The sequence below is a fragment of the Streptomyces sp. NBC_00076 genome, assembly GCF_045041235.1.
Lineage (GTDB): Bacteria > Actinomycetota > Actinomycetes > Streptomycetales > Streptomycetaceae > Streptomyces.
Map to the genome: position 1 here is coordinate 10744864 of NZ_CP108242.1, position 113307 is coordinate 10858170.

A 113307-nucleotide genomic window follows, 5' to 3' on the forward strand; every position below is an offset into this window, starting at 1 on the left:
CGACGACGACGAGTACGTCCAGCGCGCCCTGGGCGAAGGCGCCTCCGGATTCCTGATCAAAGACTCGGGCCCCGCCCTCCTCGTCGAGGCCATCAGGGCGGCCGCCTCCGGCGAGGCGCTGGTCAGCCCGGCCATCACCGTCCGGCTGCTGCGGCGCCTCAACAGTGCCGTGCCCGCCCCCCGGGAACCGCACACCGCACTGTCCGCACGGGAGAACGACCTGGTGCGCCTGGTGGCCAGAGGGCTGACCAACGCCGAGATCGCCACCGAACTGACCATCTCGGTCGGCACGGTGAAGACTCATCTCTCCAACGTGCAGATCAAGCTCTCAGCCCGCAACCGGGTGGAGATCGCCGCTTGGGCCTGGGAATCCGGGGTCGTCGACGGGCGGGGGTGAGAAAGTGGGCCCGCTTCGGGGGACCGGGAGCTATGAGCCTGCTCGACCAGGCTCGTAGCTCCCGGCCGTAGAACGGGCTCGTGGAACAGCCGAGCTTGGCGGATGGCGCGTCGATGACGGCGGTCGGCTGCTCGAACGCCTCGCTCCGGATCACCGCCGCCATGTTGCAGAACGAGAACCCGGCGAGCGTGCTGTCCTCCCGAAGACGACGACCTTGGTGTTGGCCGGGGGTGCCGTCCTGCTTCGTCCCCACCGTCCAGGCGACCGCGTCCTGCCCTGCGGAGAGCTTCTCCTCTCGTAGGCGCTCCGCTTCCCGCTCGCGTGCTTGCTTACACAGGGCCAGTTTTGTCTCCCCGCGCCGAACGGCGGCCAGTACCCGTTCCCCCTCGACATCGTTCTCGAGGCCCTCCTCCCGTGAACTCGGCCGAGGCCGAGGCGACGGCTTCTGCCGGTAGTGACGCTCCGGCCGCGTCGCTGCCGACCCCGCTTTGCGGGAAGAACTGGCCGGACTGGGCAATGCCGAACTGCTCCGGACCTGTGCGCGGTTCGCCGACATGAACAGTCACGAGGAGGCCGGCGAGGAGTCGGTGCTGCAGGCCACTCGGATCACGCTGGGTCTGCTGGCTCACCGGATCGGCCAGCTCTCCGAGCAGATTTGCAATGTGGACGCTCGTCTGACCCGGCTCGTGGAATGCCATGCGCGTGGATCGCAGCCCGCGGTATCGCATGTTATCGAGAGTGGTCATGCCCAAGAGGCCGCGCTTCAGGGAACGTTCTGCGTCAGTAAGCCGGCGCCGCCCCGGTGGCAGGGCGGCCGGTGTTCGGGACACTCGCGTATGCCCTTGACTCCGGAACAGCGGGCCCTGATTGCCGAGGCGATGCGCAACGTCAGGAACGCGACGGAAGTCCACGCGTCCCCAATGTCGAACGAGGCACGGGTGATGTACGCCAACGCCGCACTCGCGCAGACGCTCGCCGTGGCCGCGGAAACCATGAGCGCACTCACCGATGCCATCCGCGAAAAGGAATAGTGCCGAAGCCGCCCCCGCTCCTCCGCCGTTGTGGCGAGGGGGCGGGGGCGTCACCATGTCACAGCCCGGTGACGGCTGTTCACCATTCCGTCACATGTGATCTAAGGTGTTCCGTCTGTACCTGCACCACCCGGGGGGAATCTGTGCGTACCCGCATCATCTCTGCTGTCCTGCTGTGCACCGCAGCGGTCAGCGTCACGGCTTGTCAGCCGACAGAAAGGCCCGAGCCGTCGGGCGTCGCCAGCCCGTCGTCATCTGCGGCGTCGGCCGGCAGCGCGCCAGCCAACACCGACGAGCCTGCCGAGGAGAAGAAGGTCCTCAACTTCGTCGGCATGGGCCTTCAGTCCGCGCAGGACAAGGCGCAGGAGCAGGGCTTCTTCTCGCTGAAGTCGCATGACGCGCTCGGCCGGGACCGCATGCAGGCGTTCGACCGGAACTGGAAGGTGTGCAGCCAGAACGTGGCCGCGGGCAAGTCGGTGTCGACAGACGCGACGCTCGACTTCGGCGCGGTCAAGCTGGAGGAGACGTGCCCGGCAACGGATGAGAAGCCGCCGGCAGTGGCGGGCGGCAAGATGCCGGCCTTCGAGGGGAAGTCGGTGAAGTCGGCGCGTGCGGCGCTCGACTCCGGTACGTCGATCACGGTGAAGGACGCCTCGGCCGAGGACCGGTTCGTGTTGATGGAGAGCAACTGGCAGGTGTGCAGCCAGACTCCGGCCGCAGGGTCTGCCGTCAACGGGCAGCCGGTCGAGTTCACCGCGGTCAAGTTCGGGGAGTCCTGCCCGTAACGGCGGGACAGATCGCAAGCTCAACCGCATGGGGATTCATGCGCGTTCGCGCTACCGCGGCTACGGCTGCGCTGCTTCTGGCCGCACTCACCGCATGCGGCGGAGGCGGGGGCGACAAGGCCGACTCGGCTCCGGAGCGTGCTCAAACCGTCGTCGAAAAGTCCGGGACGGTCGACGAGTCGCAGACCATGGCCCTGGGCGATTCAGCGACGACCACCGGCGATGGCGGCACAGGCGTCTTGGAGATCACTCCGGACACGATCGTGTTCGCGAAGGAAGGCGGCGGGGAGACCGCTGCGAACGGGGTGTTCACCGTTGTCACGATGAAGGACAAAGCCACGACCGCTGTCGCCGCCGACGAGCCGGCCCCGATCAGCGGCGGCGGATGGAAGTGGATGGCGCCCGACGGGGAGGTGGTCGCCTTCGTCAGCGGCAATTCATCCAACGTGGTCATGGACAGGTACAACAACGCCGAGCCCGTGCAGCCTGGCGCCTACCAGTGGCGTGCCCGCGTCTTCGACCTGACGCCAGCGCAGGCGAAGGGTGGAACGCTGATCTACATCGACGGCGAGGAGGAAGCGTTCCGCTGGAAGATGCCCGCGACGGATGCCGGGCCGAGTGTGGCCGAGGTGAAGAAGCAGCTGGAGTTCTGACCCGACGAAGGGCCCCGCCCGCCTGCTGATGCAGGGGGCGGGGCGTTGTCATGACGGGGCGTGGTGCTCCATGGCCTCCCGCCAGAACTTCTTGGTCCAGTACGTACGGCATGTCGCCTCGCGTCCGGTGTCGGGCATTGCCCGTCTCCACTCCGGGTGCGGACGGCGCACCTCGGAGATGACCTCGGCGCCTTCCCGGTCGGCTTCGCTGCGCAGCCGTTCGTCCGTCGCGGTCGTGATGGCCTCGATGATGGCCGCCCGGATGTCCGAGCGGGGGTGCTGCGGCACCTCCAGCAGGACGCTCCGGCGGCTGTCGGTCGGGAGGCGGAGCGGGCCACGGACCTCGTGCGGCGTGGGGGCCGGCCTGCGTCGCGCGCTGAGCGATTGTCCCGTCGCATTCCAGTTGGCAGATTCCCGGTGTTTCCCGTTCTCGGTGGCCAGTTCGCGTTGGATCACGCTTCGATCGCGGGGTTTGAGCCCTGCTTCGACCATTTCGTTGATCCGCACGGCAATGGGTGTAGACAGCGACGTTCCCCGCTGCTGTCCCGTGTGTACCGCGAACACGACGAGGCCCACTGTGATCTTTTTCGTCGGCAAGGGCGCTACCGGTCACGGCCGGTGTTCGTGCTGACCGGTCGTCACCCGGCAGCCGAGTTCTCTTTCCGCCATCTCCACCGCCAGAGTTCGTCGGCCCGATGGTCGTGCTCGAAGCCGTCACCGAGAGGTCCCACCCGCTCGATCGCCTCGGCGGTGCGCGGGTCGTTGCGGAGGGCGAGGCCGTAGGCGGCCTCCAGACGCACGAGTTGGTCGTCCTCGTCGAGCAGCGCTGCCAGGGCGTCGGCGACGGCGGGCGTACGGTCCCGGGAGCCGGCCAGTGCCGCCGCGGCCGCACCCCGTGGTTCGGCATCCGGGTCCTCGGTCAGTAGGAGCAAGGCCTGGGTGATCTCCGGGAGGAGGTCGTCGTCCCGCATGTTCGCCGTGCACGCCCTGAGTCGCACCTCGGCGTCCGGGTCGCGGATGAGGGTGAGCAGGGCGGCCCTGGCCGCCGGGGTGCGGGGGCCGTAGTCCGTGGAGAGGGCGTAGGGCACTTCGCGGCGTACGCGAGGGTCGGGATGGCTGGCGTAGCGGAGGCCGATGGCTTCCTGGTCCGGATGGTCGCGGTCGGTGAAGGCGTCGAGCACCTTCGCGAGCATCTCGCCGTCCGTTTCCTCGGCCGCCCAGGCGGCCAGGAGTTCGCTCTCTTTCTTCTCGTAGTAGGGGCTGGTATCGAGGAACCCCCGCATCCGCAGGTAATCCATCACGAACCGGCGATGGGCCGGGTCAGGGTCGTGGCGATGGGCCACCACGGCCGACCAGGTCTCGAAGCTGCGGCGCTGGGTGAGGATCCAGCAGACGGTGGACCAGTCCACATGCTTTTCATCCGGTTGCTCAACAGCGCGGGCGATCAGTTCGTCGACGGGGGTCAGAACGCGGAATGCCCACTCCAGCGAGGTCAGGATGGCGCCGTGCCCAGCCCGCACGACGAGGCCGCCGAGTGAGACCTGATCGACCCAGTCGTATTCGTCGTCCTGATCCCGGACCGTCGTGGCCGGACCCGGCGCGCCCGTCCTGCGCCACAGTTCCTCGGCCGCGCCCGTCTCGTACCAGTTCCGGGCCAGGGCGAGCAGCCGTTCACGGGCGGCCTCCGGAAGCCGCAGCCGGGGCTCCTTGCCCAGCACCGCCGAGAAAACCGCCGGGGAGCCACCGTCGACGGCGCGCCACAACGGCGTGGTCCCGTCCGGCAGCACCCGGTCAGGATCCGCACCGCCCTCCACCAACGCCTCGGCGACTGGCGCGTCGTATGCCGCCACCGCCACGCTCAGCACCGGCAGTCCGTTCGTGTCCACCGCCTCAGGATCCGCGCCCCTGTTCAGCAGATCCCGCACCGCCTCGGCGTCCCCCGCCCGAACCGCCGACCGGAGCCGACCGTTGAGTTCGCCCTCGCCCATGTTCCCGTCCCCCATTCCGAATGACATCGCCATCCCGCCGAGCAGAGCCCGCAGCTCGCCCGGGAAGCACGGCCGAGCTACGCCGCCATCTGTCGTTAACCTCCACCTCGCTCGCCCCCCACCGGCACCTCTGCCAGCCGCGAGAGCCCTGCTTCCGCGAAGGCCAACTCCCCTGAGAACCCCACCGGACAACATTCTCAAACTATCTGGCAGCCCCGCAGATCAAAGACCTGCCACCTGCCAACTCGAATGCAATGGGACAGTGCGTGGGTGCTGCTGCTCAGCGCCTCGTCCCGTACCTGGTCAGGACCACGCCGCCGGGAAACGTCCGCGTCTCCACCAGGTTCAGGTTCACCCCGAAGGGGCCGTGGTCGGCGGCCAGGTGGGCGGCGGTGCGCAGGACGTTGCCGGGGGCCGCGGCGGTCTGGGCGCGGGTCGCGGGCGGCAGGTGTGTGAGGGCGTACTGGAGGGCGTCGGGGTCGACGTCGTTGAGGACCAGGCGGTCGGGGGGTGCAGGAGAGCCGGGTCGACTCGGCGCAGGTCGGTGGCGCCTCCGGACGCTATCAGCAGGATGCGGCGGCCGGTGGCGCGCGCGGGGGCCGTGCTCGGGACGTCCGCCGGGTCGCTCCCGAGTGCGGACTCGATGAGTGCGGCCTGGTGGGCAATCTTGTTGCGGTGCTGGTCGGTGATGGGAGCGGCAGAAGGTAGTGGTCGAAGTGGTGGCCCCAGGTGCCGGGCACGCCTCCGGGCTGACCGCGCAGGATGTACTCGATGATCTCGGAGTCGCCGGACCGGCCGCGAGCCTGCTCACGGCTCAGCTGGACCATGCCGCCGGCGTCGGCGAACATCTCGGCCAGAGGTGCCATGGCCGCCGTGACGGTGTCCTGACGGGTTGTGGCGAGCGCGGCGGGGAGTCGGCGGAGGGCGAAGTCGTCGAAGTAGCGGTGTGCGGTCGCGCGGTCTGCGCCGGCGATCGCCGGGAGTTCGGCCATGGCTTGCCGGACGAAGTCGGTTAGCGTGGTAGGGCCGACTGGATGCTGCGCGAACACGACCAACGCGCGGTCGCGGCCTTGGCGACGTAGAAAGTCAGCGCAGTGGAGGACATCAAGCCCTCAAGATCAACGACTGGCGGCCTTTTGGGCTTACCTCGGCTCTACCCCAGGAGGCCGCCGCTCGGAGGGGGAGGGCGTCAGCCTTCGCGGCTGGAGAGCATGGCCAGGGCCTGGGAGCGCTGTGCGACGAGGTGGTCGTAGGTGCCGTCGCGCTCGGCCCAGCGGTGCACGAGGACGCCCTTCACGAGGATCTCGTGGGGGGTGGGTTCCTGCGAGAGCAGGTGCATGACCTCGGTGGCGAAGTCGTCGAGCGGCAGCGCGTGCGGGTTCACCTTTTCCTGTCCTGCCGTGGCGACGGCCGGGGGGACGAGCTCGACGACACCGACACCGGTGCCGTCGAGCTGCGCGCGCAGTGCCTCGGAGTAGGCGTGCACCGCGGCCTTCGATGCGGCGTAGGTGGGCATGGGCGGGAACGGCAGGAAGGCGATGCCGGAGGTGACGGTGATGAAGGTGCCGGCACCCCGCCGGACCAGGTGCGGGGTGAAGGCGTCGATGACCCGGATGGTGCCCATCAGGTTGGTGTCGATCGTCGTCTCGGCCGCCTCGAAGTGCGCGGGGTCGCGCAGATCCTCCAGGAGCATGACGCCCGGCATCGTTACCACGGTGTCCAGCTCGGGGTACCGGGCGAGTACGGCGTCTCGGGCAGATGCGACGGAGGTACCGTCGGTGACATCGATGCTGATTGTGCCGAAGCCCTCTTGGGCGAGTTCCACGAGTGCCTCCGGGCTGCGGCCGCCAACGGCCACGGTGCTGCCCGCTGCGGCGAACCGGCGGGCCAGCTCTCGCCCTATACCCGAGGTCCCGCCGACGATGAGAACGGTGCGGTTGGAGAGATCCACGAGATCTTCCCTTCAGCCCAGGCGCCGACGGCGTTCAGGCCCGCGGCGCATTCAGTGGTGTTCTCTGTCCTTCGTGAACAGTGCAATCGCAGTCTTGCGGCATCCGCTGGATGTGACAGTGCCCCCGTCTTCCCTGGTCCCACCAGGGCCCCCTCTGAGTCACGCACACCGCGTTACGGTGTCGGCATGAAGGATGAGGAATCCGGTCACCGGCTCGGCAGCTACCTTCGCGCCCGGCGTGAGTTGGTCTCCCCGGCGCAGGCGGGGATCCCGCCTGGCGGCAACCGCCGCGTGCCCGGTCTGCGCCGTGAGGAAGTCGCCCTGCTCGCCGGAATCAGCCCCGACTACTACCTGCGACTGGAACGCGGCCGCGACAAGAATCCCTCACCTCAGGTCCTCGAATCACTCGCGCGCGTCCTGTGTCTCGACGACATCGAGCGGACGTATCTCCTCGGACTCACGGCAGCACGCCCCAGGGCACCGCGCCGCAAGCGGCCCGCGCACGTACCGGCACGGGTGCACCAGCTCCTCGCCCACCTTCAGATCCCCGCGTTCGTCGAAGGGCGCGTTTTCGACGTCCTGGCCTCCAACCCCATGGCCGTCGCGCTCTCCCCGCGCCTGCGGCCTGGCCAGAACCGGCTTCGTTCCTTCTTTCTCGATCCCGAGGAGCAAGCCTTTCACCAGGACTGGGACAAAGCCGCCGCCAGCTTCGTCGCCGCTCTTCGCACAACCATCGGGGACGACACCGACAACCCCCGGTTTGTCGAACTCGTCGGAGAACTCGCACTGTCCAGTCAGCGGTTCCGCATCTTGTGGGCCCGACACGACGTCCGCAATCTCGATGGAGGCACCGCCACCGTCCACCACCCCGTCGTCGGTGAACTGCGGCTCCACCGCGACAAACTCCCCATCGACGACGTCATCCTCGTCGTCTACTACCCCGACAAGGACAGCGACAGCGACGAGAAGCTGCAACTCCTCGCCGCACTCTCACAGACCGAACTCACCGGCACAGCACACACCAGGGCAGCGGACGCCCCCCACCCGAAGACACCCTGACGAACACCGGCCGCCCGGCAGTACGGCCAGAACGGCCGCGCCGGGGTAGTCGTACGTTGTCGCCACGGCCCCAACGGTAGTTCGACCGGGCGGTCGCGCTGCTCGTACGACGCGGCGGCACTGTGCGCCCGGCAGCGTCTGCTGATGACGGCTCAGGGCTGGTCGGGCTGGGTGTCCTTCCAGTGAAAGCCGTGGGTGGCCATGCACTCCTTCGTCCACTCCATCAGCAGGTGTGAGCCCTCCTTGACGCGGCTCTCGTCATGACCGCCACGGTCGGCGAACCACTGCACGAGAAGGCCGGCCGCCGGGCGGTCCACGTCTCCGGTGTCGCACACCGGGCACAGCTCGAGGTGGATCGGCCGCCCATGTTTGTCGTTCTGCGGCGCCACCCCGCTCATGACGAGGTCGCCCCGGCAGCGTGAGCACCGCGGCAGCCGGTCGGAAAGCCTGAGCAGATCCCTGGCCAGTCCCCTTGCTCTGGACGTGGCCCTCCACCCAAGACCCGCTGACCTGTGCCGTCAACTGTGACGGCGCAGGCATGTTGGCAAGAGTCGGAATCGGCTACCGCTGGTCAGAGAGCTATGACGCCACGTAGTTGGCAAGAACGACGCAGGTGAGTCGGCAACCTGCGATTGTAGATTGTGATCGGTCCCGGCTGCTCCCGATGAGGCACCGCACCCACTTCAACTGGCCTGCCAGGCTGCCCGACTGTCCGCCGCAGCCGGGACGGCGCGTCCAACGGCAGACCCGCGCGAACGCGCCCCCTGCAGAGCGAACAGCTCATGCGATTAGGTGGTTTGACGCAGGAAAAGACGCGTACTGCGACAGTCTCCTGTTTCCTGGCGGCGAGGCGTGGAGGTGGTCACAACGGGGAGCGGGTACAGCGACGTTCTGCTGCTGCGTGTCGGCTGTCCTCGCGCTCGGTGAACACCGACCAGTGTCAGGAGCGCACAATGCCACCTTCTGGGATTGACCCTGCTGCTTTTCCGTGTCTGGAGGCGGACTTGGACAGGGTCCGTGACGCTCTGGGGCCGGTGCGTATCCAGGGCAGGCCCGAACTCGACACGCTCACACAGGAAGGGCCCGGTACGTCCCGCGGCCTGGTCCGTCCCACCCTTGCTCTGCTCTCGTACTACGTTCTCACGGATCCTTCGAGGCCGGCCGATGACCGGGCAGTGCTCGCCGCCGCAGCCGTCGAGATGCTGCACCTGGGCGCGCTCTACCACGATGACGTCGTGGACCACGCTCAGGAGCGCCGGGGCCGCCCCAGCGCCAACGCGGTATGGGGTGACCACCTGGCCATCCTCGCCGGGGACTGCGTGATGCTCACCGGCCTGAACATGCTGGCGCAGCTTGGTCAGCGCGAAGTCGTCGAGGGGACGATGGCGAACGAACGGATGTGCGCCGGCATGGTGATGGAGGCGGCCGACCTGTATGCGGCCTCGCGCAGCGAACGGGCCTACCTCGACGCGATCGCCGGCAAGACGGCGCAGCTGTTCGCCCTGGCCTGCCGGCTGGGGGCGATGCAGGCGAACGGGGTCCGTGGTCGGCAGGATGCCTGGGAGGAGGCGCTGGCCGGGTTCGGTTGGCAGTTCGGGCACGCCTATCAGTTACGCGATGACATTCTCGATCTGACGTCGACCGTTGAGGAGTTGGGCAAGCGTGTCAACACCGATCTGTCCGAGGGTGTCTACACCCTGCCTGTGATCCGTGCGGCTTCACGCGACCACGACCTCGGCCGCCTTTTGGGCAAGGAGATGACACAGGAGGAAGCCGCACGTGCCCGGGACCTCGTTGTCGCATCCGGGGCCGTGCAGGAGGCGCAGGCGGTGGCCGACGCATACATGACCGAGGCCGCTGATCAGCTTTCCCACCTTACCGATCACTCTTATGCGCTCGATGGTCTGACGGCCTACGCTCGGGCCGTACTCGACCGGCCCACTGCTTCCCGTCCCGCGGTTGTCCCTCACCAGGTCCGGCAGGCCCCTCAGCCCCAGAACAGCGCGCACGCTGAGCAGGTAACGAGGCGGCTGAAGGGCTGGCTCGTGGAGACCGGCATCGCCGCCACCCCAGCCGAGGCTGACCATCACCGGCTGTCGGGCGCTCTGTCGATGATTGAGCGGATCATTCCTCGGGTGGCGGATGAGGCTGGCAACGCCGACGGCAATGACGATGACCTCTTCGAAAGGAAGCAGACCAGCGCAGCGTTGGGCATGCTGTTCGGTGTGTGGGACGACCTGTTCGAGGATCCGCAGCTGACGGACCCGCGCGCTGTTACCGCGCTGAGGGAAGGACTGGTGGCGACATTGCGCCAGTCCCCGGGCGAACCGTGGACGCACGGCGCGATCCCGACGTCCTGGGCGCAGTTGTGGCCGCGCCTGTGTAAGGGCAGGACGGTGCGATGGCAGGAGGCATTGCTCGACAACATCGAGGCATGGCTCCACGCCTGCGAGCGTGAGGCACGCCATCGCATCAGCGGCTACGTCCCCTCACCAGCGGACTGGCTGCCGCTGCGGAGGTCGACCGGTGGCTTCGAGGTCGGCCTGGCGTGCTCGGAGATCGTGCAGGACCGGGAGATGCCGCCGGCGGTGCGCAGCCACCGCCTGGTCCGACGTCTTGAGGATCTCGGCTTCTTCGTCGTCTTCGCTGAGAACGACCTGGCGGGCGTGGACCAGGACGAGGCTGACCAGGTCCCCTACAACCTGGTCAGGGCGATCCGTCACGAGATGGGGTGCAGCCGCGCGGAAGCCATCGAGCGGGTGGAGCGTCAAGTGGCGGAGAAACGTGCCCAATTCAACGCGGTATACAAGTACGTGCCTGTGCTCTTCCGCACGTTGCCCGGCCTCTCCGGCCAGGGTGACCGGTATGCGGCGATCTACGATATGTTGAAACTGTTCTTCGATCTGCGGCAGGGCGAGTCCGAAAGGTACCAGCCGAAGACCACGGCCGTGGGACCGGACCTGGAGCGTCTGCGTCGTGAGATCAGCCGGCCTGCCGCCCCGGCCCCGTCCACGCGGTAGTCCCGGGGGCTATAGAAACACGGTGTCCCTGTGCGGGCTGTTTGCACAGGGACACCGCCCTCATCGATTCGCCGCCTTACCGAACGGCACCGGGCCGGCACCCGCCTGCCAGCCAATCCGCGCAGCGGCTGTCAGCGCGGACCGGGTCCGCCGGTGGAAGGCCAGCAGGCTAATGAGGGTGCCGGCGGTGAACCAGACAAGCTGGACGGCGAAGTCCACGGCGGGCACGGCGGTGGAGAAGCCTGCGGCTGTCGCAGCCTGCATGGCACCGTATGAGGGCAGCCAGCGCACCATGCCGCTGTCCGCTCCGCTGGCGAGGGGATTCTGCAAGCCCAGGTCCACGACACTGATCATCACAATGGCGAACATGCCCTCCACCTCGCGGCGCAGGAGCGTGCCGAGGGCGACGCCCAGCGCGCCGTAGGTCATCGCCGTGCCAAACAGTGCCGCGGCGAGCAGCACGGGCTGCCGGGGCGACCAGAAGCAGCAGATGACCGCGGTGGCGTACGAACAGACGGCCACCGACGCAATGACCAGGCAGGCGACCTTCGCCAGCCCGAGCGGAACCCGGGGAAACCCGGCCATGGACAGACGGCGGTCGAATGCCCCATTGCTGAAGGTCGCCGCGAACATCATGAATCCGATGATCAGCGTGACCCCGTTCAGCGCACCGGTGATCTGGGTGATCTTGTCACTGTCGGCGGTCAACACGTGACGGGTGCTGTGCAGCCGGAACTGCACCGGCTCCTTGGCGACAGCCCAGCCCGTCATGATGACCCACACAGGGAGAAACACCGCCACGAGCAGCATGGCGAACCGGTTCCTGGCGTGCTCCACCAGACCATAACGCGTGGCGAACCTGAACAGCCGCACCCCCCGCCTCACCGCACCTCCTCCTGCCGTCCGTGCAGCACACCGTCCCGCAACCGCCACACCTGATCGAGCCGATCGGTGTCGTAGGCCAGATGCGAGACGACGAGAACCGATCGGGCAGCCGCACGCAGGTCCCCGACCAGATCCCAAAAACGCAGGTACGTCTCCCAGTCGAACCCCTGGTACGGCTCATCCAGCAGCAGCACCTGCGGGTCGTGCATCACCGCGAGCGTCAGATTCAGCTTCTGCCGCGTGCCGCCACTGAGCGTTCCCACCAGGGCCCCGGCGTACTGGGCGAAACCCAGGATCGCCATGACCTCCTCAGCCCGCCGCAGATCCGGAACGTCATAAGCCGCAGCGAAGAGCTCCAGATGCTGACGCACCGTGAACACGTCGTTGAGCACCACCTGCTGAGGGCAGTACCCGAACCGCCCACCGTGCCGGACCACGCCCCGGTCCGGCCGGAGCTCCCCCGAAAAGATCTTCAACAGCGTCGACTTGCCCGCCCCGTTCTCGCCGACAATGCCCACCACCGACCCCGCGGGCAGCGCGACATCGATACCGCGCAATACCCGCCGAACGCCGTAGGAATGATGGACTCCCTCTGCCTCCATCAACGCCCCCTCTCCCTCACCCCCGAGGCAGGCCATATGGATGCCCCACAACTGCCAACGAACCAAGGACCGCAAGGAAACGGCCACAGCACAGGCGAGCCAGGACAAGCCGTCACGGGCAGATGCGTGTGACGACGGGATGGGCGGCACGGAGCGGATTGCCGCCGGAGATCGGGGCGCCCTCACCGGTACTGCGCGTCGGGCGGAGGATTCACCGCACCGGATCACCAGCTCCCATGTCGGCGACGCTTGAAATGTGAGCCGATTCCGGCGGGTGAAAAATGACCCCCACTGCGTCAGTTGATGTTGGTCATTCCCCGGTGAAGCCGGCGGATCTCCGCCCAGTCCTCCACTCTGATCACCACTCCTCCCGGCCTGACTCAACGAGCCAGACCCCTGGAGGGTGCCACGCGGCCGCAACCGGCGCAGGGCGTCGGCGAAGGCGCAGGTGAGGCCGGTGGCGTCGGCCAGGTCCGCCAGCAGGCGGGACCCGGCATGGCTGACCACCCCGCGCCCGTCGGCCGAGACGACAAGCTTGGGACGCGACCCGGTAGTGTCCACGCAGAAAGTGCCTTCCTGCTGTGGTGACAGAAGCCCTAGACAAGCCTCATCATCCCAGCTCAGAAGGCACTTTCGTGTTTCCGCTCAAGATCCGGACACCGCCGCAAGTGAAACGCGCAGGCTAGAGCAGGAGAATGCCCAGCTGCGGCATGCGGTCGACTCCCACGCGCTGGTCGACCAGGCCATCGGAATCCTCGTCGCAGCCCACCGGCTGCCGCCGGCCGCCGGGTTCGAGGTGCTGCGCGAGGTCTCCCAGCACACCAACATCAAACTGCACACGGTCGTGGAAGCCCTGATCGCCTGGGCGCTGGGGCAGCCGCTGGCGGAGCCGGTGGGCCAGGAGCTGGACGCGGCGGTGCAGCGGCGCTCGCATCGGGAGAACACCTGGGACCGGCCCGAGTAGAGCGCTCAGGTGTTCAGGGCCTGCTCGATGGTGGGGTGGCAAGGGATGAGGGCGTCGACGCCGACCAGCGTCAAAACACGCAGGACGGACTCCTGGGCACCGGCGATGCGCAGCCACCCCTGCGCCTCACTCACCTGCTGGTAGGCGGTGATCAAGACGTTGATGCTGGAGTCCATGAAGGTCACGCCGCTGAGGTCCACCACGATCCGCTGTGGCGGCACCATGCCCTTCTGGGGCAGCAGGGCTTCGCTGAGGATGTCCTTGACGGTGTGGTCGATCTCGCCCTGCACGGTCACGACACGGATGCCGTGGACCTCTTTGCGCTCGGCGAAGAGCCGGTCTGGCCGGTCTGCCTTCTGGTTGTCGGTCACCGTCTCCTCGACTGCGCTTAGTCTTGCCCGGTCAGGGCATGCGCGGATGATTCTGCCCCACGGTGACGGCGGGATGCACCCGGGCGGAAGTTCCGAAACGGCACCCTGTGGCATGCACGACGCGATCGCGGGTACCAGCGCGCGTGAAACGGGGGAGTGAGGGCGAACAGGTGGAATCCCATGCCGGCGGTGACGGCTGTACGGCACCCGATGAGCACCTGATGCGCGCCGGCTACGCCCTGACCGGAGACGACGGCTGCATCGCCGACGCCCGCCACCACGCCGTCGCCTTCCTCGACCAGGCCCGCGCCGACCATCACCTGCCCGTCTCCACACGCGCCAGGGACCTCACCCAGCTCGTGGTCAGCGAACTGGTCACCAACGCCCTCAAGTACGCCCCTGGCCCTGTCCTGATGGAACTGCGCATCAACGCCCACAGCGTCGACGTCGTCGTGTGGGACAGCAATCCCACCGTGCCCGCTGCCCGGGCGGCCGACCCGAGCAGGATCGGCCAGCACGGCCTGGAGATCGTCAAGGCCCTCACCAAGGACCTCTTCACCGACCAGGAACCGGTCGGCAAGCGCATCACGGCCCGCATCGCCCTGTCCGACACACCCAGCACCGGCACCGCCCACCGCTGAGCTGAAGTCCTGCGGTACAGCGCTCGTTGCAGGACCAGCCATGACGACGTATGACCAGGCGCCGCGACCCCGCGCCGACGGCAGTACCGGTCCTGTCCGGCATGCCAAATGGTTCCGGCCGTCACATGCGCGCGGACCGGTACCGCCGGGCACTCAGCACATTGGGCAGATGCTCGTGCTCGGGCAGGTCGAGGTCCGTGACCCGGCCCCCGAGCATCACCGCGGCCAGCGCCCGGGCTTTTTTGGGAGCTGCGCGCCGAGGCATGCAGGCACGCCACTTGGGGTGAGGTGGCTTTGTTCACGAGTGTCGGTTCTGGCACAGCTTCCGTGCAGCGGCCACTGTGAGTGATGGCTGAGCGTCTTCGGACGGCACCCAAAGTCGCCCGAAAATGAGCCATGGTCAGGGCGGTTGGGCTGAAAGTTCGGGGTCGTGGAAGAGGTCGTGCTCCGGCTGAAGGAGTTGTTGTTCCCGTCGATCGCGGACGTCGTGGTGCTGTCGGTGGACGTGAATATCGAGATAGTGCGGATTGACGCGCAAGGCACCACGGCCGGGGCCGTCTGTCCCGGGTGCGGGGTCTGGTCGACCCGGGTTCACAGCTCCTACCTGCGCTTTCCTGCCGATGTACCGAGCGCGGGACGACGCGTCGTACGCCAGTTACGGGTTCGGCGGTTCCGGTGCCAGAAGGCCATGTGCCCACGTCGGACCTTCGTGGAGCAGATACCAGGCCTGACCCGCAGGTATAGCCAACGCACCGAACGACTGCGGTCGGCCCTGGCCGCAGTCGGCCTCGCCCTGGCCGGCCGGGCCGGCGCTCGGCTGACTGCTCTCCTCGGTGTGTCCGTCAGCCGTAGCACGGTCCTGCGCCTGGTCGACGCTCTGCCCGAACCGGAGGTGCCCGCACCGCGAGTGGTCGGCGTCGACGAGTACGCCACCCGCAAAGGCCGCCACTACGGCACCGTCCTGGTGGACGTCGAAACCCGCCGCCCGATCGACCTGCTCCCGGACCGGGAGGCATCCAGCCTGGCAGCCTGGCTCGCCCAGCGACCCGGCATCGAGGTCATCTGCCGGGACCGAGCGCCGTTCTTCGCAGAAGGCGCCGCAGCCGGAGCGCCGCAGCCGGAGCGCCGCAGGCGGTCCAGGTCGCGGACAGGTGGCATCTCTGGCACAACCTGAGCGAGGCCGCCGAGCAGAGCGTCGCCCAGCACCGCCGCTGCCTGCGGGTCCTGACGCCAGCAGCGCCCCAACCCGAGCTCGAGGCCGCCCCGGCGGCGGAACCGTCCGCGTCACCTTGGCCACGAGGGCACCGGTTCGCCGACCGGACCCGGGACCGGCACGCTGCCGTCCACGCCCTGCTGAAGGCAGGACACAGTCGGCGCTCGGTCCAGCGTCAGCTCGGGATGAGCTGGCGAACCGTCAGGCAGTTCGCTGACGTCGCGACGCCAGAGGAACTGTTCACCGGCCAGTGGCAGAACCGGCCCTCGATCCTCGATGACTACAAGCCCTACCTGGACGATCGCTGGAACGAGGGCTGCACGAACGCGTGGAAGCTGTGGGAGGAGATCGTCCCGCTCGGCTACAAGGGCAGCTACCAGCGCGTTCGCGCTTACCTGCACGCCAAGCGCACCTCACCACGGCCGGTGACCGCCCGGCCGCCCTCGCCCCGAGCCGTCGCCGGATGGATCCTTCGGCACCCAGAATCCCTCACCGAATCCGAGCAGCTCCAACTCAAGGCTGTCCGGGCTCACTGCCCCGAACTCGACGCTCTGACCCGGCACGTCCGTTCATTCGCGACCATGGTCACTGGCCGCCAGGGCGAGCGCTTGCCGGACTGGCTCGATGCCGTGCGTCAGGACGACCTGCCGAGCCTCCACACACTCGCCGCCGGCATCGACCGCGACCGCGACGCCGTCATCGCCGGACTCAACCTGCCCTGGAACTCGGGCGTCGTCGAAGGCCATGTCAATCGGATCAAGATGCTCAAACGGCAGATGTTCGGCCGTGCGGGCTTCCCTCTCCTGCGGAAACGGGTTCTCCTCGCCTGATCTTCCGGCAAGCTCACTCACTACCCTCCGACAGGGTTCGCCGGTAACGAACTTCGGTTACGGACACTCCGTCGTAGAGGTCGCGCGGATAGGTGCGGTTGGGGACCCCGGCAACAGAACGGGCACAGGTCCCGGTGATCATGGAGTTGCGACGCTCTGTGACCACTGAGGAGACCTGTGCCCGCGTTGCCATCATGGCTCACCGAACCGCTCTGGGACCAATTCGTAGCTCTGCTGCCCGAGCGGCCGGAGTTCCATCCGGACCATCCACTCGGCTGTCACCGCCGGCGCATCAGTGACCGGAGCATCTTCGACAAGATGCTGCAGCTGCTGCGCTTCGGCTGCTCCTACGAGGCGATCGCCGACACGACCTGCTCGGCCACCACGATCCGCAGCCGCCGCGATGAGTGGATACAACTCGGCGTGTTCGCCCAGATCAAGCAGATCGCGCTGGACTCCTACGACCGGATCGTCGGCCTCGTCCTCGATCAGATCGCCGTGGACGGATCCATCACCAAGGCGCCCGGAGGCGGCGAGGTGGCCGGTCGCTCACCGGTCGACCGCGGCAAACAGGGCCTGAAACGCTCGGGCATGACGGACGGGTACGGCATTCCACTGGGTCGTGTCCTGGCCGGTGCCAACCGCCACGACTCCCCGTTGCTCGCCCCGACCCTGGATCGTCTGAACGACCTGGGGCCGTTACCCGACAACATCACCGTGCACCTGGACGCCGGCTACGACTCGGACAGGACCCGCGCACTGCTCAACGAACGCGGCCTGCACGGACGCATCGCGCACAAGGGGGAGAAGGCGCCCATCCAGGCCAGTCGGCGTTGGCATGTCGAACGCACCCACGCCTGGCAGAACGCCTTCTACCGGCTCGCCCGCTGCTACGAGCGGCGCACCACCGTCATCGACGCCTTCTTCGACCTCGCCGACACGATCATCACCGTGCGCAGTCTGATCCGGCAGGCATGGACCACACACCGCTGGGACACCCGTCCTCGACGCCGCCCATGACTGATCACCAGGGCACGGGCGTTCCGTCCCACGAGAAGAAGCCACCGGTGGGGCCGTCGTCCGGCAGCAGGGCCAGGCGGAGGGCACCCTGCGCGGCCTCGGCCGGGTCGCCGCCGGCAGCGGCGGCCCGGGGGTTGAGATCAGTGGCCCGCAAGCCGGGGGCGAGCGCGTTGACCTTGAAGCCGTCCTCGGCCAGCGTCTGGGCGTAGAGGACGGTGAGGGCGTTGAGGGCGGCCTTGGACGACCGGTAGGCGCCGCCGCCGCTTCCCGGGGTGAACTGGGGGTTGGGGGTGGTGCTCCAGGTCAGCGACGCGGTGCCACTGGAGATGTTGACTATGCGCGGGCGCGGGGACCGGCGCAGGGCGGGCAGGAAAGCATTGGTCACCGCCACTACCCCGAACACATTGGTCTCGTATGTGCGCCGGTACTCCTCGACGCCGGTGTGGGTCGGCGGGGCGAGTGACGGCGAGATGCCGGCGTTGTTGACCAGCACGTCCAAGCGGTCCATCTGAGCCGCGGCCTGTGCGACGCCGTCGGGATCTGTCACGTCGAGGACCAGCAGACGGGCCCCGGCTCCGATCTCCTCGACGGCCCGCTGCCCGCGCCCGGGGTCACGGGAGCCCACGTACACGGTGAGGCCCTCGGCGGCGAGCAGCCGGGCGATATGCTTGCCGATGCCCTTGTTGGCACCAGTGACCAGAGCTGTGCGTTCGTTCATGGCAGCCACACTTCCCTGGTCGCGGGTGCCCTGCCAGGGACAGCCTGTACCAGGCAGTGGGAGGAGGCGACATGGCGCGGCAGGAGCTGGCCCACTACCTGCGGGACCGCCGGGCGGCCCTGCGTCCGCACGAGATCGGCCTGGCCGCGACGGGCACCGACCGCCGCACACCGGGTCTGCGCCGCGAAGAGGTGGCGGAGCTCGCCCACATGTCGGTCGACTACTACACGCGGCTGGAGCAGGCCCGGGGGCCGCGGCCATCGGCCCGGATCCTGGACGCGCTGGCCCGCGCGCTGCGGCTCACGCCGGCCGAGCGCAGCCATCTGTTCCGCCTGGCGGGTTCGAGCGCGCCGCCTGGCATCAGCGCCGTGCGGCGGGTGCGCCCGCACGTGGCCCGGATGCTGGAGCGGCTGCCGGAGACCGGTGCCGTCGTCACTGACGCGGCGTACGACGTCGTCGCCTGGAACCCCCTGGCCCGGGCACTGCTCGGCACCGACCTTGGAGGCGGGACGACGAACCTGGCCCGACGCCGCTTCCTGGGCCAGGGGCGGACGTGCGAGAGCTCCAGCGCCGAGGAATTCGGGCACATCGTGGTGGCGCGACTGCGCCGGGCCGCGGACCGCTACCCGCATGACCCGCACCTGGCCGCGCTGCTGGCCGAACTGCACGCCGGCAGTGAGGAGTTCCGGCAGATCTGGGAGACACGTCCGGTCCACGCTCCCGGGCATCGCACCAAGACCCTGAACCATCCGGAGGCCGGTGCGCTGCGGTTGAACTGCGACGTCCTGCTCGTGCCCGAGGATGACCAGGAGGTTGTCCTGATGACGGCCGACCCAGGATCACCTGCCGTGCGGGCCCTGCGCAGGCTGGCCACGCAGGCGACCTGAAACGAAGGATACGCACAGGTCTCGCCAACGGTCACAGAGCGTCGCAACTCAATATTCACTCGGGCCTGCGCCCACCTTGATGCCGAGGCTTTCCACGCCGCCTATCTGCGCGCGCTCGTAGTCGTCAGCCTGTACAGCCCCGTCAGCGATATAGCCCGCTCGCTCATAGAAGCGACGTGCCCGAGTGTTGTCGGTCAGGACCCACAACAACATCAGGCTGAAACCATCCGCACGAGCGTGAGCGTGCACAGCTTCGAGGAGCATCCGACCGATTCCAGCCCCAATGAGTGAGGGCTGAACGTACACGGCGTAGAGCTCACCCATAGCCAAACTCGCTTGATTACCGCGAAAGCGTCCGAAGCATGCCCAACCTACGACTCGTCCATGAGCGTCGACCGCTACCAGGTTGGTCGTGCCCTCCTTCGACCTTTCGAAGTGCCGACGACGCTGCTGAACATCGGCCTCAACCGTCATTCCATCGAGGTAGGACGCGGGCACGATCCCTGCGTACGCGGTCTGCCAGCCGATCACTCGTATCGCTGATACAGCCGGGACATCGACTTCCGTCATAGCTCGTACAGTCAACATCTCGGCACCGTACGAGACCCGTGACCACGACCGCCTGGCAATTACGGCCGAGCAGCCGCAGCAACTACACAGAGTGGCCGCTGCACGGAAGTTGAGCCAGAACCCGAGTGTCGGTTCTGGCTCAACTTCTGTGACGCGGCCACGCTGAGTAGCAGTCGAGCCTCTTCGAGTCGTACGCGAAGTCGCCCGAAACTGGTCCGTGGACAGGGCAGTCGGGCCGACAGTTCGGGACCGTGGAAGAGGTCGCACTCCGGCTGAAGGAGTTGTTGTTCCCGTCGATCGCGGACGTCGCGGTGCTGTCGGTGGACGTGAGTATCAAGAAAGTGCGCGTTGATGCGCAATGCATCGCGGATGGCGCCGTGTGCCCGGTCTGCGGAGTCTGGTCGAACCGTGTTCATGGTTCCTACCTGCGGTTTCCCGCTGATGTTCCGAGCGGTGGCCGAAGCGTTGTCCTCCAGCTGAGGGTCCGTCGGTTCGCCTGCGGGAATTTGGGCTGCACACGCCGTACCTTCGTCGAGCAGATACCCGGCCTGACACGCCGACACGGCCAGCGGACCGAACGGCTGCGCTCCACCCTGGCCTCGGTCGGTCTGGCCCTCGCGGGCCGGGCCGGGGCCCGCATCGCCCGCGTTCTCGGGGTGTCCGTCAGCCGTAGCACGGTGCTTCGGCTGGTTGACGCTCTTCCCGAGCCCGAGGTGGCCGCCCCGCGTGTGGTCGGCGTCGACGAGTACGCCACCCGCAAGGGCCGCCACTATGGCACCGTCCTGGTCGACATCGAAACGCGCCGCCCCATCGACCTGCTGCCGGACCGGGAGGCATCCAGCCTGGCGGCCTGGCTGGCCGAACGGCCAGGCGTTGAGGTCATCTGCCGAGATCGAGCGCCCTTCTTCGCCGAAGGCGCCTCCGTCGGCGCCCCGCAGGCTGTCCAGGTCGCGGACCGGTGGCACCTCTGGCACAACCTGAGCGAAGCCGCCGAACGGGCCGTCGCCCAGCACCGTCGCTGCCTGCGAGCTCTGGTCCCCGCCGCCCCCGAACCCGAGCCGGAACCCGCCCCAGAAGAGGAGCCGCCCGGCTCACCCTGGCCGACCGGCCACCGGTTCGCCGACCGCACCAGGGCCCGGCACGCCGCTGTCCACGCACTGCTGGAGGCCGGGCACAGTCGCCGCTCGATCCAGCGTCAGCTCGGCATGACCTGGCGGACCGTCAAGCAACTCGCCGAGGCCGCGGTCCCGGAGGAACTGTTCACCGGCCAGTGGCAGAACCGGCCTTCGGTCCTCGATGACTACAAGCCCTACCTGGACGACCGGTGGAACGAGGGTTGCACCAACGCCTGGAAGCTGTGGGAGGAGATCGTGCCGCTCGGCTACAAAGGCAGCTACCAGCGCGTCCGTGCCTACCTGCACAAGAAGCGCACCTCACCGCGACCGGTGACCGCCCGGCCACCGTCGCCCCGAACGGTTTCCAGATGGATCCTCAGCCGCCCGGAGACCCTCACCGAGCCCGAACAACTCCAGCTCAAGACCGTCCGCACCCAGTGTCCTGAGCTCGACGCCCTCACCCGACACGTCCGCTCCTTCGCGGGAATGCTCACCCAGCGCCAGGGCGAACACCTGCCAGCCTGGCTCGACGCTGTCCGGCAGGACGACCTGCCCAGCCTCCACACCCTCGCCGCCGGCATCGACCGCGACCTCAACGCCGTCACCGCTGGACTCACCCTGCCTTGGAGCTCGGGCGCGGTCGAGGGGCATGTCAACCGGATCAAGATGCTCAAGCGTCAGATGTTCGGGCGTGCTGGCTTCGCCCTTCTGCGGAAGCGCGTACTGCTCGCACAGTGATCGCAATGTCAGCGGCTGATGCGAAGATCCCGGCGCAACTACACGAGGAGATCAACATGGGCACCTGGGACACTGGCCCCTTCGACAACGACACGGCCGCGGACTTCGCCAACGCTCTCGACGACGCCAAACCCGAGAAACGCGAACCACTGATCCGTGGCGTCCTCACGCGCACCGTCGACGCCACCGGCTGGCTCACCGAAGGAGAAGAAGCAGTGGCGGCAGCCGCACTGATTGCGGCGCAATGCCCTGGCGGCGGCCCAATCAACACACCTTACGGCCCTGGAGAACCCATGCCCGCCTTCCCTGACGATCTCCGGACGCTCGCGGACAACGCCCTCGCTCGCATCATCAGCGACGAGGCTGGACCGGCCTCGAACTGGGTCGATCCGGAAGACTGGAAGCAGTGGCGAGCCGACCTCAACCGCCTTCGCACACTCCTTGCTCCGCCATCACTGTCCATCCCGATGTTCGATGTCGAGCAATGACAGAGCGTCACCCGCCACAAAACCTGAGCCAGAACCCGAGTGTCGACGGCGATTGTTCAGCACTTCGGGAGGCACCGAAACCGCGCCGTGTTCGATGGTCAAGGCAGGAGACAGCGCCGGGTCCGTATCGCTCGGTGGCTGCAGCCCCGTCAACGAGGGCGTCGGCCGATTCGGGTCTGTCCCAGGGGCGGGCGTGGGCCGCCTCAGTCCTTCCGGTAGGTGGCGACGGCGTCATCACCGAAGGACGCGGCGAGCGCCCGTGTGATCAGGTCGGGCAGCTTGGTGTGTCCGTCGTCTTCGGTCCAACGCGTCAGCGCCGTGTGCATCGCGGCCATGCAGGCGCTGGTCGCCGCCTTGGCGCGGAACGCGGCGTCGAGATCGGTCGCGTCATCCCCGAGGGCGTCGACGATGGCCTGTTGCAGCGCGTACTGGCTGTCCAGGTGCCGGGCCCGCAGCGCAGGCGTCGAGACCATGAGCCGGAGGCAGTCCAGCAGGAACCGCTCGTTCGTCCCCGGTTCGTCCCCGTTGTCGCCGGTCAAGGCCGTGGCCGCGTCGATGAGCGCGCCGCCGACGCGGCGCACCAGGGGTTGCGTCGCGGGCGACGCGGCGACCTGCTCGGCGATGAGTTGGGCGGGCTGGTCAATGAGGACGAGGTCCTCCTTGGTGGGAAAGTGCCGGTACACGGTCATTGCCGAGACGCCGGCGGCCGCGGCGACGTCGGCCACCGTCACCGCGTCGTAGCCGTGGTCGGTGAACAGCCGCACCGCGTGCGTTTGGACCAGGCGCCGCGTCTCGGATCGCCGTCGTTCCCGCAGGGTTGGTTGCCGCTCACTCATGTGTTAGACACTATCATCATGTTAGTGACTAACACTTAGATGGAGTGAAGACATGGGCGATCTGACGGACAGAACGGCTTTGGTGACGGGTGCGTCGCGCGGCATCGGGCAGACAATCGCCGTTCGGCTTGCGGCCGAAGGGGCCACGGTCATCGTGCACTTCGGCACGGATGAGAGCGGGGCGGCTGCGACGGTCGACGCGATGGAACGCGCCGGTGGGACCGGCTTCTCCGTCCGAGCCGAACTGGGCGTGGACGGCGACGTCGAGACACTTTTCGCCGGCGTGGAGGCCGGCTTGGCCGGTCGGCCGCTCGACATCCTGGTCAACAACGCGGCGGCCGCACCGGCTGGCCCGCTCGGCGTGACGACCCGGGCAGAGTTCGACCAGTTGTTCGCGGTGAACGTGCGAGCGCCATACTTCATCATCGAGCGGGCGCTGCCTCTGTTGAGCGAGGGCGCCCGGATCGTCTCGGTCTCGTCGGTGGCGACCCGGATGGCCAACTCGGCCCAGACATCCTTCGCCATGACGAAGGGCGCGATCGAGACGATGACCAAAACCATCGCCGTCCAACTCGGACCCCGAAGGATCACGGTGAACGCGGTCGCTCCTGGGGCCACCAGGACGGCGACCAACGGAGCTGTCTTCGACACGCCGGGCCTCACCGAACAGATATCCGGTATGACGGCACTCAACCGGCTGGGCGGGCCCGACGACGTAGCCGATGTGGTCGCCTTCCTCGCCTCCCACGCCGCCCGCTGGGTCACTGGTCAGATCATCGACGCGAGCGGTGGCCTGTTCCTCGGCCCACGCGTCTGACCAACGAGGGCTAAGCGACGGCGGCACGTCGTGTAGCTCCACATGGTGTTCCGGCTGTGCGGCATCCGGCCACGGAGCCGGCGCAGGAAACCGTTTGGCGGGCCACCTCGGCCGGGGCCCGTGCGGGCTCCGGCGCAACGAGACGCGGATGCTCGACGCCGCCGACTTCGGCCGCAACCCGCACGGCGCCGAGTACGGCGAGTTCGGCCGCTGCCAGGTCCGGTTCGGCAAGGCCAAGAAGGGCTCCCCGCCCAAGCGCCGCGGCGTGCTGACCGTGTTCGGCTGGACCCCCGACGTCCTGGACGAGTGGTTCACCGAGGTCCGCCCGCTGCTGGGCACCGACGGCAACCCGGCAGCCTGGCCCTCCGAGCGCGGGGTGCGGATCGGCTGCCAGCGCATCAACTCCCGCTTCATCACCTACCGCAAGGCCCTGGGCCTGGACGACGGGCTGGACTACCACTCCTTCCGAAGGTCCTACGTCACCCACCTCATCGAAGACGGCTGGGACCCGCTTCGTCCAGGAACAGGTCGGTCACGAGCACGCCAGCACCACGTCCATCTACACCTGCGTCTCCTCGGACTTCCGCACCCGCACCCTGCGCCGGCACCTGGACGCCACCGTTGCCGCCGCCCTCCAGGCCCAGAACGGGAAGCAGGTATGAAGCGCAAGGTCGGTTACACCTGGCGGCTGCGTGAGGCGATGGCCCAGCATCGCATCTTCACCGCGACCGAGTTGGTCCCGCTGCTGCGCGAACGCGGCATCGACCTGTCCGCCTCCCAGGTCCACCGTCTGGTCTCCGGAACCCCGGAGCGGCTGTCGCTGCAGGTCCTGTCCGCGCTCTGCGACATCCTCTCCTGCACCCCTGCCGACCTGGTGACCACCACAGCCGAGAACGCAGGCGTCCGCAAGACCGCCACTGGCGACCTGGCCACCCCGCCCGCGAACGTCGCGAAGCTCCGGCCCCGCCCGGCTCGCATCCTGCCCGACGCATGAGCCGCCCATACGCCACCGACGAGCAGTACGAACGCTGGTACATGGCCGAGTGCTGCCGCTGCGGCCAGTGCAGACACAAGGCCGGCACCTGGCCGGACGGATACGTCTGCCGGACCTGCTCGGACCGCGCGGTGCGAACGCGAGGAAGCTGCCCAGGATGCGCCGAGGACCGCGCCCTCCCCGGGCGCCACCCCGTCGACGGCTCCGCGATCTGTACGACCTGCGCTGGCTTCTCCCAGACCTTCGACTGCTTGCGCTGCGGCTTCGAGGGCAAACTGCTGGGCGGACGGCTCTGCGAGCGGTGCACGCTCGCCGACCGGCTGACCACCCTCCTGGACGACGGCACCGGCCGCATCCGGCCCGCGCTGACGCCCCTGTTCAACCTGCTGGTGGCGATGGACAAGCCCAGGAGCGGCCTCGCCTGGCTGGAGATGCGCCGAAACCAACCGGCAAACGCCTCCCAGATGCTGCGGCGGCTCGGCCGCGGACAGGTGCCCCTGACCCACGGCGCCTTCCACGAACTCCAGCCCTGGCGGGCAGCGGCTCATCTGGAAGAACTCCTGATGGCCAGCGGAGTCCTGCCCGCCGTCGACAAGTACATCTGCTCCTTCCAGCGATGGCTGCCCGGTCACCTGGCCGGCATTGCCGATCCCGAGCACGTCAAGACGATCAAGCTCTTCGCGACGTGGCACGTCCTTCCCCGACTACGGGAACGGGCCGATCGAAGCCGGATCACACCGAGCGTCCGCCGCTTCGCAGCCGAACAGATCACGTACGCGACGGCCTTCCTGCAGTGGCTCAGCACCCGGAACAGCACCCTCGCGTCCTGCGACCAGCTCGACATCGACGCCTGGTTCGCCGAGAACACCGAACACGGCCGCACCTGCCTGAGGGCCTTCCTCAACTGGGCCATGCAGAGCCGCCGATGCCCACGCGCCCTCTCCATCCCCGTGCAGAGAGTCTCCCGGCGACCCGCCCTGAGCGAGGACGAACGCCTGGACACACTCGGCCGACTACTGACCGACGCAGACACACCGATGCGCCTCCGCGTCGCCGGCGTCATCGTCCTCCTCTATGCGCAACCCTTCACCCGAATCGTCCAGTTGACGGTCGACGACGTGCTCCACGACGGAGAGACCACGCTTCTACGGCTCGGGGAGCCCGCCTCACCCGTCCCCGCACCAGTCGCAACCCTGCTGCTGGCATACATCGCGGACCGCGACAACATGAACACCGCCACCAACCAGGCATCCCGCTGGCTCTTCCCCGGCCGCCGGGGCCGGCTAGCCAGCGCGCCCCGACCACCTCTCCGCACTCCTGGGCGAGATCGGCGTCCCAGTCTCAGCTGCCCGCGGCGCCGCCATCCGACAACAACTCCTCGAACTGCCCGCCCCCGTCGTCGCGGACGCCCTCGGCTACCACGACAAGACCACCAGCCGCCTCCTCCGAGAGACCGGCGGGACCTGGAGCCGGTACGCCGCTGGCGATCACACCCGGTCTCCGGCGGGCTGGACTCCTCGGAGAACCCACGACAGTTGAATACGCGAGCCAACCAGTAAGCGATGAATCCCGATCATCTCGGCAGCTGAAACAGCGTGCGCAGTGCCAGGTCGGCCACTTGGTGCAACTGGTCGCGGGTATGGCCGCTCGCCGCCTGCACGGCGATGCCGTCAGTGACGGTGTGCACCAGCTGGGCGAGGACGCCCGGATCACAGCCTGGCGGCAGGTCGCCTGCCTGCTCGAATCGCCGACGGAGTGCGGCCTCGCCGGCCATCCGTCGCGCGATCACCTCTTGGCGGATCGGTTCGGAGTCCGGACTGCAGGCGTGGACGCTGTTCACGGTCAGACACCCGTGGGGCCTGTGCGGGCCGGTGGTCAACTCGACGGCCCCGAGGACCAGGCGCTCGACGACCTCCCGCGCGGTGGGCGCCTCCAAGGCCTCGGCGGCGTAGGCTCCAGGGCTGGTGAAGTAGCGGTCGAGTACCTTGCGGAACAGCTGCTCCTTGTTGCCGAAAGTCGCGTACAGGCTGGGCCTGTTGATGTCCATGGCCGTGGTCAGGTCCGACAGGGACGCCCCCTCGTAGCCCTGCCGCCAGAAGACCTCAAGCGCCCGATCGAGGGCAGCCCCCGGGTCGAAGGCGCGCGGGCGACCGCCTGGCATGCCGTACCTCCTCAAGTTTTTTACCTATCGGTACGTTACCTCTTGAACTCCTGCTCCCGCTTCTCTAGTTTTGTATCGATCGGTATGCAACCAGGGAGGGTGCATGATCAGAGTTGGGATCGTCGGAGCCAGCGGCTGGGCCGGCGCGTCGCATCTGCCAGCACTCGCCGCACTTGCCGGGTTCGAGGTGACCGCGGTCGCGACGACCAGCCAGGCCAGCGCCGACAAGGCGGCGGCTCACGGCGTACCGCTCGCCTTCGACGACGCCGGGACGCTCGCCGCTCACCCCGACGTGGACCTGGTCGTGGTGTCGGTCAAGGCGTCCGAGCACGCGAAGGTGATCAGGGCCGCACTGGAAGCGGGCAAGCACGTGCTCTCCGAGTGGCCGTTGGGCGTGGACGCCGCCGAAGCGGACGACCTCGCCCGGGCGGCCGCCGCCGGCGTCGTCCACGCCGTGAACCTGCAGGGATATCAATCCCCGGACGCCCGGTACGTGGCCGACCTGATCGCCGGAGGCGCGATCGGCCGGCTCGAATCGGCCGTACTGGTCGCCGCAGGCGACCCGCTGGGCGGCCCCCGTATCCCGCCGGAGTTGGCCTGGTCCACCGACCCGGCTGCGGGCACCTCGCTCCTGACCATCATGGCCGGCCACTTCCTGGCCACGCTGGACCGGATGGCGGGCATCCCCCGTGCCGCGCTCTTCCGCAGGTAGCAGCGCACCCCTCCGACCTGACGGGCTTCCTGACTGAGGGAGCGGATACGGAGACTTGGTGCTAGGTCCGTCGTCTTGTGGAAGTTTCACAAGGTGTAGGTGACCGTAGCGGGAGGTCCTTGGTGCTGCCTCTGGAGGGGATGCTGTAGCGGATGATCCCAGCAGCTTCTTCGTCTGCCGGTGGTACAGGCGTCACGCGTCGCTGACCCGCGAGGACGGGGCGATCAGGGGGAGTTAGCGCATAGGCGGTGCAGTCGGCTCTGCCGCGGAGCCTGCGCTTCGCTGTCGGCGGATCGGGTGTTGCTGGTGTCGGTCACGCTTCCCCTCCCTGACCAGGCTGCCGTCTCACGCGCTGTATCCGGTCGCCCTCGGGCCGGCCGGACCGGCGTTCATGCACGGCCCCTTGGGGCGAATGAGCGCACGCGCGCCACGCCCGGCCAAGGCGATAGGGCTTGGGCGTACTTGCCCGGCACCAGCGACTGTTGTGGGTTCTGCCGGTTCCGCGCTGGCCCATGAAGAGGTGGGGGCCCTGTCGCGTACCCGGGGGAGTCGTTGCGGATGTCGCCCCGGACGGTATGTCACAGACGGGCGAGCTGTCCGGTCCATGTGATGTGAAGGCCGCACCGTGACGGCGCAGTGGTTGATGTCCTTGCGGCTTCCCGGGGCAGCCCCTGTGTGAGGGAAGGTTTTTCCATGAAGGTCGCTTTGATCGATGACGGTGGGCCCATGGGCGTCGAGACTGCTGCCGGAGTCAGAGCCCACGGGCATGAGGCCGTCGTGGTCTCGGCCGCAGCCGGCGTCGACGTTCTCACCGGCGAAGGCTTGTCCCGGGTCCTCGAGGGCTGCTCCGTAGTGATCGACCTCTCGGGCCCGCCGTCAATTGCTGACGGGACCCTCACGGAAGCATTCGGCCTCGTGATCGATGACGAGACCGTCACACAGAGGTTGTGCCTCTCCACCGCCAATCTTCTTGCGGCGGAGGCCGATGCTGGCCTTGGGCACCATGTCGCCCTGTCTGTCGTGGGCGTGGAACGGTTGAAGGATCGCGGTTACTTCCGGGCCCTGCACGCCCAGGAAACCATGATCAGGCAGTCTCGAACACCCTATTCGATCATCCGGAGCACCCAGCTCTTCGAGTCCGCCGACGACATTGCCGACTCTGCCGCAGAACACGGAATCACCTGGCTGGCGCCCGCCCAGATCAGGCCGGTGTCCTGCGCCGAGGCTGCAGTGCTCGTGGCTCACACCGCTGTGTTCAACCCCCTGCTCGGCGTCCGTGAGATCGCCGGCCCCGACCGGCTCCCGCTCGATACGTTCGTACGTGCCGCCCTTACGGCTGCCGGGGAGCACCGCCGCGTCCTCACCGACGACCGCAGTCTCTACTTCGGCGCCGGTCTGCGGCGCGGCGACCTTCTTCCCCGCGCTGATGCGTACATCGCGCGTACGCACTACCACGACTGGCTTGACGGACGGGGATGACCGCGAGCACCGTGTCGGCGGTGCGGTCGAGGTTGCTGCGGCTATCGGGCAGCTGCGGGCTGATGCAGTAGCAGCGAATCGGGTCGGTTTCCCAACCAGGACCGGTCTGCCACACAAAGTGTGACACTGTTGGTCTGGCCTTTCTGGCGAAGCCGTCATCGCACGCCAAGCTGTAAAGTAGAGAGTGTCATCGACGTCCCGGGACAACCCGCTTGGAGCCGGACCGGCACCCGCAGTTCGGAAAGCTCAGCAGGAGGCGACCGGGCTGTAACAGACACGTAGATTGTCCAGTGCCATCCGGTGTCAGTGGTGCATGAGCAGCATGATGGCCGTGCCCATGGCCGTCGATCCGTGCCAGAAGCGGTCGCAAGGGCCGCCGATGCCGATGGAGACGCGTACGTCGCCCGCCGCTTCGCGCAGTCTGGGCATGTCCCGGGTCAGCGACCGGAGAGCGTAGGCCAGCAGACACAGCGTCAGTACGCCGGTGACCATGTCGCCGGTGTGCGCGTCCGTGACACTGCCGTGCCGCACCGGCATCCATGCCATGGCGACCATGCCGACCGCGTGGGGCGACCTGTGTACGAGGCCGGCCAGTCTGGGGCCACGGAGACTGAGGACCGCGGTCAGCGGGAACCACAGTGCCGCGGCGACGAAGAAGAAGGTCGTCCGTCCCGGTGGCGGCCCATCGTCGATCTGGTGCCACGGCATCACCGCCATGGCCGAAGCCATGACGGTGTGCAGGAGACTGTCGCCCAGGCCGCGCCATCCGGAGCCTCGTGTTAGCACGGCCCGCCGCGAGGTGTAGACGGCCGCAGCCGCGAACAGCGCCGTCAGCATGCCGTGCACGACATCAGTGGCGCTCATGCCCCACCACGCCCTCCCACGAAGCGGACGGGTCCCTTCACAACCGCCTTGTACGGGGCGGTCAGTCGGTGGGCCGCGGGGCGCGGAGGTGGGCCCGCTGGGCCAGTTCCTCCTCCTCGACCAGTTGCACCATGGGCTTGCCCGGCGCGCACAGCATGGTCACGACGAACCGGGTGCGCGCGTCGGACAGCGCGTTGCCGTCCTGGTAGTGGATCGCGTCGCCACCCGGTTCCCAGAACGTCCCGCCCGCCTCGATCACGCGCTCGGGCTCACCCTCGAGCTCGAAGCGGACGGCGCCCTCGAGGACGTAGCCGAACGCCGGTCCCGGGTGGCGGTGGGGCGGGGTTCCCGGGTCTCCAGCTTCCCACTCGACGAAGATGGTCATCGCCGACGCACCTTCTGCGACCGTGAGCGGATCGGTGTCCTGCAGCATCGTCGCCGCCGTCTTCCAACCTTCCGACTTGGTCCGCACTCCGGTCTCCTGCGCTGAGTCCTTGTCCGACATGTGTCGGCCTCCCTCGGGATCCACCTGGATTCACTGAGCCATGGCTGCCATGGCCTCTCCAGTGATGACCGGGCTCCACACGGATCTGTGACACTCGCGACCACACCAGTGTCACAACATTGGTCCGAGTCCTGTCCTAGGTGTTGTGAGGGACCGACATCACTGCCACCTCACGAAGCCATCAGCGGGGTCACCGACCCCTCGACGGGAAGGAGTCCGGAATGCGGGTCGTTGTAGCGGGAGCCACCGGTCTGATCGGTTCCAGGACGGTCGCCAGGCTTCGGGACCACGGTGTGGAGGTCGTGCGCCTGTCACACGGTGAGGGCGTCGACTTCACGACCCGGAAGGGCCTCGACGAGGCCATGCGCGGCGCCGATGTGGTGGTGGACGTCACCGACACGCCCTCCCGCGGGGAACTGGAGAGTCTGGAGTTCTTCGGCACGGCGACCCGCAACCTGCTGGAGGCCGCGGCGAAGGCGGGCGCCGTACATCACGTGATCCTGTCCATCGTGGGGGCCGACCATCTGCAGGCGGGCCACTTCCGTGCGAAGGCGCTGCAGGAGGAGCAGGTGCGGCGCTCGCCCATGCCCTACTCCATCGTGCGTGCCACGCCGTTCTTCGAGTCGGTGGAGTACATGTCGCGCGCGGCGACGTACGGGGACGTCGTCCATGTCGCGCCGGTCCTGATCCGTCCCGTGTCGACGGACGACGTCGCCGCCGCGGTCGCCCATGTCGCTGTCGGAATACCGCTGTTCGGAGTTCTGGAGGTCGCCGGTCCGGAGGAGCACCGCCTCGACGACCTCACCGCGAAGCTGCTGGCCGCGCGCGGCTACCTACGGGACGTGGTCCCCGACGCCCACACGCCGTTCTTCGGGGCGGTGCTCGGGCAGCGGGCGCTGCTGCCCGGGGCGGGCGCCCACCTGGGGCACGAAACCTTCTCCGAGTGGATCGCGCGGCGATGACGTCGTCGGCACGCACCGTCTCCCCGCGCCACGCCCTGACAGGAAACAGCCATGAGTGAGCTCGACCAACTACCCGACCGGGACACTGAAGAGACTGCCGAATGGCAGGCGTCGCTCGACGCGGTCGTGCGCAACGCTGGGCCGGAGCGGGCCGTGTATCTGCTGCGACGGGTGCACGAGTTCGCGGCCCGGTCCGGTGTGTCCCTGCCCGGGCTCCTGACCTCCGACTACATCAACACGATCCCGGCGTCGGCGCAGCCGGCCTTTCCCGGTGACGTCGCCATGGAGTCCAGGATCACCGCCTTGAACCGATGGAACGCGGCGGCGATGGTGACCCGCGGCTCCCGCTTCGGGCTCGGCGGCCACATCTCCACCTACGCTTCGGCCGCCTGGCTGTACGAGATCGGGTTCCACCACTTCTTCCAGGGCAAGGACGGGGCCGGCTCGGGCGACCAGCTGTACTTCCAGGGGCATGCCTCGCCCGGCATCTACGCCCGTGTGTTCCTCGAAGGGCGCCTGAGCGAGGCGCAGTTGGACGGTTTCCGGCGGGAGGCCGACGGCCACGGGCTGCCGTCGTACCCGCACCCCCGACGGCTGCCGTGGCTGTGGGAGTTCCCGACCGTGTCCATGGGCCTCGGCCCGCTCGCCGCCGTCTACCAAGCCCGGTTCAACCGCTACCTGCACGCCCGGGGCATCAAGGACACCTCCAGGTCGCGCGTGTGGGCCTTCCTCGGGGACGGCGAGACGGACGAGCCGGAATCGACGGCGGCACTGGCGCTCGCCGCCCGTGAGCGTCTCGACAACCTCACCTTCGTCGTCAACTGCAACCTGCAGCGTCTGGACGGGCCGGTGCGGCCGAACTCCAAGATCGTGCAGGAGCTCGAGGCCAGGTTCCGCGGTGCGGGCTGGAACGTGGTCAAGTCCCTCTGGGGCGAGGCTTGGGACCCGGTCCTGAAGCAGGACAGCACAGGCGCCCTGGTCCATCGCCTCGGCGAGGTGCCCGACGCCCAGCTGCAGACGTACGCCGCCCGGGACGCCACGTACATCCGCGAACACTTCTTCACGGGCCGTGCGCTCTCCGGTCTCGCCGCCGGGCTGAGCGACAGCCGGCTGACCGAGTTGTTCGAGAACTCCCGGGGCGGGCACGAACCGCTCAAGGTCTACGCCGCCTACCGGGCGGCCGTCGAGCACCGGGGCGCGCCGACGGTCGTCCTGGCGCAGACGGTGAAGGGGCACACGCTCGGCTCGGCCTTCGAGTCGCGCAACGCCAACCACCAGATGAAGAAGCTGACCATGGCGCAGTTCCGTGAGATGCGTGACCTGCTCGAACTCCCCATCCCCGACAGCGCGTTGAGCGGTGATCTGGTGCCGTACTGGCACCCGGGCGAGGACTCGGAGGAGGTGCGGTACCTGCGTGAGCGGCGGGCGGTGCTGGGCGGCCCGGCCCCGGTGCGCAGGGTGGTCCCGAAACCGCTGAGGCAGCCGCCTGCCCGCCCGTTCGAAACCTTGGAGAAGGGCTTCGGCCATCAGGAAGTGGCCACCACCATGGCCCTGGTCCGCCTGGTCAAGGACCTGATGCGCGACCAGGAGACGGGACCGCGCTGGGTGCCGATCATCCCGGACGAGGCCCGCACGTTCGGCATGGAGTCCCTCTTCCCGACGGCAGGGATCTACTCGATGGACGGCCAGACCTATGAACCGGTGGACGCGGACCAGCTGCTCTACTACCGGGAGGCCAGGAACGGCCAGTTGATCGACGAAGGCATCACCGAAGCCGGTTCCATGGCCGAGTTCACCGCCGCGGCGACCTCGTACGCCACCCACGGCGAGCCCATGATCCCGTTCTACATCTTCTACGCCATGTTCGGTTTCCAGCGCACCGGCGACCAGTTCTGGGCGCTCGCCGACCAGATGGGGCGCGGGTTCGTCATCGGGGCGACGGCAGGCCGTACGACCATGACGGGGGAGGGGCTCCAACACGCCGACGGTCACTCCCACTTGCTGGCCTCCACGAATCCCGCCGCCGTGTCCTACGACCCGGCGTTCGCGTACGAGATCGCGGTGATCGTGCGGGAGGGGCTGCGCCGCATGTACGGTGACCGGCCCGATGACGTCTTCTACTACCTGACGGTCTACAACGAACCCAAGGAACAGCCGGCGATGCCCGCCGGGCCCGGCGTCGAGGAAGGCATCCTGCGGGGCATCTACCGGTTCCGGCAGGCCGAGCCCGCCGGAACAGAACCACAGATCCAGCTGCTGGCCTCCGGTACGGCCATCCACTGGGCGCTGAGCGCCCAGGAGTTGCTGCTGTCCCAGTGGGGCGTTCACGCCGACGTCTGGTCGGTGACCTCCTGGACGGAACTGCGCCGCGACGCGCTGGACGCCGATCGGGCGCTGCTGCGGGGCGAGGAACGCGTCCCCTATGTGACGGCGGCGCTGGCGGACGCGCCAGGACCGGTGCTGGCGGTCAGCGACTGGATGCGGCAGGTGCCCGACCAGATCAGCCAGTGGGTCGGTCACAACTACTCGTCGCTGGGTACGGACGGGTTCGGGCTGTCGGACACCCGGGACGCCGTGCGGCGCTACTTCCGCGTGGACGCCGAGTCGATCGTCGTCGCTGCCCTGGACCGGCTGGCGCGCGCGGGCGCGGTCAGCCAAGAGGCGGTCGGGCAGGCACGCGAATGGTATGGGTGGCGCGGGTGACCGTCGTGAACCCGCCGTCGGCCGGTTCTCCCGGGCGGGAGCGCTGGGACGCTTATGCGATCAGTGCGGAGTTCTACGACGTTCTGCAGGCGGAGCGGGACGAGGTCCGGGTGCGCTCGCTCTACCGGGACGACGTTCGCAGGGCCCGGGTCGGTGTGCTGGACGTCGGCGCGGGCACTGGTCGTGTCACGCTGATGAGCCTCCTGGAGTCACGGGTCCCCGTGCACGCGGTGGAGCCCGCCCGGTCCATGCGTACCCCGCTGATGACGCGTCTGGCGTCCCTGGGCGCGGAGCTCACGACGCGGGTGACCGTGCACCCGCACCCGCTCGACGAGGCGGGGCTGCAGGGGGTCGCGGACGTGGCCGTGTGCCACAACACCGTGGCCTGTCTGCACCCGGCGTCGCGCCGGGCGCTGTGGCCGGCAGTCGCCGAGGCGCTCGTGCCCACGGGGGTGCTGCTCGTCCAGCTCCCACCGGCTCGCCTGCCCTCTCGCCGGACCACCCATGTGCTGCCGGTCCGGACGGTCGGCCGGCACGAGTACGGGGGCCGCATGGTGACGTCGGCCGACGAGGACCGGATCCGGGCACGGTTCGACTACTGGGTGCGCGGGGACGGGCGGGTGCTGCGCCGGCACGACGAGACGTTCTGGATGTGGCCGGCCTCCCGTGCGGAGATGATCGCGGAACTGAAGGAGGAAGGTTTCATCGCTCTGCCCGAACGGCCGGACCCGTCCGTACTGGGCGTGCGACTGGCGCGACCATGACATGCTCCGGCCCGTCGTCCTGACCCACCCGCCCCCGCCGTACCATGGGCAAGCGCTTGCGCGAACGGGTCGGAACTGAAGGGGGCACGCATGGGTACGAGGGACGGCGCGGACTCCCTGGACGACACACACTCCCTCGACGGTATGGACTCCCTCGACGAGGCGACGAAGGTGTTCATGGCGGAGCGGCCCCGGCTCTTCGGCATCGCCTACCGCGTGCTCGGCAGCACCGCGGAGGCCGAGGACGTCCTCCAGGAGGCGTGGCTGCGCTGGCAGCACACCGACCGTGGCGCGGTCCGCGAGCCCAAGGCGTTCCTCGCCACCGTCACCGCCCGGCTGGCGATCAACCTCGCCCAGTCCGCCAGGGTGCGGCGCGAGTCGTACACCGGTCCCTGGCTGCCCGAGCCGATCGACACGCGCGCCGATCCGCAGCTGGGCGCCGAGCGGGCCGAGGCGCTCGACCTGGCGGTCCTCTTCCTCCTGGAGAAGCTGAACCCCGTGGAACGGGCCGCCTATGTGCTGCGGCAAGCGTTCGACTACCCCTACCGGCAGATCGCGGACATGCTGGAGACCAGCGAGACCAACACGCGCCAGCTGGTGAGCCGCGCGCACAAACGCATCTCCTCGGAGCGCCGCAAGCCCGTCGACCCCACGGAGCACCGACGGCTGATGGAGGTGTTCCTCGCAGCGGCACAGACCGGGGATCTGGCCGTGCTGGAGGACATCCTCACGGAGGACGTGGTCAGCTACACCGACGGGAACGGGCTGCGCGGGGCGTCCCGGATTCCCGTCGTCGGCCTGGAACACGTCTCCAGGTACCTCGCCGCCTTCGGCCCGCGCTTCTGGCCGGACAAGGAGATCGACTGGGTCGAGGCCAACGGCGGGCCGGCCGCCCTCGTCTCGGCCGGCGGGACGGCCGTGGTGCTGCTGACCCTCGACATCTCGGAGCGCGGTATCGAGCGGGCCATGTGGGTCATGAATCCGGAGAAACTGGCGCGTTACGTGGCCTCTCGGGACGGCGACACCACGTTCTCCTCCTGACCGAGGCCGCGCGCGTCACAAGAGCGGGTACTGGTCGGTCTTCCAGTCATCCGGTTCTCCGGTGCCCCAGGACGCCACGACGCAAAGGTGCGCTCACGATGACTTGTAGCCCAGTTGATCCGGCACGTCGCAGCATCGCGGGAGTGACGCGGTGACCGAGCCGATGCAGCCGCCCGACCTGTCCACCGAGAACGACTTCGACGGGAACTCCTTCGCTCCCCTCTACACCACGACGGTGACCGTGACCGGCGGGACGGCGTCCCACGGGAGAGCCTCGGGGAGGGCGCGCTCTGACGACGGAATCCTCGACCTCGACCTGCGCCTGCCCGCCGAACTGGGCGGCGACGGCCGGGGAACCAATCCCGAGCAGTTGTTCGCCGCCGGGTTCGCGGCCTGCTTCCACGGCGCGCTGAGCCTCGTCGCACGACAGGCCGCGCTCGACCCCGCCGCGATATCCGTCGAGGCGACCGTGGCGTTCGGCCGCAGTCCGCAGGACGGCGGATACGTCCTGCACATCGACCTGGTCGTCAGCTGGCCGGGCGTCACCCCCGAGGTCGCCACCCCGCTCCTGCAGCGCGCCGACGCACTGTGCCCCTACGCGAGGATGGCCTGGCACGGCACACCGACCACCATCACGCTGGCCTCCTGAAGCCACGGCCGTGGTGTCACAGATCGCGGGACTGCCCGGTCGTACTGGATGAAGACCCCAGCGAACGGAGTGGACCGTGGCAGTCACCGAACAACGTCTTGCCACCATGGTGCTGGTGATCGGCACCGGAGGTGCCGGCCTGCGCGCGGCGATCGAACTGGCCGAGGCCGGCATCGACGTCCTCGCCGTCGGCAAGCGCCCGAAGGAGGACGCCCATACGGCACTGGCGGCCGGCGGCATCAACGCGGCGCTGGCCACCATGGACCCCGAGGACAGCTGGCAGCAGCACGCCGCCGACACCCTCAAGGAGAGCTACCTCCTCGCCGATCCCCGCACCGTGGAGATCGTCACCCAGGGCGCCGCCCGGGGCATCGACGACCTGGAGCGCTACGGCATGGCCTTCGCCCGCGAGGAGGACGGCCGGATCTCGCAGCGCTTCTTCGGCGCGCACAAGTTCCGCAGGACCGCCTTCGCCGGTGACTACACCGGCCTGGAGATCCAGCGCACACTGATCAGGCGCGCGGAGCAGCTCGACATCCCGGTGCTGGAAGGGGTGTACATCACCCGGCTGCTGGTGCACGAGGGCGCCGTGTTCGGGGCGTACGGCTTCGACCTCACCACCGGCAGGCGCTACCTGATCCACGCCGACGCCGTGATCCTCGCGGCGGGCGGCCACACCCGCATCTGGCGGCGCACCTCCTCGCGGCGCGACGAGAACACGGGGGACTCCTTCCGCCTGGCCGTGGAGGCCGGGGCCAGGCTGCGCGACGCCGAGCTGGTCCAGTTCCACCCCTCCGGCATCATCGAACCGGAGAACGCCGCCGGCACCCTGGTCAGCGAGGCCGCCCGCGGCGAGGGCGGCATCCTGCGCAACGCGCTCGGGGAACGCTTCATGGCCCGCTACGACCCCGAGCGCATGGAGCTGTCCACCCGCGACCGCGTGGCCCTGGCCGCGTACACGGAGATCAAGGAAGGCCGGGGCACGCCCAAGGGAGGTGTGTGGCTCGACGTCTCGCACCTGCCCCGGCAGACGATCATGACGCGTCTGCCCCGCGTCTACCAGACCCTGCTGGACCTGCAGATGCTCGACATCACCCGCGAACCGATCGAGATCGCGCCCACCGCGCACTACTCGATGGGCGGGGTGTGGGTGCGCCCGGAGGACCACAGCACCGACGTACGCGGCCTGTACGCCATCGGCGAGGCGTCGAGCGGGCTGCACGGCGCCAACCGCCTCGGCGGCAACAGCCTCATCGAGCTGTTGGTGTTCGGCCGCCTCACCGGTCAGGCGGCCGCGGCGTATTCGCAGTCCCTCGAGGCGCAGCCGCGGTCGGAGTCGGCCATCGCGCAGGCCCGCGCGGAGATCGATGAACTGCTCGCCGCCGACGGCCCGGAGAACGTCCGTGCCCTGCAACGCGCCATCCGCGACACCATGACCGAGCACGCGGGAGTCGTACGCGACGAGGACGGCCTGTGCGCCGGACTGGCGGAACTCGCGGTGATCGAGAAGCGCATGGATGCCGTCGGCATCCACCCGGACATCGCGGGCTATCAGGACCTCGCACACGCCTTCGATCTCAAGTCCGCCGCGCTGGCGGCCCGGGCCACCCTCGAATCGGCGCTGGAGCGCCGGGAGACGCGTGGCTGTCACAACCGCAGCGACTACCCCGGCCTGGATTCCGCTCTGCAGGTGAATCTCGTGTGGTCCCCGACGACGGGCGTCACCCGCGAGAGCATTCCGGCCCTCCCCGACGAGATTTCCTCCCTGATTGAGGAAGTCTCGACCACAGGCAAGCTCGTCGAATAGAAGGCGTCACAAACAGACCTGGTGCCCGGTCTCTACTGGTACAGGCATCAGGGAAAATCGAAAGGAATTCCATTATGAAGGTCGTAGTGATCGGTGGAACCGGGCTCATCGGCTCGAAGGTGGTCGCCGGGCTCGGCGCGCACGGACACGAGGCGGTCGCGGCGTCGCCCAACACCGGCGTCAACACGCTGACCGGTGAGGGCCTTGCCGAGGTCCTGCAGGGTGCGTCGGTGGTGGTCGACGTGTCGAACTCGCCCTCGTTCGAGGACGAGGCCGTCATGGAGTTCTTCCGCACCTCGACGACCAATCTGCTCAAGGCGGAGACCCAGGCCGGCGTGGCGCATCACGTGGCGCTGTCCGTGGTCGGCACCGACCGACTCCAGGGGAGCGGGTACTTCCGCGCCAAGCAGGTCCAGGAAGACCTGATCAAGACGTCCGGCAACCCCTACTCCATCGTCCACGCCACGCAGTTCTTCGAGTTCGCCAAGGGGCTCGCCGACGGTGTCACCCAGGGTGACACCGTGCACCTGCCCGACGCCAAGATCCAGCCCATCGTCTCCGACGACGTGGCCGCGGCCGTCGCCCGCACCGCGGTCGGCGCACCGGTGGGCGGCGTGGTGGAGGTCGCCGGTCCCGAGGCGTTCTCGCTGGAGGAGTTCATCCGCATGGGGCTGACCGCCCAGAACGACCCCCGCAAGATCGTCACGGATCCGCAGGCGACGTACTGGGGCGCCCCGCTGCAGGAGAACACGCTCCTGCCCGGCCCGGAAGCGCACATCGCGGAGACCCGGTTCGCCGACTGGCTTACCCGGCAGAAGTAAATTCCCGAGGTGGCCCTCACCGAAAAGAGAGGGCCACCTCGTTCTTTCCGCCAGGAATGGCTCGTGCTGCTCACACGCAAAGTCATGGAGACACGATGTCCCTGATCGATGAGGACCGCGTCGACCTCGCAGCGACATTCGAATCGCTGACCGCCGAAGCCGCCGCGCTTCGTACCCGGGTCACGGAACTGCGCCAGGAACTCGTGGCCCTCGGCGAGCGCATGAACGTCATTTCAACGGCGCTGAACCAGCATGGGCCCGGCCGCTGATCTCCTGAACAAGCGTGCGGCAGGACGCGCCGACGCGGGGTGCGCGTCGGCGCCGCCGAGTCATGGCGACGGGCTGAGCCCAGGTACGTCTCCATCGACGAGAGCGTCCGCCCCCGGCCAGACCCGCTGACACCTGCCGCGGTGGTCACCGCCGACCGCCTGTATCGGTCGACAGCACCCTTTCCAGGTGCCCGAGGTCACCGGTCTGGGCCGCCGAGAAGAACGCCTGAACGAGACGCCGGTGCGCGACGGCGTCGACCTGTTGCTTGGGATGGTCCCCGTTGAGGCGCCGCTGGGCGCGTGCCACCTGCTGCCTCGCGTTGACGACGCTGAGGTGCAGGATCTCGGCGATCCGGTCGTACGGGCAGCCGAAGCCCTCTCGCAGGACGTATGCGGCGCGTTGCCTCGGAGTCAGGGTTTCCATCAGCAGGAGAACCGCTCGCTCGACGGCATCCTGTCGCTCGGCCACCTCCTCGGGGCCCGCGCGGTGGTCCACCCGCTCCGGGAGCGAGGGGCTGTCACAGGACTCCCGGCGCTTCCAGGCGGACTGGACGACGTTGATGGCCAGCCGGACGGTGGTCGTCCTGAGCAGTGCCGGCGGATTGTAGACGGCCGCGCGGTCGGCGTCCTGCCACCGCAGCCACGTCTCCTGGATGACGTCCTCGGCTTCGTGCGCGTTTCCGAGGATGTGCCTGGCGAGGGTGAGCAGGCCCGGCCTGGCCTGCACGAACACCCAGGTCGCGTCGTCCAGCGCGATGACGGATGTGCCCGCCGTCTCCTGGCTCTGTCCGGTCTCGGTCAGACGTGTGTCCATGTCCGGCTCCTCTGCTCCGTGGGTCAGCAGCTCGAAGAGCAGCCGGCACCAATGTCGCGCCCGAGGACAGCCCGGCGCGCCCTTGGAAGGCCGTAGGGGACTGCGTGGTCGTGCCGTAGGAGGTCCGTGGCCGGCTCCGGACCGTCGTTCCGGTCGCCACTCGATCCGCCACGTTCGCCCGAAGTCGGAAGTTCTCCGCTTTCGCAGCCGTTTACGATGGATCAGGCTCGCCTCGGTCGCACCACGGCCGCAGTGATCCGGCTACGCGCCGGCCGACGCGCCGCCTTGAGGATCTGACGTGGGAGGCTGCCATGACGAGCCGCGATTCCGGAAACGGACTCCTCGGCAGGCGCACCGAGCGTCAGGCCCTCGACGACCTCGTGGCGGGTGCCAGGGACGGGCACAGCGGAGTCCTGGTCCTTCGGGGTGAGGCGGGGATCGGGAAAACCGAGCTGCTGAAGTACCTGCTGGGCCGCGCCACCGGATGCCGTACCGTAGGCGCAGCCGGCGTCCAGTCCGAGATGGAGCTCTCCTACGCCGGCCTGCACCAGCTCTGCGCACCGCTGCTGTCGGGACTCGACAACCTTCCGGAGCCTCAGCGCGACGCACTGCGCACGGCGTTCGGGCTGCACGGCGGAGCCGCGCCCGATCGGTTCCTGGTGGGGCTGGCCACGCTGAGCCTCCTCTCCGACGCTGCCGGGAGCGAGCCGCTGATCTGCGTCATCGACGACGCGCAGTGGCTGGACCGCGTCTCGGCACAAACCTTGGAGTTCGTCGCCCGCAGGCTGCTCGCGGAATCGGTGGTGCTCGCCGTCGCCGTGCGCGAGCCGACCACCGGTGAGATGTTCACCGGCCTCCCCGGGCTGCCCGTGACCGGGCTGTTCGAGGAAGACTCCCGAAAGCTTCTCGCCTCGGTCGTCACCGGCCCGCTGGATCACAGGGTGCGGGATCGCATTGTCGCCGAGACCCGCGGCAACCCACTCGCTCTGCTCGAACTGCCGCACACGCTCACGGTGTTGGACCTGACCGAACCTTTCGGGCGCACCGGCACGGGGCCTGTGGCGAACCGGCTGGAGCAGGACTTCCTCCGCCGCGTGCAGGCGCTGCCGGCCGAGACGCAACGCCTGCTGGTCCTGGCCGCTGCCGAGCCGGTCGGTGACGTGACGCTGCTCAGGCGCGCAGCCGAGCGGCTGGGAATCGCCGTGGACGCGGCCGCGGCGGACGCCGAGGCGTCGAGATTGCTCACCCTCGGCGCCTGGGCGCGCTTCCGTCACCCGCTGGTGCGTTCGGCGGCCTATCGCGCGGCAGGCCCGGCCGACCTGCGCGAGGTGCACAGAGCCCTGGCGGACGTGACCGACGCCCGGCTCGATCCGGACCGTCGGGCGTGGCATCTGGCGCGTGCGACGGCGGGACCCGACGAGGCGGTGGCCGCGGAACTGGAGCTGTCGGCCGACCGGGCGCAGGCGCGTGGCGGAGTCGCCGCGGCGGCGGCCTTCCTCGACCGGGCCGCCCAGCTGACGCCCGACCCCACGCGTCGTGGAGCCAGGGCGCTCGCGGCGGCACAGGCCAAGTACCAGGCCGGCGCTTTCGACGCCGCGCGGGAACTGGCGGGGGCGGCCGAGCTGGGCCCCCTCGACGCCCTCGCAGCCGCACGGTCGACCCTGCTGCGCGGTCGGATCATGACCGCGTCCAACAGCGCCGGCGCCGGCCTGCCCCTGCTGCTCGAAGCGGCCCGGCGACTTGAGCCGCTCGACGCCGGGCTCGCCCGTGAGACGTACCGGGACGCGATCTACGCGGCCCTCACCGCCGGCCGGCTGCCGCAGGGCAAGGGGATTCTCGAAGTCGCCCAGGCCATTCTCGCGACGCCCACGCCCGCCGAACCGACACGCGACGATCTCCTTCTGGACGGCCAGGCGCGGCTGACCACACAGGGTTATGCCGCGGGCGCGCCGATGCTGCTCCAGGCGCTGGCCGCGTTCCGCGCCGACGGGATCTCACCGAAGGAAGGGCTGGGCTGGCTCCCACTCGCATGCCGCCTGGCCCACAGCACATGGGACTTCGAGAGCTGGTCCGTCCTCTCGGCACGGCTGGTCGACCTCGCCCGCGAGACGGGAGCCCTGTCGGTGCTGCCGTCGGCACTGCTGCTCCGGCTGTCGAACCGGGCCTTCGCCGGCGATCTCGCCGGTGCCGGGGCACTGGTCGCGGAGGCGACGGCGATCGGTGAGGCGACCGGCAGCAGCTTCTTCGCGCACTACAGCGCGCTGGTCGTCGAGCCCTGGAAGGGCAGGGAAGCCACGACCCAACAGGCGATCGACGCGGTCACCCAGGATCTCCTCCTGCGCGGGGAAGGCAAGGTGGAGACCGCCACGCAGTGGGCCGCAGCGGTGCTCTACAACGGCCTCGGCAGATACGCGGAGGCCTATGCGGCCGCCCTGCGGGGCTGCGAGAATCCGCAGGAACTCGGTCTCTCCCTCCAGTCCACGGTCGAACTGGTCGAAGCGTCCGTACGGCTGGGCAAACCCGCGGACGCGGCCGCGGCGGTGCGCAGAATTAGCGACATGGCGCAGGCCGCCGGTACCGAGTGGGCTCTCGGCACCGCGTCCGGCGTCCGTGCTCTGGTGAGCCAAGGGCAGCAGGCCGATGCCCTGTACCGCGAGGCGATCGAACGGCTCGGCGGCACGGGGGTGCGGATGGACCTCGCCCGGACCCACCTGCTGTACGGGGAATGGCTGCGCCGCGAGAACCGCCGAGCCGACGCCCGTGCTCAACTGGGCATCGCGCACGACATGCTCAGCACCATCGGTGCCGGAGCGTTCGCCGAACGCGCGCGCCGCGAACTCCAGGCGACGGGGGCGACAGTCCGCAGGCATTCCGCCGCGACGCAGGCGGCCCTCACCCCCCAGGAGGAGCAGATCGCCCGCCTGGTCCGTGACGGTCTCACGAATCCCGAGATCGGCGCCCAGTTGTTCATCAGTCCCCACACGGTGGAATGGCACCTGCGGAAGGTGTTCTCGAAACTGGGCATCACCTCCCGCAAGGAGATCCGCACCATACGCCTCGCCGGCGAGGCAGCGTCGGCCTAGGCATGGTCCTCGGTGCGCTCCTTGTGCATCACCTGGTATTCCTGCGCGGTCGGCTTGGCGATCTGCGCTCCTTCTCCGTAGAGGATCTCGCTGAACCAGGAACGCAGCTGCCGGGCCAGGCGGAATGCGATCTTGAGGTTCTCCGTTTCATCTGCGCCGCCGGGACCGATCGGCTTGTACTGCTCGTGCTGGGTGAGGACGTGGAGTTGTTCCTGGCTGAGCGGCTCGTGCACCTCGACGAATTCACCGTTGGGCATGCGTTTGATGATGCCGGTCTCGCGTCCGTGCAGGACTTTGTCGCGGTCGCTGCGCTGAAGGCCGAGCGCCAGTCGTTTGGTCAGTGCATAGGTCGCGACGGGAACGACGAAGAGTCCGATGCGGACCGCCCAGGTCACCGACTCGACCGAGACATGGAAACGCACGGCGATGATGTCGTTCGCGGCGCCGATCAAGGACACCAGGTAGAAACTGAGCCATGCGACGCCCAGTGCCGTTCGTACGGGACGGTTACGTGGTCGGTCCAGAAGGTTCTGCTCGCGTGTGTCACCGGTCGCCCAGGACTCGATGAACGGATACGCGCCCAGGGCGAGGAAGAGGCCGACACCCACGGTCAACGGAATCAGGTTGTCGAGCGCCAGGGTATGACCCCAGAAGTTGACTTCCCAGCCCGGCATCACCCGAAGCAGTCCGTCCGCCACGCCCATGTACCAGTCGGGCTGCGAACCGGCCGAAACCTGGTCGGCACGGTAGGGCCCGTACTGCCAGACGGGATTGATCTGCGCGACTGCGGCCATGATGAAGATGGCACCGCTCACCAGCAGGAAATACCCGGAGGACTTGACGACGCGTACCTTGGCCGGCACTCCCACGACATTGCTGTTGGTACGTCCGCGGCCCGGGTACTGGGCATGCCCGTGGTAGAGCATCAGGGCCAGATGGGCGGTCAGTAGTCCCACCATGAGGCCGGGGAGGACCAGCACATGGATGGTGTTGAAGCGGGCTACCAGCTCGGTGCCGGGGAACTCGCCTCCGAAGAGGAACATCGACAGGTACGTTCCCACGATGGGAATGGACAGGATCGTTCCGTTCACCACGGCGAGGCCGGTACCGGACAGCAGGTCGTCCGGGAGGTCGTATCCCGTCAGCCCGGCGAACATGGCGAGGACCAACAGCAGGAATCCGATCAGCCAGTTCATTTCGCGCGGCTTGCGGAATGCGCCCGTGAAGAACACCCGCATCATGTGGGTGAGCAGGGCGGCGACGAACACCAACGCCGCCCAGTGATGGGCCTGCCGGATCAGCAGACCGCCGCGGACGTCGAAGGATATGTGCATGGTCGAGTCGAAGGCCTCCGACACCGTCTGGCCGCGCAGCGGTGCGTAACTTCCGTTGTACTGCACCTCCTTCATCGACGGATGGAAATAGAAGGTCAGATACACGCCCGTGACGACCAGAACGACGAAGCTGTAGAGACAGATTTCCCCCAGCATGAAGGACCAGTGGTCCGGAAAGACCCGTCGTGCTTTTTCCCTGACCAGACGGCGGACGCCCAAGCGCCCGTCGGCCCAGTCGGCGACCCTTTCGCCCGTGTTCATCTCACTGCCGCCCGGGTCCCGATTCCACGCATCGCTCGGCGTTCGCTTTCCGTCGTTCCGCCCCAGATACCGTCCACACGTCCCTCGCGCACGGCCCAGTCGAGACACTGCTCCGCGACGGGACAACGGCCGCAAATAGCCTTCGCCTCGTCGACCTGCCGAGTGTTGGGACCGATGGCGGATATGGGGAAGAAAAGCTCGGGATCTACGCGCAGGCAAGCTGCCCGTTCACGCCAATGCATGGCATGGTCACCTCGTTCAGTAGTCAACGGAAAAGAAGTGCGTCGCTGTCCTGTAGGACCGGGCAGCCCGCGCATGTGTGACACACGGCCGCGACGAGCCCGTGTCACACCATCCGGGAGTTCCCGGTCTTACGGGTGAGCCGACGCCCCGCCGCGTGCGGGGCAGCGCCAGTGAGAGCGAGGATGGCCCATGGACCAGAGCGATGCGGTGCCGATCGACGAGCTGTGGGAGGAGCGTCGGTTCCTGCTCGATGTCGCTCACTGGATGCTGGGCGACCCGGGCGCGGCGGAAAGCGTCGTCGACGAGGCCTATCACCGGTGGTACGGGCTGTCCGACGCAGCGCGTCGGCAGGTCACCGTCCCCCGGTCCTGGCTGGCGAAGACCGTGGGCGGGATCTGCCTGGACCGCCTCGCACGGCCCGGCCGGGGTGCCGCCGGCCCCGAGGAGGGGCACGGGGCACGGCCGTCGGAGGTGGAGGAGGAGGCCGGGCGGGTCGTGCTGAACGCGCTGGAGTCGCTGTCGACTGCCGAGCGCGCCGCGTTCGTGTTCCGTGCCTTCGGGATGGCCCCGGGCACGGTCGCCGACATCGTGGGCCGCACGGAGCCGGAGCTCGCCGAACTCGCCGAACGGGCCAGGCAGTGGCTGCGGCTGCGGCGCACCCGCTCCACGACACCGCGGCAGCATGACGCCGTCGCCCGCGCCGTATGCCGGGCGTGCATCTCCGGGGACGGGGAGTTGCTCACGTCGTTGCTGTGCCCGGACGCGACGGCGTTCTTCGACGGTGGCGGCAAGGTACGGGCGTTGACCGGACCGGTCCACGGCTGTCGGCCGGTCGCCGACAGCCTCTTGACGCTCCTGGCCCGAAGCGCGCACACCACCCTGACCACCCATTCCGTCAACGGCCGGACCGGCCTGGTCGCCAGCTATGGCCGCCGGGTCGCCGCTGTCATCAGCCTCGACGTCTCGGACGACCGTGTCGCCCAGGTCTGGGTCATGCTCAACCCCGACAAACTGCGGTCCTGGAACCAGCCCCCTGCCGACGGTGGCGCCGGCTCGGTCGATGGCCCGTGACAGCGAAGAGGAGTCACCGCAGCTGTCACACACTGTCCGGTGCGGCGCCGGGAGACATCGCGAAACGGGAACGCGATGCGACGAAGGCGGCGATCTTGCTCGGCTCGAACACCCACATCACCTGGTGAATGCCGTGCTTCGAGGCGGCCGCGGTCATGAAGGCGACCGTCCGGCCGTCCCGGTGGACCAGCACACCCGTAGCGCCGTTGGCATCGACCAGCTCGGGAATTGCCTCCCGCCACAACTGCCGATAGGCCGCGAGCCTGGCCACCCGTGCCCGGCCCCGCACAGGTATCCGGGCACAGCCCCGCATGCCGTTGCCGTCGGAGAGGCTGACGACGTCGGGCGCGAGCAGGGCTTCGAGGGATGCCACGTCTCCCGTTCTGGCCGCTGAGACGAAGGCGCCGAGGAGGCGTCGGTGTTCAGCCGCGTCCACGCTCTCCCGCCGCTCGTCCAGCAGGTGCCGACGAGCACGGCTGACTATCTTCCGCACATTGACGAGGCTGACTTCGAGCATGTCGGCGATCTCGGCGTAGGCGTAGTCGAACGCCTCGCGCAGTACATAGGCAGCGCGCTCGACGGGAGTCAGTTTCTCCAGCACCAGCAGCAGCGCCATCTCGACTGCCTCCGCGCGCTCGGCCCCGACCTCGGGGTCCGCGCCGGTGTCGACGGGTTCCGGCAGCCACGGTCCGATGTACGTCTCCCGACGCACGCGCGCCGACTGCGCGACGTTGATGGCGAGGCGGGTCGTGGCGCTCGAGAGGAAAGCCGCAGGACTCAGCACCACCGAGCGGTCGGTCTTCTGCCAGCGCAGCCATACCTCCTGGACCACGTCCTCGGCCTCGACCGTGCTGCCGAGCATGCGGTAGGCGATCCCGAAGAGCCGGTTGCGGTGGTGCACGAAGACGGCGACAGCGTCCTCAAGGTCGTCAGGTGTGGTGAGGGACGGTTCGACAGACATGATCCATTGCCTCCGTTGCTGCGGTTCATCCGCTGTATGGACCGCGACCGACGGGCGCTTGTGACAGGAATGGACGATGCTTTTTCACGGGCTCGCGAAATCCCACTGTTCGAGACACTGAGATGCCCTGTCTGACACTCGAACCACTGCATATGATGTCGACAAGGGTTGAGGAGGGGAGAACTCATGGTCTCCGCGAGCCGTACGGCACACAGCATCGAGGTCACCGCCGAGGGGCTTCAGGAGGAACTGGCCCGGCTGCAGTTCCAGAAGCAGGCGCTGGAAAGGGAGTTGGCGGCGGTCGTGGCACATCTCGGCTCCGTACAGCGGGCCCTCGGCGCACTCGAGAGCGCACTGGTCACTCCCCGCGCCGCTGCCCAAGTGGACGAGCACACCGTGCCCGGGGCTTCACAGACGGACACCGACTCGGACGCCGACAAGCAGTACGGAAAGCTCACCGAGCAGGTCATGTCGTACTTCGCCAAGGTCGGTGACGCGGAGGTGCGGGCCCGTGATGTCGCGGCGGCGCTCGGCCGTGACGCCGACAGCGGAAGCATCAACGCGGTCCGCAGCACGCTCGATCGCCTTGTCGCCTCCTCCCGCGTCCAGCGCGCTGGCCGGGGCCTGTACCGGACCGGGCGCTCCTAGGTGCTGTTTCTCGGATCTCCTGACGTGAGTGGGGTGTTGGGGTCAGGCTGGCTGTATGGGCCGTGGGGATTTGACGAATGCGGAGTGGGGTCGGCTGGAGTCGTTCTTACCCCGCGGTGGTGAGCGTGGGGGCCGGTGGAGTGATCACCGTCGGGTGATCAACGGGGTGTTGTACCGGGTGCGGACGGGTGTGCAGTGGCGGGACCTGCCGGAACGGTTCGGGCCGTGGGAGACGGTCTACAAACGGCATCGCCGCTGGTCGGCGGATGGAACGTGGAAGATGTTGCTGTCTCGCATTCAGGCCGCCGAGGATGCTGCGGGTGGGGTCGACTGGGACGTGTCAGTGGACTCGACAGCGGTGCGGGCCCACCAGCACGCAGCCGGCGCAAGGAAGGCCCCGCCGCCCGCGATGCCTCAAAAGGGGGCGGCCGGCCCAGGGACGAACCAGGCCGATTCGGTGCTGCGGAAACTGGCTGTCCGCCTGGAGGAGGTGGTCAGATCGGCGAGTGCCTGGGACGTTCCCGCGGCGGGTTCACCACCAAGATCCATCTCGTCGCCGACGGACGATGCCGGCCACTCGCCTTCGTCCTGACACCTGGACACTACGGTGACGGCCCCCAACTCGAGCACGTGCTGCGACAGATTTCCGTGCCCCGCCGCGGAGTCGGACGGCCTCGCACCCGGCCCGACCATGTCCTGGCAGACAAGGCCTACACCTCCCGCAGCAACCGCCTTTACCTGCGACGACGCGGGATCCAGCACACCATCCCCGAACGTCTGGACCAGAAAAGACACCGGCAGGCGCGAGGTTCCCGAGGCGGTAGGCCCACCGGATTCGACAGCGAGCGCTACAAGAAACGCAACACCGTCGAGCGGGCCATCAACCGCCTGAAGGGCTTTCGCGCCGTCGCCACACGCTATGAGAAACGCGCCTACATCTACCTCGGAACCGTCACCCTCGCGGCCCTCATGACCTGGCTCCGCACATGATCCGAGAAACAGCCCCTAGCGCTCGGCGATCACCGCGACGATCCGAGGATCACCACGACGCAGGCGATCATCGTCAGGGTGATCAGCGCCATGCCGGTGAGTGTTCCCCGCAGCCAGTGCCGGATCCTGAGGTGGTGTTGCGCTTCCATCGCCCCGACGCGCTCAGCGATGTGATCGGTCACCATGCGGGCTACGTCGTTCTGCTCGTCGACGTACCACTGTTCGATGTCCCGCTTCTGCTCGGGGGTGAGCCCCTCCACGCGCGCGGTGAATGCCGCCACGCGGCGGTGGGTTGCTCCCCTGTGAGCCTCCCGGTACAGGAAACCTTCGATGTTGGGCAGGCCGCGGGCGGCCTCCTCGCGTGCGGCCACGGCGTACCCCCTAGGGAAACGGGAACTCCACACAGTCATGGTGTGCTGCCTTCCTTCGCGCGGCCGGCGCTCGGGTTCTCTGTCCGCCCACCCGTGACGAAGGCGTCCCGCGGGTGCTGGACGGAGGCGAGAGACACGAGGTCACGGCCTGTCAGGGCTGCGGTGAGCCAGACCGCCAGAACGCGGATCTTGCGTTCCCAGCTGGGCACCGCGAGCACGTGATAACCACGGTGCATCAGCCACGCCGGGAATCCCCTGATGACGATGCCCTTGTACTGGAAGATGCCCCGGCCCAGCCCCAGGGTCGCCACCACGCCCAGACTGTCGTGGCGGTAGTTTCGGACCCGCCGTCCGCGCAGGTCGGCCACGATGTTCCCGGCGAGACGTCTGCCCTGTCGCACGGCGTGCTGGGCGTTCGGCACCGTGCGCGCACCCGGCACCGGCGAGGCCAGGTCGGGGATGGACGCGTCGTCGCCGGCGGCCCACACGTCAGGCACGGGCTCGGCGTCGGTGCCCACGCGCAGGTCGGCACGGGCCAGCAGCAGGCCGCGCTCGTCGAGGGGCAGGTCCGTGCGCTTGTGCAGGACCGGGTTCGCGGCGTTGCCGGCCGCCCAGACGATCAGCTCGGAGTCGTACTCCTCTCCGCTGGAGAGGACGACGTGGCCGTCCTCGGCGGACAGCAGCTGCGTGTTGAGATGGACATGTGCGCCGCGGCGTTCCAGGTGGCGTACAACCCAGGCTCCCGGCCTGTCGCTCACCTCGGGCAGGATGCGGCCACGGGCCTCGACAAGGTGGAAGGACAGGTCGTCGGTGCTCAGTTCCGGATAGGACCTGAGCATCGCGGACGCCAGCGACAGCAGTTCGCCGAAGCCCTCGACGCCGGAGAACCCGCCTCCCACGAACGTGACGGTGAGCAGCCTTTGCCGCTCGGGGCCGGCCGGCAGCGACGCGGCCTGGTCGAACGCGGTCATCAGCCGGTCACGGATCGCCACGGCCTCCTCCACGTGCTTGAGGCCGATCGCCTGCTGCGCGAGTCCGGGAATGGGGAAAGTGCGGGTCACCGCGCCGGCGGTGACCACGAGGACGTCGTAGCGCAGCTCGTAGGCGTCGCCGCGCACCGGGCGGACGGTCACCGTACGGTCCGCGTTACTGATCCCGGTCACGGTGCCGGAGACCAGCCGGGTGCCGCGCAGGTGCCGCCTCAGTGACACGACGGCGTGACGTGCCTCCACCGAACCGGCCGCCACCTCGGGCAGGAAGGGCTGATAGGTCATGTACGGGCGCGGGTCGACGACCGTGACCCGCGCCTCGCCCGAACGCAGCTTCTTCTGCAGGCCCCAGGCGGTGTAGAAGCCTGCGTAGCCGCCGCCGACGATCAGAATCTCTCGCATGACTCCCTCTGCTTCTTGTCCGTCACCATGTAGACCGCACAGGCGGGCCCGATGTGACATGCAACGGCGACTCAGGCCGTGGCGGTGGGTACCTGCTCGGCGTGCTCGCCCGCGTCCGTTTCACCCGCGGCCGCGGCGTTCACGGCCTTGTGGATCTCGACGGTGAGCGTATGGATGAGTTCCGTGAGTTCCGTGTTGTGACGCAGTTCGAGTTCCTGCGACAGGTAGTCGTGGTCGGCCTTCTTGCGCGTGAACTCGGCCTGCCGGTTCTGGCCGATCATCACGAACGCGGACAGGAAGATGGCCTCGAGCGAGACGATCAGTGTGAGCGTCTGCCACGGGCTGTCCTCCATCCAGACCATCCATGCCGCGAACAGGAGAACGTGGATGCAGACGAACCACATCGATCCGGCGAACCGGGTGATCCAGTCGGCGATCCGCAGCTGGACGTCCTCGGCGCGCTCCTTCTGCACCTCGAGGTAGGCAGGGTGCCGGCGCGCCGGGGACGGGGGACTCGACCTCGCAGGCCGCCGGCCCGTCCGGCTCGGACGGCCCCTACCGAAGCGACTCACCGGGGCCGCTCAGGAGTTGGCGGACGGCTCCGTCCACGTCCAGGTGGCACTCCTCGGTACCGGTGGGCACCACCGCGAGGGTTCGCCACAGAAAGGCCCTGAGGGCTCGCGCCGGGGCGGTCACCACGACCGCCTCCTGCTTCGGACACGGGCACAGCGCGATGTGTACCCTGTCCGCCCCCGGGTCCCGGCAGGGCCAGACCTGGACGTCGCCGACGCCGGTGAGCTTCTCCAGCCCGTCCAGGAGGAGATCGCGGCCGATCACCCAGTGCACGGTCGTGTCCGTGCGCATGTGGAACGTCAGGGACACCGCGTACGGATCGGCTCCGTCGTAGGACAGGTCAAGCATCACCGGCCGGTCCACCCCTTCGGTGACGACCAGACGGACAAGCATCCGGCACACCACCGGCGTACAACTGTCGAGTTCTCTCATCTGCATCACCGCTCGGTAGATCTGTGGGGTCAGGGAGATTCGGAGTTCACACGGTGTGATGCGTTCTGCGACACTCGTGTGATTCAGGGACATCACGATTCTGTGCGGCTCACGTGGGTTCGCACCATCAGTCAAATGACCCGCACGTCGCCACACAGTCACGTGACTGATGTTTGTCCTCACCGGCCGGTGCACGGTGAGGACAAGCCTTCCGGCCACAGAGCGGGGAGGACGGCGTAAACGTACGGAGTAGTCATGTCACTCGGCTCGCGCGTCGAACGGCTGCCTCGGACCCCTGTCGCGGACGCCGGTCAGCGCCCAGAGTTGGTGGGGCGTGCGCGGCAACTCCGGGAGATCACAGCGCTGCTCGGAAAGGGCTCGGCCGACAGCCGTGCCCTGCTGCTCTCCGGGGAGCCGGGCGTGGGCAAGAGCGCCCTGCTGGGGGAGGTCGCCAGGATCATGTCCGCGGCGGGTGCCCGGGTGCTGTCGGCCGTCGGCGTCCGGTTCGAGTCCGAGCTCGCCTACGCCGGACTTCACCAGTTGCTGTTGCCGCTGAACGGCCGGATCGAGCGCCTGGAGGACACCCATCGGAGGGTGCTGCGCAGTGCGCTGGGCTACGGGGGCGATCCAGTGCCCGACAGTCTTCATGTCTCCCACGCGGTGCTCTTCCTGCTGCGCCAAGCGGCAACCGAACGCCCTGTGTTCATCGTCGTGGACGACCTCGGCTGTTTCGACCGGGCCAGTTCGGCGGTGCTGGGCTTCGTCGCCCGTCGGCCAGCGGGCAGCCGTATCGGACTCCTCGCCGCCTGCAGATCGGGATCCGAGACCTTCCTCGACCGAGCTGGGTTCGCCGAGTACGAGCTGCCGCCGCTGGATCGCGACGCGGCCGTGGAACTCCTCGGAGCCAGCTTTCCGGGGCTGACCGGACCGGCGCGGGACCGCGTCCTGGCGCAGGCGCAGGGCAACCCGCTGGCGCTCGTGGAGCTGCCGGCCGCGTTGGGCGGCCGGCAACGCGACGCGCCGGCCGATCTGCACGACGTACTGCCCCTCTCCCCACGTCTGCGGAGCCGCCACGCTTCGCGCGTGGCCCGTCTTCCGGCCGAATCGCGCCGGCTTCTGCTGCTGCTTGCCCTCGACGACACCGGAGATCCGGGAGTCCTCCGTGCCGGACTTCGTGCCGGATCGGACGACCCGAAGGCTCTTACGGCGTTGTCAGCGGTGGAAGCGGACCGTCTGATCACCTTTGACGACACGAGCCGACGGTTCGTCTTCCGGCATCCGCTGATGAGGGCCGCGGTCGTCGAGGCCAGCACCCTGACCGAGCGCTGCCAGGCCCATCGCACGCTGGCGGAGATCCGCGCTCAGGCTCCCGAGCGGCGGGCCTGGCACCTGGGCCGGGCAACCCTCGTTCCCGACGAGCGTGTCGCCGCCCTGCTGGAGGAGACAGGGCATCGCGCCGCCCGGCGAGGTGACGCCGCAGCAGCGGTCGCCACGTTCACCAGGGCCGCCGAGCTGAGCCCCCGTCCCGGGGACCGAGGACGCAGACTGACCCAGGCCGCATACCTCGCTGCCGACGCGACCGGTGAGCTGCGCGCGGCGTCGGAACTCCTCGACCGCGCCCGGTGCGCGGACCCGGACCGCACGGGGTCGCTGACCGCCGCCACGAGGGTTCTCCTCCTGCTCAACGGCGGTGACGGCGACATCGACATGGCCCACCGTCTCCTGGTGGAGGCCATCGAGACCGGCAGCCACGGAAACGACGCCGGGGACGACGCCCTCATCGAGACACTGCATGTGCTGCAGTTGGTGTGCTGGTCCGCTGGTCGGGACGAGCTGTGGAATCCCTTCCACGCGGCCCTCGACCGTCTGAAGCCGGCTGCACCGCCGCTGCCCGCCGCCTGCCTCGACCGGCTCACGGAACCGCTGGACGTCTCTTGGGACGCGGTCCGGCGGGGACGCCGGGGCGGCCACGTGCGCCGACACATCGACGCGCTCATGCACCTGTGCCTGCGGGCATTCCCGGCCGGCCGGTGGGAGGAGGACGAAACGCTGGCCACCGAGGGCCTGACGATCTGCCAGGAGCGCCAATACCCGTTCTTCTCTTGGTATTTCGAGTACCACCAGGCCCTGCTCGCCGCCGTTCGCGGGCAGTTCGAAGAGAGCCGGAGCACGGCCGACCGCATCACGCAGTGGGCCGTGCCTCGTGGAGTTCTGGCGGCGGCGGCCTTCGCCGACCATGCACGGGTCCTCGCCGAACTCGGTGCCGGCGACCACGAATGCGCGTACCGCCACGCCGTGGCGATCAGCCCTGCGGGCCGACTCGGCCCCCACGCTCCGTACGCGCTGTGGGTCTGCATGGACCTGGTGGAAGCGGCGGTGCACACCCGGCGCACCGCTGAGGCCGAGGCACACGTGCGGGCGATGCGGGAGGCCGGTGTCGCGACTCTCTCCCCCCGGCTGGCGCTGCTGGTGGCGGGCTCGGCCGCGCTGGTGGCACCCGATGACGACGCGGTCGGGTGCTTCGAGCAGGCGCTGGCCGTGCCGGGAGCGCAGGACTGGCCCTTCGATCTGGCGCGGATCCGGCTGGCCTACGGGGAGCGTCTGAGGCGCATGCGCTTCGTCACGGAGGCCCGGGCCCAACTGGAGGCGGCGGCCGAGGTGTTCGAGCGCCTGGGCGCCCGGCCGTGGGCCGACCGGGCCACGGGCGAACTCCGCGCCACCCGCCGGTCCCGCACCGGAGCGAAGCACGGTTCCGTGACCCTCACCGGACAGGAGCAGGAGATCGCCGTACTCGCCGCTTCCGGGTTCACCAACAAGCAGATCGGCGAACGTCTCCACCTCTCGCCCCGAACCGTTGGTTCGCACCTCTACCAGTTGTTCCCGAAGCTCGGAATTTCCTCACGTGCGGGGCTGAGGGACGCGCTCGCGTCCCTTCCTGGAGGAAATGCCTTCTAGGTCTGCGAAGAGGTGGGAGACCGTTCCGCCCGGGACTGCTGAGGCGGCAGTGCGGCGAGGGCCTCGCCGAGGGTGACACGCGAGGTGATGCCGAGCTTCCGGAAGATCCGGTGCAGGTGAGCCCCCACGGTGCGGTGGGAGAAGAACAGACGTTCGCCGATCTGCTTGTTGCTCAGCCCGGTCGCGGCGAGTGCGGCGATCTGGTGTTCCTGCTCCGTGAGCCGGCCAGCCCCCAGGTCCTGGTGGGCTCCCCAGGTGGCGTGACGGCCGGTGGCCCGGAGCTCTTCGGCTGCCCGCGAGGCCCAGGGGGCGGCCCCGAGACTGCGGAAGGTCTTGAGGGCGGCGGCGAGGTGCGTCCGGGCGTCGCCGACGGCTCGTGCGCGACGCAGGTGCTGTCCGTATGCGAGGCGGACCCGGGCGAGGTCGAAGGGCCAGCGCTCGGCACCGGGAACGGCGAGTGCTTCCTCGAAGGCGTCGGTGGCCCGGTCCTCGGGGGCGGCGATCGCGGCCGAACCGGCGGTGACCAGTGCCAGGCGGCCGGAGATGCCGGGCAGGCCCGTCTGCCGCATCGCGGCGACATGGGCGAGTGCCTCGGCTCGGCGTCCGCTGCGCACGGCGGCTTCCACGAGGTCCATGGGAACCCACAGAGCCAGCGGGGCATGGGAGGCCAGCATGCCGGCAGGGCTGATGGCCGAGGCATCGAGGTAGGCGTCGTCGTGGTCGCCGCGTCCCAGGGCGGTCAGTGTCGTCATGTGCCGCGCGAAGTGCTCGACGGTCCGGGCACCGCGGGGTACCGCCCACTGCGTGATCCTCTGTGCCAGCTCCCGCACCGTGTCGTCGTCGCCGCGCGCCGCGGCCAGCAGGCCCTGGACCCGGTGGAACTGCTGGGCCAGCATCTGATAGCCGCTGGCCTCGCACAGCGCCAGCCCCTCCTTGGCGAGAGAGTCGCACTCGTCCCATCGACCCGTCAGGAAGTCGTCGAGACACAGCACCACCAGCGCGATGAGCGCTGACGTGACCGCGCCGCCTTCGCGTCCGTTCTCGACGACGGGCCAGAGCGCCGCACGGCACCCGGTCGCCCGGTCCACGAACAGGGCCGCCATCGCGACCCTTTCGATCCGGCTCGGGTCGGTCTCCCGGTGCAGGTCGTGGATGACCGCGTCGAGCAGGCCGAGGGCTGCCGGGGAGGAGCGTGCCGGGTCGGAGTAGACGTCGCCGAGGAGTTCCTGAAGGGGAGGCATCGGCACGGTCAACTGCGACATGGCCGCCTGGTACGCGTCCCAGAACTCGGGTCTGCCCGCGCACAGACACACCCTGCGCAGGGTGCACAGCGCCTCGAAGAGCGCCTCGTCGTCGCCGTCGGACCTGCCGTCGCGGGTCGTGATCGCACCGACCAGCAGCCGGTGCGCGGTGTTGACATCACCGTCACGGTTGAGCAGCACCTGGGAGGCCGCGGCCGCCGCCCGCAGCGATCCCCGCAGTTCCGGGTCGGCACGCCGGGCCTCCACGAGCAGTTCGGCCGCGCTGCTCAGCTCTCCGGCGACGTCCGCGGCTACGAAAGCGGCTTCGGCGAGCCGTCTGCCGCGGTCCGCGGAGCCGGGAGTGAGGTCGGCGGACCGCACCAGCGCGTTGAAGGCACCGACGGCGTCACCGCGCCGGCGGGCCCGGTGTGCGGTGTCCTCCAGGAGCGCGGCAACCTGCTCGTCAGGATCGGGTGTGGCCTCAGCCAGGTGCCATGCCCGGCGATCGGGTTTACGGGTCAGCGCTTTGGCCAGAACCTGGTGGGCGTCAAGGCGCTGACCGCTGGTCGCGCCCGACACGACGGTCGCGCGGATCAGCGGATGGTGGAAGGACACCCGCCCCAAGCCTTGGTGTTCGATCCGCAGCAGCTGTGCCCGCTCCGCCGGAGCGAGAAGGGCCAGTACGTCCTCGCTGGGGGCGGCGGCGCGCAGGACCGACAGGTCGCCGCCGCCCTCCAGCGCGGCCAGGAGCAGCAGCCGGCGGGTGGGGGCCGGCATCTCCGCGACCCGGGAGCCATACAGGTCCCGCAGCCGACGGCTGAGCGGGAGCACCTCCGACGGCAGCACTCCCGCGCCGGCTCGCGAGTCGCCGAGCGCGGCCGGCAGTTCCAGCAGCGCCAGCGGGTTGCCCTGCGCCTGCGCGAGGACCCGACGCAACTCCTGCCCGGCGAGCAGCGGGAAGTGGATGCCGACCAGGGCGGCTGCCGCCCTGTCGTCCAGTGGGGACACGGTGAGCTCGGGAAGCCCCGCGCGTTCGAAGAAACTCTCGAACCCCGGCCGCGAGGCTGTGAGAAGGCCCACTCGGCTCCCGGTCAGCCGCCGGGCGACGAACGCGAGCGCCGCGGCGCTCGCCCGGTCGACCCACTGCAGGTCGTCGATGACCAGCAGAACGGGACGGCTGTTCGCCGCCCGGCGGAGCAGCGCCAGTACGGCCCCATAGAGGACCAGCCGATCCACCGGGGCACCGGCACCCGCGCCCAGCGCCACGGTCAGGGCCTCGCGGTGCACCGGGTCGAGCCCGTCGTACTCGGGCAGCAAGGGTTCGAGTACGTGGTTCAGTCCGGCGAAGCTCAGATCCGCGCGGAACTCGATCCCGTCGGAGTGCAGGACCAGCGCACCGGCCGCCGTCGCCGCCGTCGCCGCGGCGTTCAGAAGCACGGACTTGCCGACACCCGGCTCCCCGGACAGCACCAGCACCCCACCGCGCCCGAGTACTTCGTCGACGTACGACCGAAGCAGCTGCAGTTCCCGGTCGCGTCCTAGCAGCGCCTCGGTCGTGCCGCGCGGCGCCGACCCATGACCGGCCACAGCGGCCCCCTTCGCGATCTGACGTGGCGGACTCTCGTCCCCGGGCCGTGGTTCAGTCGGAGGAGGGCCGCGGGGCTCGGAGGTGGGCCCGTTCCGACAACTCCTCCTCTTCGACCAGCGTGAGCATCGGCCGGCCGGGCGCGCACAGCATGATGACGACGTACTTGGCCGGCGTATCCGACAGGGCGTTGCCGTTCTGGTAGTGGATCACGTCACCGCCTGGCTCCCAGAACGTCTCACCGGCCTTGATCACCCGCTCGGGTTCGCCCTCGAGTTCCCACCGGACGGCGCCTTCGGTGACGTAGCCGAAACACGGCCCCGAGTGCCGGTGCGGCGGGGTCCCGGGGTGTCCCGGAGGCCACTCGACCACCACGGTCATCGCCGAAGCACCCTCCGGCACGAAGGGCGGCTTGACGTCCGCCAGCATCCTGGGCCCGGTCCCGTCCTGGCTCCCGTGCTCGTCGACTCCGCTCATCGATTCGTTGTCCAACACCGTGTCACACCTCCGGTCGATCCAACTTGGTTCGCTTAGAAGACAAGGCACGGCCCGGATGTGTGACACAGCGAGCGACGACGTCGGAAACAGTCGAATGACTCATGCAACTCGCCACCGGATTACGGAAGCTGAGCCGGTAGGCGGACGGGCGATGAACCGCCGCCTCCGGGGTGTCGAGGCCGCCATGCCGGTTGTTCCGGCCGGTGACGAGCCGAATTCCCCCCTCTTTCACACGGAATCACAACGTCAGGAGCCACACCATGTCTCACGGTCCCGTCAGCCTGCACCGATCAGGCGGACTCAGACGTCGGCGGGCGCACCGTCGGTTCCACGGCATGTGCGGTGCCGCATGAACGAGCAGAACGGCGGTCTGACCGTCGGCGTCGATCTCGGCGGCACGAAGATCGCCGCCGGGACGGTCGACCCCGGTGGGGAGGTCGTCTCCCGGGTGCGCGTCCCCACCCCGCACGACCCGGACCGGATCGCCGGAGCGATCGCCGAGGCGGTCCAGCAGGTCCGCAAGGACTGGGACGACGTTCGGGCGGTCGGCGTCGGAGCAGCCGGATACGTGGACGCGGACCGCTCGACGGTGCGCTTCGCACCCAACCTGGGCTGGCACGACAAGGAGATCCGGGACATCGTCCAGGAGGCCACCGGGCTCCCGTGCGTCGTCGAGAACGACGCGAACGCCGCCGCTTGGGGCGAGTTCATCCATGGAGCCGGTGCCGGGCACGACGACATGGTGATGGTCATGGCGGGCACCGGCCTGGGCGGCGGCATCATCAGCAGGGGCCGGCTCTTCCGCGGCCGCTACGGCATGGCCGGCGAGATCGGCCACTACCGGGCGGTCCCCGACGGGCTCCCCTGCCTCTGCGGCCAGCACGGCTGCATGGAGCAGTACGCCAGCGGAGCGGCCCACACCCGCCGCGCCCGCGACATGGCGGCGGCCGATCCGGCCCGGGCCGCGCTGGTGCTCGCGCTGGGCGACGGCACCCCCGGCGGTCTTGACGGGCACCATGTGACCAAGGCCGCCCTCAGCGGCGACCCCTTCTCCCTCGAGGTGTTCGCGCAGTCGGGCCGCTGGCTGGGCCAGGCCCTCGCCGACCTCGCCTCCATCCTCGACCCGTCCGTCCTCGTCATCGGCGGTGGCCTCGGCGACACCGGCGAGCTGATCAGGCGGCCGGCCGAGATGTCCTACCGCCGGGCCCTCGGCGGCGGCGAGCACCGCGTCTACGCCGAGGTCCGCACCGCCACCGTGGGATCGGACGCCGGCCTCATCGGCGCGGCGAGCCTCGCCCGCCTGCACCAACTGCTCTCAGCCCCGGCGGCCGGCGTCTGAGCTGCGGCATGCTCGCCGACCGGTGTCCGGTCATCAGCGCAGTCGTCCATCCGATCCACGTCCGCTACGACGGGTACGCCCGCCTGGCCGGGAGCTCCCGCCGGCGTCGGTGTGCACCCGGTCCTGTGAAGGAGTCCTTGTCCATGACCGCGAACGCCTCTTCCGCGGGGCGGGCCCACTCGAGGGCCGCGCTCCGCCCGACCAACCTACGGCGCGTCACCTTCATCTCGGCGGCCGCGTCGACCGGCGGCTTCCTGTTCGGCTACGACAGTGCCGTCATCAACGGCGCCGTCACCGGAATCCAGCACCGATTCGACGTCACCTCCAGCGAGACGGGCACCATCGTCGCCTCCGCTCTGCTCGGCTCCGCCTTCGGAGCGGCCGTCGCCGGCCGTCTCGCCGACCGCATCGGCCGGCGGCGCGTGATGCACCTCGCCGCGGTTCTCTTCGCGATCAGCGCGCTCGGCTCGTCCATGCCCTTCTCCGTCTGGGACCTGGGCGCCTGGCGCATCGTTGGAGGAATGGCGATCGGCCTCGCCTCGCTGATCGGACCCACCTATATCGCCGAGGTCGCGCCGCCCGACCACCGCGGGCGGCTGGCCTCGTTCCAGCAGGCGGCCATCGTGCTCGGCATCACCGCCTCCCAGCTTGTCAACTGGGGCATCGCCCAAGGTGCCGACGGCAAGAGCGAGAACCTGCTGGGTGCCCTGCAAGCCTGGCAGTGGATGCTCATGGCCGCGGTCGTACCGGCGCTGGCCTACCTGTTCCTCACGCTGCGCATCCCGGAGTCGCCGCACTTCCTCGTCGCAAGGGGCCGCGAGGCCCAGGCCTTGGCCGCGTTGCGCGATCTGCAGGGCACGTACGCGGGCTCGGAGGAGCGGATCGCCGAGATCCAGCATGCTCTCAAGACCGATCACAAGCCGCGGGTACGCGATCTGCTCGACGGCCGCTTCGGGCTGCTGCCGATCGTGTGGGTCGGCATCGGGCTGGCCGTCTTCCAGCAGCTCGTCGGCATCAACGTCATCTTCTACTACTCGTCGCTGCTGTGGCAGTCGGTGGGTATCGACCAGGCCAACTCCCTTCTGATCAGCCTGTCCACATCGATCGTCAACATCGTCGGAACCGTCGTGGCGATGCTGCTGATCGACCGGGTCGGCCGCAAACCGCTCGCGCTGACCGGATCGGCCGGCATGGCCGTGTCGCTGGCCTTCGCGTCCTGGGCCTTCTCGTACAAGACGGGCAGCGGCGGCAGTCTGTCCATCCCGGACACCCAGGGCACCGTGGCACTGGTCGCCGCCCACGCCTTCGTGTTCTTCTTCGCGGTCTCCTGGGGTGTGGTGCTCTGGGTGATGGTCGGCGAGATGTTCCCGCTGCGCATCCGCGCCGCCGCGATGTCGGTGGCGACGGCCGCAAACTGGGTCGCCAACTGGGCCGTCACCGAGAGCTTCCCCCGCATGTCGGACTGGAACCTGTCGTCCACCTACGCCGCCTACGCGGGCTTCGCCGTGCTCTCCTTCGTCTTCGTCGCCGTCAGGGTGCGCGAGACCAACGGCAAGAAGCTGGAGGAGATGGGATGACAGAGTCTCGTACTCCTCTGATGAACGACCGTGTCTTGCCCGTCCGCCCGGCGGTGGAAGGGTGGCCGGCCCCAGCGTGCCGAGGTGCCGACATGAACACCTTCTTTCCCGCTCCCGGCGACCTGTCGACCGTCCGACGGGCACTGATGATCTGCGATCGGTGCCCGGTGCGGATTCCGTGCCGCCGGTACGCGCTCGACAACCGGGAGCGGTATGGGATCTGGGGAGGTCTGACCGAGGAGACACGGGAGACGCTCGCCCGCATCGGGCCGCCGTCGGCCGTGAGTTCAGGTTCCGTCGGGTGACCGCCTTCGGATCCGGGCCTCGGCACCGCGGCGCAGACGAGACGTGAGTCGTCCTACCGATGGTGCGATCGCTCCGAGGATGTAAAGGGCCACGGCTAGGATGTGGTGCGACGTGACTCCCTGCACCGAGGAAGCCGCACATGCTCAGCACAGCAGCCGGGGCCCTCCTGAGACCGAACCGAGCCCCCACGCGATGATCGGCCGGGACGCGGAGCTGCGAAAGCTGCGCGGGCTTCTGGCGGACGCGGCGGACGGACGCGGCGGTGCGCTGTTGATCCACGGCACCGCCGGCCTCGGCAAGTCGGCTCTGCTGCGCACAGTCGGCGCCGAGGGCACCGAGGCCGGTTTCAAGGTGCTGAGCGCAGCCGGTGTGGAGACCGAGCTGTGGCTGCCGTTCGCGGCTCTGCAACTGCTGCTGCAACCGGCCGCCGACGGCATCGGGAAACTGCCGTCCTCGCACCGTACTGCGCTGGTCGACGCCTTCAGCGCCACGCAGACCGAGCCACATATCTTTCGGGTTGCGCTCGCTGTGCTCGAACTGCTCGCCGACGAGGCCGACCGGCAACCGCTCCTGCTGCTCGTCGACGATCTGCAGTGGATCGATTCGTCGAGCCGGGACGTCCTCAGATTCGTCGCCCGCCGCACCCGCGATCTTCCCGTACTGATCGTGGCGGCCTCCCGGGCTGTCGACTCCTACGCCCCGAGCGGGCAGCCGGACCTGCACCTGCAACCGCTTGGCCAATCCGCCGCCGCCGAACTGCTCGACGCGGGCGCACCGGGCCTCTCGGCGCCGCTCCGTGCCCTCATCCTAGAGCGCTCCGCGGGCAACCCGCTGGCCCTGGTCGAGCTGCCCAAGACAGTGCCGGACAGCGCACCGCAGCTGGACGATCTGCCGCTGACCCAGCGACTGGAGGACGCGTTCGCCGCGCGTACGGACTCGGCGAGCCCGGAGTGCCGAACGCTTCTGCTGGCCCTGGCCGCCGAGCCCAGCGCACCACTGAACCGGCTGCTGGAGGTGTCGAGCCGTCTGGCGGGCACGACGGTTTCCGTGGACGCGGTGCAGGAGGCGGTCGACGCGGGCCTCGTCGGTCTGGTCGGCCGTACCCTCGAGTTCCGGCATCCGCTGATGCGCTCGGCGATCTACACCCGCGCCACGGTCGCCGACCGGCTGGCCACCCACCGCGCCATCGCCGCGGCCATGGCCGACACCCCCGAGCGCCAGCTCCTCCACCTGGCGGCCGCGACGCTCGGCCCGGACGAGGAACTCGCCGCCCGGCTGGAACGTTTCGCCGACACCGCGCTGGCCCGGGGCAAGGTGGCCTCCGCCGTGCCGGCCCTGCGCCAGGCGGCCGAGCTCGTCCATGACCCGCGCCGCAGGACCGAAATCCTGGTCCGGGCGGTCGAATCGGCCAGCGAGATCAACGACCGGGTTCACACCCAGCTGTTGCTGGACCGGGCCGACATGAGCGAACTCGGGCCGCTGGAGCGGTCCCGCCTCATGGTCGTCTCCGACAAGGCGGCGTTCGAACCCGACGAGCCGCACCGCCGGATCGAGGACATGGTGACCGCAGCGGCCGGCGCGTTCGACGCAGGCGGCGTGCAGGTCGCCGAGAACCTGCTGTGGCGGGCGGCCGCCCGGTGCTTCTTCCAGGACGGCGACGCACGGGTGCGCACGCTGGCCGCGGCCGAGCTGGACCGATGGAACCCCGATCCGGATGCTCCCGTCGTGCTGACGGTACGGGCGTACACCGAACCGTTTCGGTACGGCGCCGAGGTGATCGCACGGCTCGGCAGCGCCCGGCCGGACCGCCTGGACGGCCGGATCATGCATTTCCTCGGCAGCGGCGCGATGGTCCTGGGCGACGCCACCCTCGCCGCCCGGTACCTGTCACCGGCGGCCACGGCGTGGCGGTCGCAGGGCAGGCTCGGGCTGCTCGCCAGGTCACTTGCGGGCAGTTGGCCGCGGGTGTACCTCGGTCAGCTCGATCGAGCCCGCGAGGAGTCCGGGGAGGGACTCGCGCTCGCCGAGGAGACGGGGGAGTGGATCGTCTGGCTGGGCGTGAAGGCGACAGGGAGTCTGGTGGCGGCGCTGCGCGGGGAGACCGAGGCCGCGGAGCGGATGCTCGGCGAACTGCGCGCCCACCGGCTGTTCCCCGGCATGCCTTTCGCCGCCGTCATGGCGCAGCAGGTGGAGGGCCTGCTCGCGCTCTTCGACGGCCGCGCGGCCGAGGCGTACGACGCACTTGCGCGCGCTTTCGACCCGGCGGACCCGCACTACCACTCGGTCAGCCGCTGGCTGCTCGCACCGGACCTGGCGGACGCCGCAGTAGCCGCGGGCACCGTGCAGCGGGCCCGGGAACTACTCGACGTACTCCCCGAGCTGGCCGCCCGACTGCCCTCGGAAATGATGGTGGTGGCCCACGTCTACACCGAGGCGGTGCTGGCACCGGATGACACGGCGGAGGAGCGCTACGCCGCGGCGCTGGCCGCGTTGCCCGCCGACTGGGCCCTGGCGCGGGCCCGGCTGCACCTGCATCACGGCCGCCGGCTGCGTCGGCAACGGCACAACGTCGACGCCCGGAATCCGCTGCGCAGCGCCCGCGACGAGTTCGACCGGATCGGCGCGCGGCCCTGGGCCGAGATGGCTCGCGAGCAGTTGCGTGCCGCCGGCGAGTCGAGCGGCCGACGGCACGCGAACACCAGCGACCGCCTGTCGGCCCAGGAGATGCAGATCGCGGTGCTCGCGTCGCGGGGGCTGAGCAACCGGGAGATCGGCCAGCGCTTGTTCATCTCGCACCGCACCGTCGGAGCCCACCTGTATCGCATCTATCCCCGCCTGGGCATCACCAGCCGGGGCAAGCTCGCTGCGGCGCTCGCCGCACTCCAGGACGGACACTCGGCGAGCGACTCGTCCGGCGCCGACGCCGGCTGACAACAGGTAGTCACCCGTGCGATCGATTCTTGGCTGCCCGGGCGGGCAATGACGCGTCTGCCCGAGGTCGACGAGGACCAGTGGATGCCCCGTTTGACCCCGAGCCTGCTCAGTCGTTCTGCGGGCCCGTATACGAGCCGATTCGTCCCGGTCGACCATGGGCGCCGCGATCAGCAGACGGATAACATACTCAGCGAACATCCTGACAAGGGAGCTGCCATGGCGAGGCGCGTTTCACGGGCCCGGCTCCTCGGCAGGGAGAACGAATGCAAGGCTCTCGACGATCTCGTGGCAGGCGCCAGAGCCGGGCGCAGCGGTGTCCTGGTCCTGCGCGGTGAGCCCGGGATCGGCAAGACCGAGCTGCTGAGACATCTCCTCGGTCGTGCCACCGGATGTCGCACCATCAGAGCGGCCGGCGTCCAGTCCGAGATGGAACTCTCCTACGCCGGCCTGCACCAGCTCTGCGCTCCTCTGCTCACCGGGCTCGACCAGCTGCCCGAGCCCCAGCGCGATGCGCTCGGCACGTCCTTCGGTCTGCGCGCCGGCGCCGCGCCCGACCGGTTCCTCGTGGGTCTGGCCACGCTGAGTCTCATCGCGGACGCCGGAGGTGACCAGCCGCTGGTCTGCATCGTCGACGACGCACAGTGGCTGGACAAGGCATCCGCGCTGACCTTGGAGTTCGTGGCCCGCCGACTGCTCGCAGAATCGGTTGTGCTCGTCTTCGCCGTCCGTGAACCCAGTACCGGCCATACTCTCGGCAGCCTTCCCGAGCTGTCCCTCTCGGGACTGACCGAGCGCGACTCCCGGACACTGCTCGACTCGGTCGTCACCGGTCCGCTGGATGAAAGGGTGCGCGACCGCATAGTCGCCGAGTCGCGCGGCAACCCGCTGGCCCTGCTCGAGCTGCCGCGCGGGTTGACCGCGGCGGAGATGGCCGGAGGGTTCGAGCGTCCGGACGCATGGCCGTTGTCGAGCCAGATCGAGCAGGGGTTCCTCCGCCGCGTTCAGGCGCTCCCGTCCGAGACCCGACGCCTGCTGTTCATCGCCGCCGCGGAACCGCTGGGCGACGTGACACTGCTGAGGCGTGCGGCCGGGTGCCTCGGGATCGACGCCGACACGGCCGTGTCGCACGAAGGCGCGGCGGACCTGATCACACTCGGCGCCCGGGTGCGGTTCCGGCACCCGCTGGTGCGCTCGGCCGCCTATCGAGCGGCGGACCCGAACGAACGCCGACAGGTGCACAAAGCGTTGGCCGACGCCACTGATGCCCGGCTCGACCCCGACCGCCGGGCCTGGCACCTGGCCGAGGCAGCCTCGGGCCCCGACGAGACGGTGGCAGCCGAACTGGAGCGCTCCGCGGGCCGGGCCCAGGCACGCGGCGGTATCGCTGAGGCCGCCGCGTTCCTCCAGCGCGCGACCGCACTGACACAGAATCCCGCGCGACGCGCACAGCGCGCGGTGGACGCAGCACAGGCGAGACTCCACGCAGGGGCGTTCGAGCCGGCCGCCACCCTCCTCGCCACGGCAGCGGCCGGACCCCTCGACGAACTGGGCCGCGCGCGGATCGAGGTGCTGCGCGCCGGGATCGCGTTCGCCCAGAACCGCGGCGGCGAGGCCCCGCAGCTGCTGCTCGCCGCCGCAGACCGGTTCGGCCGGCTCGGCGATGTCGCACTCGCTCGTGGGACCTACCTGGACGCCATCGCGGCGGCGATATTCGCCGGCCGCCTGGCGCGCGGCCCAGGGCTGCTGGAGGTGGGCGAAGCCGCCCGTGAGGCCCCGCCGGCACGGCAGCCACAGGTGTCCGACATGGTGCTGGACGCCCTCGCCGTGCGACTCGTCGACGGTTACCCGGCCTCGGCACGGATGATGGAGCAAGCACTCGAAGCACTCTGCGACGAGCGTCTCCCCGCGCAGGAGCAGCTGCGCCGGCTCTGGCTCGCATCCGTCATCGCCTCGGATCTGTGGGACGACGAGCACTGGCAGGCGGCCGCGACGCGTCATGTGACGATCACCCGCGAGGCCGGAGCGCTCAGCGCTCTCCCCGACGCACTCGACTCCCGCGCGTTCGTGCACCTCATCGCCGGGGAACTGGCGGCGGCCGAGTCGCTGATCGAGGAGACCGCAGCGGCGTGCGCGGCAACCGGCAACAGCACCCCGGGGCGTGTGGGCCCCCTCGGCCTGGCCGTCTGGCGCGGCCGCGAAGGCGAAGCGCGTACGTTGATCGACGCGGCCCTGGTCGCGGCGGTGCCGCGGGGCCAGGGGGCCACTGTCACCGTCACACGCTGGTACGAGGCGGTGCTCTGCAACGGGCTGGGTCAGTACGCGCAGGCGCTGACCGCGGCCCGGGAGGCAGCAGCCGAGCAGCGGGAGTTCTCCTCGCCGCGGTGGGCCCTGGCCGAGCTGATCGAGGCGGCCGTACGGAGCGGCTCACCCGAGTCGGCCACCGGCGCGCTGGAGCGGCTCTCGGACGCGACGCGAGCCAGCGGCACCGAGTGGGCGCTGGGCGTGGAAGCGCGCTCGCGGGCGCTGCTCAGCGAGGGCGACTCCGCGGAGCGGCTCTACCGTGAGGCGATCGAGCGGCTCGCCCGGACCCGGGTCCGCATGGAACTCGCCCGTGTGCATCTGCTCTACGGGGAGTGGTTGCGCCGCGAGAACCGCCGCGTCGACGCTCGTGCCCAACTGGACCTCGCCCACGAGATGTTCAGCCGATTTGGGGCGGAAGCGTTCGCTGAACGCGCGCGAGGCGAGTTGCAGGCCACGGGGGCCAAGGTGCGCAACCACACGGTCGCGACGCCCACGGCCCTCACCTCGCAGGAGGCGCAGATCGCCCGACTCGCCGGGAAAGGGCTCACGAACCCCGAGATCGGCGCCCAGCTGTTCCTCAGCCGCCACACGGTCGAGTGGCATCTCCGCAAGGTGTTCTCGAAGCTCAGCATCTCTTCCCGCCGGGAGATCAGTGCCATCCAGTTCGAAGACGAGGCGACATCGGCCTGATCCGCGACTGGCGTGATCCCCGAAATCCGAGACCTGGACGCTGGACGCTTCGTAACCAGGGGCCCTCACGGACATGGCCCGGAACCTGCGTATCCATCAAGAGGCGCGCATCAGCAGGTCCGAGACGACAAGCGGCAGCGCCGCCGATATGGCCTCCAAGCCTCACGAACGCCACGAGCCCGAACCGGGCTCTGCCACGAAGGTAATGGGCAGCGTGGTGCCCTCTTATTCGCATACATCAGGTGACCCGTCCTGTCACAGAAGCGCGGGGTGCCCGGTCATCCCTTCAAACGGTTATGTGACCCGCGGAATGTGTGACGGCCGCTGTCCGTGCGTTCCGTTTGGACCTGTGGGTGCAGCACGAGGACGCACTGGCCCAGCGGACCCACCTGTGTGCGCCGCACCCCACGAACTGACATGGAGGCAACAATGTTCGAGCACCGGACAGAGGCTGAGATGAGGCTGTACTCCGAGAAGATGGCCAGGGAACTCAGCCTGAAGAGGCGGCAGAAGGAGAGTGACGTCAAGGACAGCCCCACCGAGAAGATGGGCGCAGTGAACGGCGACAGAACCGAGAACGATGACGTCGTCGATGCGCCGTCCGGGGCCGGCGAGACGCCCGCGACCACGGGAACGACGGTCACCACGGACGCGGAGTGAGCAGACTGACCTCCAATGCGGGCAGTGGGGGGTGCCTCTATGTCCTTCGTCAAGCGACGCGCGGGGGTCTGGGTTCGTAGAGGGTGCCGTCGCGGAGCATCGCGAAGAGCACGTTGATGCGTTGGCGGGTCAGGCGCAGGAGGGCCTGGGTGTGGGTCTTTCCTTGAGGGCTCGGGCCGAACACCAACCACCGAAGGGCTCCGGCGCGGTCTTGGCGTGAGATGGGTTGCGCTCGCACGGGTGGTTCCCGGTAGCGGTCCAGGAACGCCTGCCCGGGCAGCCGACCCGTCGCGGGAAGGCACTCCCCGGTGCGAAATACTCGCCGGATGAGATCACGCACTTCCCCGATCAGGCAGTCGATCACGATACGGAGGGCCGTCGCGCGGGATGCCAAACGGCTCACGCGGCTTGTGCGAGGCTCAGGCGCCTACGCGGGTAAGTACGCGGCCGCAGTGGCGGGCTACCGGGTCGGTCCTGATTACATCGAGGCCCACCGCGCCTTTGTGGCCGTCGGCGCTGACGAGCATGGAGGCCAGGTCCTCGGGTTCTACTCGCTCGTGCTCGATCCACCGGAGCTCGAGCTGCTGTTCGTTGCCGACGAAGCGCAAGGACGGGGCATTGGGCGGCAGCTCGTGGCGCACATGCAGACCGAGGCCCGTGCCGCCGGGATCGACCGTCTCAAGGTCGTATCGCATGTTCCCGCCGAGGACTTCTACCACCGCGTGGGTGCGGTCCGGACCGGGACCGCGTTGGCGAACCCGCCCGCCGTGCCGTGGGACCGTCCCGAATTCGAGTTTCGCATTCCTTCGGAATGACGTGGTGTGCCGGTTGACGAGGCACCGGCTTCGCCTGCGTGGTGGCCGGCATGCAGGAGTCGCTGGACGCCGCGCGCTGCGTGTGTGCCGTCGCCTCTGTCCCCCAGTCCCTACACATGGCTGTGTTCGTGCAGGCCAGAGCGGGGGAGGGGTTTTCTGTTCATGAGGCGAGGGCGAGGTTGTGGAGGTGGGCGACGGCTTGGACGGTGGTGGAGGCCGTCGCCGTGCCGCCTGCAGTGGCGGAGGATCTTGTAGTTCTTCATGCGGCCGATGACGTGTTCCACCCGGGCGCGGACCTTGCGGCGGGCGGCGTTGTGCTCCTCCTCGCCCGGGAGCAGATTCCGCCCGGGACGTTGGCGGTGCGGTACGGCCATGCCGCAGTTGAGAGATGATGCTCAACCCGCTCCAGTGCACGCAGGCCGCAACCGCCGCGGTGCAGCAGGCCGTCCACTCCCTGAACACCGCTCTGCACGGCGACTGGCGACGTCGCCATCATCCAGAAGGCGGCGCGGACGGGCCGCTGCCCGGTGTAGTCAACCGGGGACGGCGACGGTGCCGGCGTGCCCCTTAGTCGTCTGCCCCAGGCTCGGTTTTCAGGCAGTTCGGCCGGGATTTTTTGCGGCCGGGACGCGGCCTTCGCAGCCCGCCGCCGTTCAGCCCGCACGACCGGCGTGTTCACCGACGGAGCGGCCGAGCCGTACGGGTTGAAAGCCGGTTGTCTGGTGTGCCATTCACGCCGGCCGGTCATAGGGACGGCCCTCGCCGGAGCGGTTCAGAGACACCGGCTCAGACGGTAATGGCCGAGGACATCCCGAAGGATGCGCTGGACCTCGACCTGATCGGCCTCGGCCTGGTCCCCGCAGCGGGCCACCCGATCCGGGTCACTGCCGGCGCGCTGGACGGCGGCCATGCGCGCCGCGTGGATCGTGTCGAAGGCCTCGTCCACAACGTAGTACAGCCACAGGCGCTGGGAGTTGGCGGTGTGGAACTGCAGACCGACCAACCACTTGCCATGATTCACGAGGCAAGAGCCGGCGGGGACTCGCTCACCGACTGCAGGGTCACGTCGGCTGCAACCGGAGGTGCCGGGCTCCGGAACCGTCTCGGCAGTGGGTATGACGACCGCGGATGCGCCCTGTGCGAGGTACCTGTCCGTCTGGAGCAGCATGCTGTTCTCATCTCCGTTCCGACTCGGGCGATCACGTCGGAAGAGCGGCGTACCGTCCAGATGGGCGAGGCGATTTGCCCTACTGCATACTTGACTGGATAGAACGCTGCTTTGTGACATCGGAAGCCGTTCTTTCTGCGTCCTTTTAACTGATCGTTTCAGAATGAGATCTTGGTCTGACCTTTCGGCTGAGATGGTGCTCAGTGGCGCGACGGAACCGCTTGTCCTGCCTGCGCGTTGACTCGACAGGACTTTGGAGGGAGAACCTTGTCGAGGTTGAGCTTCCCGTCGGCGCGGGCGGTCGGACGCGGGGCGGCCTGGTACCGCGGGGACTGCCATGTCCACTCCGTCCACTCGGACGGGGAACTCACCCCTGAAGAGTTGGCCGCCCAGGCGCGCGCCGCCAGGCTCGACTTCATCGCGACGACGGAGCACAACTCAGCCGCGGCCCCCGGTGCATGGGGGCATTTGGCCGCCGATGACTTCTTGATCGTCCTCGGTGAGGAAGTGACCACGAAGACCGGGCACTGGCTCGCGCTCGGAATCAATCCCGGCGAGGCCGTCGACTGGAACCACCAGGTCAGGGATGGATTGGTTGACAAGTGCCTGGACCAGGTCCATCGAGCAGGGGGCCTGTGCGTGGCCGCGCACCCGCATGCGCCCTACCCGTCGGGCGACTTCATGTTCCCCTTCCGGGGCTTCGACGTGGTGGAGGTGTGGAACGGACTGTGGACTTCGGACCGGCCCTGGAACGCTGACAACGAGGCGGCTCTGGCGGAGTGGGGGCGGCGCCTCGCAGCGGACATCCACACGGGCTCGTGGCGGCCTGCGATGGGAAACAGCGACACCCACTTGGAAGGGCAGATCGGCATCCCTCACACCGTGGTCTTCGCCGAGGAGCTGAGTACCGAGGCGGTCCTGGCCGGAATCCGTGCCGGCCGCAGCTGGATCGCCGAGTCGGCGGATGTGGACGTGTCGTACACCGCCAATGCCGATGGTCGCGTTGTCGGGGTGGGCGAACGGCTCCCGACTTATGGTGAGCAGGTGGAATTGCAGGCAGCAGTACGAGGTGTGCCCGTGGGGACCGTCAGCTTCCACACCGATCGAGGGACGGTTCACCGGGCGTCTCTCCCTGCTGACGGGGCGGGCGTGGTGCAGTGGGACACGACGGCGGAGCACTCGGCGTTCGTTCGCATTGAGGTCCGCCATTCCAATGGGCACGTCGCCGCACTCACCAATCCGATCATCCTCAACTGACCGCTCGCTTCATCGTGAGGTCCGCAAGCGACGGAGGCAGATGAGGCTGCAGGCCAGTTCGAGCAGGCCCTGATGGAGGTCTGCGCGTCTCTCGTAGCGGATCCGGAGCCGTTTGAACTGGTGCGACCAAGCGAAGGCCCGTTCCACCACCCAACGCACCTTGCCGACCCCTGAACCGTGGGCCACGCCGCGTCGGGCGATCCTCGGCTTGATGCCGCGCTTCCACAGCAGGCGGCGGTACTTGTCGAAGTCGTAGCCCCGGTCGGCATACAGGTGTCGCGGCTTGCGGCGAGGCCGCCCTCGCAGCCCCCGGATCGGTGGGACCGCGTCGAGCAGCGGCAGCAACTGGGTGACATCGTGGCGGTTGCCGCCGGTGAGCGTGACGGCGAGCGGGGTTCCATGCCAGTCGACTATCAGGTGGTGCCTGGAACCGGGACGGGCGCGGGCGACCGGTGAGGGGCCGACGTGATCCCCCCTTTCAGGGCCCGGACATGCGAGCCGTCAACAGCACTGTGCGCAAGGTCCAGCAGGTCGGCGCGGCGCAGCTCGGCCGGCAAGGCTGCGTGCAGGCGCGGCCAGACGCCAGCCTCGGTCCAGTCCCGAAGCCGGCGCCAGGCCGTCACCCCGGAACAGCCGACCGTTTCGGCCGGGACGTCGCGCCAGGCGACACCGGTCCGCAGTACGAACATGACCCCGGCGAGTGCCGCCCGGTCGGGAACGCGCAGTCGGCCGGGGTAGCGGCGGCGCCGCTCAGGAGCGGGCGGCAGGAGCGGAGCCACGCGCTCCCACAGGTCATCCGGAACAAGATCAGCACGCACCAGGACACCCTGCCCACCAAGATCACCGAGTACAAGACTTGCGAGTCAAGTCTTTCTGAAACGATCAGTAAGTCCTTTTCTGGGCGCGAAAAGGTGCATTTTGCGGCGGCCCGCCGATCGATATCGGCCGGCGGTGCACCGACTCGAGCCGGGCATCGATTCGATGCCCGGCTCGTGATTGGCCCAGTGCAGGCAGTTCCGCGTCCACTCAGCGACCGGTGACCGGAATCCGCGCTGAAGCGCACCGCCAGAGCTTGCCCCGCCGCTTCAGGAGCCTGTGCGCGCCGAAGAAGCGCTGGGAGATCCGACTGTCCTTTTCCTTGGCGAAGGCTGTGCCGTAGCGTTCCAGGTCGTCGATGCCTCGGGCGGCACCATGGGTGACGATCTGGGCGGTGCGAAGGCCGGCCAGCAGGTAGCTCTCCTGGAGGGTGTCGGCCGCGTGCTGCTGCCGGCTGTCCTCGGGGCCCAGGGTGGCCAGGGCCGCGTTGATGCCGCCTGCGGCCGGAAGCCAGTGCCGTATGGGCGTCCTCTTTGGGCGTTTGCCGACGGCGAGGACGTCGATCCCGGCTTCAGCCAGTTCGATCGCCGTTCGCAGGCCGGTTCCTCCGGGGCCGATCAACAGCACCCAGGTGGCAAGACGTTGTTCGGTGACAGCCACGCTGTGCTCCGATTACCTGGGGTGTCACTCACCCTGACAAGACACCCCTGCGCGGGCGCCGGGAGACCGTACCGGGCCAGGTCATTCCGGCACAGCCCGGCTGTGGGACGCGCGGGACCTCGCCGCCACAGTGGGAACGCTGACGACCGTGGCCTCGCCGGTCAGGAGACGGTGCACAGGACAGCGCCCGGCAACTGCCAGCAGTTGCCTGGTGTGGGCAGGCTCCAGATCGCCGGTCAACCGGATGCTCTTGACGATCTGCCCTTGTGGATCGAACCGCACCGCCACATCGACTTGGTCGAGCTGCCAACCGTGCCTGTTTGCGTACGCCCGGACGGTCATGGAGGTACACGCCCCGAGCGCGGCCAGAAGCAGTTCTCCGGGGGTGGGCCCCGTATCCGTGCCGATAGGCCGGGGTTCGTCCGCGGTCAGCGTATGAGGGCCGACCGCAATGGAACGGGCGAGGCGCGGGCCCTCACTTACGGACACGATGCGTGCGTTCATCAGTCTTCCTCTCGGGCGAGGCGGACCGCCGTGCGGCTGGTGATCACCAAGCCGGGCGGAGTTGCGTCGGGACGCTGTGGCTCGTCCCTTCACTGCTAGGACCGAAAGGCTCACGCTCATGTGACACGTTTTCCACGACAAGAGTGGTCGTGTTGCCGGTGTGCGGCACTCGAAGGCTACTGAAACAGCCTGGAAGGGCGGACGCTGAGCAGACACCCGGCGGTCAGGAAGCCAGCGTGATGGTTGTCGGTGTTCCCTGCCAGACCATCCTCGCGTAAGGGCACAGCGAATCGGCCTTCCTCAGGAGCGGGGCGGCGATCTCAGCGTCGATGCCAGGCCACTTGACCACCAGGTCGACGCGCAACAAGTAGCCGCCGTCTCCCGGGCCGCGCCCGAAGGCCACGGTTGCCTCCACAAAGATCGCGGCGGCGTCGAGCGCGGCCTGTCGTGCCACCAGACTCAGCGCCCCGTGGAAGCAGGCGGCAAAGCCGGCGGCGAACAGTTGCTCGGGGTTCGTCCCCTGGCCGTCTCTCCCCCCCCCAGTTCGGCGGGCATGCGCAGGTTGAGATCCAGTACTCCGTCGGCCGAGCGTGCTCTTCCCGAGGCCCGCCCGTGACTCGCTGTCCCACCGCTCACGATCACCGTCGTGGTGTAGAGAGGGGCGAAGAACTCCCCGTCGAAGTCCTTGTCGGTGGACAGATCGGGCAGCCGGATCTGCTCGGTCACCGCATGGCTCCCTCAGCGCCGCCGTACACGGTCGGGCGTGAAGCCGGCATCGATGCGGGAAGTCCGCTGCTTGCCGGCGTCGGCATGTCACACCGACACGCCACGCGAGACGCCCGGCCATGGGCAGAACCCATCGAACCAACTAGGCAACATGCCATGTCTTGTCCACCTTCATGTCGCGGGCGACGCCCCGGTTCCGGTACAGCCAGTTGACGGGCAAGTCACTCCCGATGTGACACCGTGTGGGCTTGATCCGCTTTGACGGACATCCGAGATCAGGGGTTCAGCCTCGGAAGGACGTCCATCATGGCGAGCATGGGGAAGAAGAAGCCACGCCCTCGCCGCTCGTTCACGCCGGAGTTCAAGGCCGAGAGCGTCGAGCTGTGCCGGCGCGGTGACCGCTCGGTCGGCCAGATCGCCAAGGACTTCGATCTGACCGAGAGGGCGGTGCGGCTGTGGGGCAGCCAGGCCGAAGTCGACGCGGGCGAACGCGACGGACTGACCAGCAGCGAAGGCGAGGAACTGGCCGCACTGCGGCGGGAGAACCGTCGGCTGCGCGAGGACGTCGAGGTCCTCAAGCGTGCGACGGCTTTCTTCGCGAAGGAGACCCGGTGACGGTGCACCCGTTCATCGAGGCGGAAAGCATGGCGGTTACAGCGTCAAGCGTGCGTGTGAACTGCTGAAGGTCTCCCGAACCGCCTTCTACGCCCGCCGCACGGCCAAGCCGGGGCCGCGAGCGGTCCGGGACACTGAGCTGACCGAGAAGATCACGGAAGTCCATGAGCGGTCCCGTGGAACCTACGGGGTCCCGCGGGTCCATGCCGCCCTGCAACGACAGGGCGAGGACTGCGGACGGCGCCGCATCGCCAGACTGATGCGCGACGCCGGGCTTGAGGGCCGCCACCGCAGGAGACGGCGGCTGACGACGATCCCCGACCCGCGGGCCGCCGCCCGGCCCGACCTTGTCGTCCGCAACTTCGCTCCCGTCCCGGACGGCCTCGACACCCGCTGGTGCGGTGACATCACCTACGTTGCCACCGACGAGGGCTGGTTCTATCTGGCCCCCGTCATCGACATCGCCTCCCGCCGCGTGGTCGGCTGGTCCACTGCCGACCACCTGCGGACCGAACAGGTCGCCGACGCCCTCACGGCGGCCTGCCGCGAGCGTCGCCCCGCGCGTCCGGTGATCTTTCACTCGGACCGCGGCTGTCAGTACACCAGTCAGCGATTCGCCACGCTATCAGGGGAGTTCGGAGTCCGCCTGTCCGTCGGCCGCACCGGTCAGTGCTGGGACAACGCGCTCGCCGAGTCGTTCTTCGCCACCATCAAACGGGAGTTGCTCGACACGAGCTCCTGGCCTAGCCGGGCCGCTGCCCGCACCGCGATCTTCGACTTCTTAGAAGGCTGGTACAACTTGCACCGACTGCACAGCAGCCTCGGCTACCGCAGTCCCGCCGATACGAGACCACACTCGCAGCCTGACCACCACACCGACGGTGTCCGTCAAAGCGGAACAAGCTCACGACAGCGCTCACGCCATGGTTGTGACACCGAGCAAGGGAGCGTCACAGAAGCGACGGCATCTGTCACACAAGCATGGCTTACGCGGTCTTCACTTCGGGAGACAACCACGGAGGTGCCACACAGTGTCGAGCAGGGATTCGGCGACCGAAACCAGCGGACAGCAGCAGACGGAGGCATGGATGACCGCCGCGACGATGCTGCAGGACGCCGCGTCCCACACGTGCCCGAGGGTGCCTCGGCCATGACCCTCCTGACCGAGCGGTCGCCCGGTGCCCCCAGAACCCCTTCGCAGCGCCACTCGGGACCGGCCTTCGGCTACGTGATCGAGAGTGAGGTGCGCTTCGAACTCCAGGGCGGAACGCATCGTCACAGCGGGAAGACCACTGCGTGGCAGGGCACGACGAGCTTGAGCACCACTGACGTCGTGTGCTCCATGCTGGCCGGAGCCAGCCACCCACGGTGCGGGCACCGTGGTACTGGTGCTGCATCTCCTCGTGTGCGCCCTGAGGTCGCTCATGTGCGACATGCCGGGCTGCGACGGAGCACGGGCACCGCGACGAGTTCTTCCGCCAAGGAGCTCTACGGCCACGTCTGGCAGGGTGCGACGCGCCCTGGGAATGGTCGTGATGCTCCTCATCCCTCAATGACAGTGCCCTGCCGACCGGAGAAAGAGACGTGATGACCCCGATGATCCGCAGAGCCGTGATTCCCGCCGCCGGGCTTGGCTCCCGTCTGTTGCCCCTGACGAAGGCGATCCCCAAGGAAATGCTCCCGGTCGGCGACAAGCCGGTCATCGAGCACACCGTCCGCGAGCTGGTGGACTCCGGCATCACCGACATCACCATCGTCGTGTCCGGCGGCAAGAGCCTCATCCAGGACCACTTCCGCCCCAACCCCGCCCTCGTCGAACAACTCCGCGAGGACGGCAAGACAGCCTACGCGGACGCGGTGGAGGAGGTCGCGGAGCTGGCCCGTCAGGGCCACATCACGTACCTGGACCAGTACGGTCCGTACGGCAACGGCACACCCGTGCTGAACGCGGCCCGTGCCTTCAGCGACGAGCCGGTGCTCGTGCTGTGGCCCGACGACGTCTTCGTGGCCGAGGTCCCCCGCGCCCAGCAGCTGATCCGTGCGTATGAACAGACCGGCTGTCCGGTGCTGGCCCTCATGCCGATGGATCCCACCGACTCCCAGCGCTACGGGGTGCCCATCCTCAAGGAAGACCTCGGGGACGGCCAACTGCGCATCACCGGCCTGGTCGAGAAGCCCGAGCCCGCCGCCGCACCGTCGTCGTACGCGGCTATCGGCGGCTACGTCGTCACCCCCGGCATCATCGACGAACTGCGCGAGCAGACCCGCCGCTGGTACGAGCACAGGTCCGGCGAGATCTACTTGACTGACGCCATCAACGCCTACGCCTCCACCCGCGCGGTGTACGGGCAGGTCATCCAGGGCCGGTGGTACGACACCGGCAACCCGGCCGACTACATGGTCGCCCAGATGGCGTTCGCCCTCGCCCACCCGGAGTACGGCCCCGCTCTGCACGGCCTGGTTGCCGGACTCGACGTCGACCGTGCTGCCGCCCTCCAGGTGAAAACCAAAACCTGACCTGCCGGTTGCCGCCCCCCGTCGCCTACTCCCGGCGCAGCCGGTCCAGATGGACCTCAAGGGAGGGGGCGAGCCGCTCGACCAGTTCCTCGAAGTCGAGTGAGGCCAGTGGTTCCACCGCGACGACGTGGCGGAGGAGGGCGAGGCCGACGAGTTGCGCGGTCACCAGCGACGTGAACACCGGTGTCCGCTCGGTCTCCTCGGGGGCGACACGCCCCAGCCACGACGCCAAGGCCGCCTCGATCCGGTCGAGGAATGCTTTGGCAGGCGCCTCCTGAGACAGGCCGGCCCGGAAGACGGCGATCAGGGCGGGGCGGGTCGACTCGTCCTCCCAGAAGGAGAGGAACGTCCGGGCGATGCGCGCCCCGCGATCCCTCAGCCCGGCTTCCGGCTTTTCGTCCGTGGGGGATTCGAAGAGGTTGGACATGTCGATCCGGGAGGAAACGGCTTCCTGGAAGAGGCCGTCCTTACTGTTGAAGTAGTGGTGGACCAGTGCCGGGTCCACCTGCGCCTGCCGAGCGATTCCGCGCATCGTCGTGCCCGAATAGCCCTTGGTGGCGAAGAGTTCGAGTGCGGCCGCGAGGATCTCAGCCCTGGTACTGCTCTTTCCCGGACGTCGGCCGCCGCCCCGGGAGAGCCGCATCCTCTGGGAGGCGGCTCTCCCGGGGCGGGCGGAGTTGTCGTTCGGGCAGGGGTCCCCGGCTCCATCGTCAAGCGTGGAGGGCTCTGCGCTGCGCACCCCGTCCGGGCCCCTCATGGCAGTGGGTTGCCTGGCGTGGCGGTCGCACTGAGATGGGCGCGGATGGCCGCGATCACAGTGTCGGCGGTGCGGTCAAGATGGCTGCGTCCGTCGGGCAGCTGAGCCGTCGGGCTGATGTAGCTGCGCGGCCCGACGTGCGTGGCCGGGTCGAGCCGATGCACGGTGATCTTCCCGGCGCGGTCGGCCCGGTTCCATCCACTATGACGGAACAGCCGCCAGCGCTGCGGGAAGATCCAGGTGCCGACCCGTTCGATCCGGTCGCTCGCGCTGGTGAGCCGATGCAAGTGCTCGGCATGGGTGAGGTCGTTGGCGCCGTTGTGGAAGCCACCGAGCGTAATAAGCAGGAGCGGGCAGCGTAGCTGGGTGTGCAGTTCGTCGACCGCGCCGGTGGCGACCTGGGCGCCGCCGCTGTAGCTGAGCAGCACCACGGGTATACCGCTGTCGGGCCGGTAGCCGGCGAGCCGGAGCTGAGTGGCGATCTGGGAGCCGACGGCCCGGTTGTACAGGGGGCGGTAGCGGTGGTCGGCGGCGACGAAGGTCTGCACGACGTTGTGCAGGAAGAGCAGCAGCCCGATGCGGCGGCGCAGCCACGCCCACACCGGCCGGTCGGCAAGTGGGTCGGCCAGTGGTGAGTAGGGCTGCACCTGTCCCAGCACCCGTAGCTCCGGCGCTCCGGCGATCAGGGCCTTGACCAGTTGGCCGCCGTCGCGGCTGTCCCGGACGCGGCGTTTGCCGATGCCGTCGAGGTAGACCAGGTAGGCAGCGGGGGGACTGTCAGGGGCCGCACCCCGGGCGTAGGGAACGCCCTCCGGGAGCTCGGTGACAGGGGCCCGCCAGCCGGCGCCGTAGGCAAGAACCTCGTAGCGGGCCAGTAGAGCTTCGGCCAGCAGAGCAGGCCCGAGCACGCCGCCCCAGAGCAAGAAGTCGTTCATGCGATCGACTCCCGCGCTGCGGTCGCGCTGATCCTGACGACAAGACGCCGAACGGCCTCTACGGCGAGACCGAGACCGGTCCCAGCGACGGCGCAGCAACCAGCGGCGCTCCACCAGTCCAGCCCGCTCGCCGCGGCGAGCGGGCCGACCAGACCGGCCCCGACTCCCACAAAGAGCAAGAAGTGGAGCAAGGGCCCGAGCAACGGGAACGCGAGGACGGCGGCGAGCACCAGCGGGGCGACCAAGCTCGGTGTCCACACCAAGCCGGTGCCTGGCGGCGGAGAAGACAGCACCAGCTCGGCCAACGTCCACGCGGTCAGCGGCCAGAGCGCGAACACAACACCTTCGATGAGGCCGGCAGGCAGCAGCAACCCCGCCACGAAAGTCCGCGACATACCAGGCCTGCGCGCCACCAGAGGCAGAATGCGCCCGGCGGTCTCCGACACCCCGGCGAACAGCAGCAGGACCACGACGGCGGGCGACATCACTCGGCCTCGCTGTGACGGAGCGACGGAGCGGACGGACCGACCCGGCCGGCCGTCTGCAGGTACCGCTCGAGTTCGTCGGCGGCGCGCCTGTATCCACCCGCCTCGCGCTGGGCGGCCCGTAGGGTGCTCGCGGCTGCTTGGAACCGGGGCTCGTGAAGGAGGCGCCGGGCGAGGACACGCACCGAGCCCCTTTCGACGTCCTGGGTACGCATCGAAAGACCGGCGCCGAGCTCGACGACGCGCCTGGCCACCACCGGCTGGTCGGCACCCTGCGGGACCACCAGCAGTGGAACCCCGGCGTACATGGCCTCGTTGACGCTGTTCATCCCGCCATGAGTGACGAACAGCGCCGCGCGGGCCAGCACCTCCGGCTGCGGCACGAAGCGGCGGGCGAGCACGTTGGAGGGCAGTGGCCCGAGTGCGTCGGGATCGGTCTGCCCAGTGGAGACGATCACGGTTCCGCCCAGCGGGGCGAGCGCGGTGGCAAAGCTGCGTAGCAGCTGTGGGTCGGCGTTGAACACCGTGCCCAGCGAGGCGTACAGGACCGGGTCCTGCAGCCGATCGGCCGGGAACGACGGGTCGACCGGTCGAGCGCCGATGCTGGGACCGACGAACCGATACGACTCGTCGAAGTCCTCGACGGCGGGCTGGAACGCCCGTGAGGTATACACCAGGTTGAGCGGTCGGCGGATGTTCGCCACGTCGAGCAATGGCAACCCCCGTGCGTCGAAGCGACGGTGCAGCGCCCAGCGGGACCGCAGGTAGCCCTGGACACTGCGGGGCTGAGCCGTCGCGGCGGTCAGGAGGTCCCAGGAGCCACGGGTGGGGCTGGGGACACGCCGGTTGAGGGCGAACGTGGTGAACGACGAGGCTGCCGGCACCCCGAGCTCGCGGGCGGCGACCGCGCCCCACAGACAGGCACTGTCGTGGACGATCAGGTCGGGTCGGGCGCGACGCAGGTCGGTGAGCACAGTGGGGAGCATGCGCACGGCGGTGCTCGCGAGCGCATCCATCCACGCGACCGGCGTCGGCGGATCGGGGAGCGGCTGATCGCCCCCGGGATAGAGGTGCACGGTCGCGCCGGTGGCCTCGATCTCCTCACGGAATGCGGGCGAGGTGTGGTAGGTGACGGCGTGGCCGCGCCGAACAAGCTCGGCCACGACCGGCAGCGTCGGGTTGACGTGCCCGTGCATGCCGATGTTGAGGAACGCGATGGTACTCACAGGTCGACTCCCACTGTGGAACAAGTTGACGCCTCGCCCGGGCCGGTGGACGCTGCCAAAGGATCATCGACTCGATACAGTCCCGGCCCGTTGATGTTCAGCCCGTCCAGAAAGCGCCCCGCCGCGCGGCAGGCGGTGCTGATCAGCCGCTGGGAATGGCCGAAGTCCCATGGGGCGGGCCACGTCTCGATGCCGGTCGGCAGCACGACGGTCGGGATGTGCTGGGACACCTCGTGCAGATCACGCTCGATCTGGTGGTGCAACAGCAGTATCCCGGCCCGGGCGGCGACCGCACCGGCCCGTCGGCGCGGATTGGCGGGGCGCAACGGCGAGCTCTCCGGCCCAGCCGCGACCACCACCACGCTGGCCGCCCCGGCCTGCTGGGCGGCCAGTACCGGGACATAGGCGATCACCCCGCCGTCGACGAGTGTCCGGCCCTCACGATCCACGGGAGGCAGCATTCCGGGAATGGCCGTGCTGGCCAGCAGCGCGGACTCGAGGTCTCCGTGGTCGAGCAGCACCGGAGCCCCGGTGGCCAGGTCCATGGCCACAGCGGTGAACGGGACCGCCAACTGCTCGATCCGCGACGGCAGCCCGGCCCGCGCGATCAGCCGACGCAGGCCGCGATCGGTGAATATGCCGGCCCGCGAGGACAAGTAGCCGAGCGGATACACCTCACGGCGACGCAACTGGGTCCACACGTGGTCCAACCACGGCGCGGCCCTGTCGGGGTGGGCGGCTGCGATGGCCCCGTTGAGGGCCCCCACCGAAGTTCCGATGATCAGGTCCGGGACGAATCCGCGCTGCTCCAGCGCGTATCCGACACCGACATGCGCCGCTCCGAGCACACCACCGGCGCCCATCACCACAGCCACGGGCCGGGGGAGAGCGCTCAATCCGGCCGACGGCGGGTCCACGGGCGGCCTGCTCGACGCCGCCTCGCTGAGGCCGAAGTGCGCCGACGAGGCTGGTCTTTGGCGACGAGAAACCCTCATGATCCACCTTTCTCACCAGGCACAGAATCGGATTCGTCTCTCCACTTGACCGGGCAGCCATACGATGTGTGACACCGTCGGCCCACGCGGCAGGTGGAGCTGTCGTTGAGGGCATACGGGCAAACAGTGTGAATTTGCGAAAACACGGTGTGATCAAGGCGGGCGGAACGCACAGCAATCCGACGGACTCATCCTGGTCGCCCTCACGGCCTCGCGGCGTGCAGGATCGCGGCAGACGCGGCGATCCGGTCGAGCAGGAACAGTGCCGCGACGCACAGAGCGATCCAGACCGACATCACCACGACGCCGTTGACCAGTCCGTCGTGCTGGAAGTAGGCAAGCCCGTCCAGGGCGCGGACGCCGACGCCTGGAGGCATGACCGAGGTGAGGGGCTTCAGCCAACTGGGCAGAAATTGGGGCGGCAGCACGCCACCGCTGCTGGCGTTCCCCATCACCAGCATGAAAATCGACGCCAGCAGAACTCCGATCGGGCCGAAGATCCGGATCAAGAGGATGGTGGCTGCCGCCACAGCCCCCGCCATCAGCGCCACAAGCCCCGCGATGCCCAAAAAGGGACCGGGTATGGCTCCGAAGGCCGTACTCGCGATGAGTGCGGTCGCCAGCCCGCCGACGATCGCGAACAGCACCAGACTGCTCACGCGCTGCCCGAACGAGAGGCGCGGTGCCACTTGGTAGGTCACCTGGCCGAAGAGGAACCCAGCGAGCACCAACCCGAATGAGGCATAGAAGACCGACAGGCCCCGGCTGTCCCCGCTCGAGAGCGGAAGGATGTCGACCACGGGCCATTTCTCGTCTGCCGGCTGACAACCCGGGGCGCACAGACTGGCGAGCGGAGCCACCAGCGCTGACACCGCGGGGCCGTTGGCACCCGCATACACGATCCTGGGAACGCTGTCGTCGGCCAACAGCGCGGCATAGGCCTGGCGGTGCTCAACCGCCAGGCGGGCCGAGGCGTTGTCCGGGTACCGGTCGACCTGAAAGCCGTCTGGCGAGACACGCTGCAGCCGGACGTCGAAAAGCGCCGCGGTCTTGTCGGATGCGGCGACGGCGACGGGCAGTCGGTGCGCCTGGGGCGTATGGAAGGCGGCGAGGAAAACGCTGACGAAGACGAGACCAATGGTCAGCACCGTGATCACGGGCTTGAGCACCGCCTGCGGACCGGTGAGCCCCGGCCGTTCGGGTGGGGCGTCGGTCTGCGCTCCTGGATGGTGGCGGTGCCGGCCTGGTCCAGGATCGGGGTCGGTGAGATGACTTTGACTTGTGGTGTCAGTGCTGTGCATGGCTCCTCGGCCTTCATCATGTAAGCGGTGAGGACGTCGCCCCTGACGCAAGGGCGAACACGCACATCGGGGTGTCGGTGATGACCGTGTGGTTGTCGCCCTTGCGGGACAGGGCCATCCGGCCCGACTCGTCCAGGGAGAAGATCCCAGGGCCCGCGATGTTGCGAATGCGCGCAGCGGGGCGCTCTCGGCGACCTCCGCCACCGCCTCGTCCAGTACCCGGCCGCGGATGACGTCGGCTCCGGTGGACTGCGTGTGCGGTACCGCCTCGTGCCCGGCGGCGTCAGAATCCTGACGACCCGATCGGACCGCCCCTGCCGACGACTGTGAGCTTCAGCGGCATGCCGTTCGTCGGGAGGCGGTGTCAGTGACCGTCGATGAACGTGACCGTCTCGTCGAGCGGCGCCCGGCCCGTACGGGTGTAATCCACCGCCATGTCCTCGAACCCGATCGACATGCCACAGAAGAGGATGAGCCCGTCCGGGGGCGACAGGACGTCCGCGACGGTCTTGTGATACTTCGCCCATGCCATCTGGGTGCAACTGTGCAGCCCTTCGGCGCGGAGCAACAGCATGACGGTCTGCAGATACATGCCGATGTCGGACCATTGGGCCGGGCCCAGATCGCGGTCGATGTAGCAGAACAGGGCGGCGGGCGCTCCGAAACAGTCCCAGTTCGCGGAGGCGGCCCTCTGGCGCGCCTCCGTGTCCTCGCGTGAAATGCCGAGTGCGCCGTAGCGCTGCTCGCCGAAGGCGGACCGGCGCTCGCGGTACGGCGACTTCAGTGCGGCCGGGTACATCTCGTACTCCGCCTCGTCCCACGGGTCGCCCGCGGCCAGGCGCTCGCCGGCGCGCTTCTTGAGTTCGACCAGCGGCTCGCCGGTCACCGCGTAGACGTGCCATGGCTGGAGGTTCGATGCGGACGGCGACCAAGCCGCGGTGGACAGTACGTGCTTCAGGACCTCTCTCGGGACATGCCGGTCAGTGAATCCGCGCACGGCCCGTCGGCTCGTGACCGCCTCATAGACGTCCAAGACCGCCTACCTCCCATCTGCTCGATGGCGTTCGCCTTCGCTACAGTCGCAACAGTATCATTCGATACCTTCTCGTGTTTAACTATCTTCGAAACTCGTCAGCCCTTGGCTCCCTGCCTCGGGCACCGCACTTAGGAGAAAGCTCATGGCCACGCTGCTGCACATCGACTCGTCCGCGTTCCCCGGCGAGGCGTCCTCGTCGCGTTCGGTCGCGACCGCCTTTCGTAAGGCCTGGGAGGAGCAGCACCCCGGGGGCACGGTGATCTACCGTGATGTCGCCGCCAATCCTGTCCCGCACATCACCGCCGATGCCTGGTCGGCCGGATACGTCGCCCCGTCCGAGCGCACGCCGGAGCAGTCAGCCGCGTTCGCCGCGCGCGTGAAGCTCATCGAGGAGCTGGAGCAGGCGGACGCCATCCTGATCGGTGCCCCCATGTACAACTACTCGATCCCGTCGACCCTCAAGGCGTGGCTGGACAACGTGCTCCTGCTCGGCCGCACCGCGGGCGAGACCCCCTCCGCCCAGGGCACTCCGGTCGTTGTCGTCGCCAGCCGCGGTGGCTCCTACGCGCTCGGCACCCCGCGCGAGGGCTACGAGTTCGTACAGAACTACCTGGAGGCCGTCCTCGAGGGCACCCTCGGCCTGGACCTCGACTTCATAGTCCCGGAACTCACCATGGCCCCCCGCAATCCGGCCATGTCTGAACTGGTCCCCCTCTACGAGGCCTCCCGCGAGCGTGCTTTCGAGGATGCGGCCACCAAGGCCAAGGAACTCGCGGAGCGCCTCGCCGCGTAACCCCGAGCCCTGGACGCCGTGTGACGCCTCACCTCAGACGTCAACGGTGTCCTAGTCGCCCGCGCCCGGTCCGAGCTGTGGGGACGGCTCGGACCTCGTTGGCGGCGAAGCCCTGACCGCCCCCCCGCAGCCAGGTCGGCGCTAGCGACGATGACCGCGGCCCCTACTGATTTTTTCGTAAGTTCGGTGGGTGTGGTGGCCGTGTGGGTGAGAGGCTGTCGGGGGTTGGCGTTGATGCGGTGGGTGCCTTGCTTCGGTGGTGTCGGCGACATCGGCGAGGTGGTCGCCGGCGAGGTTGGCGAGTTCACGCTTCTTGAGTGAGGACCACAGCAGTTCCACCGGGTTCAGCTCGGGAGCGTAGGCGGGTAGTCGTTCCAGGGTGAGCCAGTCCTGTTCGGAGACCCAGGCCCGCATCGCCCGGCTCCAGTGGGCGGACAGGCCGTCCCAGACCAGGACCACTCGCTCGCCGCGGTAGAACACCTTCATCTGCTCCAGGACCTCGATGAGTCCGGCGGTGTCGTAGCTGCCGGGCTTGAGGTGGAAGCACAGGCGGGCCCCGCGATCGGGGTCGGTGGAGTGTAGCCCAAGGCCCCGGCCATCGACGCGCGCTTCCAGTTCAGGCGGTGCCGCAGGAGCGGAGTCTGCCCTCGGGGCGAGTAGGTGCGGCGGATCTGAGGGAGCAGGGAGACGCCTGATTCGTCGAGGAAGACGATCCAGGCACGTGTGTTCACGGCCCCTTTTTGATGCGCGGCCACTCGTGCGCGATCCAGCGGGCGATCTCCGACTCGTCCTGCTCGACCGCCCGCCGCTCGGGCCGTTGCAGGCTCCATCCGAGCCGGCCGGTCAGTAGCCGCCACACCGGCGCCCTCGACAGCACCACCCCCGTTGCCCGGGTGACGATCGTGCCGACTCGTTCCAGGGTCCACAGGTCGGCCTCGAAGCCATGAGCCTGGGCACCTTGCTCCAACGCGACCCGGACCATCTCGACCTGGGCGTCGTCCAGCTTGGGTGGGCGTCCGGTGGCCGCCCGTCGCCGCAGGGCCGAAGCGCCGCCTTGCTCCCACACCCGCCGCCAGCGCCGCACACTCTCGGCACACACCCCCACCGCCCTCGCGATCTCCGCATTCGAGACGCCGTCCTCGAACAACTCGACTGCCCGAACACGACGAGCCTCCGCCAACTGAGGCCGCGACAAAGGAGGAAGGGAGGAGCCGGCAGCCGAAGGGGAAGGTCGATAAGCCACCCCGACAGCCTCTCACCCACACGGCCACCACACCCACCGAACTTACGAAAAGATCAGTAAGGGGCGGGTTGTCGCGAAAGCCGCACGAGACGCAGCGCGCCCGCTCGGCATTAAGCCGGGTGCGAGGGCGCGCTTACACCTCGTCGCCTGCGGGATGGGTGAACCGGGTCAGCAGATCCATCAGCTGTGCGGGCTCGCCGGGCCCCAGTTCGGCAACCAGGCGCTCAGCGAGCGGCTCCGCCGCCCCATGGGCTGCGTCGAAAAGCTCGACGCCCTGAGGCGTGATCTCCACTGCCCGCACCCGCCGGTCTCCCGGAACGGCCTTCCGTGCGGCCAGCCCCCTACGCTCCAGGTCGTCCACGACCCGCATGATTCCGGCCTTGTCCGACCCCGTCGCTACCGCCAAGTCCCGCTGTACCGTGGGTCCGCGGTCGACCAGCACGATCAGCACGGCAAAATGCCGCAACTCGATGCCGAGCGGCCGAAGCGCCTCCGTCATCACCGCGGCCGCGTGCCAGTGAGCCCGGCGCAACAGCAGGCCGAGAGCGAACGGCGATTCGTCCCCGGGGCGGTCGGTCGCACGCGAAGCGATGGTTCTGCGCGGAACGTCGGCGGTCATGAGGCCACATTACAGCCACCGGTTCGATCGATACGGTATCATTTGAAATTAAATGTCCGACCGTCGCCCGTGCTGAAGGGGAGCGGTAGTCCGTCTCCCGCCGTAGGTCGGGGCGGCGCGGAGACGGACTGTACGCCGGCCGGGCGGGTGCCGGTCAGCCGAACTGACCTGGTTGGTAGTCGCCGGCGGGCTGCTGGTTGATGACGTTGATGCGGTTGTAGGCGTTGATGACGGCTATGAGGGAAATCAAGGCGACGAGCTGGTCCTCGTCGAAGTGCTTCGCTGCGTTTGTCCAGGCCTCGTCGGTGACACCGCCAGCCGCGTCGGCGATGCGGGTGCCCTGTTCCGCCATTTCCAGCGCGGCGCGCTCTGCCTCGGTGAACACCTTGGCCTCGCGCCAGGCCGCGACCAGGTTGAGCCGCTGCATGTTCGCGCCCGCCGCGATGGCGTCCTTGGTGTGCATGTCGGTGCAGAAACCACAGCCGTTGATCTGACTGGCGCGGATCTTCACCAGTTCCTGGGTCGCAGCCGGCAGTGTCGAGTCCGATACCACCTTGTTGGCTGAGTTGATGTGCTTCATCACCCTTCCCGCGAGGGGGTGGCCGAAGTAGTTGAGACGCGATTCCACGGTGATCTCCTTGCTGCGTGGCGGATACGCACTACTGACCGGGTGCCATGGCGATGTGTGACAAGAAGTGGGTGCTGTCACGTTGGCTGACAGGGTGAGATGATCTTCTTCGTGATCGTGGTGGAGGGGGATAGTCCTTGGCGAGCACGTCGCCGTCGTACAAGGGGCACCGGTACCCGGTCGAGGTGATCTCCCACTGTGTGTGGCTGTACTTCCGCTTCCCGCTGTCATTCCGGGAGGTGGAGGAGCTGATGCTCCAGCGCGGCGTGATCGTCTCTTATGAGACGGTCCGGCGGTGGTGCCGGAAGTTCGGGCAGGCCTACGCCGACGGACTGCGTCGCCGCCGGCCCCAGCCCGGGGACAAATGGCATCTGGACGAGGTGTTCATCAAGGTCAACGGGGAGCGGAAGTACCTGTGGCGGGCCGTCGACCAGGACGGCAACGTGCTCGACATCCTCGTGCAGAAGCGCCGGGACAAGGCCGCGGCCCGGCGCTTCTTCCGCCGTCTGATGAAGAAGACGAGCGCGGTGCCGAGGGTGATTGTCACGGACAAGCTCCGCTCCTGCGGCGCCGCTCACCGTGAGGTCATGCCCTCGGTCGAGCACCGTTCCCATAAGGGCCTGAACAACCGGGCCGAGAACAGCCACCAGCCAACGCGGCAGCGTGAACGCGCTATGAAGGGCTTTCGCAGTATTGGTGGCGCCCAGCGGTTTCTCTCCGCGTTCAGCGGGATCTCGCCCCATTTCCGGCCCCGACGCCATCGGATGACCGCCCACGAATATCGAGCCGAGATGACCGTCCGCTTCGTGATCTGGGACCAGATCACTGGCGCTGCTGGCCGGCCCACCACGGCCTGAACATAGGCCTGGACCGCAAGCCCACCACGCCCCGACGCACCGTCAGACGCTGGCACACCCAACAACGTGACAGCGCCCGACGGCGTAGTCCTCGGTGCTGATGTGGCTGTTGCCTTCGCCGTCGCTGAGCAGTTGGTGATCGCCTGTCCGGTACGCGCCCGTGCGCTCGCCGGGCTCGACCATCGCGAGCGGGGAGAGGTAGGTCCATTCCAGGTCGTCGGCGTCGTCCCGGACAAGCTCGAACAGCGCCACCTGGGCGCGTCAACGGTGCGGTCAGGCTGTGGTCCGCGACCGGCCTGCGAAGTGAGTGCCACGCAGACCGGCTCGGGTTGGCTCGGTAGGTCTCAGATTTTGGGAGGGAAGATCACTGGCACTTCCGGCCGGTGTTGATGCACTGGACCATCTGGTTCATCAGGTTTTGGTCGAAAACGTTGATGAAGTCGCCGTGGTCGGTGATCGGCTTGTGCATCTGCTCCGGGAAGCCGTCCACTGCGTAGAAGGGGCTGGTCTTTCCGTTGTCGTTGAGGCTCGGCGCCTTCACGTCGTAGATCAGGCGCTGGACCAGCTGTGGGACGGCCTTGAAGCCGTTCGGGCAGGCACCGGTCTTCGGGTCGGCGAAGGCGACGTGCGAGCGGTGGTTGGCACTGTCGATGCTGCGGCCGTCCCAGCAGCTCTGGAACTTCGACGTGCGGACCAGCTTGCTGCCCTGGGGACAGATCGGGTACTTGTCCGTCAGCTGCCGATTCTCGAAGCCGGTGCAGCTCCATGCCGCGTTGGCGTTGGCGGTGCCGTTGGTGAATGCCTTGGCGTCACCGGTGATGATCCGCAGGAACTTGGGCATCGCCACGACCTTGCCGCGCGGGTTGCCGACGAAGTTCAAGGTGACTTGGGATGCGGTCAGGATTCGGCCGGTGTTGCCCTCGGCTCCGCCGCCGAGCTGCTTGGCGTCGAATTCCTGGGTACCGTCCTGCAGTCGGAGCACAGGCCAGTAGTACGTGGATTTGTCGCCCTGATTGCGGCAGCTGGTCGCGGCGGCGGCGAACTCCTCGTTGGAGGTGAACGCGTCGTTGTCCTGGTTGCCGACGTAGTCGTGCGTGTGGTGGGCGCCATTGTCGACACCGGGCGCGACGATGATGTTGTCGGAGTTGTACACCTTGTTCGCGTTGACGCCGCACCGGGTCGTGAACACGCCCTGCGAAGCGCCGCGCTGCCCACGGGGGTTCTGCACATTCGGCCGGACCTTGGTGATGTCCACGAAGTCGGCCGTCACCGGTCCGTTTGCGCCCTGGCCGCCGTTGCCGTTCTGGCCGGCGCCGTTGCCTTGTCCCTTGCCCTGTCCCTGGCCTTGGCTTTGTTCCTGGCCGCCGGCCGAGCGCAGAGAGCAGGAGGCCAGGGATTCAAGACCCTGGGGTCTGGGAGCGAACCTGCCGATGGCGATCCCGATCCGGTCGATGGTCGCGACCCGCTTGGCCTGCAGCGGCCCCATGATCGCGTTGTTGGCGAAGTTGCTGTCCTGCTGGATGGCCCTGGCCGAGGTCTGCAGTCGCTGGTAGGCCTCGGCCACCTGTTTGTCCAGGAGCGCGAGTTCCTTGTCGACCTGTGCTCTGGCCTGGTCGGGGACCGAGATCAGCTTCGCCCCGACATCCGGGCAGCTGATCGTGACGTTACCGGCCGCGAGGACCTGGGTCGCCCGGTCCTGGGAAGCGCGCTTCGTGGTGTTGCTGTTTCCGCTCTCGTGGGCGGAGGCGTACACATTCACCGCTATCAGCCCTCCCGCTCCCAGAGCGAGACCTGCCGCGGCGGCGATGGCCCGATGTGTTGTCTTGGACCGCTTGCGGGTGTTGCGTCGCATGGGACTCCTCTGGCGTTCTCGAGTCAGGTAGGGCGTGGTGATGTCTCGGTCGATCGCGACTCGGTGACCAGGGTTACGGATGTGATCGACGTGAAGGCGGGTCTCTGACCCCATGTCATGTCTCCGTAAGAACTCGGTGGCCCGAGCGGACGGAGAGACATCCGGGAGAATGACGTGGCACCGGAATCACTCATCTCTTCTCGCCCCACGGGGAACTTGGGGTCTGTCGCCACCTGTCGTCGGTTGTCGTAGGACTGGAGGAGTGCCGCACGAGCCAGCACACGAGGCGCAGGAACGTCCCGCTGGGAGGGCGGAAGGGAAGGGCGGACGCTGCCGGGGATCGGGGCGGGCTCGCCGGTGTTGCGCGCCGGGCGGGGCCATCGCGCCAGGGCCGCCGACGGTGCGGCGGCCAGGGGGCAGGAGTGGTCGGGGGCGAGGTCGACCGCTGCCTCCATGCATGGGTATCGCCTCGGGGCGAGTGGCGTTCGGCGGGACAGCACAACCCCCGGGAAGGATCAGGTGTCTTCTCTGCGGGCACCAGGTGCCCCGGGAGCAGAGGCCAGTAAGCGCAGGTCACTCACACCACTCCGGGACGCGGTCGGCGGGTGGGACCCGCGAGCCCGTTCTGCGAGGAGGCACGGGATGGCTGCACGTCATGACGACTCAGACAGCTTCCCGGCGCGCTCCCGCAGGCACGGCGAGGCCCCCCATCGGGAGCCCGCAGCCCGCTGGGGAACGCGTACTCATCGCGCAAGACGTGGTGGAAACGCTGCTATCCCGTGCCGACTTGCTGTCGCAGCTCCTGCGGATCGGGTACGCACGCGGCCCGCAGGGACAGGAGGCGTAGCAGTCCCCGTTCATTGCTGGTCGCTCGCGCAGGACCATCAGGCAAGAACTGACGACCCCGCACTCGCTGTCGGATGTCAGGCGAAAGCACCGTGCGCCGGTGCGTCGCAGCGGGACAGCACGGGCATTCCGCGAGACGCTTCCGCCGGGACGGCGCACAAACGCCGCCCCGCCCCCTGTCCGCTCTCCTCCCGGAGGCCGCCATGCCAGCATCGCCCGCCCCAACTGAGGACAATTACCGTTTCGACGACCTGCGTGCGCTCTTCATCAACTGCACACTCAAGCCGTCCCCTCAGCTCAGCCACACCCAGGGGCTCATCGACAAGAGCCGGGCGATCATGGACGAGCGCGGGGTGACCACGGACGAGATCCGTGCCGTCGACCACGACATCGCACCTGGCGTCTATCCGGACATGACCGAACATGGCTTCGCCACGGACGCTTGGCCCGCGCTGTACGAGCAGGTGACGGCCGCGGACATCCTCGTGTTGGCCGGGCCGATCTGGCTGGGCGACAACAGCTCGGTCACCAAGCAGGTCATCGAACGGCTCTACAGCTGCTCCAGCCTCCTCAACTCCGAAGGCCAGTACGCCTATTACGGGCGAGTCGGCGGGTGTCTGATCACCGGCAACGAGGACGGCGTGAAGCACTGCGCCATGAACGTCCTCTACAGCCTCCAGCACCTCGGCTACACGATCCCGCCGCAGGCCGATGCGGGCTGGATCGGTGCGGCGGGGCCCGGGCCTTCGTACCTGGACCCCGGCTCGGGAGGCCCGGAGAACGACTTCACCAACCGCAACGCCAGCTTCATGACTTGGAACCTGATGCACCTGGCGGCCCTGCTCAAGCGTGCCGGAGGGATCCCCGCCCACGGTAACCAGCGCACGGAGTGGGACGCCGGCTGCCGGCCGGGGGCGGACAACCCCGAGCACCGCTGAGCCGGACCGGAAGTCGCGGGGGGCTTCTGCCGGTTCGACTCCGGCCCGGCGCCCAAGCACCGGGCTCAGGACGCTTGCCGTGGGTGAGCACTGACTCCTCCTCGGCAGACCCGAGCCACACGCCGACCGCCGCGATGCGAACTCTGCGGGCACCTCGACTGCTCCTGCCAGCGCGTGCCAGTGCGCTGTAAGGATTCCGTCATCACCCGCGGGGTACGGGACGGCCGCCCGTCTCCGTTGAATGGGGAGACAAGCAAACCCTTAGGAGGCGGGGCAGGGATGGGGCGCGTGCGCAAGGTACTGACCAGGCCGTTGGTCATCGCGGTGCTGGTGGTGGCGGTCGGCGGGGTCGGCTTCGGGCTGTACTGGTTCCAGCCGTGGAAACTGTGGCAGGACGAGACCGTCGAGGAGGCCCTGCCCGGGGTGGTGGCGACTTCTGCTCCCCCTGCTGTGGCGCCCTCCTCTGAGCCCTCCGGGCAGCCCTCGGCCACCGGTCCGCAGACGTTGGCGAGTGGTGAGCTGATCAGCCACGAGCATGCGACGTCGGGCACGGTGAAGCTCGTACGGCTGGTCGACGGCTCCCACGTCGTCCGGCTGGAGAACCTTGACACCAGCAACGGACCGGACCTGCGTGTCTTGCTGACCGATGCACCAGTGAAGGAGGGAGCGGCCGGTTGGCACGTCTTCGACGACGGGAAGTACGTCAGCCTGGGCAAGCTCAAAGGCAACAAGGGAAGCCAGAACTACGCCCTGCCCAGGGACGTGGATCCGTCGAGCTACAACAGCGTGAGCATTTGGTGCGCCCGTTTCGACGTCTCGTTCGGCGCCGCGGAACTCGCAAGTGTCTGACAGTGGTGCGGCCACTCACCACGCCGGCACTCAGCCCAGGGCGTCGAGGGCGACGAGGAGGTCGCCGGGTTCGGCGCACTTGGTGTAGTAGGACTCCGTTAGGTCTTTTCGTCGGTGGTGTTCAGCGGCATGGTGGGTGTGTGGACGCACATGAAGTGAACCGTGTTCGGGCGAAGTTGGCGTTGTTCGTTGCTGATGTGTTCGCGTCGGTGCCGCGCAAGGACCAGCGGGCGAAGAGCGACTGCTATCTGCGGGGGCTGATGCTGGACGGTCGCCGCAAGTCGATCCAGCCGATGGCGGAGCGGCTGCCGGACGGCAACGAGCAGAATCTGCAGCAGTTCGTGAACCAGTCGACGTGGGATCCGGTGCCGGTGCGGCGGCGGATCGCGGAGCGGATGGTGCCGCTGATCGGCCCGGATGCCTGGGCCGTGGACGATGTGTCGTTTCCCAAAGACGGGAAGATGTCGGTGGCGGTCGCGCCCCAGTACTGCGGAGCCTTGGGCAAGCAGGCCAACTGTCAGGTCGCGGTGAGCGTGCACGCGGTCTCCGACACCGCCTCCTGCCCGCTGCAGTGGCGCCTGTTCGTGCCCCAGGAGTGGGCGGACGATTGGGTCCGCCGACGCAAGACGGGGGTCCCTGAGGAGATCGGGCACCGGGAGAAGTGGCGCCTGGCCTTGGATGTCCTGGACGAGCTGGCCGGTTGGGGTCTCATCCCGCCGGTGGTGGTGGCCGACGCCGGCTACGGGCAGAACGCCGGCTTCCGCGACGGGCTGGACCGTCGGAGCATCGGCTACGTGGCGGCGATCCGCTCGGACGTGACCGTCCACCCGCACGATGCCGTGCCCAGTGCCCCGCCCTGGTCCGGCAACGGCCGCAAGCCCCAGCCCCGCTACCGCGACAAACCGTCCCCGGTGGCCGCGCTCGTTGCGGACCAGGGGCGGCAGGCTTTCACCGAGGTGACCTGGCGGGAAGGCTCCCGCGGACCGATGCGTTCGGATTTCCTGTCCCTGCGGGTGCGGCCGGCCGGGGTCAAGTCCCGACGCCTCGCCCAGGCCGTCGCCACAGACGAAAACTGCTGGGACGGTGTCCTGCCCGAGGTCACACTGCTGGTCGAATGGCCCGAAGGCGCCGAGGCGCCCACCGGCTACTGGCTGTCCAACCTGCCCGACACGCTCTCCCTCGCCGAACTGGTCCGGCTGGCGAAGATCCGCTGGCGCATCGAGCACGACTACCGGGAACTCAAGCACGGCCTCGGCCTGGACCACTTCGAGGGACGTTCCTGGGCGGGGTGGCATCACCACGTCACCCTGGTCACCGCCGCCCACGCGTTCCTCACCGAACAGCGCCTGGCCCCAAAAGCCGATACAGCGGGCTCACCCTCTACCAGATCCTCGACACCATCCAGGACCTGCTGAACTGCTGGACCGGCACCTGCACCACCTGCCACCGCCCCCTGTCCAGAACATCCACCACCAGCCCGAACCCAAGAGCCAGAGCAACCTAACGGAGTCCTACTAGCTGTTCTGTCCCGGGACGCCCCCCGCGGCGCGGCGGGCCGACACCAGCAGCGTCGCCGCCGTACGGGGCCCCTCACCCGTCGCAGGCCACAGCTCTACCGCGATGTCCGTGAACCCTGCCAGGTCCAGGAGCTTGACCCACACCTGCTCCTCCAGCACCCAGCGCGGCATCGTGGTCGCTTCCCCGTCCGGCGTCTTCGCGCCGACCCTCCCGGCGACCACGTCCGCCTGCGCAGGCGACCTCGACAGGTAGTGGGCCAGCGTGGAGAACACCAGCCGCCCGCCCGGCCGCAGCGCCGCCGCGGCCGCCGGCAGCAGCTCCCGCGGATCGGTGAAGTCAATCGCCCCGAACACGGAGTACAGCACGTCATAGGTGGAGGGCACGGCCTGGAGGTGCGCGGTCACATCGCCGGACACGACCTGAAGGCGCGGTGCGAGGTGCCCGAACAGATCGGTGGCCATCGCGCTCTGCGCGGGCGAGGAGTCCACCGCGTCGACCCGGGCTAGCCGGTGACGAGTGGCCAGGTGCGCGGCGTGCCGGGCGGCCCCAGCGCCGAGGTCTGCCACGCACGCCCCGTCCAGGCCGCCCAGGACCTCCGTACCGGGCCCGGAGTCCTGGCCCCAGGTCCAGTGGAAACGGTCGGGAACGTCGCGGTCGGACTCGGAGCGGGAGCGGCCGTAGTGATGCCAGAGATCGGGGGTGGTCGTTGTCACCCGCCCCATCCTGGCCCGGCCCGCCTACCAGCGGTCCGGAACCGGTCAAAGTCCACTCCACGGCGTGGCCGGGGGCCCGGCCCGAACGTGCCGGGCCCCCGGCCGCAGGATCAGTGCGAGTCGCTGCCCGGGTGGCACGGCCCGCAGTCGGCGGCGTCCTGCCACAGGTGCAGGTCGACCTCCCAGCCCTCCGCCGCGACCAGGTGCGCCGTCTTCATGACGGAGCCGTCGTTCTTGAACTCGACCTTCGGCACGTGGTGCAGGAACTCGCCGCCGTTGAACTTCTCGCACAGCAACCTGGCTGGCGCGGCTGAGGGTTTCCTGTCCCCGCCACCGTCGTGCCGGCGGGGACATCTCCGGTGGTCCTTGCGGAAGGGCGTGTTCAGCTGTGGGGCACCGCGCACGCCCTTGCCTACGCGGCCATCGGCCACGGCTACACCCGCCGCCTGAACGCCCCCCGCCGCCCGGCCTGGCAGACCGGCCAGGCCCTCGGCGTCACCAAGGCCATCCGCATCGCAGAGCGCGACATCTCCCAAAGAGCCCTCTGCCACACCCTGCTGCGCACCGTGGCCAGCTTCTGCCACACCGCCGACGAGGCCATCACCCGCCACCACGTACCCCGCCTGCGCGGCCTGGAGAACAACGATCTCCACACCCAACTCGCCGCCCACATCGTGCCCTTCGCCCGCAAAGCCTGGAGCGACCTGCACAACCCCGACGCTGGCGCGGTCCGCTTCGACCACGACCACTACCTGAGAATGTGGGCCCTCACCCAGCCCAGGATCGACGCCGACTTCCTGCTGCTGGACGAGGCCCAGGACACCAACCCCGTCGTCGAACACATCTTCCTCAGCCAGCGCGACCACGCCCAACTCGTCATGGTCGGTGACTCCGCCCAAGCCATCTACCACTGGCGCGGCGCCAAGGACATCATGACCGGCTTCGACGGCACCCCGCTCGCCCTGTCGAAGTCATTCCGCTTCGGCCCCCACCTCGCCGAGGAAGCCAATCGGTGGTTGGCCATCGCCGACGCTCCCCTCCGCCTGACCGGCACCGAGACCGTCCCCACCGAACTCGGCCCCCTCACCCGGCCCGACGCGGTGCTGTGCCGCACCAACGTCGGCGCCATGTCCCACGTCATGGGCCTGATGACCGCCGGATGCCGGGTGGCGCTGGCCGGAGGAGGAGACAGCCTGCGCACCCTGGCACTCGCCGCCCGCGACCTCAAAGAAGGCCGCCACACCACCCACCCCGAACTGCTCCTGTTCCCGTCCTGGGGCGAACTGCAGGACTACGCCGCCCACGACCCGGCCGGCCGCGACCTGCAGCCCCTGGTCGACCTCGTCGACACCCACGGCACCGACGCCATCCTCACCGCCGTCGCTCAACTCGCCCCCGAGCAGCACGCCCAGGTGACCGTCTCGACCGCCCACAAGGCCAAAGGCCGCGAATGGCCCCGCGTGAAAATCGCGGACGACTTCACCCCACCCCAAGATTCCGACCAGCACGACGACGCGGGCCAGGCCGTACCCGGTCCCATCGACGACGGGGAGGCCCGCCTCGCCTACGTCGCCGTCACCCGCACCCGCCTCGACCTCGGAGGCCTGTCCTGGATCCACCACCACCCACACGGAACGCCCTGACGTGTCCCCGGCGAAGCCGCCTTTAGCGTCAGGGAAACCAGGCAAACTGGAAACGAAAGAGTGATCAAGTACTCTTTGCTATGTGATGAACGGGCAAATGCCTGCATCGTTTGGTGTACACGTCGGTTGTCGTCCACCGGCGTCCGCCTCATGCCGCCGACGGCGGAGCAGCAACCAGTCGTGAGACACCCGGGCGCACGAGAGCACACTTCAGGGTGGATCCCTTCTACGGATGCCAGGCCGGGATGACCGTACGGAGCGGGCCCACGACCGTGAACTGATCAGGTCTGGTCTCCGCTGGTGCGAGATCTCGGCTCTCGGGCGCGTGTCATGAGCGCACCCCGGCCCTGCCAAGGGGGGAGCGGCTGCTGGTGGAAGTCACCGTCGCCAAGACCACGACCAGCCTGCGTCCTCGCACGTGTTCTTCAACGAGGCGGTCGGTGCCTGCTGGGAGGCGGCCACCGCCTCCCAGCAGGCAGCACAGACGGACGCGGAACCCGCATGGTGTACCACCTCAACCGCTTCCGCGCCCGGGCGCTCTGGTTCTCGCCCGCGCGGGGATCTTGAGCTGGTCGCCGCAACTCCGGTCGACTGGTACTGCGTCGGTGGTCCAAGGAAAGATGCCCCGCTTCCTGCGGGGAAATGCAGGTGCAAGGCCGGCCCGGCGCTCGGATACGTACCCGCCCCCGCGATGTGCGGGGCAGGGTTCGTGCGTTGCACGTCGTCGTCGCCGTCGACGCCGTTCGGGGCGGCATCCGGCGCCTGCGCGCCGCACCCCGCGCGGTAGGGCGACGGTCAGGTAGGACAAGCTCAGCGGTATGAGAACGACGCCGTCCTGGTCCAGGAGCCGTCGATCATCTCCGGTATGCGGATGCTCCTTGACCACGCCGGCCTCGTCGTCGAACCTTCGGCCGCGCTCGGCATCGCAGCGATCCTCGAAGACCGCGACCGCTTCGCCGGCCGACACGTTCTCACCATCGTGTGCGGCAGCAACGTCGACGTAGACGCCTACCACCGCTGGGTCGGCACAGCTCCCATCCACAGGTCTTGACAATTGCTCCCCTCTCGCAGGGAACCGATACAGGGCACTTCACCGCCGGGCTCGTAGCACCCGCACGTCAGCTCTTCCGTGCCTTGATCTGGGCGGTCAGTTGGGGCAGCACATCGAACAGGTCACCCACGACACCGAAGTCGCTGAGGTCGAAGATCGGTGCTTCCGGATCCTTGTTCACCGCGACGATGGTCTTGGACGTCTGCATACCCGCGCGATGCTGAATCGCCCCAGAGATGCCGTTGGCGATGTACAGCTGCGGCGAGACCTGCTTCCCGGTCTGGCCCACCTGGTTGCTGTGCGGATACCAGCCGGCGTCCACCGCAGCTCGCGAGGCGCCGACGGCCGCGCCCAGCGAGTCGGCGAGTTCCTCCACGACCGAGAAGCCCTCGGCGGCCCCGACACCACGGCCGCCGGAGACAATCATCGCCGCCTCCGTCAGCTCCGGGCGGCCGGACGACACTCGCGCCACACGCGAGACGACCTTGGTACCAGTGGCAGCCGCGGAGAAGGTCACGGAGACGTTCTCCACCGTACCTTCGGCAGGTGCCGGTTCCGGACTGGTCGCATTGGGCTTGACCGTGATGACCGGGGTCCCTTCGGTCACCGTGGAGGTCACCTGGTAGGAGGCGGCGAACACCGATTGAGTGGCGATCGGGCCCCTTTCCCCGGCATGCACATTGATCGCGTCTGTGATGATGCCGGAGTTCAGGCGCAGTGCCACTCGCGCGGCGATCTCCTTGCCTTCACCACTGGAAGTGACGAGAAGGGCGACAGCATCGGCAGCCCGGGCGATCTGCGCCAGCGCGTCGACCTTGGGGACGACGTGGTAGTCGGCGAATTGCGGCGCGTCTGCGACGTACACCGTCACCGCGCCGTACTCGGCGGCCTTGGCCCGGATGCTGTCGGCGGCCTCGCCGGCTCCGAGGACTACGGCGGACGGCTCGCCGATACGACGGGCCAGTGTCAGCAGTTCGAGGGCCGGCTTGCGAACGCGACCGTCCGCGTGCTCGACCAGGACGAGAACCTCACCCATTGATCTACTCTCCTGAATCTCGTGGGGCCGGCTCAGATGAACTTCTGGGACGCCAGAAACTCCGCGAGGCGGGTTCCTCCGTCGCCGTCGTCCTTGACGACCGACCCCGCGGTCCGCGGCGGACGGGCGGTGGCGGTGTCGACGGCCGTCCAGGAGCCTGCCAGGCCCACGGTGGCGGCGTCGATGCCGAGGTCGTCCAGGTCGAGGTACTCCACCGGCTTCTTCTTGGCGGCCATGATGCCCTTGAAAGAGGGGTAACGAGCCTCGCCCGAGCGGTCGGTCACCGACACCACCGCCGGCAACTCCGCCTGGAGCCGCTCCGTAGCGGTGTCGCCGTCCCGCAGACCGCTGACGACGCCGTCATCGACGGCCACCTCCGAGAGCAGAGTGACCTGGGGGACGCCCAGCCGCTCGGCAAGCAGCGCCGGGACGACGCCCATGCCGCCGTCGGTCGAGGCCATACCGCAGACGACCAGGTCGAAGCCGACGTGCTGGACGAGCTCGGCCAGGACGGACGAGGTACCGAAAACGTCGGTGCCGTGAAGGTCTTCGTCGTCCGTGTGGACGGCCCTGTCCGCCCCCATGGAAAGGGCTTTGCGCAAGGCGTCCTTGGCGTCGGCCGGCCCCATCGTGACAACAATGACCTCGGCGTCCCCGTGCGACTCGGAGATCTGCAGTGCCTGTTCCACCGCGTACTCGTCGAGCTCCGAGAGAAGCCCGTCCACGGCGTCCCGGTCAGTCGTCATGTCCTCGGTGAACCGCCGGTCACCCGTCGCATCCGGCACGTACTTCACGAGGGTGAGGATCTTCATGCTCACGCGCTTTTTCTCCTTGCTCGGTCGTCTCCGGCCTGCGGTGCATCGGGCTCACAGACCCAGGAATTCGAGGGCGTTGCGGCCAAGGACACGTGCCGTCTCTGACTCGCTGAGCACGTTCTGCTCGGCTGCCCCGGTGACGGTGGTCAGGGCGGTCTCCAACGGTGCCGTCAGGAAGGGATGATCGGTGCCGAGCATCAGGTGGCCGGCACCCACACGCTCGGCCACCAGTCGCAGATGCTCCGGGTCGAAGACCAACGCGTCCGCCCACAACGAGCCAACCAGCCGGTTGAGCTGGGCGGTGCGCTCGGGATCGGGGCCGCCCCGCAGGAGCGCGTCCCCGTACGCCGTACGCGGATACGTCCAGGGGAACGCGCCGCAACCGTGTGCCAGGGCGACCCGCAGTTCCGGAAACTCCTCCAGCACCCCGCCGAAGACCAGCGCGGTCGCCGCCAGAGCGGTGTCCGTCAGCATGCCGACACCGAACGAGTACATCGGCTCCGCACGGCGTACCGCGTGCGCGACGTCCGTGGGATGGACGAAGAGTGGCACCCCCGCCTCCTGCGCCGCCGCGAAGAACGGCCTGAGCACCGGAGCATCCAGCTCCAGATCACCGATGCGGGTGCCGATCTCCACTCCGTCCAGCCGCAGCTCCTGCTTGACGCGCAGCATTTCGGTGATGGCCGCGTCGACATCCTGCAGAGGTACGGCACCCAGACCGCGCAGCCGGCCCCCCGACGCGGACACGGCCTCGGCGAACAGGTCGTTCTGCCGGCGCAGGAACTCCGCGGCGTCCTTGCCCTCCGCCCACATCGACAAGGTCACCGGCACCGGCGAGATCACCTGCATGCCGACGCCTGCCGCATCCAGCTCGGCCAGCCGGGCCTGCATGTCCCACAGGGCGGGCTTCACACGCCGAAAGACCTCGGTGCCGCGCATGATCCGCCCCGCCCCGCCGCCCTCGTCGATGGCCAGGAACGGCCAACGCGGATCGTCAGCCACCCGAGTCGGCGGACGCAGCGCGGACGGGAAGTAATGAGCGTGGATATCGACGACCGGGTGACCGTGAGCGGCCGGAAGATCAGGCATGCCCGCTATGTTCCCGCCCCCCGGACACCACGCCAACAAGCGGTTCCGGGCAGTAGAACTCCCCGTCGCCGCGGGGTCCCGAACGCACTCGTCCGGCCACCCGACGCCGGGTACAAAGGAAGTCTCCACCTGTTGCAACCAGCGCCGTCGCCAGACAGAGATGTGCTCTGGCGTGCCCGGGCTCCTCGACCGGACAACGCAGAGACCGGCGGTCACGGCGACGGAGCTGACATGGACCAAGGGGAGGCTGGGACTCGACGGTGGCAATCCGGTTCAGGCCGTGTCGTCGCCGAGCGAGGGGCCGCTCATCTCCTGTCGATGATCGGCAGGATTAGCCGCGACGGATGGCGGCGAGACACTCCGTCGCCGTGCCCGGTCTTCGCGTGGCCGCCACAGTGCAGGTGGTGCTGCAGGTCAGACACATCGTCGGCATCAGCGCGCTCCGGTGACGCGGCCTGCAGGCGCTGAAGGGCCGTCCCTGATCCGAGGCAGTCCCACGCCGACGGCCGCGTTGACCGCATGCCTGCCGCGGCCAGTGAACCGGACGTTATCAGGAGCACCGGCGCGTCGATGGCGATGCTGACCGCCACCGCCTTGTCGGACGCCGACTCGTGCAGCGCATCGCCCTCGATCTCCACCGTCAGGCCCCCGTCCCGGCCCTGCTGGGCTGCCTCCTGGAGCGTGTTCCTGGTGGCGTCGGTGAGCTTGTCGTGCGCCACCTTGTAGTTGACGGTGGCGATGACCGTGGTGCCGTCCCGGCTGATCGTCCCTGTCTCGACAGGGTTGGTCGCGGCGGTGACCTGCGAGGAGTCGGCGGCCTTGGTCACTTTGTCCACGACGATCCCCTCGTTTCGGTCAGTGACTCGAAAACCGTGGCGCCGGGCACTGACAATCTCTGTCGCCCCAGCGCCCTGGGCGTTGTCGCGGTCGGCCGGCATCGCGGTCCGGACGGTGTCGCCGTGCCGGACCGCGTGACAGCTGTCCTCAGGCTGACCCGAGGACCGGAAGCGTGATGGCGGACGGCCGATCTGGCCCGAAGCGGACGCTCTGGTCGGCGGCGAGCAGCGTGGTGGCGGTGGCTGGAGACTCGCCGGTGCCGGGATTGCGGGTGTACCGCGGGAAAGTGCCGCTGGCGACCTGGACGCGAATGCGATGCCCGCGCCGGAAGCGGTACGCCGTCGGCCACAACGTCACACAGACGCCCTGTGGTTCGGCGGCGTCGGTAAGGCTCACCAGGCCGTCGCACACGTTCCACGACCGGCCCTCCTGGTCGACGTCGCAGAGCCGCACGAACACGTCGGCGTGCGGCAGGCTGCAGGAGAACCAGATCTCGGCGCTGACCTCACCGACGACCTCGACGTCCTGGCCGAGTACCGGTGTGGTGTAGGTGAGCACGTCCGGGCGGGCCTCGAGCTCGGTGTTCTCGGCCCGTCCGGCGGCGCCCACGGCCAGCCGCACGCCGCCGGCCGTCCAGGTGGGGTCGGCCGGGTCGTAGCGGTAAGTGTCCACTGAGGACTCAGCAGGTGGCTCCGAAGTCAGCGCACCCGCGGCACCGAGGTGGAAACGCTGTGGCGAGTACCCGGCCGGTGGCCAGGAGTCGAACGAGCGCCACGCGTCCTCGCCCATCACGTACAGCCGGACCGGCGCGCGGTGTGGCGGCTGGACGCCGCGGGCGTGGGCGAGACCGAAGTCCACCGCCTCCTCGACCGGCGTGCCGGTGAACTCCGCGTGCGTCCACGGGCCGACCGTCAGCCGTGCGGAACGCCCCTTCTCCTGCAGCACCTGGAAGTCGCGCAGCTGGCCGGGCAGGAAGATGTCGTACCAGCCGCCGACCGAGCTGACCGGCACGGTCACGTCGGCGACCCGGTGGCTGTGGTCGATCCCGTCCCACCGCGGGGAGGTGGCGTCGTGGGTGAGGGTGTCCTGGAAGTACGGGGAACGCTCACCGAACGCGGCGATGTCGGCCTCGGCCAGCGGAAGCGTCCACAGTGCTCGCGCGGTCTTCTTGTCCTGCGACATCTTGCGCAGCCCCGAGAGCGGACGTTCCTGGGTGCCGATCAGCACACTCCACTCGAACGACGCCTCCAGCGACATGCCGCCGGGACGCAGGGACTCCAGCGTCAGCGCGGACTCCGTCACCACCGGGATCATCGCCTTGACCTGGGGCGGCAACTGGTCGGCGACCGCCCACTGGACGTATCCGAGGTAGCTCGGGCCGTACAGCACGATCGCGTCGGACCACGGCTGCGCCACCAGCCAGTCGAGGGTCGCGAGCCCGTCCGCGCGTTCCTGGCGCATCGGGTCCAACGTGCCACCGGAGCCGAACCCGCCGCGCACACTCTGGATCACGACCTGGTATCCGCGCTCGGCCAGCGGCCTGGCCAGGATCGCGCCGTACGTGCCCCGGCCGTAGGGGGTGCGGAGCAACGCGGTCGGCAGCCCGTCGCCACCGGACCGCGGCAGCCACCGGTCCGCCAGCAGCTCGACGCCGTCCGGCATCGGGATGCGCAGGTTCCGCTGGACGGTGATCCTCCGCGTCAGCGGCGGGTCGAGCTGGAGCTTGCGCTCGAGCTTGCGCAGGATCAGGCGGCTGATCATCGGTCCTCCTCGGCGAACCGGCCGATCACGTTCATCAGCCGGTCGGTGAACGTTTCCGGGTCGTGCGCGCCGTCGACGACCCAGGCCGTGACGAACGAGCCGGCGCCGCCGGTGACGAAGGCGGCGAGGTCGTCGGCGGCCTGGGTCGTGAGCCGGTGGCCGTGCATGCGCTCGATGACCCGCCGGTTGATCGGCAGGAGCAGGCTGATCAGCCCGCGGCTCAGGGCGAACGCGCAGGAACCGGTCAGCAGGGCGCGGTAGAACTTCTGGTGCCCGGCGAAGGGCATTGTCACGTTGACTGAGCGGCATGAGATGATCTTGTGGTTGATCGCGTCTGGATGGGATCGCCCGTGTCGTCCGCGTCGCCGTCGCACAAGGGGCACCGGTACCCGGTCGAGATCATCTCGCACTGCGTGTGGCTGTACTTCCGGTTCCCGCTCAGTTTCCGCGAGGCCGAGGAGCTCATGCTGGAGCGCGGCGTCGTCGTGTCCTACGAGACCATCCGCCGCTGGTGCCTGAAGTTCGGGCAGGCCTGCGCCAACTCCCTGCGCCGCCGGCGTCCTCGCCCCGGCGACAAGTGGCACCTCGACGAGGTCTTCATCAAGATCAACGGCGAGCAGAAATACCTGTGGCGGGCCGTCGACCAGGACGGCAACGTGCTGGACATTCTGGTGCGGAACCGACGCGACAAGGCCGCGGCCAGGCGATTCTTTCGTGGCCTTCTCACAAAGACGCGCATGGTGCCGCGGGTGGTCGTCACCGACAAGCTCCGCTCCTACGGAGCCGCCCACCGCGAGGTCATGCCCTCGGTTAGCACCGCTCCCACAAAGGCCTGAACAACCGGGCCGAGAACTCCCACCAACCGACCCGGCAGCGCGAACGGGCCATGAAAGGCTTCCGCAGCACCGGCGGAGCGCAGAGATTCCTCGCCGCGTTCAGCGGGATCTCACCCCACTTCCGACCCCACCGCCACAGCCTGTCCGCTACCCACTACCGAGCCGAGATGATCATCCGCTTCGCCGTCTGGGACCACATCACCGGCATCACCGGCCTGCCCGCAACAACCTGACCCAGGCCGACACCCGGGCCTGTCACACCCCAGCACGCTGTCAGGCACTCACGCACCCAACAACGTGACAGCGCCGGCCGAAGGCCTACCGGGACGGAATCGGGGCCACGCGGGGTCCGTAGCTGGCCCCGACTGCGGTGTCCACCCATCGCATGAGCAGTGTTGAGGTGCTCGTCGCGGCATCGATGTTGTCCTACAGCGTATTCGGCGGACTTCGACGAAACGGGTAATCCACCCCCCGGCTCAGTGCTGTTCGAGTGAGTGGCCGATCTTGCCAAGTGCCAGGTCGACCGAATCCGAGGTGGCTCCGCTGCTTACGGCACTTTGGAGAAGTTGGTCTTCAGTTCGCCAAGAATGTCATCCCACAGCGGTTCGGGTATGTCGTGGGCCATTCCAGCGAACGTCACCCACCGGGACCCACGAATTGCCTTGGCGACCGCACGGCCACACGTGGGGCGCATCATCTTGTCCGCCTGGCCATGGATCACCACCGTCGGAGCGGTGATCTGCTTGTCGTAGCGCAGCAGGCTGCCGCTGCCGAGCATGGCGCTGTACTGGCGCGCCTCCCCGTCGGGGTCGTAGGAACGGTCGTAAGACTCCGTGGCATCGGCCACCATCTGGTCCTCGGAGGCTGGGTAGCCCGGGCTGCCGATGATCTTTGCGGTGCGCACAGCGTTGGCGATGACGCCGTCGCGCGAGGTGTCCTTGGACCGCGTCGTCGCCGCCCGCATCTGCTTGAGGGCCGGCAGGGGCAGCAGCGCCCGGTTGTTGCTCGTGAAGATGAGGCCCAGCGTCTTGGTGCGGTGCTGGTGCGTGGCGGCGAAGATCTGCGCGATCATCCCGCCCATCGACCCGCCGACGACGTGCGCCTTCTCGATCTGCAGGTGGTCGAGCAGCGCCGCAGCGTCGTCGGCCATGTCCTCCAGCGTATAGCCGGCTGCGTTTCGCAGCCCGACCTGGAAACGCAGCAGTCGCGGCAGTAGTTTCGCGCCCGTGTCACGGCCCTCGAGCTTGCTGGAGAGCCCGATGTCGCGGTTGTCGAAGCGGATGACGCGCAACCCCTGATTCACCAGACGCTCGCAGAAACCTTTGCGCCAGTACACCAACTGCGCGCCGAGCCCCATGATCAATAGAACGGCGGGGTCGTTCACGTCGCCCATGTCCTCGTACGCGATGTCAAGCTCGCCGGACTTGGCGATGCCGGTGCGGATGTCCATTAGGCCTCGAATTGGTAGGAATACTCGCGGCTGACCTCAACCACGAAGCTGGATAAGTGACCCATCAGTTGCGGGGCGATCGTCATCTGCCGCCGCGCAAGACTCCTTGACAACAGCGCATAGTGCTCCTCTCTGAGGATCCAGCGTGTCGCTCGGTGTACTGCTTGATGCGCCCGACGATCTGGGCGACCTCGGCGGCGGACATCTCCACGTCGGCCGCGAACTGGCCGGTGTCCATGATCGTGATCGCCGTGGCCGTCTGACACCAGCTCGCCCGTCAGGGGCGTCCCGAGCTCGCCGGTGGTTTCGACCTTCATGAACTCCTGCCTGAGGTGACTGATCTGTTCAGTGGTGAAGCTGGGTGGCCGACGCGAGCCTAGGCAGTAGCACAGGGGATCGTCAGTTGCCGGTTCCGATGGCTGGAACGCCGCGGTGCCACGGCGCCTTCGGCCGTGTGGAGTTCGTTGACGAGTCTGGTTCCAACGAATCGAACAGCAGATTGTCGCCGCGGTCACTCGACCGCACGATCGATGACGAGCGTTGGCTGTCTCGCGGATTTCATCGAGGAGGGTTCATGATCTACCTGGCACTGGACGACGAACAAGAAGCCGTCACCGAGATGACGCGCAGCCTGGGGCTCGACGTCCTGTATCCGGCATCGAAGGAGACCGAAGCGGCAGGTGCCGTGCCGCCCGCGGTGTGGAAGACGATCGTCGAGACCGGACTGACAGCGCCGGTGAGCGAGGAGTTCGGCGGCGGTGGCGTGCCGGGAGTCGTCACCCAGATGGCCGCGGTGGAAAGCCTGGCCTACGGCGATGCCGGCATAACGCTGGCGGCACTGTGGGGCGGTGCGCCGTCGCTGCTGATCTCGGAACACGGCACGCCTGCGCAGCTGTCGGCCTTGCTGGCGTCCGCTGGTGATCTTGACGTTTCCGCACGGCAGATCAACTGCCACTGAGTTGAGCGCGGTGAGCCGATCTCGGCCAGCTCCGACAAGGGGCTCAGTCGGAATCTTGTGCGCGGCTGGGACATCGTCGAACGGCGTTGAACCGGCTAGAGGCTGTTCAATGCCTCGACGAGGGGTGCGAGTTCCGGGTGGTCGGCGGCTGCCCCGAGTGCCTCCTTCAGCATACGATCGTGATGGGGGCGGGCAAGTTCGAGCAGGTATTGTCCCTCGGGCGTCAGCTCGGTGTAGATCCCCCGGCGGTCGTCCGGGCATAGAAAACGCCCCAGAAGCCCGCGCTCTTCGAGGCGGTTGACCAGTCGAGTCGTGGCGCTCGAACTCAGAGCCGTCGCGCGGGCAAGCTGCTGCATTCTCATGTGCCAGCCGTCCTGGCGACCCAGTGTATCGAGGACCGTGTACTCGACGACGGACAACTCGTGTTCGGCCTGCAACACCTTTTCCAACGCAGCTTCCAGACGGCCGTGCAGGGCCGCGAGAGTCCGCCAACCTCGAGCGCGGATCTCAACGGCGTCATCGGCGATACCCATGCAACACCTCCAGCTGCGTTAATCCCGTCACACACTACCAGCTTGCGCCGATATGGCGCGTGTGCAACTATCAGCCGTATCTAAATTAGTTGCATGCGCGCTATAAGCGCTCGCGACACTACTGAGAGGGGTCCCGTGCCCAAGGGACTAATCGCGCTGGCGATCGCGGCATTCGGCATTGGCTTGACCGAATTCGTCATCATGGGGCTCCTACCGGACATTGCCACGGAGTTCGCCGTGCCAGAAGCCGTCGCGGGGTGGCTGATCTCCGGCTACGCCCTGGCGGTCGTCGTGGGCGCACTCGTCGTGACGGCGGCGGTGACGCGCCTTCCACGCAAACCGGTTCTCATCGGGTTGATGGGGTTGTTCATCGCCGGCAACCTGCTGTCGGCGCTGGCCCCGAGCTACGCGGTTCTGATGGGCGGTCGCGTTCTGGCGGCACTGTGTCATGGAGCGTTCTTCGGTATCGGGTCGGTGTTCGCGGCCAACATGGTTCCTGCCCATCGCAAAGCCGGTGCCATTGCTCTCATGTTCACCGGGCTCACCGCGGCCAACGTTCTAGGGGTGCCGTTTGGAACGCTGCTGGGGCAGCAGTTCGGCTGGCGAGCGACGTTCTGGGCGATCACGCTCATCGGGGTGATTGCCACGGCCGGCATCGCCGTCCTGGCGCCCAACGATGATCCGCAGGCCGAGTCGACCGCTAGCCTGCGGCGCGAGATGGGGGCGTTCACCCGCCTGCAGGTGTGGTTGTCGATCGCAGTGACCATCCTCGGATTCGGCGGCGTGTTCGGTGCGTTCACCTACATCGCCTACACCCTGACCGAAGTCTCGGGCTTCGCCTCCTCGACCGTGCCGTGGCTGCTGGTGCTCTTCGGTGTTGGGGGCTTCGTCGGAAACGTCGTCGGCGGCAAGGCCGCAGACCGGTCGGTCGACCGGGCCCTGATCGTGTTCATCGCCGCTTTGACCGTGAGCCTGGTGGCGTTTGCGCTCACTGCGCACAGCCAGCCCGCCACGATCGCTGCGCTGCTGGCGATGGGAGCCGCCGGCTTCGGCAGTGTCCCTGCCCTGCAGATGCGTGTCATGACATTCGGCGATGAGGCACCAACAATGGCCTCGGCCGCCAACATCGGCGCATTCAACCTCGGCAACGCCCTCGGCGCCTGGATTGGCGGCCTGACGATCACCGCCGGCTTCGGCTACACCTCACCCATCTGGGCCGGCGCCGCACTTACCGCATCCGCCCTGCTGGTACTCGCCGGCAACCGGGCCTGTCACACCCCAGCACGCTGTCAGGCACTCACGCACCCAACAACGTGACAGTGCCGTCCGGACGGCTTGCCCCGAGCAGTCCGTGCAGCCTGAGCTATGCCCGGACTGCTGCCGCCTCCGCGGAGCGATCCCCGGTGAGAAGCGATGTTTCGGCCCAGATGACCTTGCCCTCGCGGGTGTGCCGCGTGCCCCAATGACCCGCGATCTTGGCGACCAGGAGCAGTCCGCGGCCGCCCTCGTCGAAAACACGGGCCCGGCGTAGGTGCGGAGCTGTGCTACTGGAGTCGGAGACCTCGACTATGAGAGTGGACTCGAGGATCAGTCGGAGTTGAATGGGCGGCCGTCCGTACCGGATCGCGTTCGTCACCAGCTCGCTGACGATGAGCTCGGTTGCGAACGCCATCTCGACCAGACCCCAGGAGGTCAGTTGTCCGACTGCGCACGCACGGGCCTGGGCGACGATCTCCGGGTCGGAGGGGAGGTCCAGCGTGAGGACATGATCGGCATCGAGCACCCGGGTGCGGGCGACCAGAAGTGCCACGTCGTCGGGTGACCGGACGGGCCTGAGCTCCGACAGCAGCTGGTCACAGGTGTCCTCCAGCTCCGTTGAGGCCTCTTCGAGAACGTGACGCAGCAGGTCCAGGCCGGTGTCGACGTCACGAGTGCGGCTTTCGATGAGCCCATCCGTGTACAGAGCGAGCAAGCTGCCTTCTGGGAGTTGGAATTGACTCATCTCGAAGGGAAGACCGCCCAGTCCCAGTGGCGGACCGACCCGCAGCTCCGGGAAGTGCGCCCGACGGGAGACCGCGAGACCGTCGGACACCCCCGCAGGAGTGACCACCGCGGGTACAAGGTGCCCGGCACTGGCCATGGAGCACACACGGGACACGGGGTCGTACACCGCATACAGGCATGTGGCGCTGGTCTCGTCAGTGCCCTGTTCCTCCTCCTTCTGCAGGCGAATGACGACGTCGTCGAGATGCGTGAGCAGTTCGTCCGGCATCAGATCGATGTCCGCAAGGGTACGAACGGCCGTACGCAGTCGGCCCATGGTGGCTGAGGCACGCAGACCACGGCCGACCACGTCCCCGACGACCAGGGCGACACGGCCTCCGGACAGGGGAATGACGTCGTACCAGTCGCCGCCCACCTCGGCCCGGGCCTCACAGGGAAGGTAGCGGACCGCGGTCTCGACAGCCGAGTGCTGGGGCACGTGCCTTGGCAGCAAGCTGTGCTGGAGAGTCAGTGCGGTCGAACGCTCGCGGGCGAACTGGCGCGCATTGTCGATGTGGACCGCAGCTCGGGATGCGATCTCCTGAGCGAGGAGCAGATCGTCATCATCGAAGGGCGCATGTGTCTGATGGCGAACGAACTGTGCCAGCCCCAGCGGACCGTCATGGGCCCATAGCGGCGCCAGGAGGATCGAGTGAATGCGTGATGTACCCATGTCGTTACTGTCGGCAAAGGGCCTCGCAGCCCATTCCGGCAGATCGGAGGAGGTCATGGCGTAACGCACAGGCCGGCCCTGCGCCATCGCGCGCGCCGGCTCCGATCCATCAGGCAATCGATAGACCGTCCCCACGGCAGGCGGATCCGGCCTCCCTCCGGACGCGGACTTCCGGGCAACTCGATGCAGCACAAACGCTTCGGGCTCCGGGTGGGCATGGATCTGTTCCTGCAGCGCGGAGTCAAGCAGGTCGACAGTGACCAGGTCGGCAAGCTGGTCGGCGCCCACTTCTGCCAGTTCGCGAGCCGTTCGGACGGCATCGAGAGTGCCCCCTATCCGTCTGCTCGCCTCATTGATCACGAGCAGACGCCGCTGAAGTCGGCGATCGCGCGCTTCCTGGTACACCGCGACGACCTGTTCCGATGCACGGTCCACGTAGTCGAACGTCAGCTGGACCAACTCAACGCCCGCCGCGGTGCGCAGTTCCGCGTCCCGGGTGAGACGGGCCACCTCTTCCAGGGCCGTCTGGAGAGCACCGGCATGGGCGATCCGATAGGTGCGCAGGAGCTCGCTGATCGGAATCCCGCGCTCGGCGACACGTCTGGCGAACTCAACGGCGGTCGGCGGCACGGTCGCGTCCGCGACACCGCGACCACTCTCCAGCACGTCCAACATCAGAGCGACGTGCTCGTGCACCTCCAGCGCCGCCAGAGCGGCCAAATCGTCGTACTCCCAGATGGTCGGGGTGTGGATGCGCTTGCTCTCGACCAGTTGGGCTGCCATTCGATCAGCTCGTTGGCGGAGACTCCGAGCAAGATCACAAAGAAAGGTATCGAGATTCGTCCCCATCTTGGCAATATAAGGCAAAAATTTACATTTTGCTTTATATTGCTCCTGTTTGACATCATCCCATGAGGCCGCAGCCGACCACGCCGGGCCGGGCGGGTGACGGAATCCACGGGGGTCCTACCTTTCAGACGTTACGGCGGTACTGGCCGCCGACCTCGAAGAAGGCGTCGGTGATCTGCTGGAGCGAGCAGACCCGGGCGGCGTCCATGAGGACGGCGAAGACGTTGTCGCCGCTGACCGCCGCGTCCTTGAGGGCGGTCAGGGCCGTGTGCGCCGGCTCCTGGTGGCGGGCCTGAAAGTCCTGGACGCGCTTGAGCTGGCTGCGCTTCATGTCCGCCTGCACCGTGCCGCGCACGGTGTGCCGCCACCTGGTCACGGGCCGACTTGAGGACGGACTCGTCCCTGGCGGCAAAGGCGACACGGACTCCTTCAGCGGCAAGCGCCTGGGCTGCCGCCAAGCCGATTCCACGACTCCCTCCTGTGACGATCGCCCGCCTGCCGCCGAGCTGAAGGTCCATCATTCTTCCTTTCGTCGTCGTGAGGCCGGGCTCACAGGCCCAGGAAATCAAGCTCGTTCGTCCGAGGACGCGGTCCGCCTGCGACTCGCCGAGGACATGCTGGTCGGCCGCTGCGGCGACGGTAGCGACTACGCCGGGCCGTAGATTTCCGTGCCCACCACCTTCCGGCCTCCCTGCGTCCGGCGGCCGGATGACCGTGCCCGGCCGGACGACCAGGCATGCCCTTATCCTGTGCACCGCCACGTACCCCGCCAACGAACGGTTCCGGGCAGTAGAACTCACCATCGGCGTAGGAGCTGCTGACAGGTAGACCGGAGTTCGAGGCCGCACCGCGGCCGATACGACGGAGGTGTCCTACGCCTCCCCGTATGGATCTTCGGGAGGAACGACCATGGCTGAGGTGCTTGGTCTCGGCATCACGCACTATCCGATGTTGGCGGGTGCCGACACGCATATGGCGAATCTGCTCAAGAGCACCCTGAAGGATCCCGACATCCCCGCCGACCGGAAGGACGTCCGCAACTGGCCCGAGCTCGCGCAGCGTGAATGGGGAGACGACCAGGGTGTCGCCGCTGCCGCCGCCCACCGGGCCCGGTTGCTCAGCGGTCTGACCCGCTGCCGTGAGGCACTCGACGAGTTCCGTCCGGATGTCGTCGTGGTCTGGGGCGACGACCAGTACGAGAACTTCCGCGAGGAAGTCATCCCCTCATTCTGCGTGTTGGCCTACGACGACACCGAGGTCGAGGCATTCGCCGTACTGGACATGATCAAGGTGCCGAACGCCTGGGGCCTGCCCAACGACACCACCTACCGTATGCGTGGCCTGCCGGCCTTCGCCAAGCAGCTCGCGACGGACGTGCTCACCTCAGGGGTGGACGTCGCCTATTCCTACGAGCATCGCAAGGGCGTCCATTTCCCGCACGCGTTCGCCAACACGCAGATCTTCCTCGACTACGAGCACGTGGGAAAGGAATTCCCGTATCCGATCGTGCCCATCGCGGTGAACTGTTACGGCGAGCACGTCATCGCCCGGCAGGGCGGCATGGCCAAGTTCGCCGACATCAAGGCCGGTGAGCAGCTCGACCCGCCGGGTCCGTCGCCGGTGCGCTGCTTCGAGCTGGGCCGGGCGGTGGCGCGTTCGGTGGCGGCCGGCGACAAGCGTGTGGCGCTGGTCGCGTCGGCGAGCTGGTCCCATGCCTTCCTCAACGACAAGGACTGGCACCTGCGCCCGGACTCCGACGCCGATATCAGGCTCTACGACGCCCTCGTCGCGGGTGACTACGACACCTGGCAGAAGGTGACCACGCGAGAGGTGGTCGACGCCGGCCAGCACGAGATGCTCAACTGGTTCTGTCTGCTGGGTGCGATGTCGGAACTCGGTCTCGAACTGCAGTGGAGCGACTTCGTCCAGACGGAGATCCTCAACTCCAACAAGGTCTTCGCGCTGTACCAGTGACGACGTTCTCGCGCGACGTGTGGCCGCCACCGCGGGTCATGCGTCGCGCGGGAACCAGCGGGCGTGTTCCGGCAACTGCTGCTTGAGCTCCTTGGCCAGTTGTGCGGTGGTGTCCCGAAGCACGGTCCCGGTCTTGGGGTCGAGCTCCACGTCGGACGGATAGGCCACGGAGAGCGCACCCACGGCAAAGCCCCGCACCACGATCGGCGCGGCGACACAGGCCAGGCCCAGCCTGGCCTCCTCGCGTTCACGAGCCAGTTCGCCCTGGCGGATGCGCCGCAGCTCGGGGATCAGCTTGTCGACGTCTGTGATGGTGTGCGGTGTCAGGCCGGGGAGAGGGCTGGGCAGGAAGTGCTTCAGGTCTTCCAGGTTCTCGTGCGCCAGCATGGCCTTGCCCACGGCAGTGCAGCTGGCCGGCAACCGTACACCGACACCGTCCGGGTCGGACGATTTGCTGTTGCGCGCCACCTTTTCCAGGTACACGACATCGAACTGGCGCAGGACCCCCAGTTGCACGGTGTGTCCCGTCCATCGGTGAAGCCTGGCCATGTGCGGCATGGCCGCATCCCGCATGACGCCCGCCGGAGTGGTGCTGCCCAACTGGAACAGCTCGATCCCGATCCGGTACCCGGCGCGGTGGTGCTCGATCGCGCCCAGTTCGATCAACCGGGCCAGCAGCCGGTGCACGGTGGACTTGGGCAGCCCCGAGGCACGGGAGAGCTCCGTCAGGGTCATCACGCGTTCATGACTGTTGAACGCCCGCAGCACGTCGAAAGCCTTGGAGAGGATCGACGGCGGATTCTCGGCGATCAGCATCAGCCCTCCGTTCGGCCTGGCACATACGACGGACCGCACACCCAGGTTTCGTCCGCATCTCAGCAGTATGAAACCCCCACCCAGGCCGTGCGGTCCAGGTTCCAGCCACTGGAACACTCCATGTCATCCCTGGTCACCGGTCCGTAGCGTAAGTAGACGGCTTGCTCTGCGCTCGCGCAGCCGATGAGGCGGAAAGGAGAAGCCGCTATGCAGGACGCACAGGTCGTCGTCGCAGGAGCCGGCCCCGTGGGGCTGCTCACCGCCCTGGGACTGGCCAGGGCAGGCCTGGACGTCACGGTGCTCGAAGCAGCGTCCGGGATCGAGCCGCGACCGTACGACATGGTCTACCACTGGGCGGTTCTGCCCGGGCTGGAGGACCTCGGCCTCCTGGAGGAGCTCTGCCAGGCCGGCGTCGTGGCACACACCAGATCCTTCGTCGTTCCGAGCACCGGTGAGCGGTTGGTCCTCGACCTGCGGTCCCTCACGGACGAGGTCGAGCATCCTTTCGAGTTGCTCGTCCCGTCCCATGTGCTGGCCAGGATCGTGGTCGACCGGCTGGCCCGCCACCCCCGGGTCAGGTTCGAATGGGGCACACGCCTGACCGACGTGTGGCAAGACTCGCACGGCGTAACTGTGACGGCAGATACCCCGCACGGCGTCTCCACCCTGCGGGCAGCGTGGCTGGTCGGTGCCGACGGGGCGCACA

At 68.5% G+C, this 113307-nt stretch carries 107 protein-coding genes and 8 pseudogenes (2 of these 115 cut by a window edge); 55 read left to right on the top strand and 60 right to left on the bottom strand.

Features of this window, described 5'->3' with window-relative positions; translation table 11 throughout:
- The 4 genes from OHA64_RS48160 to OHA64_RS48175 all read left to right on the top strand — a co-directional run.
- On the top strand, positions 1-397 hold the 3' portion of the coding sequence (locus OHA64_RS48160; RefSeq protein ID WP_405623711.1) for a response regulator. It extends 260 nt beyond the left edge of the window; the window shows 397 of its 657 coding nt (coding positions 261-657); the start codon falls outside the window, past its left edge; its stop codon occupies positions 395-397.
- A gap of 488 nt (positions 398-885) precedes the next feature.
- Positions 886-1428 (top strand): hypothetical protein, encoded by a 543-nt coding sequence (locus tag OHA64_RS48165; protein ID WP_405623713.1) that lies wholly within the window; start codon positions 886-888, stop codon positions 1426-1428.
- Between the two features lie 143 nt (positions 1429-1571).
- Positions 1572-2213, top strand: a complete 642-nt coding sequence (locus OHA64_RS48170) for a hypothetical protein (RefSeq protein WP_405624420.1) — start codon at positions 1572-1574, stop codon at positions 2211-2213.
- Positions 2214-2251: 38 nt separating this feature from the next.
- Positions 2252-2866, top strand: a complete 615-nt coding sequence (locus tag OHA64_RS48175) for a hypothetical protein (RefSeq protein ID WP_405623714.1) — start codon at positions 2252-2254, stop codon at positions 2864-2866.
- 48 nt (positions 2867-2914) lie between these two features.
- On the opposite strand, the gene OHA64_RS48180 is transcribed toward OHA64_RS48175, so the two are convergent.
- The 5 genes and pseudogenes from OHA64_RS48180 to OHA64_RS48200 form a co-directional block, all read right to left on the bottom strand.
- Positions 2915-3373, bottom strand: a complete 459-nt coding sequence (locus OHA64_RS48180; RefSeq protein WP_405623715.1) for a hypothetical protein — start codon at positions 3371-3373, stop codon at positions 2915-2917.
- A gap of 131 nt (positions 3374-3504) precedes the next feature.
- Complete coding sequence (locus OHA64_RS48185; RefSeq protein WP_405623716.1) at positions 3505-4887, bottom strand: HEAT repeat domain-containing protein; 1383 nt, start codon at positions 4885-4887, stop codon at positions 3505-3507.
- 247 nt (positions 4888-5134) lie between these two features.
- Positions 5135-5209: pseudogene (locus OHA64_RS48190) on the bottom strand (dihydrofolate reductase); the annotation flags it as partial.
- A gap of 208 nt (positions 5210-5417) precedes the next feature.
- Positions 5418-5846 carry a hypothetical protein gene (locus OHA64_RS48195; protein WP_405624461.1) on the bottom strand — a complete coding sequence of 143 codons (429 nt, stop codon included), beginning with the start codon at positions 5844-5846 and terminating at the stop codon, positions 5418-5420.
- 197 nt (positions 5847-6043) lie between these two features.
- Entirely contained in the window at positions 6044-6805 is a 762-nt protein-coding gene (locus tag OHA64_RS48200; protein WP_405623717.1) for an SDR family oxidoreductase, read from the bottom strand.
- A gap of 186 nt (positions 6806-6991) precedes the next feature.
- Between OHA64_RS48200 and OHA64_RS48205 the strand changes: the two genes are divergently transcribed.
- Positions 6992-7864 carry a helix-turn-helix transcriptional regulator gene (locus tag OHA64_RS48205; protein ID WP_405623718.1) on the top strand — a complete coding sequence of 291 codons (873 nt, stop codon included), beginning with the start codon at positions 6992-6994 and terminating at the stop codon, positions 7862-7864.
- 152 nt (positions 7865-8016) lie between these two features.
- On the opposite strand, the gene OHA64_RS48210 is transcribed toward OHA64_RS48205, so the two are convergent.
- On the bottom strand, positions 8017-8331 hold the full coding sequence (locus OHA64_RS48210; RefSeq protein ID WP_405624421.1) for a DUF6300 family protein: 315 nt from the start codon (positions 8329-8331) through the stop codon (positions 8017-8019).
- A 486-nt stretch (positions 8332-8817) separates the two neighbouring features.
- Between OHA64_RS48210 and OHA64_RS48215 the strand changes: the two genes are divergently transcribed.
- Positions 8818-10884, top strand: coding sequence for a polyprenyl synthetase family protein (locus OHA64_RS48215; RefSeq protein WP_405624422.1), 2067 nt, complete (start codon positions 8818-8820; stop codon positions 10882-10884).
- A gap of 60 nt (positions 10885-10944) precedes the next feature.
- On the opposite strand, the gene OHA64_RS48220 is transcribed toward OHA64_RS48215, so the two are convergent.
- Both OHA64_RS48220 and OHA64_RS48225 read right to left on the bottom strand, forming a co-directional pair.
- Positions 10945-11757, bottom strand: coding sequence for an ABC transporter permease (locus tag OHA64_RS48220; protein ID WP_405623719.1), 813 nt, complete (start codon positions 11755-11757; stop codon positions 10945-10947).
- 8 nt (positions 11758-11765) lie between these two features.
- Complete coding sequence (locus OHA64_RS48225; protein WP_405624423.1) at positions 11766-12371, bottom strand: ABC transporter ATP-binding protein; 606 nt, start codon at positions 12369-12371, stop codon at positions 11766-11768.
- A gap of 553 nt (positions 12372-12924) precedes the next feature.
- On the opposite strand from OHA64_RS48225, the gene OHA64_RS48230 reads away from it, so the two are divergent.
- Positions 12925-13335 carry an ANTAR domain-containing protein gene (locus tag OHA64_RS48230; RefSeq protein WP_405623720.1) on the top strand — a complete coding sequence of 137 codons (411 nt, stop codon included), beginning with the start codon at positions 12925-12927 and terminating at the stop codon, positions 13333-13335.
- A 5-nt stretch (positions 13336-13340) separates the two neighbouring features.
- Here the strand turns inward: OHA64_RS48230 and OHA64_RS48235 are convergent, their stop codons facing one another.
- Entirely contained in the window at positions 13341-13706 is a 366-nt protein-coding gene (locus tag OHA64_RS48235) for an STAS domain-containing protein (protein WP_405623721.1), read from the bottom strand.
- Positions 13707-13876: 170 nt separating this feature from the next.
- On the opposite strand from OHA64_RS48235, the gene OHA64_RS48240 reads away from it, so the two are divergent.
- Positions 13877-14347, top strand: coding sequence for an ATP-binding protein (locus tag OHA64_RS48240; RefSeq protein WP_405623722.1), 471 nt, complete (start codon positions 13877-13879; stop codon positions 14345-14347).
- A 121-nt stretch (positions 14348-14468) separates the two neighbouring features.
- Here OHA64_RS48240 and OHA64_RS48245 read toward each other — a convergent pair whose 3' ends face one another.
- A complete protein-coding gene (locus OHA64_RS48245) occupies positions 14469-14612 on the bottom strand; it encodes a hypothetical protein (RefSeq protein ID WP_405623723.1) in 144 nt (47 codons plus the stop codon).
- 255 nt (positions 14613-14867) lie between these two features.
- Between OHA64_RS48245 and OHA64_RS48250 the strand changes: the two genes are divergently transcribed.
- From OHA64_RS48250 to OHA64_RS48260, 3 genes are all read left to right on the top strand, one after another.
- Positions 14868-15521 carry an ISL3 family transposase gene (locus OHA64_RS48250; RefSeq protein WP_405624424.1) on the top strand — a complete coding sequence of 218 codons (654 nt, stop codon included), beginning with the start codon at positions 14868-14870 and terminating at the stop codon, positions 15519-15521.
- A 224-nt stretch (positions 15522-15745) separates the two neighbouring features.
- Positions 15746-16390 (top strand): transposase, encoded by a 645-nt coding sequence (locus OHA64_RS48255; RefSeq protein ID WP_405623724.1) that lies wholly within the window; start codon positions 15746-15748, stop codon positions 16388-16390.
- Positions 16391-16567: 177 nt separating this feature from the next.
- On the top strand, positions 16568-17410 hold the full coding sequence (locus OHA64_RS48260) for an IS5 family transposase (RefSeq protein ID WP_405618300.1): 843 nt from the start codon (positions 16568-16570) through the stop codon (positions 17408-17410).
- A gap of 4 nt (positions 17411-17414) precedes the next feature.
- Here OHA64_RS48260 and OHA64_RS48265 read toward each other — a convergent pair whose 3' ends face one another.
- Positions 17415-18128, bottom strand: a complete 714-nt coding sequence (locus tag OHA64_RS48265; protein WP_405618302.1) for an SDR family oxidoreductase — start codon at positions 18126-18128, stop codon at positions 17415-17417.
- A gap of 71 nt (positions 18129-18199) precedes the next feature.
- Between OHA64_RS48265 and OHA64_RS48270 the strand changes: the two genes are divergently transcribed.
- The gene (locus OHA64_RS48270; protein ID WP_405618304.1) at positions 18200-19015 is read left to right on the top strand and encodes a helix-turn-helix transcriptional regulator; all 816 of its coding nucleotides are present in this window, start codon (positions 18200-18202) and stop codon (positions 19013-19015) included.
- Between the two features lie 48 nt (positions 19016-19063).
- Here the strand turns inward: OHA64_RS48270 and OHA64_RS48275 are convergent, their stop codons facing one another.
- Positions 19064-19585, bottom strand: coding sequence for a GNAT family N-acetyltransferase (locus OHA64_RS48275; protein WP_405623725.1), 522 nt, complete (start codon positions 19583-19585; stop codon positions 19064-19066).
- Between the two features lie 251 nt (positions 19586-19836).
- Here OHA64_RS48275 and OHA64_RS48280 point away from each other — a divergent pair, with 251 nt between their 5' ends.
- Both OHA64_RS48280 and OHA64_RS48285 read left to right on the top strand, forming a co-directional pair.
- Complete coding sequence (locus tag OHA64_RS48280; protein WP_405613299.1) at positions 19837-21438, top strand: ISL3 family transposase; 1602 nt, start codon at positions 19837-19839, stop codon at positions 21436-21438.
- A gap of 56 nt (positions 21439-21494) precedes the next feature.
- Positions 21495-21926, top strand: a complete 432-nt coding sequence (locus OHA64_RS48285) for a DUF4259 domain-containing protein (protein WP_405623988.1) — start codon at positions 21495-21497, stop codon at positions 21924-21926.
- Between the two features lie 203 nt (positions 21927-22129).
- On the opposite strand, the gene OHA64_RS48290 is transcribed toward OHA64_RS48285, so the two are convergent.
- A complete protein-coding gene (locus OHA64_RS48290; RefSeq protein WP_405623726.1) occupies positions 22130-22762 on the bottom strand; it encodes a TetR family transcriptional regulator in 633 nt (210 codons plus the stop codon).
- 52 nt (positions 22763-22814) lie between these two features.
- On the opposite strand from OHA64_RS48290, the gene OHA64_RS48295 reads away from it, so the two are divergent.
- The 3 genes from OHA64_RS48295 (at position 22815) to OHA64_RS48305 (ending at position 26132) form a co-directional block, all read left to right on the top strand.
- Complete coding sequence (locus OHA64_RS48295) at positions 22815-23579, top strand: SDR family NAD(P)-dependent oxidoreductase (RefSeq protein ID WP_405623727.1); 765 nt, start codon at positions 22815-22817, stop codon at positions 23577-23579.
- A 94-nt stretch (positions 23580-23673) separates the two neighbouring features.
- Complete coding sequence (locus tag OHA64_RS48300; protein ID WP_405623728.1) at positions 23674-24573, top strand: helix-turn-helix domain-containing protein; 900 nt, start codon at positions 23674-23676, stop codon at positions 24571-24573.
- Positions 24570-26132 carry a hypothetical protein gene (locus tag OHA64_RS48305; RefSeq protein ID WP_405623729.1) on the top strand — a complete coding sequence of 521 codons (1563 nt, stop codon included), beginning with the start codon at positions 24570-24572 and terminating at the stop codon, positions 26130-26132. Before OHA64_RS48300 ends, OHA64_RS48305 begins: the two co-directional genes overlap by 4 nt.
- 14 nt (positions 26133-26146) lie before the next feature.
- Here the strand turns inward: OHA64_RS48305 and OHA64_RS48310 are convergent, their stop codons facing one another.
- Positions 26147-26734, bottom strand: coding sequence for a TetR/AcrR family transcriptional regulator (locus OHA64_RS48310; protein WP_405623730.1), 588 nt, complete (start codon positions 26732-26734; stop codon positions 26147-26149).
- A 103-nt stretch (positions 26735-26837) separates the two neighbouring features.
- Here OHA64_RS48310 and OHA64_RS48315 point away from each other — a divergent pair, with 103 nt between their 5' ends.
- Both OHA64_RS48315 and OHA64_RS48320 read left to right on the top strand, forming a co-directional pair.
- On the top strand, positions 26838-27446 hold the full coding sequence (locus OHA64_RS48315) for a Gfo/Idh/MocA family protein (protein ID WP_405623731.1): 609 nt from the start codon (positions 26838-26840) through the stop codon (positions 27444-27446).
- A 693-nt stretch (positions 27447-28139) separates the two neighbouring features.
- A complete protein-coding gene (locus tag OHA64_RS48320; protein WP_405623732.1) occupies positions 28140-28925 on the top strand; it encodes an SDR family oxidoreductase in 786 nt (261 codons plus the stop codon).
- A gap of 303 nt (positions 28926-29228) precedes the next feature.
- On the opposite strand, the gene OHA64_RS48325 is transcribed toward OHA64_RS48320, so the two are convergent.
- Together OHA64_RS48325 and OHA64_RS48330 are read right to left on the bottom strand one after the other, a co-directional pair.
- Positions 29229-29789 (bottom strand): DUF5134 domain-containing protein, encoded by a 561-nt coding sequence (locus OHA64_RS48325; protein ID WP_405623733.1) that lies wholly within the window; start codon positions 29787-29789, stop codon positions 29229-29231.
- 61 nt (positions 29790-29850) lie between these two features.
- A complete protein-coding gene (locus OHA64_RS48330; protein ID WP_405623734.1) occupies positions 29851-30294 on the bottom strand; it encodes a cupin domain-containing protein in 444 nt (147 codons plus the stop codon).
- A gap of 221 nt (positions 30295-30515) precedes the next feature.
- On the opposite strand from OHA64_RS48330, the gene OHA64_RS48335 reads away from it, so the two are divergent.
- From OHA64_RS48335 to OHA64_RS48370, 8 genes are all read left to right on the top strand, one after another.
- Entirely contained in the window at positions 30516-31256 is a 741-nt protein-coding gene (locus OHA64_RS48335; protein WP_405623735.1) for an SDR family oxidoreductase, read from the top strand.
- A 51-nt stretch (positions 31257-31307) separates the two neighbouring features.
- Entirely contained in the window at positions 31308-33959 is a 2652-nt protein-coding gene (aceE, locus tag OHA64_RS48340) for a pyruvate dehydrogenase (acetyl-transferring), homodimeric type (protein ID WP_405623736.1), read from the top strand.
- Entirely contained in the window at positions 33956-34723 is a 768-nt protein-coding gene (locus OHA64_RS48345) for a methyltransferase (protein ID WP_405623737.1), read from the top strand. The genes aceE and OHA64_RS48345 overlap by 4 nt, the downstream gene beginning before the upstream one ends.
- Before the next feature lie 90 nt (positions 34724-34813).
- A complete protein-coding gene (locus OHA64_RS48350) occupies positions 34814-35764 on the top strand; it encodes an RNA polymerase sigma-70 factor (RefSeq protein WP_405623738.1) in 951 nt (316 codons plus the stop codon).
- A gap of 151 nt (positions 35765-35915) precedes the next feature.
- Positions 35916-36413 carry an Ohr family peroxiredoxin gene (locus OHA64_RS48355; RefSeq protein WP_405623739.1) on the top strand — a complete coding sequence of 166 codons (498 nt, stop codon included), beginning with the start codon at positions 35916-35918 and terminating at the stop codon, positions 36411-36413.
- 106 nt (positions 36414-36519) lie between these two features.
- Positions 36520-38220 carry an FAD-dependent oxidoreductase gene (locus tag OHA64_RS48360; protein WP_405624426.1) on the top strand — a complete coding sequence of 567 codons (1701 nt, stop codon included), beginning with the start codon at positions 36520-36522 and terminating at the stop codon, positions 38218-38220.
- Between the two features lie 74 nt (positions 38221-38294).
- Entirely contained in the window at positions 38295-39041 is a 747-nt protein-coding gene (locus tag OHA64_RS48365) for an SDR family oxidoreductase (protein WP_405623740.1), read from the top strand.
- Positions 39042-39136: 95 nt separating this feature from the next.
- A complete protein-coding gene (locus tag OHA64_RS48370; protein WP_405623741.1) occupies positions 39137-39310 on the top strand; it encodes a hypothetical protein in 174 nt (57 codons plus the stop codon).
- A 145-nt stretch (positions 39311-39455) separates the two neighbouring features.
- On the opposite strand, the gene OHA64_RS48375 is transcribed toward OHA64_RS48370, so the two are convergent.
- Positions 39456-40124 carry a sigma-70 family RNA polymerase sigma factor gene (locus OHA64_RS48375; RefSeq protein ID WP_405623742.1) on the bottom strand — a complete coding sequence of 223 codons (669 nt, stop codon included), beginning with the start codon at positions 40122-40124 and terminating at the stop codon, positions 39456-39458.
- A gap of 311 nt (positions 40125-40435) precedes the next feature.
- Here OHA64_RS48375 and OHA64_RS48380 point away from each other — a divergent pair, with 311 nt between their 5' ends.
- A complete protein-coding gene (locus OHA64_RS48380) occupies positions 40436-43207 on the top strand; it encodes an AAA family ATPase (protein WP_405623743.1) in 2772 nt (923 codons plus the stop codon).
- Here OHA64_RS48380 and OHA64_RS48385 read toward each other — a convergent pair.
- Both OHA64_RS48385 and OHA64_RS48390 read right to left on the bottom strand, forming a co-directional pair.
- Complete coding sequence (locus OHA64_RS48385; RefSeq protein WP_405623744.1) at positions 43204-44802, bottom strand: cytochrome bc complex cytochrome b subunit; 1599 nt, start codon at positions 44800-44802, stop codon at positions 43204-43206. The genes OHA64_RS48380 and OHA64_RS48385 overlap by 4 nt on opposite strands.
- A complete protein-coding gene (locus tag OHA64_RS48390) occupies positions 44799-45044 on the bottom strand; it encodes a WhiB family transcriptional regulator (protein ID WP_405623745.1) in 246 nt (81 codons plus the stop codon). Before OHA64_RS48390 ends, OHA64_RS48385 begins: the two co-directional genes overlap by 4 nt.
- Before the next feature lie 190 nt (positions 45045-45234).
- Here OHA64_RS48390 and OHA64_RS48395 point away from each other — a divergent pair, with 190 nt between their 5' ends.
- The gene (locus OHA64_RS48395; RefSeq protein WP_405623746.1) at positions 45235-46116 is read left to right on the top strand and encodes an RNA polymerase subunit sigma; all 882 of its coding nucleotides are present in this window, start codon (positions 45235-45237) and stop codon (positions 46114-46116) included.
- A 25-nt stretch (positions 46117-46141) separates the two neighbouring features.
- On the opposite strand, the gene OHA64_RS48400 is transcribed toward OHA64_RS48395, so the two are convergent.
- Positions 46142-47077 carry an RNA polymerase sigma-70 factor gene (locus tag OHA64_RS48400; protein WP_405623747.1) on the bottom strand — a complete coding sequence of 312 codons (936 nt, stop codon included), beginning with the start codon at positions 47075-47077 and terminating at the stop codon, positions 46142-46144.
- Positions 47078-47263: 186 nt separating this feature from the next.
- Here OHA64_RS48400 and OHA64_RS48405 point away from each other — a divergent pair, with 186 nt between their 5' ends.
- Together OHA64_RS48405 and OHA64_RS48410 are read left to right on the top strand one after the other, a co-directional pair.
- Positions 47264-47725 (top strand): hypothetical protein, encoded by a 462-nt coding sequence (locus OHA64_RS48405; protein WP_405623748.1) that lies wholly within the window; start codon positions 47264-47266, stop codon positions 47723-47725.
- A 55-nt stretch (positions 47726-47780) separates the two neighbouring features.
- Positions 47781-48715 (top strand): annotated as a pseudogene (locus OHA64_RS48410) (IS5 family transposase).
- 29 nt (positions 48716-48744) lie between these two features.
- Here OHA64_RS48410 and OHA64_RS48415 read toward each other — a convergent pair.
- The 4 genes from OHA64_RS48415 to OHA64_RS48430 all read right to left on the bottom strand — a co-directional run bounded on the left by OHA64_RS48415 (position 48745) and on the right by OHA64_RS48430 (position 51488).
- Entirely contained in the window at positions 48745-49086 is a 342-nt protein-coding gene (locus tag OHA64_RS48415; protein WP_405623749.1) for a hypothetical protein, read from the bottom strand.
- 35 nt (positions 49087-49121) lie between these two features.
- A complete protein-coding gene (locus OHA64_RS48420) occupies positions 49122-50477 on the bottom strand; it encodes an NAD(P)/FAD-dependent oxidoreductase (RefSeq protein WP_405623750.1) in 1356 nt (451 codons plus the stop codon).
- A gap of 71 nt (positions 50478-50548) precedes the next feature.
- Positions 50549-50950 carry a DUF1003 domain-containing protein gene (locus OHA64_RS48425; RefSeq protein WP_405623751.1) on the bottom strand — a complete coding sequence of 134 codons (402 nt, stop codon included), beginning with the start codon at positions 50948-50950 and terminating at the stop codon, positions 50549-50551.
- 82 nt (positions 50951-51032) lie between these two features.
- Entirely contained in the window at positions 51033-51488 is a 456-nt protein-coding gene (locus OHA64_RS48430; RefSeq protein ID WP_405623752.1) for an SsgA family sporulation/cell division regulator, read from the bottom strand.
- A 249-nt stretch (positions 51489-51737) separates the two neighbouring features.
- Here OHA64_RS48430 and OHA64_RS48435 point away from each other — a divergent pair, with 249 nt between their 5' ends.
- On the top strand, positions 51738-54437 hold the full coding sequence (locus OHA64_RS48435) for an AAA family ATPase (RefSeq protein ID WP_405623753.1): 2700 nt from the start codon (positions 51738-51740) through the stop codon (positions 54435-54437).
- Here the strand turns inward: OHA64_RS48435 and OHA64_RS48440 are convergent.
- Both OHA64_RS48440 and OHA64_RS48445 read right to left on the bottom strand, forming a co-directional pair.
- On the bottom strand, positions 54434-57265 hold the full coding sequence (locus OHA64_RS48440) for an AAA family ATPase (RefSeq protein ID WP_405623754.1): 2832 nt from the start codon (positions 57263-57265) through the stop codon (positions 54434-54436). The two genes, OHA64_RS48435 and OHA64_RS48440, sit on opposite strands and share 4 nt — an antisense overlap.
- A 52-nt stretch (positions 57266-57317) precedes the next feature.
- Positions 57318-57740, bottom strand: coding sequence for a cupin domain-containing protein (locus tag OHA64_RS48445; RefSeq protein ID WP_405624428.1), 423 nt, complete (start codon positions 57738-57740; stop codon positions 57318-57320).
- Between the two features lie 370 nt (positions 57741-58110).
- Here OHA64_RS48445 and OHA64_RS48450 point away from each other — a divergent pair, with 370 nt between their 5' ends.
- From OHA64_RS48450 to OHA64_RS48480, 7 genes are all read left to right on the top strand, one after another.
- Positions 58111-59100: an ROK family glucokinase gene (locus OHA64_RS48450; RefSeq protein WP_405623756.1), complete on the top strand. Its 990-nt coding sequence runs from the start codon at positions 58111-58113 to the stop codon at positions 59098-59100.
- Between the two features lie 143 nt (positions 59101-59243).
- A complete protein-coding gene (locus OHA64_RS48455; protein ID WP_405623757.1) occupies positions 59244-60677 on the top strand; it encodes a sugar porter family MFS transporter in 1434 nt (477 codons plus the stop codon).
- 20 nt (positions 60678-60697) lie between these two features.
- Positions 60698-60982: a WhiB family transcriptional regulator gene (locus tag OHA64_RS48460; RefSeq protein ID WP_405623758.1), complete on the top strand. Its 285-nt coding sequence runs from the start codon at positions 60698-60700 to the stop codon at positions 60980-60982.
- Between the two features lie 112 nt (positions 60983-61094).
- Positions 61095-63914: an ATP-binding protein gene (locus OHA64_RS48465; RefSeq protein ID WP_405623759.1), complete on the top strand. Its 2820-nt coding sequence runs from the start codon at positions 61095-61097 to the stop codon at positions 63912-63914.
- Between the two features lie 219 nt (positions 63915-64133).
- Positions 64134-66908, top strand: coding sequence for an AAA family ATPase (locus OHA64_RS48470; protein WP_405623760.1), 2775 nt, complete (start codon positions 64134-64136; stop codon positions 66906-66908).
- Positions 66909-67337: 429 nt separating this feature from the next.
- The gene (locus tag OHA64_RS48475; protein ID WP_405623761.1) at positions 67338-67568 is read left to right on the top strand and encodes a hypothetical protein; all 231 of its coding nucleotides are present in this window, start codon (positions 67338-67340) and stop codon (positions 67566-67568) included.
- 326 nt (positions 67569-67894) lie between these two features.
- Entirely contained in the window at positions 67895-68383 is a 489-nt protein-coding gene (locus tag OHA64_RS48480) for a GNAT family N-acetyltransferase (protein WP_405623762.1), read from the top strand.
- Between the two features lie 160 nt (positions 68384-68543).
- Here OHA64_RS48480 and OHA64_RS48485 read toward each other — a convergent pair.
- Together OHA64_RS48485 and OHA64_RS48490 are read right to left on the bottom strand one after the other, a co-directional pair.
- Positions 68544-68769: pseudogene (locus OHA64_RS48485) on the bottom strand (transposase family protein); the annotation flags it as partial.
- Between the two features lie 386 nt (positions 68770-69155).
- On the bottom strand, positions 69156-69404 hold the full coding sequence (locus OHA64_RS48490; protein WP_405623763.1) for a hypothetical protein: 249 nt from the start codon (positions 69402-69404) through the stop codon (positions 69156-69158).
- 423 nt (positions 69405-69827) lie between these two features.
- Between OHA64_RS48490 and OHA64_RS48495 the strand changes: the two genes are divergently transcribed.
- A complete protein-coding gene (locus OHA64_RS48495; RefSeq protein ID WP_405623764.1) occupies positions 69828-70808 on the top strand; it encodes a CehA/McbA family metallohydrolase in 981 nt (326 codons plus the stop codon).
- Positions 70809-70817: 9 nt separating this feature from the next.
- Here the strand turns inward: OHA64_RS48495 and OHA64_RS48500 are convergent.
- From OHA64_RS48500 to OHA64_RS48520, 5 genes and pseudogenes are all read right to left on the bottom strand, one after another.
- Positions 70818-71626, bottom strand: a protein-coding gene (locus tag OHA64_RS48500) for an IS5 family transposase (RefSeq protein WP_405623765.1) whose coding sequence is annotated in 2 segments (ribosomal slippage) — positions 70818-71287 and positions 71287-71626 — 810 coding nt in all. Because the reading frame shifts where the segments join, the coding sequence is not laid out codon by codon here.
- Between the two features lie 277 nt (positions 71627-71903).
- A pseudogene (locus OHA64_RS48505) lies at positions 71904-72284 on the bottom strand (FAD-binding protein); the annotation flags it as partial.
- 81 nt (positions 72285-72365) lie between these two features.
- Positions 72366-72788 (bottom strand): OsmC family protein, encoded by a 423-nt coding sequence (locus OHA64_RS48510; protein ID WP_405623766.1) that lies wholly within the window; start codon positions 72786-72788, stop codon positions 72366-72368.
- Between the two features lie 223 nt (positions 72789-73011).
- The gene (locus tag OHA64_RS48515; RefSeq protein WP_405624430.1) at positions 73012-73290 is read right to left on the bottom strand and encodes an OsmC family protein; all 279 of its coding nucleotides are present in this window, start codon (positions 73288-73290) and stop codon (positions 73012-73014) included.
- The gene (locus OHA64_RS48520; protein WP_405624462.1) at positions 73248-73514 is read right to left on the bottom strand and encodes a hypothetical protein; all 267 of its coding nucleotides are present in this window, start codon (positions 73512-73514) and stop codon (positions 73248-73250) included. Before OHA64_RS48520 ends, OHA64_RS48515 begins: the two co-directional genes overlap by 43 nt.
- A 306-nt stretch (positions 73515-73820) precedes the next feature.
- On the opposite strand from OHA64_RS48520, the gene OHA64_RS48525 reads away from it, so the two are divergent.
- Genes OHA64_RS48525 through OHA64_RS48535 form a run of 3 tightly spaced genes read left to right on the top strand, consistent with a single transcriptional unit; the run spans position 73821 to position 76646 of the window.
- On the top strand, positions 73821-74129 hold the full coding sequence (locus tag OHA64_RS48525) for a transposase (protein ID WP_405623767.1): 309 nt from the start codon (positions 73821-73823) through the stop codon (positions 74127-74129).
- Positions 74095-75717: an IS3 family transposase gene (locus tag OHA64_RS48530; protein WP_405623768.1), complete on the top strand. Its 1623-nt coding sequence runs from the start codon at positions 74095-74097 to the stop codon at positions 75715-75717. The genes OHA64_RS48525 and OHA64_RS48530 overlap by 35 nt, the downstream gene beginning before the upstream one ends.
- Positions 75717-76646, top strand: a complete 930-nt coding sequence (locus OHA64_RS48535) for a UTP--glucose-1-phosphate uridylyltransferase (protein ID WP_405623770.1) — start codon at positions 75717-75719, stop codon at positions 76644-76646. Before OHA64_RS48530 ends, OHA64_RS48535 begins: the two co-directional genes overlap by 1 nt.
- 25 nt (positions 76647-76671) lie before the next feature.
- Here the strand turns inward: OHA64_RS48535 and OHA64_RS48540 are convergent, their stop codons facing one another.
- The 7 genes from OHA64_RS48540 to OHA64_RS48570 all read right to left on the bottom strand — a co-directional run bounded on the left by OHA64_RS48540 (position 76672) and on the right by OHA64_RS48570 (position 83378).
- Positions 76672-77289 (bottom strand): TetR family transcriptional regulator, encoded by a 618-nt coding sequence (locus OHA64_RS48540; protein WP_405623771.1) that lies wholly within the window; start codon positions 77287-77289, stop codon positions 76672-76674.
- A 110-nt stretch (positions 77290-77399) separates the two neighbouring features.
- On the bottom strand, positions 77400-78338 hold the full coding sequence (locus OHA64_RS48545; RefSeq protein ID WP_405623773.1) for a hypothetical protein: 939 nt from the start codon (positions 78336-78338) through the stop codon (positions 77400-77402).
- Positions 78335-78823, bottom strand: a complete 489-nt coding sequence (locus tag OHA64_RS48550) for a hypothetical protein (protein WP_405623774.1) — start codon at positions 78821-78823, stop codon at positions 78335-78337. The genes OHA64_RS48545 and OHA64_RS48550 overlap by 4 nt, the downstream gene beginning before the upstream one ends.
- Positions 78823-80049: a macrolide family glycosyltransferase gene (locus OHA64_RS48555; RefSeq protein WP_405623775.1), complete on the bottom strand. Its 1227-nt coding sequence runs from the start codon at positions 80047-80049 to the stop codon at positions 78823-78825. Before OHA64_RS48555 ends, OHA64_RS48550 begins: the two co-directional genes overlap by 1 nt.
- Positions 80046-81044 carry a patatin-like phospholipase family protein gene (locus OHA64_RS48560; protein WP_405623776.1) on the bottom strand — a complete coding sequence of 333 codons (999 nt, stop codon included), beginning with the start codon at positions 81042-81044 and terminating at the stop codon, positions 80046-80048. The genes OHA64_RS48555 and OHA64_RS48560 overlap by 4 nt, the downstream gene beginning before the upstream one ends.
- A 203-nt stretch (positions 81045-81247) precedes the next feature.
- On the bottom strand, positions 81248-82345 hold the full coding sequence (locus OHA64_RS48565) for an ABC transporter permease (protein WP_405623777.1): 1098 nt from the start codon (positions 82343-82345) through the stop codon (positions 81248-81250).
- A gap of 364 nt (positions 82346-82709) precedes the next feature.
- Positions 82710-83378, bottom strand: coding sequence for a nitroreductase (locus tag OHA64_RS48570; protein ID WP_405623778.1), 669 nt, complete (start codon positions 83376-83378; stop codon positions 82710-82712).
- A 145-nt stretch (positions 83379-83523) separates the two neighbouring features.
- Here OHA64_RS48570 and OHA64_RS48575 point away from each other — a divergent pair, with 145 nt between their 5' ends.
- Positions 83524-84174 (top strand): FMN-dependent NADH-azoreductase, encoded by a 651-nt coding sequence (locus OHA64_RS48575; protein ID WP_405623779.1) that lies wholly within the window; start codon positions 83524-83526, stop codon positions 84172-84174.
- A gap of 141 nt (positions 84175-84315) precedes the next feature.
- Here the strand turns inward: OHA64_RS48575 and OHA64_RS48580 are convergent, their stop codons facing one another.
- The 4 genes from OHA64_RS48580 to OHA64_RS48595 all read right to left on the bottom strand — a co-directional run bounded on the left by OHA64_RS48580 (position 84316) and on the right by OHA64_RS48595 (position 86664).
- On the bottom strand, positions 84316-84891 hold the full coding sequence (locus tag OHA64_RS48580; RefSeq protein ID WP_405624431.1) for a transposase: 576 nt from the start codon (positions 84889-84891) through the stop codon (positions 84316-84318).
- A 10-nt stretch (positions 84892-84901) separates the two neighbouring features.
- Positions 84902-85417: a winged helix-turn-helix domain-containing protein gene (locus OHA64_RS48585; protein ID WP_405623780.1), complete on the bottom strand. Its 516-nt coding sequence runs from the start codon at positions 85415-85417 to the stop codon at positions 84902-84904.
- A gap of 133 nt (positions 85418-85550) precedes the next feature.
- Entirely contained in the window at positions 85551-86036 is a 486-nt protein-coding gene (locus tag OHA64_RS48590) for a MarR family winged helix-turn-helix transcriptional regulator (RefSeq protein ID WP_405623781.1), read from the bottom strand.
- A 154-nt stretch (positions 86037-86190) separates the two neighbouring features.
- Entirely contained in the window at positions 86191-86664 is a 474-nt protein-coding gene (locus OHA64_RS48595) for a carboxymuconolactone decarboxylase family protein (protein WP_405623782.1), read from the bottom strand.
- 137 nt (positions 86665-86801) lie between these two features.
- On the opposite strand from OHA64_RS48595, the gene OHA64_RS48600 reads away from it, so the two are divergent.
- On the top strand, positions 86802-87521 hold the full coding sequence (locus tag OHA64_RS48600) for an IS6 family transposase (RefSeq protein ID WP_405623783.1): 720 nt from the start codon (positions 86802-86804) through the stop codon (positions 87519-87521).
- A 42-nt stretch (positions 87522-87563) separates the two neighbouring features.
- Here the strand turns inward: OHA64_RS48600 and OHA64_RS48605 are convergent, their stop codons facing one another.
- Positions 87564-87773 (bottom strand): hypothetical protein, encoded by a 210-nt coding sequence (locus OHA64_RS48605; protein ID WP_405623785.1) that lies wholly within the window; start codon positions 87771-87773, stop codon positions 87564-87566.
- Between the two features lie 112 nt (positions 87774-87885).
- A complete protein-coding gene (locus tag OHA64_RS48610; RefSeq protein ID WP_405623786.1) occupies positions 87886-89373 on the bottom strand; it encodes a DUF1996 domain-containing protein in 1488 nt (495 codons plus the stop codon).
- 1049 nt (positions 89374-90422) lie between these two features.
- On the opposite strand from OHA64_RS48610, the gene OHA64_RS48615 reads away from it, so the two are divergent.
- The 3 genes from OHA64_RS48615 to OHA64_RS48625 all read left to right on the top strand — a co-directional run bounded on the left by OHA64_RS48615 (position 90423) and on the right by OHA64_RS48625 (position 93421).
- Positions 90423-91157, top strand: a complete 735-nt coding sequence (locus OHA64_RS48615; RefSeq protein WP_405623787.1) for a flavodoxin family protein — start codon at positions 90423-90425, stop codon at positions 91155-91157.
- Between the two features lie 279 nt (positions 91158-91436).
- Positions 91437-92006, top strand: coding sequence for a DM13 domain-containing protein (locus OHA64_RS48620; RefSeq protein WP_405623788.1), 570 nt, complete (start codon positions 91437-91439; stop codon positions 92004-92006).
- Positions 92007-92146: 140 nt separating this feature from the next.
- A complete protein-coding gene (locus OHA64_RS48625) occupies positions 92147-93421 on the top strand; it encodes an IS701 family transposase (RefSeq protein WP_405606877.1) in 1275 nt (424 codons plus the stop codon).
- Between the two features lie 99 nt (positions 93422-93520).
- On the opposite strand, the gene OHA64_RS48630 is transcribed toward OHA64_RS48625, so the two are convergent.
- Together OHA64_RS48630 and OHA64_RS48635 are read right to left on the bottom strand one after the other, a co-directional pair.
- The gene (locus OHA64_RS48630; protein ID WP_405606401.1) at positions 93521-94237 is read right to left on the bottom strand and encodes a methyltransferase domain-containing protein; all 717 of its coding nucleotides are present in this window, start codon (positions 94235-94237) and stop codon (positions 93521-93523) included.
- Positions 94238-94347: 110 nt separating this feature from the next.
- Complete coding sequence (locus tag OHA64_RS48635) at positions 94348-94533, bottom strand: hypothetical protein (RefSeq protein ID WP_405606399.1); 186 nt, start codon at positions 94531-94533, stop codon at positions 94348-94350.
- 63 nt (positions 94534-94596) lie between these two features.
- Here OHA64_RS48635 and OHA64_RS48640 point away from each other — a divergent pair, with 63 nt between their 5' ends.
- Complete coding sequence (locus OHA64_RS48640) at positions 94597-95880, top strand: UvrD-helicase domain-containing protein (protein ID WP_405606397.1); 1284 nt, start codon at positions 94597-94599, stop codon at positions 95878-95880.
- Positions 95881-96700: 820 nt separating this feature from the next.
- Positions 96701-96931 (top strand): annotated as a pseudogene (locus OHA64_RS48645) (pyridoxal-phosphate dependent enzyme); the annotation flags it as partial.
- Positions 96932-96998: 67 nt separating this feature from the next.
- On the opposite strand, the gene OHA64_RS48650 reads toward OHA64_RS48645, so the two are convergent.
- The 6 genes from OHA64_RS48650 to OHA64_RS48675 all read right to left on the bottom strand — a co-directional run bounded on the left by OHA64_RS48650 (position 96999) and on the right by OHA64_RS48675 (position 102762).
- The gene (locus tag OHA64_RS48650) at positions 96999-97967 is read right to left on the bottom strand and encodes an electron transfer flavoprotein subunit alpha/FixB family protein (RefSeq protein WP_405606395.1); all 969 of its coding nucleotides are present in this window, start codon (positions 97965-97967) and stop codon (positions 96999-97001) included.
- Between the two features lie 32 nt (positions 97968-97999).
- Positions 98000-98779, bottom strand: a complete 780-nt coding sequence (locus OHA64_RS48655; RefSeq protein WP_405623790.1) for an electron transfer flavoprotein subunit beta/FixA family protein — start codon at positions 98777-98779, stop codon at positions 98000-98002.
- Between the two features lie 54 nt (positions 98780-98833).
- Positions 98834-99871, bottom strand: a complete 1038-nt coding sequence (locus OHA64_RS48660; protein ID WP_405606393.1) for an amidohydrolase family protein — start codon at positions 99869-99871, stop codon at positions 98834-98836.
- 305 nt (positions 99872-100176) lie between these two features.
- Positions 100177-100809 (bottom strand): MMPL family transporter, encoded by a 633-nt coding sequence (locus tag OHA64_RS48665; RefSeq protein WP_405606391.1) that lies wholly within the window; start codon positions 100807-100809, stop codon positions 100177-100179.
- A gap of 46 nt (positions 100810-100855) precedes the next feature.
- Positions 100856-102469 carry a CocE/NonD family hydrolase gene (locus OHA64_RS48670; protein WP_405606389.1) on the bottom strand — a complete coding sequence of 538 codons (1614 nt, stop codon included), beginning with the start codon at positions 102467-102469 and terminating at the stop codon, positions 100856-100858.
- Positions 102466-102762, bottom strand: coding sequence for a TetR-like C-terminal domain-containing protein (locus OHA64_RS48675; protein WP_405606387.1), 297 nt, complete (start codon positions 102760-102762; stop codon positions 102466-102468). The genes OHA64_RS48670 and OHA64_RS48675 overlap by 4 nt, the downstream gene beginning before the upstream one ends.
- Before the next feature lie 45 nt (positions 102763-102807).
- Here OHA64_RS48675 and OHA64_RS48680 point away from each other — a divergent pair.
- Positions 102808-103538, top strand: a pseudogene (locus tag OHA64_RS48680) (IS6 family transposase).
- 314 nt (positions 103539-103852) lie between these two features.
- Here the strand turns inward: OHA64_RS48680 and OHA64_RS48685 are convergent.
- Entirely contained in the window at positions 103853-104755 is a 903-nt protein-coding gene (locus OHA64_RS48685; RefSeq protein WP_405606385.1) for an alpha/beta fold hydrolase, read from the bottom strand.
- A gap of 574 nt (positions 104756-105329) precedes the next feature.
- Here OHA64_RS48685 and OHA64_RS48690 point away from each other — a divergent pair.
- A complete protein-coding gene (locus tag OHA64_RS48690; protein ID WP_405606383.1) occupies positions 105330-105713 on the top strand; it encodes an acyl-CoA dehydrogenase family protein in 384 nt (127 codons plus the stop codon).
- A 95-nt stretch (positions 105714-105808) separates the two neighbouring features.
- On the opposite strand, the gene OHA64_RS48695 is transcribed toward OHA64_RS48690, so the two are convergent.
- A complete protein-coding gene (locus OHA64_RS48695; protein ID WP_405606381.1) occupies positions 105809-106246 on the bottom strand; it encodes a MarR family winged helix-turn-helix transcriptional regulator in 438 nt (145 codons plus the stop codon).
- Positions 106247-106381: 135 nt separating this feature from the next.
- Here OHA64_RS48695 and OHA64_RS48700 point away from each other — a divergent pair, with 135 nt between their 5' ends.
- Complete coding sequence (locus OHA64_RS48700) at positions 106382-107563, top strand: MFS transporter (protein WP_405606379.1); 1182 nt, start codon at positions 106382-106384, stop codon at positions 107561-107563.
- A gap of 46 nt (positions 107564-107609) precedes the next feature.
- Here OHA64_RS48700 and OHA64_RS48705 read toward each other — a convergent pair whose 3' ends face one another.
- The 3 genes and pseudogenes from OHA64_RS48705 to OHA64_RS48715 all read right to left on the bottom strand — a co-directional run.
- Positions 107610-109811, bottom strand: a complete 2202-nt coding sequence (locus OHA64_RS48705) for a SpoIIE family protein phosphatase (protein ID WP_405606377.1) — start codon at positions 109809-109811, stop codon at positions 107610-107612.
- 124 nt (positions 109812-109935) lie between these two features.
- Positions 109936-110139: pseudogene (locus OHA64_RS48710) on the bottom strand (hypothetical protein); the annotation flags it as partial.
- A gap of 88 nt (positions 110140-110227) precedes the next feature.
- A pseudogene (locus OHA64_RS48715) lies at positions 110228-110614 on the bottom strand (hypothetical protein); the annotation flags it as partial.
- 106 nt (positions 110615-110720) lie between these two features.
- On the opposite strand from OHA64_RS48715, the gene OHA64_RS48720 reads away from it, so the two are divergent.
- Positions 110721-111785: an extradiol ring-cleavage dioxygenase gene (locus OHA64_RS48720; RefSeq protein WP_328643411.1), complete on the top strand. Its 1065-nt coding sequence runs from the start codon at positions 110721-110723 to the stop codon at positions 111783-111785.
- A 36-nt stretch (positions 111786-111821) separates the two neighbouring features.
- Here OHA64_RS48720 and OHA64_RS48725 read toward each other — a convergent pair whose 3' ends face one another.
- Positions 111822-112601: an IclR family transcriptional regulator gene (locus tag OHA64_RS48725; RefSeq protein ID WP_405606375.1), complete on the bottom strand. Its 780-nt coding sequence runs from the start codon at positions 112599-112601 to the stop codon at positions 111822-111824.
- Between the two features lie 207 nt (positions 112602-112808).
- Here OHA64_RS48725 and OHA64_RS48730 point away from each other — a divergent pair, with 207 nt between their 5' ends.
- Positions 112809-113307 carry the 5' end (the start) of an FAD-dependent oxidoreductase gene (locus OHA64_RS48730; RefSeq protein WP_405606373.1) on the top strand. 686 nt of this gene lie beyond the right edge of the window, so 499 of the gene's 1185 nt are visible here — the first part of the coding sequence; its start codon is at positions 112809-112811; its stop codon lies off the right edge, out of view.

Bases quoted from the DNA above. Each gene is read 5' to 3' on its own strand.
- OHA64_RS48175 (WP_405623714.1), top strand. From the start codon at position 2,252: ATGCGCGTTCGCGCTACCGCGGCTACGGCTGCGCTGCTTCTGGCCGCA.
- OHA64_RS48185 (WP_405623716.1), bottom strand. From the start codon at position 4,887: ATGGCGATGTCATTCGGAATGGGGGACGGGAACATGGGCGAGGGCGAA.
- OHA64_RS48195 (WP_405624461.1), bottom strand. From the start codon at position 5,846: ATGGCCGAACTCCCGGCGATCGCCGGCGCAGACCGCGCGACCGCACAC.
- OHA64_RS48205 (WP_405623718.1), top strand. From the start codon at position 6,992: ATGAAGGATGAGGAATCCGGTCACCGGCTCGGCAGCTACCTTCGCGCC.
- OHA64_RS48215 (WP_405624422.1), top strand. From the start codon at position 8,818: ATGCCACCTTCTGGGATTGACCCTGCTGCTTTTCCGTGTCTGGAGGCG.
- OHA64_RS48225 (WP_405624423.1), bottom strand. From the start codon at position 12,371: ATGGAGGCAGAGGGAGTCCATCATTCCTACGGCGTTCGGCGGGTATTG.
- OHA64_RS48245 (WP_405623723.1), bottom strand. From the start codon at position 14,612: ATGCCTCGGCGCGCAGCTCCCAAAAAAGCCCGGGCGCTGGCCGCGGTG.
- OHA64_RS48255 (WP_405623724.1), top strand. From the start codon at position 15,746: ATGAGCTGGCGAACCGTCAGGCAGTTCGCTGACGTCGCGACGCCAGAG.
- OHA64_RS48265 (WP_405618302.1), bottom strand. From the start codon at position 18,128: ATGAACGAACGCACAGCTCTGGTCACTGGTGCCAACAAGGGCATCGGC.
- OHA64_RS48270 (WP_405618304.1), top strand. From the start codon at position 18,200: ATGGCGCGGCAGGAGCTGGCCCACTACCTGCGGGACCGCCGGGCGGCC.
- OHA64_RS48275 (WP_405623725.1), bottom strand. From the start codon at position 19,585: ATGACGGAAGTCGATGTCCCGGCTGTATCAGCGATACGAGTGATCGGC.
- OHA64_RS48285 (WP_405623988.1), top strand. From the start codon at position 21,495: ATGGGCACCTGGGACACTGGCCCCTTCGACAACGACACGGCCGCGGAC.
- OHA64_RS48290 (WP_405623726.1), bottom strand. From the start codon at position 22,762: ATGAGTGAGCGGCAACCAACCCTGCGGGAACGACGGCGATCCGAGACG.
- OHA64_RS48295 (WP_405623727.1), top strand. From the start codon at position 22,815: ATGGGCGATCTGACGGACAGAACGGCTTTGGTGACGGGTGCGTCGCGC.
- OHA64_RS48305 (WP_405623729.1), top strand. From the start codon at position 24,570: ATGAGCCGCCCATACGCCACCGACGAGCAGTACGAACGCTGGTACATG.
- OHA64_RS48310 (WP_405623730.1), bottom strand. From the start codon at position 26,734: ATGCCAGGCGGTCGCCCGCGCGCCTTCGACCCGGGGGCTGCCCTCGAT.
- OHA64_RS48315 (WP_405623731.1), top strand. From the start codon at position 26,838: ATGATCAGAGTTGGGATCGTCGGAGCCAGCGGCTGGGCCGGCGCGTCG.
- OHA64_RS48320 (WP_405623732.1), top strand. From the start codon at position 28,140: ATGAAGGTCGCTTTGATCGATGACGGTGGGCCCATGGGCGTCGAGACT.
- OHA64_RS48325 (WP_405623733.1), bottom strand. From the start codon at position 29,789: ATGAGCGCCACTGATGTCGTGCACGGCATGCTGACGGCGCTGTTCGCG.
- OHA64_RS48330 (WP_405623734.1), bottom strand. From the start codon at position 30,294: ATGTCGGACAAGGACTCAGCGCAGGAGACCGGAGTGCGGACCAAGTCG.
- OHA64_RS48335 (WP_405623735.1), top strand. From the start codon at position 30,516: ATGCGGGTCGTTGTAGCGGGAGCCACCGGTCTGATCGGTTCCAGGACG.
- aceE (WP_405623736.1), top strand. From the start codon at position 31,308: ATGAGTGAGCTCGACCAACTACCCGACCGGGACACTGAAGAGACTGCC.
- OHA64_RS48350 (WP_405623738.1), top strand. From the start codon at position 34,814: ATGGGTACGAGGGACGGCGCGGACTCCCTGGACGACACACACTCCCTC.
- OHA64_RS48360 (WP_405624426.1), top strand. From the start codon at position 36,520: ATGGTGCTGGTGATCGGCACCGGAGGTGCCGGCCTGCGCGCGGCGATC.
- OHA64_RS48365 (WP_405623740.1), top strand. From the start codon at position 38,295: ATGAAGGTCGTAGTGATCGGTGGAACCGGGCTCATCGGCTCGAAGGTG.
- OHA64_RS48370 (WP_405623741.1), top strand. From the start codon at position 39,137: ATGTCCCTGATCGATGAGGACCGCGTCGACCTCGCAGCGACATTCGAA.
- OHA64_RS48375 (WP_405623742.1), bottom strand. From the start codon at position 40,124: ATGGACACACGTCTGACCGAGACCGGACAGAGCCAGGAGACGGCGGGC.
- OHA64_RS48380 (WP_405623743.1), top strand. From the start codon at position 40,436: ATGACGAGCCGCGATTCCGGAAACGGACTCCTCGGCAGGCGCACCGAG.
- OHA64_RS48385 (WP_405623744.1), bottom strand. From the start codon at position 44,802: ATGAACACGGGCGAAAGGGTCGCCGACTGGGCCGACGGGCGCTTGGGC.
- OHA64_RS48390 (WP_405623745.1), bottom strand. From the start codon at position 45,044: ATGCATTGGCGTGAACGGGCAGCTTGCCTGCGCGTAGATCCCGAGCTT.
- OHA64_RS48395 (WP_405623746.1), top strand. From the start codon at position 45,235: ATGGACCAGAGCGATGCGGTGCCGATCGACGAGCTGTGGGAGGAGCGT.
- OHA64_RS48400 (WP_405623747.1), bottom strand. From the start codon at position 47,077: ATGTCTGTCGAACCGTCCCTCACCACACCTGACGACCTTGAGGACGCT.
- OHA64_RS48405 (WP_405623748.1), top strand. From the start codon at position 47,264: ATGGTCTCCGCGAGCCGTACGGCACACAGCATCGAGGTCACCGCCGAG.
- OHA64_RS48420 (WP_405623750.1), bottom strand. From the start codon at position 50,477: ATGCGAGAGATTCTGATCGTCGGCGGCGGCTACGCAGGCTTCTACACC.
- OHA64_RS48430 (WP_405623752.1), bottom strand. From the start codon at position 51,488: ATGCAGATGAGAGAACTCGACAGTTGTACGCCGGTGGTGTGCCGGATG.
- OHA64_RS48435 (WP_405623753.1), top strand. From the start codon at position 51,738: ATGTCACTCGGCTCGCGCGTCGAACGGCTGCCTCGGACCCCTGTCGCG.
- OHA64_RS48445 (WP_405624428.1), bottom strand. From the start codon at position 57,740: ATGAGCGGAGTCGACGAGCACGGGAGCCAGGACGGGACCGGGCCCAGG.
- OHA64_RS48450 (WP_405623756.1), top strand. From the start codon at position 58,111: ATGAACGAGCAGAACGGCGGTCTGACCGTCGGCGTCGATCTCGGCGGC.
- OHA64_RS48455 (WP_405623757.1), top strand. From the start codon at position 59,244: ATGACCGCGAACGCCTCTTCCGCGGGGCGGGCCCACTCGAGGGCCGCG.
- OHA64_RS48460 (WP_405623758.1), top strand. From the start codon at position 60,698: ATGAACGACCGTGTCTTGCCCGTCCGCCCGGCGGTGGAAGGGTGGCCG.
- OHA64_RS48470 (WP_405623760.1), top strand. From the start codon at position 64,134: ATGGCGAGGCGCGTTTCACGGGCCCGGCTCCTCGGCAGGGAGAACGAA.
- OHA64_RS48475 (WP_405623761.1), top strand. From the start codon at position 67,338: ATGTTCGAGCACCGGACAGAGGCTGAGATGAGGCTGTACTCCGAGAAG.
- OHA64_RS48480 (WP_405623762.1), top strand. From the start codon at position 67,895: ATGAGATCACGCACTTCCCCGATCAGGCAGTCGATCACGATACGGAGG.
- OHA64_RS48510 (WP_405623766.1), bottom strand. From the start codon at position 72,788: ATGAACGCACGCATCGTGTCCGTAAGTGAGGGCCCGCGCCTCGCCCGT.
- OHA64_RS48525 (WP_405623767.1), top strand. From the start codon at position 73,821: ATGGCGAGCATGGGGAAGAAGAAGCCACGCCCTCGCCGCTCGTTCACG.
- OHA64_RS48535 (WP_405623770.1), top strand. From the start codon at position 75,717: ATGACCCCGATGATCCGCAGAGCCGTGATTCCCGCCGCCGGGCTTGGC.
- OHA64_RS48540 (WP_405623771.1), bottom strand. From the start codon at position 77,289: ATGCGGCTCTCCCGGGGCGGCGGCCGACGTCCGGGAAAGAGCAGTACC.
- OHA64_RS48545 (WP_405623773.1), bottom strand. From the start codon at position 78,338: ATGAACGACTTCTTGCTCTGGGGCGGCGTGCTCGGGCCTGCTCTGCTG.
- OHA64_RS48550 (WP_405623774.1), bottom strand. From the start codon at position 78,823: ATGTCGCCCGCCGTCGTGGTCCTGCTGCTGTTCGCCGGGGTGTCGGAG.
- OHA64_RS48560 (WP_405623776.1), bottom strand. From the start codon at position 81,044: ATGAGGGTTTCTCGTCGCCAAAGACCAGCCTCGTCGGCGCACTTCGGC.
- OHA64_RS48565 (WP_405623777.1), bottom strand. From the start codon at position 82,345: ATGCACAGCACTGACACCACAAGTCAAAGTCATCTCACCGACCCCGAT.
- OHA64_RS48575 (WP_405623779.1), top strand. From the start codon at position 83,524: ATGGCCACGCTGCTGCACATCGACTCGTCCGCGTTCCCCGGCGAGGCG.
- OHA64_RS48590 (WP_405623781.1), bottom strand. From the start codon at position 86,036: ATGACCGCCGACGTTCCGCGCAGAACCATCGCTTCGCGTGCGACCGAC.
- OHA64_RS48610 (WP_405623786.1), bottom strand. From the start codon at position 89,373: ATGCGACGCAACACCCGCAAGCGGTCCAAGACAACACATCGGGCCATC.
- OHA64_RS48615 (WP_405623787.1), top strand. From the start codon at position 90,423: ATGCCAGCATCGCCCGCCCCAACTGAGGACAATTACCGTTTCGACGAC.
- OHA64_RS48620 (WP_405623788.1), top strand. From the start codon at position 91,437: ATGGGGCGCGTGCGCAAGGTACTGACCAGGCCGTTGGTCATCGCGGTG.
- OHA64_RS48650 (WP_405606395.1), bottom strand. From the start codon at position 97,967: ATGGGTGAGGTTCTCGTCCTGGTCGAGCACGCGGACGGTCGCGTTCGC.
- OHA64_RS48655 (WP_405623790.1), bottom strand. From the start codon at position 98,779: ATGAAGATCCTCACCCTCGTGAAGTACGTGCCGGATGCGACGGGTGAC.
- OHA64_RS48660 (WP_405606393.1), bottom strand. From the start codon at position 99,871: ATGCCTGATCTTCCGGCCGCTCACGGTCACCCGGTCGTCGATATCCAC.
- OHA64_RS48665 (WP_405606391.1), bottom strand. From the start codon at position 100,809: ATGCCGGCCGACCGCGACAACGCCCAGGGCGCTGGGGCGACAGAGATT.
- OHA64_RS48670 (WP_405606389.1), bottom strand. From the start codon at position 102,469: ATGATCAGCCGCCTGATCCTGCGCAAGCTCGAGCGCAAGCTCCAGCTC.
- OHA64_RS48685 (WP_405606385.1), bottom strand. From the start codon at position 104,755: ATGGACATCCGCACCGGCATCGCCAAGTCCGGCGAGCTTGACATCGCG.
- OHA64_RS48690 (WP_405606383.1), top strand. From the start codon at position 105,330: ATGATCTACCTGGCACTGGACGACGAACAAGAAGCCGTCACCGAGATG.
- OHA64_RS48695 (WP_405606381.1), bottom strand. From the start codon at position 106,246: ATGGGTATCGCCGATGACGCCGTTGAGATCCGCGCTCGAGGTTGGCGG.
- OHA64_RS48705 (WP_405606377.1), bottom strand. From the start codon at position 109,811: ATGGGGACGAATCTCGATACCTTTCTTTGTGATCTTGCTCGGAGTCTC.
- OHA64_RS48720 (WP_328643411.1), top strand. From the start codon at position 110,721: ATGGCTGAGGTGCTTGGTCTCGGCATCACGCACTATCCGATGTTGGCG.
- OHA64_RS48725 (WP_405606375.1), bottom strand. From the start codon at position 112,601: ATGCTGATCGCCGAGAATCCGCCGTCGATCCTCTCCAAGGCTTTCGAC.